Genomic DNA, 112,885 nt, shown 5'->3' with positions numbered 1-112,885 from the left:
GTCCCAAAGAGCGCGGCCAGCATACGTACCCGTATGAGGGCACCCTGAAAGATGCCGATGGTGCAGTGGTCGACGTTCTTCTGTTTGCTGATCCTTCAGATCGCCTGTTCCAGTTGGAATACCTGGGTTGGGGGGATGGTCCCTTGCAGGAGCCAGATTGGACGGCGTTGACGATTGTGCACATCAGCAAAAGGGGGCGGACGGAGCATTAATCCGGTTTCACCTCAGCGGATATGAGCGCGCACAATATGTCGGCCAGCGACTGTACCCGGTCGAGGGGGCAATGGAAGATGCGGACGGTTCTCAGATGCAACTGCTTTTGTTCGCCGATCCTGCGGACCGGTTGTACGAACTCGAATATCTGCGTTGGGAAGATGGCCTCTTGCAGAAGCCAAACTGGTTGACACTGAAATTTGTGCCTGACGCCATTCCTACCGAGGGCAACACAGCGTAGCGCGAAGCAGCAGGCGAAAAAGGCGCGAGGCAATCGCGCCTTTTTCAATGCAGCGGCCTGTCGGTCGCTAGCTCACTTTAGTGCTGCACCGAAGGCTGCTGCGCATCAGTTCGCATACGCGCGGCCGTCTTTACGCGCTCCCGCTTACGCGTCACAGCTTTATCCCGCACAGCTTCGGTTTCGGCCTCCCCTGCATCTCGTCCCATCTGCGCAACATCCGCCAGCAGTCGCGCCGCAACCTTAGCCGTAATCCGACTATGCGGCACGCCCTTCGCATCGAGCGCGATCACCTGGTACAGTTCGCGGTCGCATTCGGCTTCCTGCTGATACTGTTCGACGGTAAGGACCAGGTGTTTCAAAAGATTGCGCTCACGCCGTCTTTCATCGACGGTCATAGCTGGAAACCGGGTGATGCTGGCCGCGAGGTCAACGAGCGTTCCGAGCTGGCGGATTTGCCGTTCGCAGGATCCGAATGCCGACAGTGCAAGCTTTTCGTACTGAAGCGCATCAACAGGCGGGCGTGATGCAGTTTGAGTTTTTCTACTGGTTTTGCTCATGGTGCGATTTCCGGTTAGTCCCTGAATCGCCCGACACTCGCTAACAGATAGGGGTGAGCGGGCACGTAGCGAGTTTGAGAGACCGGGCAACAAAACAAAACCGGCGGGCCTTGCGGCCCACTCACGACGGCCCGCCCATAGAAAAAGGCGTGCGTGATTGAGCACTACCCGCTTTCGTAGGTAGTGCGTTTCGTTGCTTCGGGCTCTCACTTCCGGCCGTTTTGTCTAACGGCACACAGAAATCTAACCCAACCGTTTTTTAGGACGATCAACCACACAGGCTAAACGCGCGAATTATAACTAATCTTTAAATTCGATCCGCTGCGTCCACAGGTCGCTACGCAGCGTGCGCACGCAGTCCATGCCACTCGCATCGGCACTAGAAATAAACCGCTTAAAGCATCGTTCTCACATGCCACAGCTCAGGAAACAAAACCACATCCAACATCTTGCGCAGATACGTTGCACCACTAGTTCCACCTGTGCCTTGTTTAAACCCAATAATCCTCTCAACCGTAGTCACATGCCGAAACCGCCACTGGCGAAAAGCATCCTCGAGATCAACAAGCTCTTCAGCCATTTCATACAACTCCCAATGTTGCGAAGGATTCCGATACACCTCAAGCCAGGCAGCCTCAACCGAAGCATCATGCGTAGTAGGCTGCGTCCAGTCCCTCTCCAACCTGGAAGGTGAAATCGCAAACCCACGCCGTGACAACAGCCGAACGACTTCATCATAAAAAGAAGGCGCTTCCAGCGAGGCCTTCACCTCAGCGAACACATCCTCCCGATGCACATGCGGCTTGAGCATCTGCTCATTCTTATTGCCCAACAAAAACTCAATCTGCCGATACTGATAAGACTGAAACCCAGACGAGCTGCCAAGATAAGGCCGCATCGCCGTGTACTCGGACGGCGTCATCGTCGCGAGAACGCTCCATGCCTGCACGAGCTGCTCCATGATCCGCGACACACGCGCCAGCATCTTGAACGCCGGCGGCAACTCATCGCGATGCACGGCATCGAGCGCCGCCCGCAACTCATACAGCGCGAGTTTCATCCACAACTCGCTCGTCTGATGCTGGATGATGAACAACATCTCGTTGTGATCCGGCGACAGCGGATGCTGCGCATCGAGCACCGTCCCCAACGACAAATAATCGCCGTAACTCATCGACTCCGAAAAATCGAGTTGCGCATCGTGCCAGCCCTCGCCCGAAGCGGCGATAGCACTAGCACTAGCAGTAGCCACACCAGCACCAGCACCACCACTCCCATGCCCAAACGGACACCCCTGCGCCGGTTTTTCTTCCGGCAGCCCCGGCGTTTGCATATGATCGGTCATCGCGCGCTCCTCAGGTCACAGCGCCGCGTTCGGCAAATTCAGGTGCCTGCCAGGTCTCTTGCGTCAGCACCTCGCGCAGCGTCTCCACGGCATCCCACACATCGACAAAGCGCGTATACAGCGGCGTAAAACCAAACCGCAACACATGCGGCTCGCGATAATCGCCAATCACACCACGCGCGATCAACGCCTGCATCACCTCGTACCCATGCGGATGCTCGAAGCTCGCATGCGAACCGCGCTGCGCATGCTCACGCGGCGTCACGAGCTTCAAAGGAAACTCGCTGCAACGCGCTTCAACCAGTTCGATGAACAGATCCGTCAGCGCCAGCGACTTCTTGCGGACCGCCTGCATATCCGTTTGCAGAAACACATCGAGCCCACATTCGACCAGCGACATCGACACCATCGGCTGCGTGCCGCACAGGAAGCGGCCGATGCCGTCATCCGGCTGATACATGGGATCCATCTTGAACGGCGCACGATGTCCCCACCACCCGGACAGCGGTTGCGCAAAATCATTCTGGTGCCGCTTCGGCACCCACACGAACGCAGGCGAACCCGGACCGCCATTCAGATACTTGTAGGTGCAGCCCACCGCGTAATCCGCACCGACGTCATTCAGATCCACCGGCACCGCGCCCGCCGAGTGCGCAAGATCCCACAGCGCGAGGGCGCCCTTGTCGTGGATCAGCTTCGTCAGCGCGGCCATGTCGTGCATATAGCCGGTGCGGTAGTTCACATGCGTGATCATCGCGATCGCTGTGTCGTCGCCAATCGCTTCCGGCAACTCGGACGGGTCGTCGACCAGGCGCAATTCATAGCCGCGGTCGAGTTGCTCGATCAGGCCTTGCGCGATGTACAGATCGGTCGGGAAATTCGAGCGCTCGGAAACGATCACGCGACGCTTCGGGTCGCGCGCGTTCGCCACCCGCACGGCGGCCGAGAGCAGCTTGAACAGGTTGATCGAAATCGTATCGGTGACCACGACTTCGTTTTCCGCCGCACCGATCAGCGGCGCGAGTTTGTTGCCGAGGCGGCGCGGCAGTTCGAACCAGCCTGCCGTGTTCCAGCTGCGGATCAGGCCTTCGCCCCATTCGGCGCCGATCACGGTCTGCGCGCGTTGCGCGGCGGCGGCCGGCGGTACGCCGAGCGAGTTGCCGTCCAGATAGATGGTGGTCGACGACAGCGCGAACTGGTCGCGCAGGCTGCCGAGCGGGTCGGCGCTATCGAGCGCCAGTGCTTCGTCACGGTGGTTCATGGTGGTCCAGTCAGAGAAGGCAGGCAATTCAGTGCGATTCGGGCAGGGCGCGCAACACGGCGCGCACGGGGCTTGCATCGAGCGTGGTGAGCTTCAGTGGCAAGGCAATCAGTTCGTAATCGCCGGGCGCGACGGCATCCAGCACGATGCCTTCGAGAATCGCCATGCGATGCGCACGTATCCGATGATGTGCGTCCATCGTCTTCGATTCCTGTGGATCGAGCGATGGTGTGTCGATGCCGATCAGCTTCACGCCGTGTGCGGCCAGCAAGTCGATGGTGTCCGGCGCGACCGCGCAGAAAGCGCTATCCCAGGCAGCGGTCGGCGCGTTTTTGTAAGTGCGTAGTAAGACGCGCGGCGGCAACGCGTCGAGCGCGCCGGCCAGGTGTTGCGGCGTCACAACAGGCGATGCGCCGATGCAGTGAATCACACGGCAGCGGCCCAGGTAGGCGTCGAGCGGCACCTCGCCGATCGCCGCGCCTTCGGCGTCATAGTGAAGCGGAGCGTCGGTATGGGCGCCGGTATGGGGCGACAGCGTCAGCCGCGCGACGTTGACGGGCGAGCCTGCCTCCATGCGCCACGCGCGTTCAATGCCGACCGGCGTATCACCCGGCCAGACAGGCGTGGCGCTATTGACGGCGGGGGTGATGTCCCAGAGTGTGTCCATGTCTCCTGCGGCAGTTTATGTCTATCAGGGAATGATAGATGGCTTGCCGAGAAATGTGATTGCGAAAAAATCTCCTTCCTCGCCTTGTCTTGGAACATAATTTGAGTCAAATGGGAAAGGGAGACCGAATATGAATGCGATCTCGCTCGACGCCACCGATTGCCGTATCTTGACGGTGCTTCAGCAAGAAGGACGCATCAGCAATCTCGACCTCGCGGAGCGTATTTCGCTCTCGCCATCGGCCTGTCTGCGACGCCTGCGTCTGCTGGAGGAGCAGGGCGTCATCGAACACTACCGCGCGTGTCTGAATCGCGAAGTGCTGGGGTTTGAACTGGAAGCGTTCGTGCAGGTGTCGATGCGCAACGACCAGGAAAACTGGCACGAGCGTTTTGCGGAGGCGGTGCGGGATTGGCCGGAGGTGGTCGGCGCATTCGTCGTGACCGGCGAAACGCATTATCTGTTGCGGGTGCTCGCCCACAATCTCAAACACTATTCGGATTTCGTGCTGCAACGCCTGTATAAGGCGCCGGGCGTGATGGACATCCGTTCGAATATCGTGCTGCAGACGCTCAAGGAAGATTCGGGCGTGCCGGTGGCGCTGGTCAGGAAAACCGGCGGCCACAGCGCCCCGCATACCTGAACTGAAGCCCGCGCCGCAGCGGTTGCAAAAGCCGTGGCGGCGTCGTCATTCAGACCGGTTTGAGCCCGTGAAACTGGCCGTTCTGGAATACGAGCGGCGCCATCTCCGCGGCATTCTCGTGGACGCCGCAGCGCTCCACTTCGCCGACAAAAATCACGTGGTCGCCTTCCTCGTGACGGCTGCGGTTGTGGCATTCGAACCATGCCAGCGCACCGTCGAGCACCGGCATGCCGGTGTCGCCTTCCGCATGCGACACGCCTTCGAAACGGTCGCCCTTGACCGTGGCGAAGCGTTTGCACAGTTCGAGTTGCGACGCGGCCAGCACGTTGATCACATAGTGACTGTTCGCCCGGAACACCGGCATCGACGCCGAACGCGTCGCGAGGCTCCACAGCACGAGGGGCGGATTCAGCGAAACCGAATTGAACGAGCTGGCGGTGATGCCGATCAGCTGGCCGGAGGCCGCGCGCGTGGTGATCACGGTGACGCCGGTGGCGAACTGGCCGAGCGCCTGTTTGAAGGCACTCTGGTCAAAATTGGGCGGGCTGGCGCGCTTCATCGGACAAAAGCCCTCGGCGCAAGCCGGCTCAATCCCGGAATGAACCCATCGCGCGCGTGGCCGGAAACAAATGATTCGAAAGTCATAGTGAAAATCGTCGATTTGTCCCAATTTTAACTGCAATCGCGGTGGACTGGCCGCGACCCCCGCCGGTCAGCGGAAAAACCGCTAAGCTTGAAGTCTCGATCGTGGCATGCGCGTTGCGGTCAGGCGGGTACCGGCATCGGCCGACTATCAGGATCAAGGAGCAAGCAGCATGAGTCAGACAGGCGAAGTCGCCACCCTGGGTGGCGGATGTTTCTGGTGCCTCGAAGCGGTGTATCTGGGTGTCGAAGGCGTGAACTCGGTGGAGTCGGGCTACGCGGGCGGCCAGACCCAGCGGCCGACCTATGAACAGGTGTGCGACGGTGAGACCGGTCATGCGGAAGTTGTCAACGTCGACTTCGATCCGGCAAAAATCAGCTATCGCGAGATTCTCGATATTTTCTTCGCGATCCACGATCCGACCCAGTTGAATCGCCAGGGCAACGACGTCGGCACGCAATACCGGTCGGTGATTTTCACGAACTCCGAGGCGCAGCGTGAAACGGCGTTGCAGGCGAGCCGTGAGATCGGCGAACAGAAAATCTACGACGGCCAGATCGTTACCCAGGTGCTGCCGCTCGACGGCAATTACTGGCCGGCCGAGGCGTATCACCAGAATTATTTTGCGCAGCACCCGAATCAGGGGTACTGCTCATTCGTGGTGGCGCCGAAGGTTGCGAAGTTCCGGCAGAAGTTCGCGCACCGGATCAGGGCGAGCTGAGCGGCGGCTCGGGCGCTTCCTCATGCTCATGAGCCTGGCGCGCGTACGCTTCGATGATCGCGCGCGCCAGCTCCATGCAGCTCAATGGCGCCGAGCCCTCCGCCTTGTTGTTGATCGCGATGACCACCGGCTGGCCGGCCAGCGCATAGCGCGCGGCCAGCTCGGCGAGCGCGGCGCGGGTGCCCGGGTCCTGATCGACCAGTTGGTTGAACGGTTCGTACTTGGCCTTCGCCTGTTCGTACTTGAAGCCGCCGTGCAGACTCCAGCGCACGATCAGCGGTCCGGCCGGCTCGCCATCCAGTAGCGCGAGCGCTGCCGCCTGGCGCAGCGGATCCGGCATCCGCGCATGAATCCCCACGCAATACCGCACACCCGCCGCTTTCAGCGTACGGATGAAACGTGGCGTCAGCAGACTGCCGTCGCGGATTTCGATCGCGTAGCAGGTGCCGTCGGGCAGCTTCGGCAACGCCGTGAGGAATTCAGCCAGTTGCTCGATGAATACCGCTGGTTGCGCGAGCAGCTGGTCGGGCAGCGGCGAAAGCTGGAACACCAGCGCGCCGGCCTTGGCGCCGAGGCCTTCGAGGCACGGCGTCACGAACTCGTCGATTGCCATTTGCGCGTTCAGAAAGCACGGGTTCAGCGAGACGGGTTCGCCGCGTTCGGCGCGCACGGTCGCGTCGGTGATCGTCATCGGCGCTTTGACGATGAAGCGGAAGTGCTCCGGCACCTGCTGCGCGTAGCGCAGGTACTCGGTGACGGTGAGCGCCTGGTAAAACGAGCGGTCGATGCTGACGGTCTTTAGCAGCGGATGCGCGCCGTAAGCCGTGAGGCCTTCGCGCGACAGTTTGCTGTTGCTGTATTCATCGCCGTAGACAATGCCGTTCCAGCCCGGAAACGACCAGGTCGAGGTGCCGAGGTACACCTGCGGGGGCAGGTCGGCGGCAAGCACGAGGATTTCGGGCGTGGGAGGAGCAGCGAGAACGTCGCGCGTGCGGCGCTTCTTCGACGTATCCGCGGGAGGGGGCGTTGAACCGGAGTCGGAGTCGGTGTCGATGCCGGCGAGGGGCGCCGCCGGCGCGTCTTCTTCCTGCCACAGGCTGGTCGTGCCCTGCTTCGCACGCATCTGCCGCCGCCGCTCGGGCTGCGGGGTGACGTTGGCCGCTGCCGGTGCGCTTGCGGCAGTCGCTATCGCTGCCGGCGTCCGCTCCACCGGCATCCCGAACAGATCGCACTGCGGCGCCTCGGCTTGCGCATCCTGTTCGCCGCTCGCCGGCTGTTCAACTTCGCTTGTCCCGCTCTGGTCCATCGATGTTCGACCTGCTGTCTGAAGTTACGCCGCGTCGGTCCGCTCAGGTACGGCGCCGCGGCGCAACCGTGTCACAGCGGTTTGTCGTACATATAGCGGCGCGACCACGGCAAGGTTTTCGCGCTGCGGCCGGCTTTGCGGCACACCACCTGGTAGATCGAGATATCGTCGGTTTCGAACGCATACGCGCAACCGGCGAGGTATACACGCCAGATGCGGAATTTTTCGTCGTCGACGAGCGCGCGGGCTTCCTCTGCATGCGCTTCGAAATTTTCTGCCCAGAGATTCAGCGTGTGCGCATAGTGACGGCGCAGGCTTTCGACGTCAACCGCTTCGAGTCCGCCGCGCTGCATCGATTCGAGCGCGAGGCCGATGTGCGGCAGTTCGCCGTCCGGGAAGACATAGCGGTCGATGAATTCGCCGCCGCCGAGTGCGGTTTCGCCGCTGTCCGAGTCGCTCGACGTGATGCCGTGATTCATCGCGATGCCGTCATCCACCAGCAGATCGCGGATCTTCTCGAAGTAGCCCGGCAGATTCTTGCGGCCCACGTGTTCGAACATGCCGACACTGGTGATGCGGTCGAACTGCCCTTCGACGTCGCGATAATCCTGCAGACGAATCTCGATCTGGTTTTCGAGGCCCGCGGCTTTCACGCGTGCGGTGGCAAGATCGAACTGGTTCTGCGACAGCGTCACGCCCACGCACTTCGCGCCAAACTTGCTGGCCGCGCGCAGCACGAGCGCGCCCCAACCGCAGCCGATATCGAGCAGACTCTGCCCGGGCTGCAACTGGATCTTGGTCAGGATGTGGTCGATCTTCTTGATCTGCGCGGTGGCGAGGTCCTCGTCGCCGTTTTCGAAGTACGCGCATGAGTACACCATATTCTCGTCGAGCCACAGCTTGTAGAACTCGTTCGAGACGTCGTAGTGATACTGGATCGCCTTCTTATCCGACAACTTCGAGTGATTGAAGTAGCGCCGGACACGCGCCAGCTTGCTAGCGCTGGTCACGGTGTTGCGCGCAAGCTGATAGCTGACGTTGATGATGTCAGAGAGCTTGCCTTCAATATCGATCTTGCCCTTCACGTACGCCTCGCCGAGATTGTCGAGGCTCGGTTCGAGCAGGTAGGGCAGCGCCGTAGCGCTCTTGACATGTAGCGTGACCTGAGGCGCGGCAAACTGCCCGAAGTCGTGCTGCTGGCCATCCCACAGCACAAGACGTGCTGGCACGTTAGCCCGGTTTTTTACATCTTCCACCCACTGCGCCAGCTTCTTCTCCCAGAACATGTGATTTCTCCGTGTCCGTTGAATTAAAGCAAAGCTTGTGTGGATCGCCGCTCACCGTGGCGCAACTCCTATGCCGCGAGGTGGCGCAATCCGCGTCTTCGGGCACACGGCTTCGTTGGCGGCGTGCCGGAAAACTTTATTTTTCAGATTCAAGGCGATAGACGGGCGATTTGCCAATCGCTGCTTTCGCTTGAACGCGTATAGAGGAGGCGGTCGTGCAAACGCGACGGCCGGCCCTGCCAGAATTCGATTGCTTCGGGAACCAGACGATAGCCACCCCAATGAGGCGGACGCGGCGGTTGATCACCGTATTGCAGGCTGATTTCGCGCTCGCGTGCTTCGAGTTGCGAGCGGCTTTCAATTACCTGACTCTGATTGGATGCCCATGCGCCGATACGCGAACCGAGCGGGCGCGACGCGAAGTACGTGTCGCTTTCTTCCGCGCTGGTTTTAACGACCGTGCCCTCGATGCGCACCTGGCGCTCGAGTTCGATCCAGTAGAACAGCAGGCTTGCGTACGGATTGGCGGTGAGTTCGCGGCCCTTGCGGCTTTCGTAATTGGTGAAGAACACAAAGCCACGCTCGTCGACGCCCTTGATCAGAACGATGCGCGCCGACGGCCGGCCGCGCGAGTCAACCGTGGCCAGCGTCATCGTATTCGGTTCGGGCAGTTGGGCGTCGACCGCTTGTGCAAACCATGCGTCGAATTGACGGAACGGGTTGCGGTTGATGTCGGCAACGTCCAACGAACCTAGCGAATAGTTTTTTCGAAGTTCGGCGAGTGAGGTCATATTCTTATGCGAACACTACAGTCAAGCCAGTATAGCTAAGGCGTAAATTTTTTGCGCGCGACGCGTTTAAGGCTTTGCGCCGTACGCCGCACGGAGGCCGCGTGCGTGCCGCCCATGCGGATTGACGCGATCAGGCAAAATACGGGCTGCGAACGCCCACGCATTTCTCCTTTTCAGTTTTGCCTGTTTTCCAACGAGCCTGCCACCATGTCCAGCACCACCGCGCAATCCGATCTTACTACCAGCCTCGACGGGAATGAAACCGCTGATCGCGCGCGGCGTTTCGGCGGCATCGCCCGCCTGTATGGGACGCCGGCGCTCGCCGCGTTCGAAAATGCGCATGTCGCGGTGATCGGTATCGGCGGGGTCGGCTCGTGGGTGGCGGAGGCGCTCGCGCGTAGCGCGATCGGCACGCTGACGCTGATCGATCTCGACAATGTCGCCGAAAGCAACACCAACCGGCAGATTCACGCGCTCGACGGCAACTACGGAAAACCGAAAGTCGAGGCGATGGCCGAGCGTATTGCGGCCATCAATCCGTTTTGCGACGTGCGCCTTGTGGAGGACTTTGTCGAGCCGGACAACTTCGCGGCGACGCTCGGCGGCGGATTCGATTATGTGATCGACGCGATCGACAGCGTACGCACCAAGACCGCATTGATCGCGTGGTGCGTCGAGAAAAAGCAGCCCTTGATCACGGTGGGTGGCGCCGGAGGTCAACTGGACCCGACGCGCATTCGTATCGACGATCTCGCGTTGACGATCCAGGATCCGTTGCTCTCGAAAGTGCGCGGGCAGTTGCGCAAACTGCATGGTTTTCCGCGTGGACCGAAGGCCAGGTTTAAGGTCAGCGCGGTGTATTCCGACGAGCCGCTGATCTATCCTGAAGTCGCCGTTTGTGACATCGACGCAGAAGCCGAGCACGTGAGCACCTCGCCCGGCCATACGGGGCCGGTCGGCCTGAACTGTGCGGGATTTGGTTCGAGCGTGTGTGTGACCGCGAGCTTTGGTTTTGCGGCGGCCGCGCATGTGCTGCGGGCGTTGGGAAAGCAGGCGGCGGGTTCTAGCGTAGCGTGACAGAACGCGGCTGCGGATGGAATCAGGCCGCGGCACGCTGGACGCACCTGAACCCCTCTGTAGATCAGAACAGCGACGCGCTCAGCTTGCGCCGCCATTGCGATACCAACTCCGGCTGATGCCCGGCCAGATCGAACACCGAGAGCATCGTCTTACGGCCGATGTCGTCGCGGAACGTGCGGTCGCGCTGCACGATCGCCAGCAGATGTTCGAGCGCGCCCGCGTAATTGCGGCGGGCGATCAGTGCGCTAGCCAGATCGAAGCGCGCTTCGAGGTCGCCCGGTTCGGCGGCCACGCGCGCTTCGAGTGCGTCGGTGGGTGGCAGGTCCGCAGCGGCGTCCACGGCGTCCAGACGGGTCTTGATCGCGTTGAAGCGCGGGTCGATGCCCTGGGTGGTTTTCGGCGACAGCAGGTCGACTTCATTGCGCACTTCGTCGATGCGGTTGTCTTCGAGCAGCAATTCAATGCGGTCCATGCGTGCTTCGTCGAATCCCGGGTCGTAGGCGAGCGCGGCTTGCAGCGCGTCGTAAGCGTCCTCGCGACGACCTTCGGCCAGCGCCGTTTGCGCTTCGAGGCGCGCCGCGTCCGCGCCTTGCGGCACGAGGCGTTCGATAAACTCGCGCAACTGGCCTTCCGGCAGCACGCCCACGAATTGATCGACCGGCTGGCCGTCGGCAAACGCCATGACGTGCGGAATGCTGCGCACCTGGAAGTGCGCGGCGAGCTCCTGGTTTTCGTCCACGTTCACTTTCACCAGCTTCCATTTGCCGGCTGCTTCGGTTTCGAGCTTTTCCAGCATCGGGCCAAGTGTCTTGCAGGGGCCGCACCAGGGCGCCCAGAAATCGACCAGCACGGGGGCCAGTGTCGACGCCGTGATGACGTCCTGTTCGAAAGTGGCCAGAGTGGTGTCCATTGCGTCCTCGTCGATAAAACGGATGTCAGTTTAAATGGGGGGGAAGCGGAGAATTTCAATGCCCCTGGCGTTCGGGCAAAGGAATCCATTCGGTTTCGCCCGGCACGGTGCCCATTTCCTGATTGCTCCACGCAACTTTCGCCGCCTCGATCTTCTCCCGCGAACTGGCCACGAAATTCCATTCGATAAAGCGCTCGCCGTCGAGTTTCTCGCCGCCGAGCAGCATCACGCGCGCGCCGTGCGTGCTGGCGAGCGTGACCGTTTCGTCGAGCGCGAGCACGGCCATCTGGCCCACTTCGAGCGGCGTGCCGTCGATTTCCAGATCGCCGTCCACCAGATAGACGCCGCGTTCCTCGTGTTCGGGTTCGAGCGCGAACGCGCCGCCCGGCGCGAAGTGCGCAGCGACGTACAGCGTGCCGGAAAAGGTCGTGACCGGCGAGGTTGCGCCGAACGCCGTGCCAGCGATCACCCGCAGCGTGACGCCGTTGCGCTCGACCACCGGCAGCGTATCGGCCGCGTGATGCGAGAAGGACGGTTCGGTCTCTTCGTCTTCGAGCGGCAAGGCTACCCACGTCTGGATGCCGTGCATGGTCAGGCCGCTGGCGCGGTCTTCGGACGGCGTGCGCTCGGAATGGACAATGCCGCGGCCCGCCGTCATCCAGTTGACGTCGCCAGGAACGATCTTCTGTTCTGAGCCGAGGCTGTCGCGATGCATGATCGCGCCTTCGAACAGATACGTCACGGTGGCAAGGCCGATATGCGGATGGGGGCGCACGTCGAGACCGACGCCGGGTTCGAGCGTGGCGGGGCCCATGTGGTCGAAGAAAATGAACGGGCCGATCAGGCGCGCCGCCATGGCCGGCAGCACGCGCCGCACGGTAAGGCTGCCAACGTCGCGCAGATGCGGCTTGAGGACGGCTTTGATCGAGGAAGACATGGGCGGGCTCGTCTGGAAGGGTGAGTTGGGTTTTTGCTTAATGGACGATTCTACTGCGGCAGCCAGAATGGTGACGGTTTGTGGCCGGCGGGTGCCCCGGAGATCCGTAGCGTGCAGGTTCCGTTGCCCATATCGCTGTCCGCTAAACTCCCAGATTCAACCATCAATCGGAGACCGGGATGTCGCCCAGGGATCTGTTGCTCGCGCTGGTCGTCGTCGTCGCGTGGGGTGTCAATTTCGTCGTGATCAAGGTGGGCCTGCATGGCGTGCCGCCGATGCTGCTCGGCGCACTGCGCTTCGCGCTCGCCGCAGTGCCGGCTGTGTTCTTCGTCAAGCGGCCGCAGGTGCCATGGCGCTGGTTGCTCGCATACGGCGCGACCATTTCGTTCGGTCAGTTCGCTTTTCTGTTTTCGGCCATGTATGTCGGCATGCCGGCGGGGCTTGCGTCGCTGGTCTTGCAGGCGCAGGCGTTCTTCACGCTGATCTTCGCCGCGCTGTTTCTGCACGAACGCTTTCGCCTGCCGAACGTTGCCGGTTTGCTGATCGCGGCGGGCGGGCTCGCGGTGATCGGCATGCAGGGCGGCCACGCCATGACACTCGCCGGTTTCGTCCTGACGCTATGCGCCGCGGGCTCGTGGGCGCTTGGCAATATCGTCACCAAGAAGGTCGGCAAGGTCGATCTGGTTGGGCTCGTGGTGTGGGGCAGCCTGATTCCGCCGCTGCCGTTCCTCGCTCTCTCGTATGCATTCGAGGGTCCGCAGCGGATCGTGGCGGCGTTGTCCGGCATCAGCGCGATATCGATTTTCGCCATTGTGTACCTCGCGTTTATTGCCACGCTGATCGGCTACGGGTTGTGGAGCCGATTGTTGTCGCGCTATCCGGCGAGCCAGGTTGCGCCGTTTTCGTTGCTGGTGCCGATTGTCGGGCTCGCTTCGGCATCGCTGTTTCTGGACGAGCAACTGTCCACGGCGCAGGTCGCCGGCGCACTGCTCGTGATGGCGGGCCTCGCGGTAAATGTGTTCGGCGGCTGGGTCCTGCAGCGATTCTCGCCGGCGCGTTGAGCGGCGCGCATGCTTGCACGAGGAATGAAAAACGGCCGCATCTGAACTGACCCCGCAAAGTTGGACAGTTTGCGTTCAGGTTTGAGAGGGCTGGGTTCTGTACATCACAGGACTCAGCCCGTTTAGTTTCAGCTTGATGCGTGTGTGGTTGTAGTAGTGAATGTATTGTCTGATGCCAGCCTTCAACTCGTCGATACTTTCAAACCTGCTCAGCCGGAAGAACTCCGCCTTGAGCGTGCCAAAGAAGCTTTCCATTGCCGCATTGTCGTAGCAGTTTGCCTTGCGCGACATGCTCTGCGTCAGGCCGTGTTGATCCAGCAGCCGTCGATAAGCAGGCATCTGGTACTGCCAGCCTTGGTCCGAATGCAGCAGCGGGGTCTCCTGAGGACCAAGCTTTGCCAGCGCTTTTTTCAGCATGCCGCTGACCAGATCGAAGACCGGTCGCGTGTTCATCTGATAAGCCACGATCTCGCCGTTATACAGATCCATGACCGGTGACAGATACAGCTTCTGCCCCAGCACGTTGAACTCCGTCACGTCCGTCACCCACTTCTGATTGGGCTGCTGTGCGCTGAACTCGCGGTTTAACAGGTTCGGCGCAATACGCCCGACTTCGCCGCGCCATGAGCGGTATTTCTTTGCGCGCACCAGCGATTTCAGTTTCAGTTGTCCCATCAGACGTTGCACCGTCTTGTGGTTCACGCTCTGGCCCGCCTGCCGGATCGCCGCCGTGATGCGCCGGTAGCCATAACGGCCCTTGTGGCGTTCATACACAGTCTTGATGCGGGTTTTGAGGTCCTTGTGCCGCTCACCGGCATCCGGCACGCTCAACTGGTAGTAGAACGTGCTGCGCGCCAGACCCGCTGCCTTGAGCAAAGCGGGCATCGGATGGTGCTGCCGGAGCTCCTGCACTATTTGCGCTTTTTCTTTTGCGCGCCCTGCTTCTTCGCCTGAAGCAGGGCATCGAGCTTTTTTAGATAGGCCACCTCCGCGCGCAGGTACTCGTTTTCCTTGAGCAACTGCTCACGCGTGCGCTTATCTGGCGCACTGACTTCGGTTGGCTTTTCAGGAACTGGCTGGGTCATTGTTTTGCGGCGCCCTCGTGGACGAGGCGCCAGTGCGTCGATACCGCCATCATGATACCGGCGTTCCCATTGCGCTATGCAGCCCGGACTGCGGATGTCGAACACCGCAGCCACCTGCCGGTATGGCAAATTCTTCTGCCACATGTGCATGAGTACCGACATCCTGAACTGCGCGTCATAGTGACTGAATTTCTTGCGCAGTCCGTCCCGTCCATGTTGCTCGTAGGCCGCAATCCAGAGCTGCAAAACCGAGCGGCTCACTCCGTACCGCTTTGCAAGTACCTCGACACCAGCCGAACCGGTCACGTACTGCTTCACCAGTTTCAGCTTTAACTGCTCACTGTACTTGGCCATGAAAAACACCCCAAAGGTTGGATCGGTGTCCAACTTTTGGGGTGCAGTTCACATCGAGCGGCCGTTTTTTATTGCGTGATCGCACGCGGTTGCGTCACGTCATGCGGTTTTTCGCTAGCGGCGGGTTCGCCGCGAAATAGCGCTTGATGCCGTTCATGATCGCGTCGGCCATCTTCTCGCGATAGGCGTCATCGTTCAGGCGACGCTCTTCGTCCGGGTTGCTGATGAAGGCGGTCTCCACAAGAATCGACGGAATATCCGGCGCCTTGAGCACCGCAAAACCGGCCTGCTCGACCGCGCCCTTGTGCAGCTTGTTGATGCCGCCGATTTCCTTCAGCACGAAGTTGCCGTAGCGCATCGAGTCGCGAATCTGCGCGGTGGTCGACATGTCGAACAGCGCGCGGTTGACGGTGGCGTCGGCGGATTTGATGTTGATGCCGCCGATCTGATCCGACGAGTTCTCCTTGTTCGCTATCCAGCGCGCGGCGGCGCTCGACGCGCCATGCTCGGACAACGCGAACACCGACGAGCCTTTCGCATCCGGCGTGGTGAACGCGTCCGCGTGAATCGACACGAACAGGTCCGCGCCGACGCGCCGCGCCTTCTGCACACGTACATTCAGCGGCACGAAGAAGTCGGCGTCGCGGGTCATCATGGCGCGCATGTTGGGTTGCGCGTCGATCTTCGCGCGCAGCTTCTTCGCGATGTCGAGCGCGACGTGCTTCTCGTAGGTTCCCGAGCCGCCGATCGCGCCCGGGTCTTCGCCGCCATGGCCGGGGTCGATTGCAACCGTAAGCAGGCGCACCGTGTTGCTCTTGCCGGACTTCGGCGCGGTGAAAGCGTAGTTGTCGTCGCCGTCGTCGTCAGTGGTACCGAGATTGCTGCCGCTGGTGCCACCGCTGGTGCCACCGCTGGTGCCGACGCTATTGCCGCCCTTGTTGCGGGCGATCGCGGCAGGCGGCGCGGCGGGTGCCGTCGGCTTGCTGAGGATCGGCGGAGCGGCTGGCGGCGCGCTATGCGTTGGCGGATGCGGCACGCTGGGCGCGGACCCGCTGCCGCCGTTCTGCGCGTAACGCTCGAAAAACGCCTCGCTGTTATCGGCGGTGGGCGGCGTGGTGCCGGGGCCGCTCAGCGTGGCGGGCGGCGCGTTGTTTTCGTCCAGCGTCTGCTGTTTGCGCTCGGTCTGCGCAAGCAGGTCCATCAACGGATCCGGCGCGACAGCAGGGTAGAGGTCGAACACCAGCCGGTACTTGTACGCGCCGACCGGCGGCAACGTGAACACCTGCGGCTTCACCGAGCCTTTCAGGTCGAACACCATCCGCACCACGTGCGGTTGGTACTGTCCGACGCGCACCGACTGGATCTGCGGGTCGTTCGGCGTGATCTTCGACACCAGATCCTTCAGCGCCTGGTCCAGATCGAGGCCGCTCAGATCGACCACCAGCCGGTCCGGACCCTGCAGCAAGTGCTGGGCGTTCTCCAGCGGCTGATCCGATTCGATCGTTACACGCGTGTAATCGCGCGCCGGCCAGACCCGCACGCCGAGCACCGAGCTCGCCCACGCAAGACGCGGGGCGACAAGGCCGAGCACGAGCGTCGACGCGCCCGCGCGCAGGATCTGCCGGCGCCGCCAGTTATGCGTTGCGGTAGCCGCCGATTCGATCGAGCGGAACGGTTTGATCAACATCTTTCGAGACATGCCTTTCCTGATTCGCTGTATGCCTGCGCGACGAGTACGCGGCCGTCGCCCTCGCTGTCCAGATCGAGCGAGAAGACGAGATCCGGCACGCCAAGGAGCCGCCCCGCGCGCTGCGGCCATTCGACGAGGCAGATGGCGCCGCTGTCGAAGTACTCGCGAAAGCCCGCGTCGGCCCATTCGGCGGGGTCGGTGAATCTGTACAGATCGAAGTGATAGAGCGCGAGTTCCCCAGCGGGCCGCTCGAGCACGTAGGGTTCGACGAGGGTGTAGGTGGGACTGCGCACCCGGCCGGTGTGGCCGAGACCGCGCAAGGTCGCGCGTACGAGTGTGGTTTTGCCCGCGCCGAGATCGCCGACAAGCTGTACCTGCAGCCCGTGGAATGCCTTGCTGCTCTTGCTGCCCGGCGCTTGCTGCTGCGCGTCGCGCACGCTTTCGATCGCGTGTGCGAAACGCGCGCCGAATGCGTTGGTGGCGGCTTCATCCGCGAGCGCAAAGTAGCGTTCGAGCAGGAGATTGGCGGGCGGTTGGATCGCGAGATCGGGATTGACGGGCATTCTCGTAAAATGGCGTGATGAACCGAAGTCCGGAGTCCCCAATTTCCTGCACGCCTGCGTCCGACGACGATGCGCGTGCCGTGCGTCATTTCGATGAAGCGGCGCTGCAAGCGCTCGCGCTGAACATCAAAACGTGGGGCCGTGAACTGGGTTTTGGGGCGATCGGCATTAGCGATACCGATCTCTCCGCTGCCGAAGCGCCGCTCGCCGCATGGCTGGACGCGGGTTGTCACGGCGAGATGGATTATATGGCGAAACACGGGATGAAACGCGCGCGGCCCGCCGAGCTTGTGGCCGGTACGCGACGTGTGATTACCGCGCGCATTGCCTATTTGCCCGCCCAGACACTCGATGGAAAGCTCAGTGCAAGCGCTCTGCAGGATGCGCCGCTCGCGCCGCAAGACTGGCGTGCAGCCGAGCATGCGCGGCTTGCGGACCCGTCGGCGGCGGTGGTGTCGATCTATGCGCGCGGCCGCGATTATCACAAGGTGATGCGTAACCGTTTGCAACATATGGCCGAGAAAATCGAAGCGGAAATCGGTGCATTCGGCTATCGCGTGTTTACCGATTCTGCGCCGGTGCTCGAAGTCGAACTGGCGCAGAAGGCCGGTATCGGCTGGCGCGGCAAGCACACGTTGCTGTTGCAGCGCGACGCCGGTTCGCTGTTTTTTCTCGGCGAAATCTATGTCGACGTGCCGTTGCCCACCGACGCGCAAACCCTGCCGGAGCAGGCGCCCGAAACGCCGGGCTCGCATTGCGGCAGCTGTACGCGCTGCATCGGCGCGTGCCCGACAGGCGCGATCGTCGCACCGTACAAGGTCGATGCGCGGCTGTGCATTTCCTATCTGACCATCGAACTGAAGGGCAGTATTCCGCTGGAAATGCGGCCGCTGATCGGTAATCGTGTGTATGGCTGCGACGATTGCCAGCTCGTGTGTCCATGGAACAAGTTCGCGCAGGCCGCGCCGGTCGCGGATTTCGACGTACGACACGGACTCGATCGCGCGTCGCTGGTCGAGCTGTTCGCGTGGAGCGCGGACGAATTCGATACGCGGATGCAGGGCAGCGCGATTCGCCGCATCGGCTATGAGAGCTGGCTGCGCAATCTGGCGGTGGGAATGGGCAATGCGCTGCGTGCTTCGTCCGGAACGCTGGACGCCGAGGCCCGGGAGGCGATCGTCGCCGCGCTGCGCGTACGCGCCGACGACCCGTCCGCCGTGGTGCGCGAGCATGTGGAATGGGCGTTGGAAGCGGCGTAAAGTAGCGGCATTCCGGCGGGCGCTTTCGTTTCGTATCAGGACGCCGCGCAATTCACGGAGCAGGTAACCATGTTCAACGCAGTGATCGATGCGCCGTTTGGCAAAGTCGGCATCCGCCTCGAGGGCGACGCCGTGCGCGAGATCGTCTATCTGCCGGATTCGATGCGCAACGTCGCGCCGGACACGCCGCTGGCGAAGCAGACGGCGGAGCAGATCGAACGGTATTTCGAGCGCGCGTCGGCGAAGTTCGAGTTGCCGCTCGCAACGGTCGGCACCGCATTTCAGCGGCGCGTCTGGCAGGCGATCAGCGACATCCCGCCGGGTGTCGTGCTGACATACGGGCAACTGGCGAGGCAACTCGGCAGCGCGCCGCGTGCCGTGGGGCAGGCGTGCGGCTCCAACTATTTTCCGATTGTGATTCCCTGTCACCGGGTGGTGAGTTCGAGCGGCATCGGCGGCTTTGCGCACCACGCCGGCGACGGGTTCTTTCGCAACGTTAAGCGCTGGCTATTGGCGCATGAGGGCATTCCGTACGCATGAGCGACACCCTGGCTGACGACGCGAGCGTTGCGTCTCCTCTGTTTCTGGCGAGCGCCGCGTCGATCGATGCGTTCTGCGACGCGCTGTGGCTCGAACACGGCCTGTCGCGCAATACACTCGACGCCTACCGCCGTGACCTGCGCCTGTTCTGCGAATGGCTCGCGCAAACCCGCAACGCGTCGCTCGATACCGCAAGCGAAGTCGATCTCAACGCCTATAGCGCGGCGCGTCAGAAAGACAAATCCACCTCGGCGAACCGGCGGCTCTCGGTCTTTCGCCGTTACTACGGCTGGGCTGTGCGCGAGCATCGCGCCAGCGTCGATCCGACGCTGCGCATCCGGTCGGCTAAACAGCCGCCGCGTTTTCCGTCGACGCTCAGCGAAGCGCAGGTCGAAGCCCTGCTCGGCGCGCCCGATGTCGACACGCCTTTGGGCCTGCGCGACCGCACGATGCTGGAGCTGATGTACGCGAGCGGTCTGCGCGTCACTGAACTCGTCACGCTGAAGACCGTTGAAGTAGGCCTGAACGAAGGCGTGGTGCGCGTGATGGGCAAGGGCTCGAAAGAGCGTCTGATTCCGTTCGGCGAAGAGGCGCATGGCTGGATCGAACGCTATCTGCGCGAAGCGCGTCCGGCATTGCTCGGTGCGCGCGCGACCGACGCGCTGTTCGTCACGAACCGCGCGGAGGGCATGACGCGCCAGCAGTTCTGGCACATCATCAAGCGGCACGCGGCCGCGGCCGAGGTGCATGCGCCGCTCTCACCGCATACGTTGCGGCACGCGTTTGCCACGCACCTGCTGAATCACGGCGCCGATTTGCGCGTCGTGCAACTGCTGCTCGGCCACACCGATATCTCCACCACGCAGATTTACACGCACGTGGCCCGCGAACGGTTGAAGTCGCTGCATGCGCAACATCATCCGCGGGGATAGGACGCAGGCCGTTGCCGCTGTGTCCAGGTGCGTTTAGCTGCGTCCACCCGCGTCAAACGAATTCACGCAACCGGTGCTTGAGAATCTTGCCGGTCGACGCCGCCGGCAGCGCGGCGAGCACCTTTACTTCGGCAGGGCGCTTATACGGCGCGAGACGCTCGCCGCACCACGCGATCAGTTCCGCCGGCGTGACCGTGGCGCCCGCGATCAATTCGACGAACGCGACGACTTCCTCGTTACCCTCCACCGCGCGTCCGATCACCGCCGATTGCACCACGTGTGGATGCGCATTCAGCGCGTGTTCGACTTCGGCCGGATACACGTTGAAGCCGGAACGAATGATCAGCTCCTTGCTGCGCCCGACGATATGCAGCGCGCCGTCCGTGTCCTGGCGCGCAAGGTCGCCGGTTTTCAGCCAACCGTCTGCCGTCACGGCGGCGCGGGTCTGCTCGGGGCTGTGGTAGTAGCCGAGCATCACGTTCGGACCGCGCACCCACAATTCGCCGACTTCGCCCGCTGCCGCGTCTACGCCGTCGCGCCCGACGAAACGGATCTCGACGCCCGGGATGACTTCGCCGACCGAGCAATCGCTGCGTGGCGCATCGAGCATGGTGTGCGAGACGGTCGGGCTGCTCTCGGTCATACCGTAGCCGTTGTGCAGCGTGAGACCGTAGACGCTTTCGACCTGCGCCTTGAGGGCCGCGTCGAGCGGCGAGCCGCCCGAATAGGCAAAGCGCAGATGCGGCGCGGACCACGGGTGGCCGTGCGTCTGTAAATGTTCGAGCAGTTTGGCATGCATGGCCGGGACGCCCTGGAAGATCGACACGCGCTCGTCAGCGAGTGCGCGACGCACCGCTTCCGGCGCGAAGCGCGGCACGAGGCGCACGGTGGCGCCCGCATGCAGGCTGCCGAGGCATACCGACGCGAAGCCGTACACGTGGGAGATCGGCAGCACGGCGTACACGACATCGTCCGGACCGACTTTGCGCAGGCGGCTCGAAACGGCCGCGATAAAAAGCAGGTTGCGATGCGACAGCATCACGCCCTTTGGCGCGCCGGTCGTGCCTGTGGTGTAGATGAGCGCCGCGCACTGGCGGTGGCTGTCAGCCTCGACGGGTTCGGCCTTGACTGTCTGATCCACGCTGTAGGACCACGCGCCGATCTCCGGCGTGATGGAAGGCGCCGGCCGTGCCTGATGGCGCCGAGCGTGCTGTTGCGCATCGGCTGAGCTCTCGACAGCATAGGCGACCACGCGCGGCTGTGCGTGCGCACGGATCGCGTCGAACTCAGCGGCGGAGAGCCGCGCATTCGACACCAGCGCCCACGCGTCGAGCCGGGCGGTGGCGAACAGCAGCACGATCTGCACGATGCTGTTTTCCGCGACGATCATCACGCGATCGCCGCCGCGCACGCCCCATTCGCGCAGCAGCGCGGCGGCGGCCTCGACGGCTTGCAGCAGTTGCGCGTTGGTGAGGCGGCGCGCATCCTCGATCAGTGCGACGTGCTGCGGATCGCGCGCTGCGGCGAGCACCGGAATCTCGGCGATGCGCGCGGGCAGTGCGGCGAGCAAGGCCGGAATATCGATGGCATGACGGCTAGGGGAATCGAAGCTCAATCGTGTCTCCAGAAAAACGGTGCGATGCCCGGCATACGTGCGCCGGAATATTTTCGAACGATCGTGCCACAATCACCGGGTCCATACAATTGGCCATTCGGCAAATAGCCGTTGTGCAAAGTCGCCATTACAATGCGCCGATGAGCAAATCCAGACACGTTTCCGAAACGCCCGCGACGCAATTTCTGCGCCGTCATGGCGTCGCCTTCGGCGAACATCCTTACGATTATGTCGAGCACGGCGGCACCGGGGAATCGGCGCGCCAGCTCGGGGTTGACGAGCACCATGTGGTCAAGACCCTGGTGATGGAAGACGAGCACGCCAAGCCGCTGATCGTGCTGATGCACGGCGACCGCACCGTCAGCACCAAGAATCTGGCGCGGCAGATCGGCGCGAAACGCGTCGAACCATGCAAACCCGAGGTGGCGAATCGTCATTCCGGTTACCTGATCGGCGGCACCTCGCCGTTCGGCACGCGCAAGCAGATGCCGGTGTACGTGGAGTCGAGCATTCTGGAGATGGACCAGATCTGGCTGAACGGCGGGCGGCGCGGCTTTCTGGTCAGCATCGCACCCACGGTCCTGACCGGGTTGCTGGCGGCGAAGCCGGTGCAATGCGCGAGCGTCGATTGATGTTTGCCTGATTGTTTTCCGGGCGCGCGGGTTCGGTAGAATGTGCGCCGCTTGATTCCGAGTAGCGTTCCCTGTTGCGGTTGGGGTATCGAGTTTCAGACCGCCGATCCTTATAAGAGTCCCAGATGCAAAACCTGATCGTTGCTGCCGTTGCCTACCTGATTGGTTCGGTGTCGTTTGCCGTGATCGTCAGCGCCGCGATGGGGTTGGACGACCCGCGCTCCTATGGCTCGGGCAATCCTGGCGCCACCAACGTGCTGCGCAGCGGCAGCAAGAAGGCCGCGATTCTTACGCTGATCGGCGACGCATTCAAAGGGTGGCTGCCGGTATGGTTCGTCGTGCACTTCGGCGCGCGTTACGGACTCGACGATACGTCGGTGGCGATTGCATCGGTTGCCGTGTTTCTCGGCCACCTGTATCCGGTGTTCTTCCGCTTCAAGGGCGGCAAAGGCGTGGCGACCGCGGCGGGCGTGTTGCTCGCGATCAACCCGATTCTTGGCGTCGCGACCTTGCTGACCTGGCTGATCGTGGCGTTCTTCACGCGCTATTCGTCGCTGGCGGCATTGGCGGCGGCGGTGTTCGCGCCGCTCTTCGACGGCTTTCTGTTCGGGCCGCACGTCATCGCGCTGGCGATCGTGGTGATGAGTTCGTTGCTGGTGTGGCGCCACCGCGGCAACATCGCCAAATTGATGCGCGGCCAGGAAAGCCGCATCGGCGACAAGAAGAAGGCCGACGCGGCGGCACGCCCGGCGGCGGGTAACGAGCCCTGAGACAGGCTCTGAGCGGCGGCGCCGTGTGGCACCGTCGCTTCGAAGCGCTACCGCTTAGTCGCGGAAGTTGTTGAAGTCGAGCGGGGTATCGGTCACGTCCTTGCGCAGCATGGCGATCACGCTTTGCAGATCGTCGCGCTTGCCGCCGGTGATACGCACCGCGTCGCCCTGAATGCTCGCCTGAACCTTGATCTTGCTGTCCTTCACAAGGCGCACGATTTTCTTCGACAGATCGCCCGACACGCCTTTCTTGATCTTGATGACCTGCTTGACCTTGTCGCCGCCGATTTTCTCGATCTTGCCGTAGTCGAGGAAGCGCACGTCCACATTGCGCTTGGCCATTTTCGACAGCAGCACGTCTTTGACCTGGCCGAGTTTGAAATCGTCGTCGGCGTAGGCCGTGATTTCGCTTTCCTTGTGCTCGACGCGCGCGTCCGACCCTTTGAAGTCGAAACGGGTTGAAATTTCCTTGTTGGACTGCTCGATCGCGTTCTTGACTTCGATCATGTCCGCTTCGCAGACGACGTCAAACGATGGCATTGCATTCTCCCAATAGTGCTGCGGTGCGTGACGCGGCCGGTCGGCTGCTCACGGGGCACTCGCTATAATCACGGACCGGACGTCATTTTACCGACGCCACTCCCTTTTGCCCAAGGCCGTCGCGCATTGTCGCGTGGCTGGGGCCCGACGTTGCTTCATTCGTTGTTTCATCCGTTGTTTCATTCTTCCATTCCGATGTCCCAATCCGATTCCGCTGCGTTCATTGCTGGTTATCCGCTCAAGGCGCACAACACCTTCGGGTTCGACGTTCGCGCGCAGTTTGCGTGCCGCATCGAGCACGAAGCGCAACTGATGGCGGCCATGCGCGATCCGCGTGCGGCGGGATTGCCGCGTCTGGTGCTGGGCGGCGGCAGCAATGTCGTGCTGACTGGCGACTTCGCCGGGCTGGTGCTGCTGGTTGCCATGCGAGGCCGCCGGCTCGTGCGTGAAGACGACGACGTGTGGTACGTGGAAGCGGCGGCGGGCGAGCCGTGGCATGACTTTGTCGCATGGACCTTGTCTCAGGGGTACGCCGGGCTGGAAAACCTCGCGCTGATTCCTGGCACGGTCGGCGCGGCGCCGATCCAGAATATCGGCGCGTATGGGCTGGAAATGTGCGAGCGGTTTGCGTCGCTCAGAGCGCTGGAGTTGGCGACGGGCGAGGCACATGAACTCGATGCCGACGCTTGCCGATTCGGCTATCGCGACAGTTTTTTCAAGGGGGAAGGGCGCGACCGTTTCGTGATTACCTCGGTTACTTTCCGTTTGCCGAAGCTGTGGCAGCCGCGCGCTGGATATGCGGACATCGCGCGCGAACTGGCTGCGAGTGGCTGTGCCGATGCGCCACCAACCGCGCAGGAAATCTTCGATGCGGTGGTGGCGGTGCGGCGCGCCAAGCTGCCCGATCCGCTGGAACTCGGTAACGCCGGGAGTTTCTTCAAGAACCCGGTGGTGGAGGCAACGCAGTTCGCGGCGCTGAAGGCCAAGGAGCCTGAGGTCGTGTCTTATCTTCAACCGGATGGCCGGGTGAAGCTCGCAGCGGGCTGGTTGATCGATCGATGTGGCTGGAAAGGGCGTGCCATGGGTGCGGCGGCCGTGCATGATCGGCAGGCGCTGGTGTTGGTCAATCGCGGCGGAGCGAGCGGAGCGGAGGTGTTGGCACTGGCGAAGGCGATTCAGCAAGATGTACTGACGCGGTTTGGGGTGGCGTTGGAGGCGGAACCGGTGTGTTTGTGACGGGTTGAATGCGCGGCTATGCGCTGCGCAACGCAATGAAAAAGGCGCCAGGAGTTTCCTCCCGGCGCCTTTTTGACATCTGCAGCTCAGTGATGCCTAGCCGCGCTGACGACGTGCGTTCTCAGCAATCCGCATGCGCAGCGCGTTCAGCTTGATGAACCCGCCAGCGTCGGCCTGATTGTAAGCACCGCCGTCGTCGTCGAACGTGGCGATGGTCTTGTCGAACAGCGTTTCCTTCGAATCGCGCGCGACAACCGACACACCGCCCTTGTACAGCTTCACGCGCACCCAGCCGTTGACCTTCTCTTGCGTGTGGTCGATCAGCACCTGAATGGCGCGGCGCTCCGGGCTCCACCAGTAGCCGTTATAAATCAGCGAAGCGTAACGGGCCATCAGGTCGTCTTTCAGATGCGCCACTTCACGGTCGAGCGTGATCGACTCGATGCCGCGGTGCGCCTTGAGCATGATCGTGCCGCCCGGCGTTTCATAGCAGCCACGCGACTTCATGCCGACGTAACGGTTTTCGACCAGGTCCAGACGGCCAATGCCGTGCTTGCCGCCCAAACGGTTCAGTTCGGTCAGCATTTCGGCCGCCGACAGACGCTTGCCGTTGATCGCAACCGGATCGCCGTGTTCGTACTCGATGTCGAGGTACTCAGCCTGCTCGGGCGCCTGTTCAGGCGACACCGTCCAACGCCACATATCGGCTTCGGCCTCGGCCTTCGGGTCTTCCAGGTGACGGCCTTCGAACGAGATGTGCAGCAGGTTCGCGTCCATCGAATACGGCGCGCCGCCTTGCTTGTGCTTCATTTCGATCGGAATGCCGGCCTTTTCGGCGTACGCGAGCAGCTTTTCGCGCGAAAGCAGATCCCATTCGCGCCACGGAGCGATCACCTTGATGCCCGGCTCCAGTGCGTAGTAGCCGAGTTCGAAGCGAACCTGGTCGTTGCCCTTGCCGGTTGCGCCGTGCGACACAGCCTGGGCGCCCGCAGCGCGAGCAATTTCGATCTGACGCTTGGCGATCAGCGGCCGGGCGATCGACGTGCCGAGCAGATACTCGCCTTCATAGATCGTGTTGGCGCGGAACATCGGGAACACGTAATCGCGCACGAATTCTTCGCGCAGATCTTCAATGAAGATGTTTTCCTGCTTGATGCCGAGTTGCAGGGCTTTCTTGCGCGCCGGTTCCAGCTCTTCGCCCTGGCCGATGTCGGCCGTGAACGTGACGACTTCGGCGTCGTAGTTGTCCTGCAACCACTTCAGGATGACGGAGGTGTCGAGGCCGCCGGAGTAGGCGAGCACGACTTTCTTGATATCGCTCATGGTGAACTCGTAGCTGGAGAAAGCGGGAAAACAGACGCACCGGCCGTTCCGGAGCGCGGAAAAACGCTATTTTGACACTAAACCGCTGGGCGTCCGCGTTTTTGGGGGATGCGTTGGGACATTCAGGCGGAATAGCCAGACCCGCATACCGTTGCGGGCCGTGGCCGATTGCAGCGAGTTGCGTGGCGCGAATCGTGGATGCCTTGCCTCGTATTCAAGGCCCCGTCGCGCTCACGCAGATGCTGCGAAGCGGCTCAGCTCAGTGATTCAGCTTGCCGAGCAGCAGGTATTCCATCAAGGCCTTTTGCACATGCAGACGGTTTTCCGCCTCGTCCCATACGACGCTTTGCGACCCGTCGATCACATCCGCGCTGACTTCCTCGCCGCGGTGAGCAGGCAAACAGTGCATGAAGAGCGCATCGGGTTTGGCGCGCGCCATCATGTCGGTGTCGACACACCAGTCTGCGAAGGCTGTCTTGCGCGCTTCGTTTTCGGCCTCGAAACCCATGCTGGTCCACACGTCTGTGGTGACCAGATCGGCACCGGCGCAGGCCTCGTTCGGATCGTCGAATTCCTGATAGAACGGCGCGCTTTCGGCAGCGACCATTGCGTGGTCGAGCTTGTAACCCGGCGGCGTGGACAGGCGCAGCTTGAAGCCGAGAATCTGTGCAGCTTCGATCCAGGTGTACAGCATGTTATTGGCGTCGCCGACCCACGCGACTGTCCTGTCGCGAATCGGTCCGCGGTGCTCGAAGTACGTGAAAATGTCCGCCAATACCTGGCACGGGTGATACTCGTTGGTGAGCCCGTTGATCACCGGCACGCGCGAATTTTTGGCGAAGAGCTGAATGATGTCCTGGCCGAACGTGCGGATCATGATGATGTCGACCATGCGCGAGATCACCTGCGCTGCGTCTTCAATCGGTTCGCCGCGGCCAAGTTGCGTGTCGCGCGTGCTCATGAATACAGCATGGCCGCCGAGCTGGAATATGCCGGCTTCGAACGACAGGCGCGTGCGAGTCGAGTTTTTCTCGAAGATCATCGCGAGCGTGCGGTCGTGCAGCGGATGGTAAGTCTCGTAGTTCTTGAACTTGCGCTTCAGAATGCGCGCGCGCTCCAGTACGTACTCGTAGTCTTCCAGCGAGAAATCCTTGAACTGCAGGTAGTGGCGAATTTTCTTGGCGGTCATGAAACAAATACGGCGGTCTCACCCGGCAGGATTGCCGGACGGCGCCGCCGTCGTTTGTGGTAACTCAATGCAGCATAAAGGATTTTGCCCCGTTTGACGAGTCGGCCGAAAGGGCGTGCATGGCGTATGAAAGCCTCGCCGAACCGTTGGACAGAGCTTGTGTGCGGTGCGGAAAAAGGTCCGCTGCGCTATAATCTACGGGTTATCCCAAACCCAGCAGGCCGGTATTCTGCTTGCGGGACACGGCTCGCGCGCCGGGAGAAAGTTTCCTCGCGGTGCGCCGTCATGACGATCGCCATAGCAGCTCAGCCTGCCTGCCCGATCTGTGGTGGTGCAGCTCGCCAAAGCGGCGTGTGTGACGTGTTCAGGCAACCCAGAGCCTTTTCGTCCGCTTTGCCGTCATCTTGCTGGGCAGTCACACAGGTATCCCTACATGGCCGAAGCAGCTCCAACCGAATACTTCATTCAGGGCATCACCTCGAACGGGAAAAAGTTTCGACCGAGCGATTGGTCGGAGCGGCTCGCAGGCGTGATGTCATGCTTCGGCCCCAGCCCGGGCGGCAGGGGGCCAAACGCGTACCTTCAGTACTCGCTGTACGTCCGGCCAACTATGATTGGGGACCTCAAGTGCGTGATTCTCGATTCGCGATTGCGCGACATCGAGCCGATGGCCTTCGATTTCGTTCTCAACTTCGCGAAAGACAACGATCTCCTCGTGACGGAGGCGTGTGAGTTGGAACTCGAGCATGCCGCGCCGCAAGCCAAAAGACACGTGATATAGCGCAAACCGGCTGGATCGCCAAAAGTAAAAAAACCCGCAAGCAGCGGGTTTTTTTATGAACGGGGCGGAGGCCTCAGTGTGCGGCCCGCCAATCACCTGCGCGCACGTGCGCGCCGAGCCGCGGGCTACTGTGCGGATCTGTCGGTGCGAAGCAAAAAAGCCCGCCGAGGCGAGCTTTTCTGGTGCAGCGGAAACAGGAGGTAGCCCACCGAAGCGGGCTGACCGGAATTACTGCGCTGCGGGCGCTTGCAGACCCTTGAGGGCTGCAGCGAGACGGCTCTTGTTACGAGCGGCCTTGTTCTTGTGAACGATTTTCTTGTCGGCGATGATGTCGATGGTCTTCGACGACGCCTGGAAGATTTCGACGGCCTTAGCCTTGTCGCCGGCTTCGATTGCCTTGCGGACAGCCTTGATTGCCGTGCGGAACTTCGAGCGCAGTGCCGAGTTGTGCGAGTTTGCCTTGGCGGCCTGGCGGGCGCGCTTGCGTGCTTGTGCGGAGTTAGCCATGACGGTTCCTTATCCTGTTCCTGTTTCCAGTACCTGACCTTCAAGTGGTGAGGTGCTGCTTTTAGATCCGAACTCTTGGAAGCGATTGCCCAAGAGCGCAAAAAGTGTCGAATGAATCGATCGAACGACGCGAAGGCGGGCTCGTGTTCGGGGGTGTTTCGAGGATGTGGGTGGCTGTGGGTGGCAACTGGGTGCCGACCTGAGCCTCGTCCAAACACTGTCCGAAAATTGAGCGAGCTTCGAAACCGGCGATTATAGCAACAAAATCAGGCACGTGGCAACGGGCAATCGCCCGTCGCGATGTGGTGGCTCGGCTTGCGTAGTCTTTCGTTCCGTAAGCTGCGGGGCGCCACGACCGCGCCGGCGCTGTCGTCACGCCCGAGCCGGGCGCACCGCAAGCAACAAAAAAATGGCGCGATCGACGCGATCGGAGCGAACGTCCGCAGCGCAAATCGGTCCGATTCGCGTTCCGGCTCGTCGTCCGCACCTGCGGCACCCGTATAATAAGCGCCCCATGAATCTATTCCGAGCCCTGCTGACGGTCAGCGGCTTCACGCTGCTGTCGCGCGTGACCGGACTGGCCCGCGAAACGCTGATCGCTCGTGCGTTCGGCGCCAGTCAATTCACTGACGCGTTTTACGTCGCCTTCCGCATACCGAACCTGCTGCGGCGGATCTCCGCCGAAGGTGCGTTCTCCCAGGCCTTCGTGCCGATTCTCGCCGAGTTCAAGAACCAGCAAGGCCATGACGCCACCAAGGCGCTGGTCGACGCCACCTCCACGGTGCTGGCCTGGGCGCTGGCGGTCATGTCGGTGATCGGCGTGGTGGGCGCTTCAGGCGTGGTGTTCGTCGTCGCGTCTGGTCTGGCGCATGAAGGCCAGGCCTATGCGCTCGCGGTCACGATGACGCGCATCATGTTCCCGTACATCATTTTCATCTCGCTGACGTCGCTGGCGTCGGGCGTGCTGAATACGTACAAGAACTTTTCGCTGCCCGCGTTCGCGCCAGTCCTGCTGAATGTCGCGTTCATTGTTGCAGCGGTGTTCGTCGCGCCGCATATGCAAACGCCGGTCTACGCGCTCGCGTGGGCGGTGATTGCCGGCGGCGTGCTGCAATTCATCGTGCAGTTGCCCGGTCTGAAGAAGATCGACATGCTGCCGCGCATCGGCCTGAATCCGCTCAAGGCGCTCGCGCATCGCGGCGTGAAGCGGGTCCTCTCGAAGATGGTGCCGGCGATGTTCGCCGTTTCGGTCGCGCAGATCAGCCTGATCATCAACACCAATATTGCCTCGCGCATCGGCCCCGGCGCAGTGTCGTGGATCAACTATGCTGACCGGCTGATGGAGTTCCCTACCGCGCTGCTGGGCGTCGCGCTCGGCACGATCCTGCTGCCGAGTCTGTCGAAAGCACACGTGGACGCGGACCCGCACGAATATTCGTCGCTGCTGGACTGGGGTTTGCGCGTCACATTCCTGCTGGCCGCGCCGAGTGCGATCGCGTTGTTCTTCTTCGCGCAGCCGCTGACAGCCACCCTGTTCCACTACGGCAAGTTCGACGGCAATTCGGTGGTGATGGTTGGCCGCGCGCTGTCGGCATATGGCATCGGCCTGATTGGCCTGATTCTGATCAAGATCCTCGCGCCCGGTTTCTACGCGAAGCAGGACATCAAGACGCCGGTGAAGATCGGTGTCGGCGTGCTGATCGTCACGCAATTGAGCAACTATCTGTTCGTGCCGATCTTCGCGCACGCGGGCCTCACGCTGAGCGTCGGGCTCGGTGCGTGCGTTAATGCACTGCTGTTGTTCCTCGGCTTGCGCAAGCGCGGCATTTATATGCCGTCGGCCGGCTGGATGAAATTCTTCGTGCAGCTGCTCGGCGCCTGCCTGGTGCTGGCGGGCGTCATGCATTGGCTCGCAATCAGCTTCGACTGGATCGGCATGCATAGCCGGCCGTTCGACCGCATCGCGTTGCTCGGTGCGTGTCTCGTTCTGTTTGCCGCGCTATATTTCGGTATGCTTTGGCTGATGGGCTTCAAGTACGCGTATTTCAAAAGGCGAGTGAAGTGATCACGATGACGCGGGTTCTCGACTATTTCAGCACGCTCGTCGCGGAAGACGACAGCCTGCCGCTGACCGAGGCGGCGCTCTCGCTCGCGCAGGATGCTTATCCGGACCTCGATCTGCAAGGCACGCTGGCCGAGATCGACGAACTGGTGGTGCGCCTGCAACGCCGCATGCCGGACAACGCGGATATCCGGCAGAAAGTCGGCATCCTGAACCGGTTTTTCTTTCGCGAGCTGGGCTTTGCCAGCAACCTCAACGATTATTACGATCCCGACAATAGCCATCTGAACGTGGTGGTCAAGCGGCGTCGCGGCATTCCCATTTCGCTGGCCGTGCTGTATCTGGAGATGGCCGAGCAGATCGGCATTCCGGTGCGTGGCGTGTCATTTCCCGGCCACTTTCTGCTGCGCGTGACAACCCCCGACGGCGACGTCATGCTCGATCCGACCAGCGGGCATTCGCTCTCCGAATCGGAGATGGTGGAGATGCTGGAGCCGTATGTGGCGTCGGCGGGGGAATCGGTGAGCAGGGCGTTGCGTATGTTGCTGCAGCCCGCCACGCGGCGCGAGATCATCGCCCGTATGCTGCGCAATCTGAAATCCACTTATCTTCAGACGGAACGCTGGCAGCGCCTGCTGGCCGTCCAGCAGCGTCTCGTGATTCTGCTGCCGGAGAGTATCGAGGAAGTGCGCGATCGCGGCTTCGCCTATGCGCGGCTCGATTACCTGCGCCCGGCGCTGGAAGATCTCGAGCGTTATCTCGGCGACCGGCCGGATGCCGAAGACGCGACGGTCGTGGAGTCGCAACTGCATGAACTGCGTCAACGCACCCAACTCGACGACCGCGACTGAAAACGCTCGCGCGTAAAAACAGAACGCCTGCCCATGATTTCATGCGCAGGCGTTTTTATTTGCCGCGGCCGCGCGTTACGCAGGCCACGCAAGCGTGGATTTACTTCGGCTGCATCCGGATGGCGCCATCGAGGCGAATCACTTCACCGTTGAGCATCGGATTGTCGAAGATCTGCTTGGCGAGCATTGCATACTCGGCTGGCTTGCCCAGACGCGGCGGGAACGGCACCATCGCGCCGAGCGCGTCCTGCACTTCCTGCGGCATGCCGAGCAACATAGGCGTTTCGAAGATGCCCGGCGCGATTGTCATTACGCGGATCGCGTTGCGCGACAGGTCGCGCGCGATCGGCAACGTCATGCCGACCACGCCGCCCTTGGATGCCGCATAGGCTGCCTGGCCGATTTGCCCGTCATAGGCGGCCACGGACGCCGTGTTGATGATCACGCCACGCTCGCCATTCGCGTTCGGTTCGTTCTTCGACATCGCCGCGGCGGCGAGTCGGATCATGTTGAAGGTGCCGATCAGGTTGATCGAGATGGTGCGCGCAAAGGAATCGAGCGGATGCGGTCCATCTTTGCCGACGGTCTTGACTGCAGGCGCGACGCCCGCGCAATTGACGAGACCGCGCAGCGTGCCGAGTTTGGTAGCGGCTTCGACCGCTTGCGTGGCGTCGTCCTCGCGGCTCACATCGCACTTGACGAACACGCCGCCGAGTTCTTTCGCGAGCGCCTCGCCAGCGTCCACGTTCAGGTCGGCGAGCACCACCTTGCCGCCGTTCTCGACTAAGAGGCGCGCCGTGGCTGCGCCGAGCCCTGATGCACCGCCGGTGATCAGGAATACATTGTCACGAATCTCCATGTCATCTCCTTTGCTTTAGTTCAGTCATGTCTGGATCGAATATCTTTTCGATGAATCGATTGTAGCGGCTATGCTGCAATGCGGAAAGCGCGGTGCGCCAACGCAGAGGGGCAGGGTGCCGGGATTTGGCGGTGGAAAACCGCAAGGATGGCTAATTAATGCTGGTGTGAGAGCGCCAGACAATAAAAAACCCGCCGGAACAGGCGGGTTTTTGGCAGCCATACACGCGGGCAGGCGCAGAATTACTTCAATGCATCGAGCGCGCGGTCGCGAATTTCATCGACCGTGCCGAGGCCCAAAATGCGGCGATATTCCGGCGCTTTAAGGCTGGTCGACGGATCGCCGTTTTTCGCCCAGTTGTTGTAGTACTCGATTAGTGGCTTGGTTTGCGCAACGTATACATCCAGGCGCTTCTTGACGGTTTCTTCCTTGTCGTCTTCACGCTGGATCAGCGGCTCGCCCGTCACGTCATCCACACCTTCGACCTTCGGCGGGTTGAACTTGACGTGGTACGTACGGCCCGAGGCAGCATGCGAGCGGCGGCCGCTCATACGCAGAATGATCTCGTCGAACGGCACGTCGATTTCCAGCACGTAGTCGATCGCGACGCCAGCCTGCTTCATTGCTTCGGCTTGCGGCAGCGTGCGCGGAAAACCGTCGAACAGGTAGCCGTTCGCGCAGTCCGGCTGCTGCAGGCGTTCTTTCACCAGATTGATGATCAGTTCGTCCGTGACCAGTTCACCGGCATCCATGAAGCGCTTGGCTTCAATGCCGAGCGGCGTGCCTGCCTTGACGGCCGCACGCAGCATGTCGCCGGTGGAAATTTGCGGAATGCCGAACTTTTCCTTGATGAAGTTTGCCTGAGTGCCCTTACCCGCTCCGGGCGCACCCAAAAGGATCAAACGCATGCGATATCTCCAGATCTATGTGAATTCTTTGGCGGCGCTGCTGCCATCCCGCGATTCGCCCAAGGGACCGCGTCGACTGCCGTTGGGAGCCTCGCGCTGCACGTCGACAACGACGGCGCTGCAAGGCGAAGACGGCGCGACCGGGTGCAAACCCTGGTTCTCGCTTGTACGGGAGGTGCGCACAACCGTCCGATTATGCCATGGGTTTTTCCGCTCAAGACCCGAATAAAGCCCGTACGCGTGCGAGATCAGCAGGTGTATCGACGCCGGGCAGCGGTACGTCCTGGGTGACGAGCACCGCGATGCGCTCGCCGTGCCACATCGCGCGTAACTGTTCCAGCGCTTCAGCCTGCTCGATCGGCGAGATTGCGAGACTCGGATAAGTGCGCAGGAACTGGGCGCGATAGGCGTACAGGCCGATATGCCGATGGACCACCGCGGGCGCCGGCGGCGTAGGCATCGAAGCGACGTTGGGCCAGTGAGCCTGGTACGCGTCGCGCGCCCACGGAATCGCTGCGCGCGAGAAATACAGCGCGACGCCGCGCGCGTCGAGCACGACCTTCACGACGTTCGGGTTAAAAATTTCCGCGGGATCGGTGATCGGGTGAGCGGCGGTGGCGATCGCGCAACCCTGGCTGGCCGCGAGGTGCGACGCAACGCCGCACACCAGCGCCGGATCGATCAGGGGCTCGTCGCCCTGCACGTTCACCACGATGGTCTCATCGCTCCAGCCGAACTGGGCCGCCACTTCCGCGAGACGGTCGGTGCCCGACGGATGATCGGCACGCGTCAGCACGGCTTCGAAGCCGTGCTCGCGGGCCACGTCCAGCACCGCCTGGGCGTCGGAGGCGATCAGCACCTGCTGTGCGCCCGACTCGCGCGCGCGCTCGGCAACCCGTACCACCATCGGCTTGCCGCCGATGTCGGCGAGCGGCTTGTTAGGCAGACGCGTCGAAGCGAGCCGGGCCGGCACGACGGCGATGAACGGAGGAGTGGTGGCGTTGGCGTGGGTCATCGGAAGACGGGCGGCGATGAAGCCTGAAGAAAGCGTCTGCTACTGGACGCAAGCGCAGACTGGAAATGATGGGGGAAACGTAGTGCGGATACGCTAATGCAGAGCCTTCACCTTCGTTCGGAATGCAGCGGCCCGAGCGAACGCGCTCAGGCGACCGAACCCGGATTCAGGTCCACGGGCGTCCCCTCCACGGTCTGGCGCGCCTCGTCGACCAGCATCACGGGAATGCCGTCGCGGATCGGATAGGCGAGCTTGTCGGCATTGCAGATCAGCTCCTGTGCGGAACGGTCGTAGCTAAGCGGGCCCTTGCAGATCGGGCAGACGAGAATTTCAAGCAGGCGAGCGTCCACGGACTTTCTCCACAACTAATGCAATGAGGCGATGATCGAGCGCGGCTTCGACGGGAACAACCCAGATGCGCGCATCGTGCCAGGACCCTAATTTTACCGCATCCTTTTCTGTTATCAGGATGGCATCGGCGTCCACTTCGGTAAAAGGATTGCGCTCGAACGCATAGTGATCCGGCAGCGCGCGGGTGGCGGGCGTAAGACCGGCGGCGCGCAAGGTCGCAAAAAAACGCTCCGGGGCGCCGATTCCGGCCGCGGCCAGCACGCGATCGCCGCTGAATTGCGCAAGCGGACGGCGCAGGCCGGGGTTGTCGAGATGCCAGGCGTCGGCCGGGGCGAGTTGCAGCGCGAACGTATTCGGCCATGGAGGCAGCGTGCGGGCGTACGGGTCGTTGATCAGTGTCGCATCGCGATGCCGCGACAGCGGCTCGCGCAGCGGACCGGCCGGCAGGAGAAAACCGTTGCCGCCGAGCCGGTGATCGAAGACCACCAGTTCGACGTCGCGTGCGAGGCGGTAGTGTTGCAGGCCGTCATCGCTGACGATCACGTCGACCTCGCGATGCGCGGCGCACAAGGCCTGCGCCGCCGCGACGCGATCCGGACAGACCCACACCGGCGCACCGGTGCGCCGCGCGATCAGCAGCGGCTCGTCGCCGCCGACGCTCGCCGGCGAGGTGGACTTGACCGGCGTCGGCACCTTGACGCGCGCGCCGTAGCCGCGCGACACCACGCCCGGTTTGAAGCCGGCCGCGCGCAGGGCCTCCACCAGCGCGATCACCGTAGGCGTCTTGCCGGTGCCGCCGACGGTCACGTTGCCGACCACCACCACCGGCACGCCGATCCGCACGGATTTGATCCAGCCGAGCGAAAACGCGGCGCGGCGGGCGGCGGCGATTGCGCCGAACACGCACGCGAACGGAGTCAGCGCCCACGCGAGCGGGCCGCGCTGTTGCCATTCCCGCGCAAAACGGGCTTCGAGACGGTTTTTCAGTGCGCTCATCGGCATGCAGCCGGAACGGGCGAAGCACGGCACACCCCGAGGCGGGACGGCGGCGGGAAAGCGCTAGGCGCGAGACACAAGGCGAGCATCGACGCGTTTCTCCGGACAGTCGAAAAATGAAGCGGCGGCGCAATCTGGCGCCGTCATGCAGTGTGCCGTAATGCCGGGCGCCAGTGGCGTTCGGCATGTCGTCGAACCCGCCACTCTAGCGCGCACGCGAGCTACCCGGCAAGTCACGCACCAGCCGCCGCGCGACGCGCCGCGGCTTCCGATGGCGTATCCAGCCTGTGGATAACTTTGTGGAGAACCTGCCATCCGACGGCCCGAGAGGGCCGTTCGGTGCGCTCCGTATCGGCAATCATTCTCTTTAAAGAGATATAAAATCCATACAAATCAACGACATACTTTGAATTCGCGCGATCTGGCAAGCGCGCTGGCGGGAATCGTCTGGCAGGTCCCGCCATGTGGACACTTCTAACAATTGAGCGGATGCGCTGGACGTTAGTGGCCACTCGGTCTATCGTCTGTCCGGCCTGTCACAGATATTCCTCACATGAATCCCGAAAGCCCTTTTGCGTCGCCGGCCACGCCTGGCGGCGAGGTCGTCGTCCCCGTTTCCGCGCTCAATCGCGCCATCGGCTCGATGCTCGAACGTTCGTTTCCGCTCGTCTGGGTGGCGGGCGAAGTGTCGAACTTCACGCGCGCCGCGAGCGGCCATTGGTATTTCTCGATCAAGGATGCGCAGGCGCAAATGCGCTGCGTGATGTTCCGCGGTCGCGCGCAATACGCCGAATTCACACCGCGCGAAGGCGACCGCATTGAAGTGCGCGCGCTGGTGACGATGTACGAGCCGCGCGGTGAGCTGCAGCTCAATGTCGAAGCGGTGCGCAGGACGGGGCAGGGGCGTCTCTACGAAGCGTTTCTCCGTCTGAAAGCGCAACTCGAAGCGGAGGGCCTGTTTGCCGCGGAACGCAAACGCGCATTGCCTGCCCATCCGCGCGCAATTGGCATCGTTACGTCATTGCAGGCTGCCGCATTGCGCGACGTCCTGACCACGTTGAGCCGGCGCGCGCCGCATATTCCGGTGATCGTCTATCCGGCGCCGGTGCAGGGCGTGGGCGTGAGCGCCAAACTCGCTGCGATGGTCGACGCCGCGAGCGCGCGGCGTGAGGTCGATGTGTTGATCGTGTGCCGTGGTGGCGGATCGATCGAAGACTTGTGGGCGTTCAATGAAGAAATACTTGCGCGCGCGATTGCGGAAAGCGCGATACCGGTGGTGAGCGGCGTCGGTCACGAAACCGATTTCACGATCGCCGATTTCGCCGCCGACGTGCGCGCGCCGACGCCCACCGGCGCCGCCGAACTCGTCAGCCCGCAGCGCGTTCTGTTGCTGCGCGAACTCGATCAACGGCATGCGACGCTCGCGCGCGGCTTCGGCCGGATGATGGAGCGGCGTGCGCAACAGCTCGACTGGCTGGCGCGCCGCCTCGTGTCGCCGGCCGACCGCCTCGCGCGACAGCGCACCCATCTGCAGCAATTGAGCGTGCGGCTGGCGTCGGCGGGTGCGCGCCCCGTGCGTGACGCGCGAGCGCGTTTTTCGCTACTGCAGATGCGCTGGCAGCGCTGGCGTCCTGATCTCGCCGCGCATCAGGTGAAGCTCGGCAACCTTTCGCAACGCCTCGACGCCGCATTGTTACGCCAGCATGAGCGCCGGACGGCGCGCGTCGCCACGCTCGCCGGGCGGCTCGAAGTGCTGAGTCCGCAGCGCACGCTCGAGCGCGGTTATGCGGCGGTGCTCGACGCACAGAGCGGCCGCGCGGTGCGTGCGCCGTCGTCGTTGAAGCCCGGCCGGCGTCTGACCGTGCATCTCGCCGAAGGCGCCGCGGACATCGCGCTCGCCGACGTGCAACCGCGTCTCACCGACGGTTTCTGACACTTCGCCGACATCCGTCGAAAGCATGATTTCGATCAGCGCATGGGCCAGGCACGGCCCATGCGCGTGACTCTCTTTATGCAGATGTACAGCGTGTTTACCGATGCCCGGCATAAAGTCCGCTGGTTTGCGGGGTTATTCCAACTCGCCTACAATCGAATGCTCTAAAGCGTTATCCGCAGACTCCCCCACAACAGATACAGATATAAGGAAAGCACCATGGAACATACGCTCCCGCCGCTGCCGTTCGCGAAAAACGCACTCGTTCCGCACATGTCGGAAGAGACGCTCGAGTTTCACTATGGCAAGCACCACCAGACCTATGTGACCAACCTGAACAATCTGATCAAGGGCACGGAATTCGAGAACCTGTCGCTCGAAGAGATCGTCAAGAAGGCCTCGGGCGGTGTCTTCAATAACGCTGCGCAAATCTGGAATCACACGTTCTTCTGGAACAGCCTGTCGCCGCAAGGTGGCGGTGCGCCGACCGGTGCGCTGGCTGACGCGATCAACGCCAAGTGGGGTTCGTTCGACAAGTTCAAGGAAGAGTTCGCCAAGACGGCAGTCGGCACGTTCGGCTCGGGCTGGGCATGGCTGGTGAAAAAGGCAGACGGTTCGCTCGACCTGGTGGCGACGAGCAACGCGGCTACGCCGCTGACCACGGACGCAAAGGCACTGCTGACGATCGACGTGTGGGAACACGCGTACTACATCGACTATCGCAATGCGCGTCCGAAGTTTGTTGAAGCGTTCTGGAACATCGCTAACTGGGAATTCGCTGCTAAGAACTTCGCGTGAGATTGCCGGCAAACTTGAACGCGACCCGGTAGTTTGAACAATCCGAACGGCGCGTCGCGGCAAAGTTTGTAGCGGTAGCAGGAAATGAAGCCCTCCATTGTGAGGGCTTTATTTTTTCCGGCGCAAAAGCGTGCAGAAGGTTTGTCACAGTTGGTAACCGGACTAACACGGGCATGCTGTGCGCAGCCCTAATCGCGTGCTTAAATGTAAGTGGAGAACTTTCCGTAACGATCTGGTAACCATCCGTGGCGTTGATTGGCCTAAGGTTTAATAATCTATGTCCCGGAACCTGCGCCAACATGATCTCAAGCATTAAACCAATCCGGCTCGCGATACCCGCCTGTGCCGTCGCCCTTGCGTTGCTCGGCGGCTGCGCGGTGGCTCCGCCGAGCGGTCCGAGCGTGGTCGCGCTGCCGCGCAGCGGCGAGCCGCTTGGCCAGTTCCAGCAGGACGACTTCGCCTGCCGCGATTACGCTTACCGTTCCAGCGACGCAGCGAACGCGGCACAGGGCGCGACGACGAACAGCGTCAACAGCGCCGCCCTGGGCACGTTCGGCGGTGCCGCTATCGGCGCGCTGTTCGGCGCGGCTGCGGGCAACCCCGGCGCCGGCGCGGCCATCGGCGCAGGCAGCGGCCTGCTGCTGGGCGGCGCGACTGGCGCGAATGGCGCGCAGTATTCGGCCGCCGGCTTGCAGGCGCGCTACGACGCCGCCTACGCGCAGTGCATGACATCGAAGGGCAACACGATTTCCCAGCCGCAGATGCCGGCTTATTACGCGCCTCAACCTGCATATGCGCCGCAACCGGTATATGTTGCTCCGCCGCCGCGCTATTACGCGCCTCCGCCGGTAATGTATGCGCCCTATCCGTACTACTGAGTAGACCTCGCGCCCGTAAAATCGCGTTTCCGTCATACCTTGGTCACGTATGGCGGAGAGACGCGAAACGATGGCGACAATCGGTTTTGCAAAGGGGGTACGGTTAGTCTGCCGCAACTGTGATCCATGTTCAGCGATCTGGGAGACGCCCGTGGCGAACTCCCTTTCTGCGGCGTGCGACGTGACGTAGGACGCGCACCGATGTGCGGACTGACTCATTGACCTGCGCATCGTTTAACCGACGAGGCGAACATGCTGATCCCGCAACGCGGCGCTGGTGCGTCCAGGCAGAGCTTATGGTCAAGCGCGTGCGAGGTGGCCGCGGTTTTCGTCATTAGCGCGTGTTTCGTCTCATGCGGCGGCGGCTCGGGAGGGGCGTCCGGAACGGCTTCGGGGTCGGCGGGGGGAACCGGCAGCGGCACGGGCTCAGGAACCGGCAGCGGCACGACGGGTGGCACGGGCTCCGGCTCAGGCACGGGCTCGGGCTCCGGCAGCACGATGGGCAGCACCGGTTCAACGGGCGGCACCGCTGGATCCGGCAGCACTGGCACGACCGGGGGCACAACTGGAACAGGCAGCACCGCCGCGTTCGCCACGGACGTCCTCATGCATCACAACGATCTCGGCCGCACGGGCCAGATGCTCGCCGAAACGACGCTGACGCTCACGAACGTCAACTCGTCGAGCTTCGGCAAAGTCGCATTTCTTGCCGCGGACGGCAAAGTCGATGGACAGCCGCTCTTTGTGACGAGCCTTCCGATCGGCGGCGTCGCGCACGACGTGGTCTACGTTGTCACGGAACACGACAGCGTCTACGCCTACGACGCAACCACCTTCGCGCAATTGTGGAAGGTCTCGCTGATCGGCAGCGGCGAAACGCCGAGCGACGACCACGGCTGTCAGGACATCACCCCTGAAATCGGCATTACGTCCACACCGGTAATCGACCGCAGCCGCGGCGCGAACGGCGTGCTGTACGCCGTGGCTATGACGAAGGACGGCAGCGGCGGCTACCATCATCGTTTGCATGCACTCGATCTGACAACCGGCGCCGAAGTACTCGGCGGTCCGACGGAGATTGCGGCCACCTATCCGGGCAATGGCGCGGGCAGTGTCATCGGCGTCATCACATTCAACCCCTCGCTGCATACGGAGCGTGCCGCGCTGACGCTGGTCGGCGGCAACATCTACATGGGTTGGACCGCGCACTGCATGTCGGGCGCTTATACCGGCTGGGCGATGGCCTATAACGCGGATACGCTGAAACAGACCAGTGCACTCGACATCACCCCGAATGGCAGTCAGGGATCGATCTGGATGGCCGGCTCAGGTATGGCCTCGGACGGCACGTCGATCTACGTGGTGGACGGCAACGGCACGTTCGGCACGACACTGAGCGCGCAGGGCTTCCCCGTCGACGGCGATTACGGCAATTCGCTGATGAAGCTTTCGTTAGGAACCCTGCAGGTCACCGATTATTTCGCGTTCGACAATGTCGTGGCGGAAGCCAGCGCGGATAACGATTTCGGCTCCGGCGGCGTAATGGTGTTACCGGATCAGACCACGGCGGGCGGCGTAGTCAAGCACCTCGCCGTGGCGGCCGGCAAAGACAACAATATCTACGTTGTCGATCGCGACTCGATGGGCAAATTCAGTCCTACGGCCAACAATATCTGGCAGGAGTTGATCGGCACGCTCGCGGGCGGAATCTGGGGATCGCCCGCGTATTACAACGGCGTGGTCTATTACGGCGGTCTTAGCGACAACCTGAAGGCGTTGCCGATCACCGGCGCATTCCTCGCCACCACGGCCGCGTCGAAGAGCCCGACCACCTTCGCCTATCCGGGCGCCACACCGGCGGTGTCGGCGAACGGCGCGAGCAATGCGATTGTCTGGGCAGCGGAAAACGGCACGATCGGCGCCTTGCACGCGTACGACGCCACCAACCTCGCGCATGAGTTGTACAACAGCAATCAGGCCGGCACGCGCGATCAATGGGGCGCGGGCAACAAGTTCATCACGCCGATGATCGCGCGCGGCAAGGTGTATGTGGGCGCGACCAACGGCGTGGCGGTGTTCGGTTTGCATTGATCGGGCCGCGAGCGACGCTTACTCCGCGTCGCTCGTCGCCGCTGTTTTACGTGACCGGCGACTACGCGGCGCGGTTTTACGCGCGGCCTTCTTTGCCGCAGCCGGCGCCGCATCTTCCTTCACGGCCGGTGCTGGGGTTTCGGCAGGCGCCGCAATTTCCGGTACGTCGTCGAGCGTGAGTTGCACGGCCTTTCTGGCTTTTTTCGCGGCTGTCTTGCGTGGCGCGCGTTCCTGGCGACGCTTGGCTGGCTTGGCGCTGATTTCCGGTTCTTCCACTTCCGGTTCTGCCTCGTTCGCTACGCTGACAACAGGCTCGGGCGCAAACACTTCTGCTTCCGTCTGCGCCACGTCCCACGGTTCGAAAACCGGTTCGCTAGCGGCGGGTGCTGGCTCATCGTGTTCATGCAGTTCTTCCGCATGAGTTTGCCTCCTGCCGCCGTGCTCTTTGGAGGTGCGTTCCTCGTGAGAGGCTTCCTGCTGAGCACGCCCGGACTTGCGATTGCCACGGCCTCTGCGGCGCGCCTCGTGTTTGCCGCCTGACTCGGCGATCACGTTTTCCGCGATCTGCGCCTCGTAGGTTTGCTCGGTCGATTCGACCTGTTCGCTCTGCTCGCCTGCGCTCTCGCCGGCTACACTCGCGGCCGTGCTCCGGTACACATACGCGCCTGATTTTTCATCGCGGCCGAATTCCAGCAGCCCGCGCGCATGCGCTTCTTCCAGCAGATTGCCAAATGCGCGAAAGCCGTAGTACGTCTCGTTGAAATCCGGCTTGCGACGCTTGATGGCGTTCTTCAGCACCGATGCCCAGATCTTGCCGCTGTCGCCCCGCTCGGAAGCGAGCGCGTCGAAGGTTTGCACGGCAATCTCGACCGCTTTGGTGCGGCGCTTTTCGAGGTCTTCCTTGCTGCCGCGGCCTTTCTCTTCATCCGGCGCACGCTTCGCGGCGGGCTGCGCGGCCTGTTGCGGGCGCGACGACTCGCGCTTGGTAACCGTGCGTTGACTTTCGCGCACGAGGTCGTCGTAGAAGAAAAACTCGTCGCAGTTCGCGATCAGCAGATCGGAGGTGGATTGCTGGACGCCCACGCCGATCACCTGCTTGGCGTTCTCGCGCAGTTTCGACACCAGCGGCGAGAAGTCCGAGTCGCCACTGATGATGACGAAGGTGTTGACGTGCGCTTTGGTGTAGCAGAGGTCGAGCGCATCGACCACGAGCCGGATGTCGGCGGAGTTCTTGCCCGATTGGCGCACGTGCGGAATTTCGATCAATTCGAAATTGGCCTCGTGCATCGCGCCTTTGAAACTCTTGTAGCGGTCCCAGTCGCAATACGCTTTCTTGACGACAATGCTGCCTTTGAGCAGCAGACGCTCGAGCACCAGCTTGATGTCGAACTTGTCGTACTTCGCGTCGCGCACACCGAGCGCAACGTTTTCGAAGTCGCAGAATAGCGCCATGCTGACGGTTTCGTTGGATGACGCCATGTATATCTCCATTGAAGCGATCGTCAAACTCGACGAACCGCGACCATGATAGCGATTCCTGCGAAGGTGATCAGCTTTTGTGTTCCGGGCGCACCGATATGCGAAGAAAAAGCCCCCGAAAAGGGGCGTTGACTGAAAGGCGCTAACAAGCGCGCGAGCTGGACGCCCGGCGCACCCGCCTTCCTACAGATTAGTGTGACTGGACGCGCCGCTCAGTGCCGCGCGGGTTTCCAGCACCTCGTCGACGAGACCATATGCCTTGGCGCCGTGCGCGGACATGAAGTTGTCGCGGTCGGTGTCGCGTGCAATTTCCTCGACGCTGCGCCCCGTGCGCTCAGCCATCATTGCGTTGAGGCGTCCACGTTGATAGAGCACTTCTCTGGCCTGGATCTCGACGTCGGCCGCGGTGCCCTGGCTGCCGCCCGAGGGCTGATGAATCATGATGCGCGCGTTCGGCAAGGCGTACCGTTTGCCGCGCTGGCCGGCGGTCAACAGGAACGTCCCCATGCTCGCGGCAAAGCCGGTGCACAAGGTCGACACCTCAGGCTTGATGAACTGCATCGTGTCGTAAATCGCGAGGCCGTCGTACACCGAGCCGCCCGGCGAATTGATGTAAAAAGAAATATCCTTGTCGGGATTCTCGGATTCCAGAAACAGCAACTGCGCGACGATCAGGCTGGCTGACTGCTCGTTGACCGGGCCGATCAGAAACACGATGCGTTCGCGCAGCAGACGGGAATAGATGTCGTATGCGCGCTCGCCACGGCCGGATTGCTCGATGACGGTGGGCACGAGCCCGAGGCCCGTAATGGAAGGGTAGCTGGAATGCATGTTTTGCCTCGTTGCGGCAGCGGGGTTGGAAAGCGCATACCTTTTTGCGCGGGTTGTTGTCCGTATGACGAAGCGGCGCGCGGTGACGTGACATGAATATTTTTGCGTTGAGCTGTCACATCGCCCGGCGCTCAGGCGTCAAGCTGGAAAAAGGCGTCGCTGGCAGCGTGCCGCGCGCTTTTCACCACGCAGAATTCGGAGGTCTACGCATGACGCAGCAAGGAATCGACAAGGCATCCAGCTTCGAGGCCGCGCGCCCCCGCCTGTTTGCGCTGGCGTACCGGATGCTCGGCAGCCGCGCCGAAGCGGAAGACGTGGTGCAGGATGTCTGGCTCAAATGGCATCTAGCCGACACCCGCGCGCTGCAAACGCCGGCCGCCTGGCTCACCACGATCACCACGCGGGCCGCGATCGACCGGCTGCGGCATGTGCGGCGCGAACGCGCGTCGCAGGCACGCAACGGGTTGCCGGAGCCGTGGCTCGACGAGGTCGCGCCGTCGGCGGAAGCGCTGGCCTTGCGCGCGGCGGAGTTGTCGTACGGCGTGATGTTGTTGCTGGAACGGCTGAAGCCGGACGAGCGTGCCGCGTTCGTGCTGCACGAGGCTTTCGATTGCGACTACGCCGAGATTGCGAAAATCCTCGCTCGGACACCGGCCAATTGCCGGCAGATGGTCCACCGGGCGAAGCTGCGTTTGCAGCGCGCGGGCGCGCCGCTGAAGCGGCCCGATCGCGCTGCCCATGCACAGATCGTGGAGCGCTTGCGCGCGGCGCTGGAAGCTCAGGATCGAGTCGGCTTGATGCGCCTCTTCAGCGACACACCGGAGATCGTCAGCGACGTGCCGGTATACACGCAGGAGCCGGCGGGGGCGGGGTGGCTGGAGGCGGTCACATCGCTCGCGCAGCGGGCGAGCCATGCCGAGGTGGTGTCGGTGGAAGGGGTGCAGTGCGTCGCACTGATGTTCGAGGGAGACGTCGTAGGGCTGATCGACGTGTCCATAGATCGCGCGACCAGGATTGTCGCGTTGCGCGTCGTCACCAGCACGGCACGATTGCGGGCGATCAACCGCATGCTGGGCCGCGCCGCTGTCAAACAGCTGCTCGCGCGGACCCAGCGGCGCTCAATTACGATGTGCCGCGACTTCCCAGTTGATGTCGACGCATAACACCTGCGTGCCGCGCGGCGTATCCGCGGCGATCGAAGCGGTCACGCACAGGTGCGCCTCATTGATCGACAGATAGGGCGGCGTGAGATGCACCCGGCCCGGCGTGCGCATCGCCTGAATGAAGTACGGCCGGCGCTCCCAGCTCGCGCCTTCCGAATGCAGCAGTGGCCGGAAGCGCTTGGCGCGCTGCGAGGCGCGGCCCGGCGGCAGCACGTTGTCGCCAATCTGGCGGCCTGAACCGTCGAGCACGAAGCAGCGCGCCGTCTCGCCGAGCGCAAGCAGCGGCGCAGTCGCCTGGGCGACCGATTCGCCGGCCACCAGCTGCGCGCTCGCCGTTTCCAGCGCGGTGACGTACGGGGCGAGCCGTGCCGACTGCGCGCGTTCGCGCGCCCCGACCCGCTCGCGTAGCGCTGCGGAAAGCGCGTCCATCAGACCGGCCGCGGCTTGCGGCTTGACCGGTTCCACGCTTGGGCCCGCAAAGTAGGCGCCCTGCACGAAGTCGACATTGCATTCGAGCGCGATCAGCGCGTCGCGCTCGGTGGTCAGTCCGCCCATCAGCACCAGTTGCCCGGATTCGTGCAGCAGCGAAACGAGACCCGGCAGCACGCGTTCAATATGCGAGTGCTCGCTGGCTTGCGCGAGGATGCAGCGGTCGAGCGTGACGATGTCCGGGCGCAGATTCCACACCCGGTCGATGTTCGAATGCTTCGCGCCGAAGCCGTCGAGCGCGATCAGGAAGCCCGATTTGCGCAGCGCGTCGATGATTTCGGCGAAGCGCGTGGTTTCGCCGCCTGCCTGTTCGGACACTTCCAGCACCACGCGTTGCGGCGGCAGCCCCATCGCCTTAAGGCCGGCGAGCAGCGCGTCGCCATAACTGGTGTCCATCAGCGCGGCCGGATGCAGGCTCAGGAAAAGCCATTCGTCGTGACTGTCGAACGCGTTGAAGTTGCCCAGATGCAGCGACTCGGCGAGCCGGCCGAGTTCCAGCAGATCGCCGCGCCGCGCCGCTTGCGTGAAGACTTCGTGCGACGGCACCTGCAGCGCATGTTCGTCGTGTGCGCGCAGCGAAGCGTGATAACCGATCGCGCGCCGGTGCGACACCGAGAAAACCGGCTGGAACACGCTGAAAACGGTGTAGCTGCCGTAAAGAACCGTGCGCCGGGAGCCTTCGTCGCCGGCCATGGGGCGCGGCGGCTGGAAGCCGGGTGGATCGAGTTCGATCATGCTCATCATGTCAGTCGTGTGTAAGTAGCGGCGCGGCATGCTCGACATGAGTTCGCACGCGCAAAACGTGAGTTTACAGGATAGACGAGCAAGAACCATGCGCACGTAAAAAGGGCCGCCTACGTGTACTTATACGACGATTGTGCGGCAGCGCGTGCGCGCTGGCGATCATTCGCACTTTACTGGTGCGAGCCGCGCCCCGTTGCGGGTCGGCGCCGGGTTGGCGGCGGCTTGGCGGCGGCGCGAGGATCAGGTCCGCTCGGACGGGTCGGTCTTGTTCGCGGGCGTGCGAATGTCCGGCGACAGCTGCGCGAAAATCCACGACGAGCCCGCCGTGATGATGCCGACACATAGGAACGTGGCGTGGAACGCCGGCAGCGAGTTGGCAGCCGTGACACGCGGCAACAAGCCGGTGAAGGTTGCAAGCAACGCGCCGGCCACCGTGACGCCGAGACTCATCGAGAGCATCTGCACCAGCGAGAACAGGCTGTTGCCGCTGCTCGCGCCGCCCGTGCCGAGGTCTTTGAGCGTCAGCGTGTTCATCGCGGTGAACTGGATGGAGTTCACCGCGCCGAAGAACGCCAGCTGCACGAGCCGCAACCAGAGCGGCTGGTTCGCGCTGGTGAGCGCGAAGCTCGCCATGGTCAGGCCCACGAGCACCGTGTTGATGATCAGCACACGTCGATAGCTGTACTTGATGATCAGCTTCGTGACGAGGCGTTTGGACGCCATGCCCGCGGCCGCCACCGGCAGCATCATCATGCCGGCTTCGAACGCACTGTAGCCGAGGCTCACTTGCAGCAGCAGCGGGATCAGATAGGGCATCGCGCCGCTGCCGATCCGGGCGAAGAGGTTGCCTAGCAGACCGACGCTGAAGGTGTGGATCTTGAACAGGTCGAGCGAGAAAATCGGCGCGGGCTCACGTACGGCGTGCAGACCGTAGGCCACAAAACTGGCGAGGCTCAGGATCAGCAGCACCAGCACGGTGGCGTGCTGGATGCCGAACTCGGTACGCCCGTCGAGCGCAAACGAAATCGTCACCATGCCGACGATCAGCAAGAGATAGCCTTTCAGGTCAAACCTGGCGGTGTACTCGTTGCGGCTATCCGGCATGAAGATAAACGTGGCGATACAGCCAACGATGCCCACCGGCACGTTGATCAGAAAGATCCAGTGCCACGACGCGATCTTCACGAGCCAGCCGCCGAGCGTCGGGCCGATCAACGGTCCGATCAGCCCCGGAATCGCCACGAACGACAAGGCTGACAGATAGCGCTCAGCCGGAAAGGCGCGCAATACCGCGAGCCGTCCGACCGGCAGCAGCATCGCTCCACCCATGCCTTGCAGGATCCGGTAGACCACCAGCTGGTTCAAGGTATGCGCGTTCGCGCACAACAGCGAGCCGGCTGCGAACACCAGGATCGCGCTGAAGAACACCCGCCGCGTGCCGAGCTTGTCGGCGAGCCAGCCGGACACCGGGATCATCACGGCCATCGTCAGCGAATACGCGATCACTACCGACTGCATGCGCAACGGCAATTCGCCGAGGCTGGTCGCCATCGCCGGGAGCGCCGTGTTGACGATGGTGGAGTCGAGCGTCTGCATGAAGAAGCCAGTGGCGACAAGCCACAGCATCACGGTCAAGGAGCGGGCGGTTGGCTTGGCGGTTGGCTTCGCGGTGGGCAGGGTCGGCTGTGTGGACATGGAAGGCGGCTAGGCGCGCTGGGGCGGGCTGGGACCCGCTATTCTAGGGAAAAGCGTGCTCCGGCGCAGTGGCTTGGCGGCACGGACGGCGCTTCAGCCATGTCCCGCAGCATCTGCTCGATCAGACTTTCAGTGCGGCGGCAGTGTGAAAAAATGCCAGCGCGCGCGGATCGTTGCCGAACGCCGCGTGGATGCGGATATACGGGCTGATTTCCGTATTCGGCCGGAAATAGCTGCCGGGCACGACCGTCACGCCGAGCGGCGCGCCGCATTCGACCAGCCGCTGGGAATCGTCGATATGCGGCACGCGTGCCCACACGAATTTGCCGCCCACCGGCTTCTCGAACAGCTCCCAGCCGGCGTCTTCGAGCGTCTGCACGGTCGAGCCGAGCGCGTCGCGCATGCGGCGGCGCAGCCGCTCCAGATACTTGCGGTAGGCGCCGCGCTCGAGCATCGATACCGCGACTGCTTCGGCAAAACGCGAGCCGCCGATACTCGTCAGCATCTTGATATCGACCAGGTCCTTGATGATCGCGGGACTCGCTACCACGCAGCCGATCCGCAGCGACGACGACAGCGTCTTCGACAGGCCGCCTACGTAGATCACATGATCGAGCTGGTCGAGCGTCGCGAGGCGGTCAGTGACGTCAGTCTGAAAATCGGCATAGATGTCGTCTTCGATGATCGAGAAGCGATGTTCGCGGGCCAGTTGCAGGAGCCGGAAGGCAACCTGCGGCGCGACCGTGGTGCCGGTCGGATTGTGAAAGACCGTGTTGATGAAGAAGAGCTTCGGCCGGTGCAATTGCAATTGCGCCTGCAGCACCTCCAGATCGGGGCCGTTGCGGGTGCGCGGAATGCCGATCAGCTTCACGCCGTGCAGCTTCAGCAGTCCGTACAGGTTGTAGTAGCCGGGGTCCTCCACGAACATCGTATCGCCGGGCCTGAGCATGTAACGCATCAGCAGATCGAACGCCTGGCTCGCGCCATTGGTGATCAGGATCTGCGACGCATCGGCCTGGATGCCCAATTGACCGATCCGGCTTTGCAAATGCTCGCGCAAGGTGAGATTGCCGAGCGGCGTGGCGTAATCGACCATGCTCGCGGCGTCGGTGCGCGACACGTGGCGGATCGCCTGCGCGATGCCATCCATATCGCGCCATGACTCCGGAATAAAGCCGCTGCCGAGCTTGAGCGTTTCACCCTGGTGATTGAACTGCTGGAGGAGATGCCCGGATTCGTCCTCGGCGCGGCGCGGGTCCGAGCTGCCCTGGCAATGCGTACCGGTCGGCTGACGGTCGGCGACATAGAAGCCCGAACCGTGACGTGAATCGACATAACCGAGCGACACCAGCCGGTCGTAGGCCTCGATCACGGGGAAACGGCTTACGCCGTAATCGGCGGCGAACTGGCGGATTGATGGCAGCTTCGAACCGGGGTGCGCGACGCGCGAGCGGATCCATCTGGTGACGCCCGTGACGATCTGCTCTGTGAGCGGCACGCCGTTGTCTCGATCGAGCTGGATTTCGAGTTTCATGCGGATTTTCCTTGCCGCTGGATTGGCTAGGCTGGAGCGACACCTTCAGATACGGCTGCCGCCAACTGTCCGGTTTTTCGACTGAACAGTTCCGATGGAACTGTTCGGAACTGTGCATGGGAATGTGATCATCGCACGCCAATAATAGGTACAACAGAAAAGTTCTTTGAAGGAGAAAAGCGATGCGTGAAGTCCGTATATTCGAAATTGAACATGGCGAGCCCGCGGCGGCCTGGCGTGTCGCGCGTCCGTCGGTCTTCAAGGTGATCTCGGGCGAAATCTGGCTGACCGTTGCAGGCGACGGTGAGGATCACTGGCTGGCAACCGGCGAATCGATCGAGTTGCCGCGTCGCGCGGTGGCGTGGATCAGCGCGGGGCACACCGGCGCGCGCTTTGCACTGGCGAGCGGCTCGGAGCGCAGCACCACGCGACCCGCGGCGGGCTGGTTGCCGCGCTGGTTAAGCGTAGCTTGAGTTGAGCGGGCGTGTGGGGTCCGGGCGGCGCTCGCGGCCGCTCAACCTGCCGCCTCATAGTCGCCGATGTAGCGCGCGCGTGGCCGGATCAGCCGGCCATCGCGCGTCTGTTCCATTGCGTGAGCGATCCAGCCCACCACCCGGCCGACCGCGAACAGTGTGAAGGCAGCGCCGGCGGGCAGGCCCAGCACCCGTTCGATGGCGGCGAGCGCGAAATCGACAGTGGGTTCCGCGCCGCTGGTGTCGCGCACCGTGCGCGCGAGTGCATGCACTTCGCCGATCGGCGAGCGAGCCGGCGCGCAGTCGGCAAGCATCTCCAGCAACAGGCGCGCACGTGGGTCGCCTTCTGGATAGAGCGGATGACCAAAGCCCGACAGCACGGGCCCATGTGGGCCGTGTTCGTGGCGCGCAAGCCGGTTCGCCAGATAGCGGTCGAGATCCGCCGCGCGCGATGCCTCGTCGAGCAGCGCGGCAATGCGCACGGTTTCGCCGCCGTGGCGCGGTCCGGCCAGTGCCGCGAGGCCGCCGGCCACCGCGCCGAACAGATGCGTACCGGTTGACGTGATGCAGCGGACCGTGAAGGTCGACGCATTCAACTCATGATCCGCGCAGGCCACCAGCGCCGCGCGCAGCAGTCCGGCCTGCTGTCGGTTGCGTACATGCCACGTTGAAGCCAGTTGCCGATGCAACGGTTCGTTAGACGGCGCCGCCGAAATCATTGCGGCGGCCAGCAGGCGCATCACGGCGCTCGCTGTATCGAGTTGCGCATCGCGGCCGAGCGCCCACACGCGCGGCATCTGCGCCGCGGCCGCGGGCAGCAGGACCAGCGCGCGATCGAGCGGCGTGCTGTCGCTCCAGAGTTTCAGCCACGCCGCCCACTGTGCGGCGGCGATCGGCACGGCCGGCGCTTCGGCAACGCGCCTCGCGCTGCATTCCCATAGCAGCGCGGCAATATCCTCGAGCGACGCCGTGCGCGCCAGATTCATTGCGTCGAGCCCGCGATACAGCAGACGGCCCCCGGCGACCAGCGTGATCGACGACTCGAGTACCGGCACGCCCCAATCGAGCACCTTCTGCGCGACCTTGCCGGCGCGCTTGCCGTCTTCCTTACGCCTCGCGAGCCGCCGCACTTCGGCGGCGTTGTAGAGACGGTGCTTGCCTTGCTGATCCGGCGACGAACTCAACATGCCGCGACTGACATAGGCATAGAGCGTGGGCAGCGTGATGCCGAGGGCGGCGGCGGCTTCGGCTGCGGTCAGGGAATTCGAAGGTGGCATGGAAAAGCGTGGAAACCCAAGAAATCAATATATATTGATTATCATAATCAAGATTGATTCATACGGGGCGGAATTCTAGACTCGGTTCACTTCCTTCTGTTGCAGGGCGAACGACATGAGCACCATGACGCCAGAACTTGCTCTCAAACATATCTGGACGCTTGCAGGCTGCGACCCGACTGGGCTGCCGTTTGCCTCCCTGACCGGCGACGATCCGGGTTTGCCGTCGGTCTTCCGGGTCGGCAGCCTGGCCTCGGCGACCATCGCCGCGACCGGCCTCGCGGCGGCCGAATACCACCGTTTGCGCACCGGGCAGAGGCAGCACGTCGCGGTGCAGATGCGGCGCGCGCTGGCGTCGTTTCGCAGCGAACGCTATTTACGCATCGACGGCGGTCCGCCGCCCGCTTTACGTGATCCGGTGATGGGTTTCTACGCGGCGCGCGACGGCCGCTGGATTCAACTGCACACGAATTTTCCGCATCACCTGCAAGGCGTGTTGGAGGTGCTCGGCTGCGAGAACGATCGCGCCGCGGTGGCCGCGGCGATCCGCCACTGGGACGGCGCCAAGCTCGACCAGACGCTCGCCGACGCGGGCCTGTGCGCGGCGTTGATCCGCACACCCGATGAGTGGCTCGCGCTCGAGCAGGCCCAAGCGCTCGCGGGTTTGCCGTTATTCGAGATCGAGCGCATAGGCGACGCGCCGGTCGCGCAGCCGCGCCGCGGCGACGCGAATCGACCGCTGGCGGGTGTGCGGGTGCTGGATCTGTCGCGCATCATCGCGGGGCCGGTGGCCGGGCGAGCGCTCGCGCACCACGGCGCGGACGTGCTGATGATCAACGGTCCGCATTTGCCAAACATTGCGCCGCTGGTGATCGACAACGGACGTGGCAAGCGCTCGGCCGTGGTCGATCTGCGCGATGCCGCCGGGCGTGAGACCTTGCGCGGCCTTGCCGGTGGCGCCGATGTGTTTTTGCAGGCCTATCGCCCCGGCGCGCTGGCGGCGCGGGGGTTTGGTCCCGAAGAAGTGGCGCTCGTGCGGCCTGGGATCGTGTACGTGTCGGTGTCCGCTTATGGACACGAGGGGCCCTGGGCTCAGCGGCGCGGCTTCGATAGTCTGGTGCAGTCGGCGAGCGGCATCGCGTGGACCGAACGGCAGGCGGCGGGCTGGGACGAGCCGAAGCATCTACCTTGTCAGGCGCTGGATCACGCGACCGGCTATCTCGCCGCGTTCGGCGCAATGGTCGCGTTGGCACGGCGCGCCACCGAAGGCGGAAGCTGGCATGTGCGGCTCTCGCTGGCGCAAACGGGACGGTGGTTACAGTCGTTTGGTCTCGTGCAGGATGGCTGGCGTGCGCCGGACGTGTCGAGCGACGATGTGCCGGATTGCCTCGGCACCGTTGATTCGACATTCGGCAGCGTGCGTGGCGTGTTGCCCGCCGAGCTGCTTGATCTGACGCCGGCTTTCTACGCGTTGCCGCCTGTGGAAGTGGGCGCTGACAGCGCCACGTGGAAGTGATGCGTTTGCCACTGTGAGCGGGGCGGCTGCATTTCTATTGCCTTTTCGACGCGTTTCGTGAACGGTATGCGCTCGCCAATTCCGGAAGCGGCGACCCTAGCGGGCTATTCGGACGCCGCGAGCCGCCCCTGTCGTGCGTCAAAACGAAACATGGAGGGTCGCGATTTCGCCAATCCTTGCATGCTAGAGTTATTCCCGATTCTTCAGGGGCAACGTTTAATTTAATCGGTTATCCGAATTATTTGGAACGTTGAAATTCCCGTCGGCGCCGGTTTTAATTCTTACGATGTGGAGGAAGGAGAAATCATGAAACGCGCGCGCCGCATGGCGGCAGATTCGGTGAGGTTTGTCACGCTCACGCTGTGCCTGAACGCACACGCGATCATCATTAGCGACAACGTGTTCCTCTCCAACGGCGGGGATTTGAAGAATATTCCCGGTACGATTGCCGGCGCGATGGAGCCGCTGCGACAGAAGAGTTTTGAGCCGCAATTTCTGGTCGTCGGCGACCTTGGCGGGTGTACGGCGACCTGGATCGGTGACAGCAAGGACAGCCTGTGATCGTTCATTCTGACGGCCGCGCATTGCGTCGGCAGGGCCAAGGTTCCGAGTGGTCCGATCACGTCGTCGTTCAGGGACTGGAACGGCCGGCTCGTCGCGCAGGGCGGAGGAACCTATCACATTACTGAACTGCGCTTCCCGATTCAAAACGGATACGGAGGCGCGTCAACGGATATCGCCGTGCTCAAAATTCCGAAGAAGGCCGACATTCTCGATCATGCAGGCAGCAAGGTTCCGCAGCCGGTGCTGTATGACGGAAACGCGGAACTCTACAACATCGTCTGGTTTGCCGGCTACGGACGCTGGGGGGCCGGGACGGGTGGCCCAAATGGAAGTTATTTCCCACTGTCCGGGCCTCGCCGGGCTGCAGCGGCCAGCAGCATCAGCCGAGTCTTCGAAAACGAGCACGGCCTGGGGGCGAACTTCGAGCCGGCGACCTCGGCAAACTACTGGTCCCGCTCCGCGCCCGGCGACAGCGGCAGTGCGTGGTGGCAGCAATTCAACGGCCGATGGACGATCGTTGCGACGACCAACGGCGGCACCGGTACCCTGTCGACCGGTGCACGCGTGTCGAAATATGTCGCGTTCATTGCCAACGTGTACCCGGACGCGCTGTTCCTCAGCGCAGCGCTAAAGCGGGGCAGTGCGACGCCAGCGGTTTCCACGCCGGTCATCACGCCGAATGGGGCGCCCATTTCGCCATTCGGCAAATAGTGCGGCGCCTGCGACATACGCCGGGCAGTCGGGTTTTGCGACGTGCGAGCCTCGCTGCCCGCTTCGCGGGCACGGGCCAATCCGCCCGTTACTTCCGCAACTCCGCCACGAAGTCGTAGTAGTCGTTGCGGCAGTACGTGTCCGTCAACTCGATCGCCCGCTGGTCGGCGGTGTAGCCCACGCGGGTGATCAACAGCAGCGCGTCGTTCGGTGCGATGCTCATCTGCTGCGCGATTTCGTCGCTCGCATTGACCGCGCGAAAATGCTGCAGCGCGCGCACAATCGTCAGCCCCCGATTTTCCAGGTACGTGTACAACGAATCACCAATCGCCTGAGGATCAGGAATCACCGCCGCCGGAAAGGTCGAATTCTCGACGGCCATCACAATGCCGTCAGCCAGCCGCAAGCGCCGCAACCGGGTCACGGCCGCCGCAGGCGACAACCCAAGCTGAATCACTTCGTCACGATTGGCGGGCAGAATTTCCCGCGATAACCACTTCGAACTCGGCGTGAAGCCGCGTCGCCGCAGCATCTCGCTGAAACTCGACAGACGCGACAGCGGATCTTCATAGCGCGGTGTAATGAAACTGCCCGCGCCTTGCGTGCGGCGGATCAACCCCTGCTCGACCAGCAAGGCAATCGCCTTGCGTGACGTAATCCGCGAGACGCCCAGTGCCTCGGACAGCACACGCTCCGACGGCAGCGCCTCACCCGCGTTCCAACGGTTTTCGTGAATCGCAGTGCCGAGCTTGCGGGCAAGTTGCAGATACAGCGGCGTGTCGTTTTCCGGGTCCGGGCGCAGGTCGCGCCAGCGGTCTTCCGAGGCAGAGGTCATGGGGCTCACGCAAGAAGGGCAAGGGGCAATTCTATGACATCGGCGCGCTCCGTTATAGCGGGCTTTTGCCTGGTGCCCGATCCGTTGCCCATTCAACCGCTAAACTCGTCGCTATGATTCCCCGTAACCTGCGCCGCGCATTCGCTTGCGCCGCGCACCGCCGCACGTTTCAGCCATCCCGAGGAGAAAAGATGAGGACTGATATCGCCAGCGTGAGCCTGCCCGAAGGCGAGCGCATTCCAAAACTAGGGCAAGGCACCTGGGAAATGGGTGAACAGCCAGCACGCCGTGTCAACGAAATCGCCGCGTTGCGCTGCGGGATCGAACTCGGCATGACACTGATCGATACCGCGGAAATGTACGGCGACGGCGCCACCGAAACGCTTCTCGGCGAAGCGTTGGCCGGCCTGCGGGATCAGGTGTTTCTCGTCAGCAAGGTGTACCCGCACAACGCCAGCCGGCGCGGGGTGATCGCGGCCTGCGAGCAAAGCCTCAAACGTTTGAAAACGGATCGGCTCGATCTGTATCTGCTGCACTGGCGCGGTTCGCTGCCGCTCGCGGAAACGGTCGAGGCCTTCGAAGCCTTGCGCAGCGCAGGCAAGATCCGCCATTGGGGTGTCAGCAACTTCGATACCGACGATATGGAAGAACTCGTGGCGACGCCGGGCGGCGAGGCGTGTACGACCAACCAGATTCTCTACAACGTTGCGCGCCGCGGACCGGAATTCGATCTGTTGCCCTGGCTCGCCGCACGCAAAATGCCGGCGATGGCATATAGCCCGGTCGATCACGCGCGCTTGCCGAAGCGCTCGCCGCTGGACGACATCGCCGATGCGCGTGGCGTCTCGGTGTTTCAGGTGGCGCTCGCGTGGGTGTTGCAGCAGCCCGGCGTGTTCGCGATTCCAAAGGCGGCGCGCATCGAACACGTGCGCGACAACCATCGCGCGTCGCAGCTGCAACTCGGCGCGGACGAATACGCGGCGATAGACGCCTACTTCAAGCCGCCGCGTGGCAAGCGTCCGCTCGAAATGCTGTAGGCGCTGCGCCGGCGGTCAGCGAAACGCGGGCGGCGAGGCGCGGCACCGCGGCTCACGTGCGTGAATCAGTTGCAAGCGTGGTGCATGTGCACGGAACCCAGTACGGCGACTTCCGCGGGCGTGTGTTTGAGCGAATCTTCGTTGACCTGGCCAGCATCGGCGACGAATTCGTCAACAATCGATGACACCTGGATGTCGCGCAGACACAGCGACACCCGTTGCGTTTCGTTCGGTGGCAACGACGCGCGCTGGCCGAGGAACAGCACGCCGTATTGATAACCGTGGATGATGCCGCGGATCGCGCCGACGCATTGGCCCTGTGCCACATTGTTGTTCTTCTGCTTGCAGGTCTGCACGAGCGAGTAAGCGGAGAAACTTGGATCGACCGGCGGCGCGGCCTGCGAGAACGTTTGTGGTTGGGGCTGTGCCGATGCTGCGGGGACTTGCGCAGGCGTTTGCGCATGAGCGAGCGATGCGAGGCCCAGGGCGGTAACCATCAGCAGGCTGGTGGCCACGCGCGCCGCGTAGCGGGGGACGTTTCGTTGCATGTTGTTTGGCCCTCATATCGAACGTTGAATCTGATATGAGGCGATCGTGGCGGTTTGGTTCCAGCCATGCGCGCCGTGATCGATGGTTTTGTTTTTTGGCGCGGGCAAGCGCACGTCATTCGCCCTTCATTTGCGACTCGTCTGCAACTCATCTGCCGGTCGCGCCGGCTGGCCGCCGCGTTCGGTTCGCTGCCGAATCGGACCGGCCTCGGGCGGTGACGCTCGACCGGGGGATCGAGACATCACCGCCGATGCCGGCGGGCCGCGGACAGTATGCCGGAGCATGTCGTTGGCGGAGGGTAGGGCGCGGGGGAGCCCCCTACCCGGGAGACGGGCCGCTAGCGCCCGCCGCCTCCGCCATTGCCACCACCGTTACCACCACCGTTACCGCCGCCGCCCTTGCCTCCGTGACCGCCGCCGAAGCCTCCGCCAAAGCCACCGCCGAAACCGCCACCGAAGCCGCCGCCAAACCCACCACCAAAGCCTCCGCCAAAACCACCACCTTTTCCACCGCTTGGACCACCACTGGCGGCGCCACCGCCGCAACCGCAGCCGCCGCTCCCGCTGCTGCCGCCGCCACTGCTGCCGCCACCACTGCTACCACCGCCACTGTTTCCACCGCCACCACCGCCACCGCTATTTCCCTTACCGCCGGAGTTGCCGCCTGCGTTACCCGAGCCTGCCGCACCCGCCGCGCCTCCATTGCTGCTCGCACCCGCACCGCTATTACCGGAACTCGCTGCGCCGTTGCTGCCGCTCCCGCCACCCTGGTGCGCGCACTTACCGATGTTGATGCCGTTGCAGTCGCGCGGCGAGAATACCGAGGCGGCGTCGTCGGCTGCGGTCGTGTCGCCCGGTGCTACGCCGGTGGCCGATAGCGTTGCCGCTGTGCCGTCGTCCTGTGTGAGTTGCGTCGCGCCTGGCACGGCGCTCGCGGGCAGCGGCGCGTCGGCGAGCAGGACCCACTTGGGAATCACGTCGGTCGATGCCGGGTACGCGAGTTCGGTCATCAGCAAAGTCACACCTGCCACAATGGCCGCACCCCTTATCACACCGCAGTAGTACTGATTGAATTTTCTGGTCTTCATCACGTCTCTCCCGAGGGAACGCCGGCACCTCGTTGCCACCATCTCTCACGCTGATTCGTCGGCGACCGGCCTGTCTGAAAGCGGGTCTCGTCGCCCCCCCGAGGTTGTCATGCGGATGCGGCTCAAAACATCGTCACTATCTCTTCCCGGCTTCGTAGCCGGTGCGCCGATCAACGCGCCGCGCGTTTCGGCTGATATCCTCCGGCCGCTTTCCGACACGCGCCACAGCGTACCGTGGCGATGCGTCCAGGCGGCGCTTCCTGCCCCGTAGCATTCATCGTCTGGACGAGTAGTTAGCGATATCCATGCCATTGGCCGCAAAGCCTTGCGGCCAATGGCGTGTCAAAGGGGAGTGCGACGCGCGGGGGCGAAAATCGCGGAAAAACGTTTCGGCGATGAAACGCGTGCTCGGAAAGCCGCGTTATTGCCTGCTATTCGTTTCGCGCGGCGTTTTCCGATGCGTCCTGCGATCCGTTACCGGAGGCCTGAGCGCCGTCGTTGCGGGCGGCGGACTGCAGCGTGCGCAGTTCGTCGACGGGGATATGGCAGCGGATTCGGTGCACGGACGGCGGCCCCGCGTCGCCGTTACCCGCATCGAGGAACGGCGGATCCTGCTGTTCGCAGATCGCGCCGAGTTTGCGCGGGCAGCGCGTATGAAACACGCAGCCGGACGGCGGCGAGGCCGCGCTCGGCAGATCGCCGGACAGGCGTATACGCGCTTTCGCGGCATCGGCGCCGAGCGTCGGCACTGACGACAGCAGTGCTTCCGTATAGGGATGATGAGGTCCATCGAACACTGCGGCGGCGGGTCCGATTTCCAGGAGCCTGCCTAGATACAGCACGGCGATGCGATCCGACAGGTAGCGCACCACATGCAGATCGTGCGAGATAAAAACGTAGCTCACGCCGCGCTCGCGTTGCAGGTCGGCGAGCAGGTTGAGAATCGCGGCCTGGACCGAGACGTCGAGTGCGGACGTCGGTTCGTCGCACACCACCACGCGCGGCTCGCCCGCGAATGCACGCGCGATCGCCACGCGCTGCTTGAGTCCGCCCGACAGTTGCCGCGTGCGCGAGCCGAGATAGCGCTCGGGCAAACGCACGGCAGCGGTCAACGTGGCGAGTCGTTCGTCGATGGCTGCGCCGCGCAACGCCGTGAGACGCGACAGCGCGCGTCCGATCAGCCGTTTCACTGAGTGTGCGCGATTGAGCGCCGAGTCCGGATTCTGAAAGACGATCTGCAGCGATTTGACCTGTTGGTCGTTACGTCGCGTGACGCGCGCGGCAAGCTGTGCGCCGTCGAGTTCGAGCACGCCGCCGGGGTCCGGTGTCAGCAGACCGAGCATCAGCTTCGCGAGCGTCGTCTTGCCGCTGCCCGATTCGCCGACCAGGCCGAGCGTTTCGCCGCTGGCGAGATCGATCGATACGTCGTCGACGGCACGCAGCGGCGCACCCGAAACATGGAATGTCTTCGAGAGTTTTTCTGCGCGCAGAACCAGAGCCGCATCCTTGTTCTGAAGACGAACCTCATGCTGAGGCAGCGCGTCAGCGCTCACGCGCGGCAGGTCCCGCGCACGTTCGTGATAATGGCAACGCGACATCTGATCGCCATGCGCGGCGCTCAGCCGATATGGCGGCGGGGCCTCACGGCGGCATCGGTCGTCGGCGAGGCGGCAACGGTCGGCGTAAATGCAACCTTGCGTCACGGAGCCGGGCAAGGGGAGATTGCCGGCGATCGTATCGAGCCGTTCGCTGTCCTTGCTGCGCCCCGCGCTCGGCAAACAGCGCAGCAGTCCAACCGTGTAGGGATGCCGAGGCTGCGCGAAGACATCCTGGGTCGCGCCTTCTTCGACCAGCTTGCCCGCGTACAGCACGCCGACGCGTTCGCACATGCGCCCGATCACCGCGAGGTTATGGCTGATGAACAGCACCGCGGTGCCCAGTTCCTGACGCAGTTGCGCGACGACGTCGAGCACTTCGGCTTCGACGGTGGCGTCGAGCCCGGTGGTCGGTTCATCGAGGATCAATAGCGCGGGATTCGAGGCGAGCGCCATCGCGATCACCACACGCTGCTGCATGCCGCCCGATAACTGGTGCGGATAACTTTCCATCACGCGCTCGGGCGCGGCGATGCGCACGCGTTTCAGCATCTCGAGCGTGCGCTGCACCGCTTCGTCACGTGAAGCGCCGGCTGCTTCGAAGGCCTCGGTGACCTGCCGCGCGACGGTCAGCGATGGATTCAACGCGCGGCCCGGGTCCTGGTAGACCATCGAAATCGCATTGGCGCGCATGTTGCGCAATGCATCCGCGTCGAGCTTCTGCACGTCCTGGCCGGCGATGCTGATCTTGCCGGCCTTCACCTTGCCGTTGCGCGGCAGGTAGCGCAACGCCGCCATGGCGACCGTCGATTTTCCGCAGCCCGATTCGCCGACAAGCCCGTACGCTTCGCCGCGCCGCACACGAAACGACACGTCCTGCAGCACTTCACGATCGCGGCCGCGCATCCGGTAGGTGACCGTCAGGCCGACGACAGTCAGCGCATCCGTGCGATCGCTCTTCGAGACGTCGAAGGCGGGGAACGAGGCGGGCGGCGGGCCGTTCATCGGTCGAGCACCCCTTGCACGCTATCCGCGATCAGATTCACGCCGACCACGAGCGTGGCGATCGCGCCGGCGGCGAACACCACGGTCCACCAGGCACCGCCCGCCATTAGCGTGTACGACTCGGACAGCGCCAGCCCCCAGTCAGCGGAGGGCGGCTGGATGCCGAAGCCGAGAAACGACAACGTGGCGACCGCGAAGATCGCATAGCCTAGCCGCACGGTTGCCTCGACGATGATCGGCGGCAGCACGTTCGGCAGGATCTCGGCGAACATGATGTAGGGCGCACGCTCGCCGCGCAGTTGCGCGGCGGCGACGTAGTCCAGATGCCGTTCGGCGAATACGGCGGCGCGTACGGTGCGCGCGGTAATCGGCGTAAAGGTAATGCCGATCACCAGCACCACCGTGACGTTCGACGCGCCGACCGCGGCCAGCGCGAGCAAGGCAACGATCACGAGCGGCAGGGCAAGCACCGCATCGATCGCGCGTCCGACCACGTTGTCGACCCAACCCTCGAAGTAGCCGACAACCAGCCCCAGCGCCGTGCCGGCCAGCGTACCGAGCAAGGTCGCCAAAGGCGCGATGGTGAGAATGTCACGCGCGCCGACGATCACGCGCGAGAACACGTCACGGCCGAGCTGATCGGTGCCGAACCAGTGCGTGCCATCAGGCGGCGTCAGCGAATTGAGCGGATCGGACGCATACGGATCGATCCGTACAAACCACGGCCCGGCGAGCGCGCAGACGATCCACCACGCCACGATCAACACGCCGACCACAAACGTGGGCGAACGCAGCAACACCCGCAACTGGTCGAAGCGCGGTTCGGCCATGGGACGCGGCGCGGTGGGCGGTACGATCGTGCTCATTCGGCGCTCCTCACGCGCAGCCGCGGATTGAGCAGCACATGCAGCGCATCGGCGACGAGATTGGCGACGGTGTAGACCACGCCGATTGTCAGCACGCCTGCTTCGAGCATCGGAAAATCCTTGGCCTTGGCCGCGTTGTAGATCAGCGAGCCGATACCTTGAAAGTGAAACAGCGTCTCGACCACCACGAGGCCGCCGATCATGTAGCCGAGTTGCGTGGCGGCCACGGTGATGGTCGGCAGCAGCGCATTGCGCAACACATGTCGCCAGATCACGATGTGGCGCGGCAAGCCTTTGAGGATCGCGGTGCGCGTGTAATCCGCGTCGAGCGCTTCGACCGTGCCGGCACGCGCCATTCGCGCGATGTAGCCGAAGAACACCAGCACCAGCGGCACCACCGGCAGAATCAGATGCCGCAGTTGTTCGAGCGCGCCCGCTTCGGGCGGATACGACGCCTCAATCGGCAGCCAGCGCAGCCATACGCCAAACACCAGGATCAGCACGATCGACGAGACGAATTCAGGCACCACGGTCGCCGACAACCCGGCAATGCTGATGGTGCGATCGAGCCAGCGTCCCGCATGCATCGCCGACCACACGCCGCCCGCGATGCCGAGCGGCACGACGACGATAAACGCAAGCAAACCGAGCTTCGCCGAATGTGCGAGCGCGTCGGCGATAAACGGCCCGACCGGCTCGCGGTAGGCGTACGAAAGACCCATATCGCCGCGCACGAAATGCGAAATCCACTCGACGTATTGCGTCATCAGCGGCCGGTCCGCGCCGAGCTGATGATTGAGCGCGGCGACCGCGCGCGCATCGGCAAGCGGCCCTAGCACGGCGCGGCCGATATCGCCGGGCAGCAACTGCCCGCCCGCGAAAACGATCACGGATAGGAGCCACAACGTAATCAACGACAAGCCGACCCGCGTCGCCAGAAACCGCACGACGCGGCCCGCGTTGCCGCGCGAAACGGAGGGAACGGAAGGGGGCACCGTGGTCGACATCGTGATCTCTGGCGGAAAAAAGCGCTGGCGCCTACGCGCTCAACACCGCACGATCGAAATACAGTTGCGCGAGCGCGGTGAAGCGCACGCCGTTCACACCCTTGCGCATGGCAATCAGTTGATCGTAGAAGAACGGAATGATCACGGGTGTTTCGTCGAGCAGCAGCGTCTGGATCTGTCCAGACAACTTCTTTTGCGCAGTGAGGTCGATCGCCGCGACGAATTGCGCGACCAGCTGATCGTATTGCGGATTCTTGAAATGCGCGGCATTCCACGTGCCGCCGCTGGTGAGCGGCGCATTCAGAAACACGTTCGGCACGCCGCGGTGGCCGTAATCGGTGATGCCGAGCGGCGAGTCCAGCCAGTCGGATTTGCCCGGCGTGCCGGCACCGTAATACAGCGACTGGCTTTCCACCTTCAGGTTGATTCGCACGCCAATCGCCTTGGCCGCGTTCTGCACGACAACCGCGAGATCGGGAATCTCCATGTACTTTTCGGTGGTCAGCGTCACGTCGAAGCCGTTCGGCACGCCGGCTTGTGCAAGCAGTTGCTTGGCCTTCGCGATGTCGATCCTGCGTTGCGCGACGCCTGCATCGGACGACGGGAACACCGGTGCGAACGGGCTGTCGTTGCCGAGTTGCGCGCGGCCCTTGAACAGGCCTCTGACCAGCACATCGCGATCGAGCGACAACGCCAGCGCCTGGCGCACACGCTTGTCCTTGAACAGCGGGCTGTCATTGCGCATATGAATCTGCCGATGCGCGCTCGACTTCACGCCGACCGCCTTGTAATCGGGGTTGTTCAGAATGCCGGCGCCGCCCTGCACGGTGAAGGTACCCATCACGTCGGCCTGGTGGCCTTGCAATGCGAGCAATTGCGCCTGCTCGTCGGCGTAGAACGAGAACTGTACGCGCTGCGGTAACGCTTTCTCGCCCCAGTAATCGGGATTGCGCACGAATGAGGCGCCGACCTTGGCCTGGTACTTTTCAAGCTTGAACGGACCGGTGCCGATGAAGCTCTTTTCATAACCGCCCGCATAGTTCGCGGGCAGGATCACGGCGTTGTAATTGTCCGATGAAACGTAGTACGGGAAATTGCCGTTTGGGGCGTCGAGGTGGAACGCCACCGTGTGATCGTCGACCACCTTCGCGCCGCCTTTCGACAACACGCCCTTGAGCACCGAAAGTGCTGCCGAACCGCTGGCCGGATCGGCGAGACGGTCGAAGGTGGCGGCCACGTCTTTGGCGGTGAGCAGTTGACCGTCGTGGAACTTGACGTTCTGGCGCAGCGTGAAGGTCCACACGTCGCCCTTGTCGTTCGGCTTCCACGACAACGCTAGCGCCGGCTTGAGCATGAGCTTTTCGCCGTCGTCGTCGATCAGGAACTCACCGGTCTGATTCAGCAGGGCGAGACTCGCGGCATCCGTGACAGTGAGCGGATCGACCGCGCCGGCGGGCGTCAGATGCGCCACGCGAATCGTGGCGTTCGCGGCGCCCGCTGTGCCTTGCGCACGTGCTTGCGGCGCGAGCACACCGCCGCCCACCAGCGACAAACCGATCACGCTCGCATAACGCAGCAGGTCGCGGCGCGTGATGCGGCCGGCGAGGAATTCGTCGATGGCGTGGTTGCCGTAGGCGTCTGCGCTGTGGCGCGCCATGTCGAGTTCGGGGAATCGGTCCGCGGGAGTCTTCATCGATGGAGTGTCCAGTCCGTTCTGCTGTCGGTTCTGAAGGGTCGCGCCGGGTGCGCGCAACAGGGCAACGATAGGGCCACCTGAGTCTGATGGCGAAAAGCGGTTTCAGTGTAAGCGATTGACCACGGATTCGTAGCCTCTGCGGCGGGCCCAGGTCGCCGTTTCGCGGATAAAAGGACTGGTGTGTGTCGTCACGACAACGCTCGGTGGAATCGCCTGACTCAGTCAGCGGGCATGCGCCGGATGCCACAGCGCGGGAATCGTCGTTGCAATAGCATCCTTACCGACAACGCGCGCGCAACCAGTTGGATTTACCGCGCCAGAGCGGCCGGACGACGCCAGCGATGGAACAGCACCGAGCCGATCCAGCACGCCATGAAGGCCGCAACGATCCCGTAGCCAAGCACGCCGAAGTGTTCGTTGACGCTTGCTACCGCATCCCACGCTCCGCCGCTCAGGCCGAGTTTGTCCGACAGTAGTCCCAGCGCTTCGACGCCGCCGATCGCAATCGCCACCACGGCCGAAACGAACGTGATGCTCGCGTTGTAGTAGAGCTTGCGTTTCGGATCGTCCATCGCCCAGCCATACGCGTGCACCATCAGCACGTTGTCGGTCGAATCGACCAGCGTCATGCCGGCGGTGAAGAGCGCCGGGAACACGAGGATCGAGTACAGCGGCAGACCTTTGCCTGCCTCGGTGGCGGCAATCGCCAGCAGACCGATCTCGGTGGCGGTGTCGAAACCGAGTCCGAACAGCACGCCGACGGGGTACATGTGCCAGCTTTTCGTCACGATGCGAAACAGCGGCCGCAAGGCGCGCGAGAGAAGGCCGGCGGGCGCAATCGGCTGCGACGTTTCCGCAGTCAATTCACCGCCGCGTTGAACGTGGCGATAGCGGCGCCACACGTCGCGCAGAATCACCAGGTTCACGCAGGCGAGCACCAGCAGAAATACCGCCGACACGGCCGTGCCAAGCGTGCCGCCCACCGCCCTGAAAGTTTCGAAGCGGCCGTGCAGCGAATGCGCGGTCCACGCAATGCCGATTGTCGCGAGGATCACGATGCTCGAATGCCCCAGCGAGAACGACAGGCCGACGCCAAGCGGCTGCTTGCCCGCCTGCATCAGCTTGCGCGTGACCGCGTCGATGGCCGCGATGTGGTCCGCGTCGACCGCATGGCGCAGGCCAAACCCGTACGCGAGCAGCGCCGTGCCGAGCAGCAGCGGATAGTGGCGAAACGCGATCAACGCCCATGCCCACGCGCCGAAATTCGCGGCGATCAGAACGGCGTACAGCGTGATGAGGCGAGGGCGCAGCGAAGCGGTCGGCGTCATGAGTCGCGGTCGAAGGATTTAATGGTCGTGCGGATGCTTGTGAATTGGATCGACCCAGAAAACCGTCTCCGGCGCTTCCACCGCATCGATATTCAGATTCACCACTACCGCCTCGTTGTCGCTGCGCACCAGCACGCATTCGAGCGGGTCGTCGGTACTCGCGTTAATTTCCTGATGTGGCACATAGGGTGGCACGAAGATGAAGTCGCCGGGTCCCGCTTCCGCGGTGAACTCGAGGTGCTCGCCCCAGCGCATGCGTGCGTGGCCGCGCACCACGTAGATCACGCTTTCGAGCGCGCCGTGATGATGCGCACCGGTCTTCGCATTCGGATGGATCGTCACCGTGCCGGCCCAGATTTTCTGCGCGCCCACCCGGGCGGCGTTGATCGCGGCTGCGCGATTCATGCCCGGCGTTTGCGCGGTGTTGGTGTCGAGCTGGTCGCCTTTGATGACCTTGACGCCATGCTCGCGCCAGTCGACCGGCGTTGCGGGTTGCGCGTCATGGTAGTGCGGATGTTCGTGTTCCTGGCTCATGATGTGTCTCCTCGCGGGCGGTCGGCTCGGCGCCGTCAGCTATTTTTGCACGTTCAGAAACGTGCGTGTGACCTCGCGGCACGAGCGGCGCCGCGCATGAAAAAAAGCCCATCCATGACGGACGGGCTTTAATCTCCTGCTGATACTACTGCTGCGCTTATTTGTGCTTTGCGTTGATCACGGCTTCGGCCACGTTGTTCGGCGTTTCAGCGTAGTGCTTGAACTCCATCGTGTACGTAGCGCGGCCTTGAGTTGCCGAGCGCAGTGAGGTCGAATAGCCGAACATTTCTGCGAGCGGCACTTCGGCGCGCACCAGCTTGCCGCCACCGCCGGCGATGTCTTCCATGCCTTGCACCATGCCGCGACGGCTCGAGAGGTCGCCCATCACGTTGCCCATGAAGTCTTCCGGTGTTTCCACTTCGACGGCCATCATCGGTTCGAGCAGGACCGGCTTGGCCTTGCGCATGGCTTCCTTGAAGGCCATCGAGCCGGCCATACGGAAGGCGTTTTCGTTCGAGTCGACGTCGTGGTATGAACCGAAGGTTAGCGTCACTTTCACGTCCACCACCGGATAGCCCGCGAGCACGCCGGCCTTCAGCGTTTCCACGATACCCTTGTCGACCGCCGGAATGTATTCGCGCGGAATCACACCACCCTTGATCGCGTCGACGAACTCGTAGCCCTTGCCCTGCGGCGCCGGTTCGAGCGTGATCACAGCGTGGCCATACTGCCCGCGGCCACCCGACTGTTTAACGAACTTGCCTTCGACATCCTCGACCTTGTTGCGCACCGTTTCGCGATAAGCCACCTGCGGCTTGCCGACAGTCGCCTCCACGCCGAACTCGCGCTTCATCCGGTCGACCAGAATTTCCAGATGCAGCTCGCCCATCCCGGAGATGATGGTCTGGCCGGATTCTTCGTCGGTCTGCACGCGGAACGACGGGTCTTCCTGCGCCAGGCGATTCAGCGCGATGCCCATCTTTTCCTGGTCGACCTTGGTTTTCGGTTCGACGGCCTGGGAGATCACCGGCTCAGGGAAAATCATCCGTTCGAGAATGATCACGTGCTGCGGGTCGCACAGCGTGTCACCCGTGGTCGCTTCCTTCAGGCCGACTGCCGCGGCGATGTCGCCCGCGTAGACTTCCTTGATTTCCTTGCGCTCGTTCGCATGCATTTGCAGGATCCGGCCGAGGCGTTCCTTCTTTTCCTTGACGGCGTTGTAGACCGTGTCGCCGGAATTCACCACGCCCGAATACACGCGGAAGAAGATCAGCTGGCCGACGAACGGGTCGGTCATGATCTTGAAGGCGAGCGCCGAGAACGGATCGTCGTCGCGCGGATGACGCTCGATTTCCTTGTCGTATTCGTCGTGCCCGCTGATGGCGGGGATGTCGACCGGCGAGGGCAGGTAGTCGATCACCGCGTCCAGCATGGCCTGCACGCCCTTGTTCTTGAACGCGCTGCCGCACAGCATCGGCACGATTTCGTTGGCGATGGTGCGCACACGGATACCGTGCTTGATTTCCTCTTCGGTCAGTGTCTCGCCGCCCAGGTATTTCTCGAGCAGTTCCTCGCTCGCCTCAGCGGCGGCCTCGACCATCTTGTCGTGCCATTCCTTCGCGGTATCCGCGAGTTCCGCCGGGATGTCCCGGTACTCGAATTTGATCCCCTGGTTTTCTTCGTCCCAGTAGATCGCCTTCATCTTGACCAGGTCGACCACGCCCTGGAAGTGATCTTCCGCGCCGACCGGAATCTGGATCGGTACCGCGACGCCCTTCAGACGATCGCCGATCTGCCGCTGCACGCGGAAGAAGTCCGCGCCCACGCGGTCCATCTTGTTGACGAACGCAATGCGCGGCACCTTGTACTTGTTCGCCTGACGCCACACCGTTTCGGACTGCGGCTGCACGCCGCCGACCGAGTCGTAGACCATGCACGCGCCGTCGAGCACGCGCATCGAGCGCTCCACTTCGATCGTGAAGTCGACGTGTCCGGGGGTGTCGATGATGTTGATCCGGTGTTCGGGATAGTTGCCGGCCATGCCTTTCCAGAAGGCGGTGGTGGCCGCCGACGTGATGGTGATGCCGCGCTCCTGCTCCTGTTCCATCCAGTCCATCGTCGCCGCACCGTCGTGAACCTCGCCGATCTTGTGGGTCACGCCGGTGTAGAACAGGATGCGTTCAGTGGTGGTGGTTTTGCCGGCATCGATGTGAGCGCTGATACCGATATTCCGGTAGCGCTCGATGGGAGTCTTGCGGGGCACGTGAACCTCCTTGGAATGGCGCGCCTGAAACGCTTGCCGGGCGGCAGTCTGTGCTACCCGGGGAGCCTGGGTGCTGCTTTACTAAGACTACTAGGATAGCGCGTCGGCTCTTCTTTTGCAGGAATCTTGCCAGGCGGGCGAACCCTCCTGTGGGCGGGGCTTCGGCGTCAGGGCGCGCGCGGCCGGGCCAACGAAAAAGCCGGCGCCCCGTAAAAGGCGCCGGCTTTTCAAAAGCAACTGGCGAAGTTGCGGCGGATGCCGCGGCGGCGCGCGCGACTTCTTATTGCGCGGCTGGCAAGCCCTGAATCTTCATGCCGGGTTTGATGCCTTTCGACGTGAACCAGTCTTTGCTCATCTCCAACGCATACACGCCGTTGTTCTTCGGGCAGTGATTATTGGTGGTCTCGGCCTGCATCTCGTCGATGTCGGTGACCGTGCCGTCGGCGCGTATGAAGGCGATCGACAGCGGGATCAAGGTGTTCTTCATCCAGAAGCAATGCACAGCGTTCTCATTGAAGACAAACAGCATGCCTTCGTTCGGCGCGAGACTCGTGCGATACATGAGGCCTTGTTCGCGGTCTGCATCATTGGCGGCGACGGCGGCATCGATCACGAACATGCCGGCGGTCAGCTTGGCGCGCGGAAATTCACTGGGCTGCTTCGCACCGGCCGGCATCTGCTGCGCATGGGCTGGGGCAGCGGTGCTGGCGACGAACGACATCGCGGCGAGCGGCAATGCAACGGCAACAGCGAAACGCGCAATCAACGAGCGCATGGGAAATCGCACGGCATGACTCCTTGCTGGAAATTAACCCGCGAATGTTACGCGAGCGCGTCAAAAACAAAAAGGCAGATCGCCTCGCGGTGATCTGCCTTTCAACGCCGTAAGAACGGCAGTGAAGCTAGTTCTTGACTGCGTTTTTACAACAAACTTACTCCGAAGCGCCCGAAGCTGCAGCAGCTGCTGCTGCCTTCTTGTGCGACTTCTTGTGAGCGTGCTTCGTGGTCTTCTTTGCCGACGAAGCTGCTGCTGCCGGAGCTGCCGAAGCTGCTGCCGGTGCCGAAGCTTGTGCGAATGCTGCCGTTGCGAAGAGACCAGCGACCAGAGCGGCGATCAGTTTGTTCATTTTGTGAATCCTCAGCTTTAGTTAATTAACCAAATGACCCGGTTATATGTAGAGTCATGTCGGTAAACGTGCCATCCACCTTTCGGTTGACAGCCGCATCGACAATTTTTTCGACACGTCTGCTTTAGCGCTCAGACTCCCTGCACTGACCGCGAGAACGGCTTGCACAAAGGCCCTTAAGGCTGAATGCCGGATAGCTTCGGGCGGCATCTGCGTCGAATAACGCGTGAGCTCACACACCGGTTGACGTAATTTTTCGGGAATATTTATTCGTCGCTGTGTGAATGGACATGACTCGTCAGGCAGTGATCTTGCGCGTGATTGTTTCACGCATGTTTCACGCGAGTTTTACAGTGGATTTTGTTTGCGGATACAACGAGTTAGCCCTTTCACTGCCAGCGTGAATGCCGGCCATGTGCAGGTTTTTTCCGGCTGCGGTTTCGTATCAGATGACGCCGTCCCAAGGTGCCTTCAGCGGCAGTTCGACACACGCTCCGGGCTGCAGTCCGAGCGAAAAAATATCGAGCGCGCCGATGCCGACGCGCACCAGACGCAGTGTCGGAAAACCGACTGCAGCAGTCATGCGCCGTACCTGACGGTTCTTGCCTTCGGTGATCGACAGTTCGATCCACGTGGTCGGAATCGCGGCGCGGTAGCGAATCGGCGGCGTGCGGGTCCATAGCGTGTCACCTGGTTCCACATATTCCGCGCGACAAGGCCGCGTCACGTAGTCGCCGAGATCGACGCCACGTGCGAGCTTCTCCAAGCTGGCCTGATCGACGGTGCCTTCCACTTGCGCCCAATAGCGTTTGACAAGTTTGTGACGCGGCTCGGCGATGCGTGCCTGCAATGCGCCGTCGTCGGTGAGGAGGAGCAGCCCTTCGCTGTCGGAATCGAGCCGGCCGGCCGGATAGACGCCAGGCACCTTGACCCAGTCGGCCAGCGACGCACGGGTCTCGTGCGGCGAAAACTGGCAGATGGTGCCGAACGGTTTGTTCAGAGCGAGAAGGCGCATAGGGAATTCAGATGAAAGTCGCGTGGCGAGGCGCCGCCGTGCCAGCGCTGGCGGCGCGCGCCAGTGCAATAGTAAATGGCGGGATCATAATGCATAATACGAGCGGACATGTCGCGTGTCTTATATAAGACATAGGAGTTGACGTCGCGGCAATCTGATTCTCGACAATGTTGGAAAACCCCGAGCCACTGTCGGCTCGTTGCTGCGCCGGTGTGGGCTAGAATAGGCAGCCTGACCCTCGTTGACGGCCGGCATTGCGCGTAGCGAGGAGCGCCCAGTTTCCGCAGTCTCCCATCAGCTTTCAGCACAGCTATCACTGGAGTCCGATCATGCCGTATCAGCACATCAAGGTCCCGACCGGCGGTGACAAGATCACTGTCAACGCGGATTTCTCGCTCAACGTTTCCGACCAGCCGATCATCCCGTTTATCGAAGGTGACGGCACGGGTGCCGACATCACGCCGGTGATGCTCAAGGTGGTGGATGCGGCTGTCGAAAAAGCATACGCAGGCAAGAAGAAGATCCACTGGATGGAAATCTATGCCGGCGAGAAGGCCACGAAAGTGTATGGCCCGGACGTGTGGCTGCCGGAAGAGTCGCTGCAGGTGCTGAAGGAATACGTCGTGTCAATCAAGGGGCCGCTCACCACGCCGGTCGGCGGCGGCATCCGTTCGCTGAACGTCGCGCTGCGCCAGGAACTCGACCTGTATGTATGCCTGCGGCCGGTGCAGTATTTCAAGGGCGTGCCTTCGCCGGTGCGTGAGCCGGAAAAGACCAACATGGTGATCTTCCGTGAGAACTCGGAAGACATCTACGCTGGGATCGAGTGGGCGGCTGAATCGGAAGAGGCGAAGAAGGTCATCAAATTCCTGCGGGAAGAGATGGGTGTGAAGAAGATCCGCTTCCCGGACACCTCGGGTATCGGTATCAAGCCGGTGTCGCGTGAAGGCACGGAGCGGCTGGTGCGCAAGGCGATCCAGTACGCGATCGACAACGAACGCCGCTCGGTCACGCTGGTGCACAAGGGCAACATCATGAAGTTCACGGAAGGTGCGTTCCGCGACTACGGTTATGCGCTGGCCCAGAAGGAATTCGCCGCCGAGTTGATCGATGGCGGTCCGTGGATGAAAATCAAGAACCCGAAGACGGGTGGCGACATCGTGGTGAAGGACGTGATTGCCGATGCGTTCCTGCAGCAGATCCTGTTGCGTCCGGCCGAATACGACGTGATCGCCACGCTGAACCTGAATGGCGACTACGTATCGGACGCGCTGGCTGCGCAAGTCGGCGGGATTGGTATCGCGCCCGGCGCGAATCTGTCGGATTCGGTCGCGATGTTCGAAGCCACGCATGGCACGGCGCCGAAGTACGCTGGCAAAGACTATGTGAATCCGGGCTCGGAAATTCTCTCAGCGGAAATGATGCTGCGCCACCTCGGCTGGGTTGAGGCGGCCGAGCTGATCATCAAGTCGATGGAAAAGTCGATCCTGCAAAAACGCGTCACGTATGACTTCGCGCGTTTGATGGAAGGCGCAACGCAGGTGTCCTGCTCGGGCTTTGGGCAGGTGCTGATCGAAAACATGTAAGTACGTCCAGCAAGTTCCGGTGAAATCCGGTAAACCCCGATGTACACTACGTGTCGTCGGGGTTTTTTGTTTATTACGTTCCGACAAGGTGGAGGGAAATCCGGGCGTTATGGAGGGGAATTTGACGGGGTGGAAGGTACATTACCCCTCCAATTCCCTCCATTTGGAGGGAGCAAAAAATGAGCCGCAGCAGACACTTCAATTACACACTGACGCCTACGCGTCTGAACAATGCCAAGCCAAAGGAGGGCGCATACAAGCTGACGGACGGCGGCGGTCTGTTCGTGCTGATACAGCCTGGCGGTTCCAAGACTTGGGTATTTCAATACCGGATTGATGGGCGGCGGCGTGAGGTGGTGATTGGTCGCTATCCGGAAATAGGCGTTGCGGACGCGCGCGACCGGCACGCGGAATATCGGGCGATGGTGGAGCAGGGCAACGATCCGGCTGCACACAAGCGCACGGACGATGCCGAGCGCAAGGCGAGGGCGGAACTGAAGGCCGACGAAGGGCAGTTCAAGGCGTTCTCCCTTAAGTGGCTGGATGAGCGCCTGGGCAGCAAGTCGGACGGCTACCGTGCGCAAATGCGCTCCCTGCTGGAGCGGTTTGTCTGGCCGGACATTGGCAGCACGGCGCTGGACGATGTGAAGCCCGCCCACGTGCTGGCAATCATTGAGAAGCGGCGCGACACGCCGAACACTGCGGAGAACGTGCGGGTTCTGATTCAGCAGGTCTACAACTACGCGATCCAGAAGCTACTCGTTGAGTCGAACCCGGCATTGCCGCTGCGTGGCGTCATCGAGGTTCCAAAGGCGGAGCATCACCGGCACCTGAGCGAATCGGAGCTTGGAGCATTCTGGCGTGCCGTAGGGAAGCAGGGTGCGCATCCGTCCACTACGGCGGCGGTCAAGCTGCTGATGTACAGCATGTGCCGTAAAGCCGAGGTCCTGCGCGCCAAGTGGTCGGAGATCGACACGGATAAAGCGCAGTGGGACATTCCCGCCGAGCGCATGAAGTCGCGCCGGCCGCATCGCGTGTATCTGTCCACACAGGCGCTCGAAGTGCTGGAAGTGCAACGCGCATTGACTGGCGATCTGGAATACGTGTTCCCGTCCGCGTTCCGCGCCGTTGTGCCGATGGCAGACGCGACGCTCAATCACTTGTTCAAGCGGATGGACTTCGGCGTAGCGGAGTTTTCCCCACACGGCACGCGAGGCACAGCGGCAACACTGTTGCGTGAGCATGGATTCAGCCGGGACGTTGTGGAGCTGCTGCTGGCGCACACGGAGCGCAGCCAAACCGCCGCCAGCTATCACCATCACGAACTGGAAGCCGAGCGGCGGCGCGCGCTGCAATACCTGGCCGACGAGATCGACCGGCAAGCCGCTATCTCTGCGGCGGGTAACGTGGTGAGCATCAAGACGAAGACGGCCTGATACTTTACGGGTCGCGCCTAGATCGGCCAATCGAAAACGGGTTCCCTCACCCGCTGGCGCGGCCCCTTCATTCATTGAGGGGCATTGCGTGAGGGCGCGAATGTCTGATGACACATCTAGGCCACTTCTCGGGGACGATCCGCTGCGGTGGGTTAAGGCGGACCCTATATTTGCCATCGAGATGCTGGCGGCCATCGGGTACAAATGCAAGATCGGGGTTTCGCTTACGGATGACGAGCGCGCCTACTTGGCCGAAGCCATCGAAAAAATCGTCGAACACAATGTTGAACCGAAGAGAGCGTTACGTCTTACCGCGCGGTCTGGGCGGTCGCGGATGACGCTTTCCGATGCAAATATCCTGATTTACAACCGTGTTGAGGTGCTGATGGACAAGGGCATTTCAGCGCGCGAGGCTTTTCAAAAGGTGTCGAGAGAGCATATTGCCGCGCGGCCAGGCTCTCAGGCGAACCTCTCGGACAAAGCAATTGAGGCAATTTACAACGCAGTGAAAAAGGCGGTGTTTAAGGGTGCCTAAAATATTCACGAAGGTTTTCTAGGCAGTTTTTCGCGTATCGGAAGCCACCATGCTCGCCATGTTCCGGGATAGGCCCGGAACCCTCACTAAGGGTTAAACATGGCCGAACAAATCAAAACCGCACTGACCATCCTGCGCCGCAAGCAGGTTGAATCCGCAACGGGGCTTTCGCGCTCCACCATCTATCAGCGCATCAAAGATAAGACGTTTCCGCCCGCTATCCAGCTTGGCCCGCGTGCTGTCGGCTGGCGTGCTGGCGACATTGATGCCTTTCTCGTTGACCCTGCTGGCTACCGCGCGGAGCCGGTATGAGCGAATCCCAATTCCGCCGCGACCGTGTGCCGCCCGTCGCTGACGTGCTGGCCTTGCTATCTATCGACGCCGGAAAGCCAAACGGATCGGGGTATGTGCAGGTGCGCTGCCCGATCCACGGCGAGAGCAATCCTAGCCTGAGCGTTCATATCGAGCGTGGTAACTGGCGCTGTTTCGCTTGCGGCGAGGCGGGCGGCGACGCGCTCGAACTGTATCGCCGTGCGCGCGGTATTCCATTCACACAGGCGGCGCGCGAGCTGGGCGCATGGGATGGGCGATGAGCGCGATTCTTGATGACCGGGTACTGACTGACGACGATTACCGGGAAGCGGCCGGCACGCTGTTTAAGGCGAAGAAGCTGGAGGGCTATCAACCGAAGGCGCTCCACCTTTACCGCGCCGCCGATGGGTCGATCCTGTATGCGCGGGTGCGGATGCACAAGGCGACGCCTGAAGGCGGACATGACAAGCTGGTGCGCCCCTTCTGGCATAACGGCACCCGTTGGACGCATGGTGAGCCGAAACAGGACGGCGGCAAGGTGCTGTACGGCCTGCCCGAGCTGGCCGTGCACGCACACGCGGCGGCTGTCATCGTTGAGGGCGAGCAGAAGGCAGATGCGCTGACGAAGATTGGCGCGGGCCGGTTTATCGGCATCACGAGCGGCGGCGCGACGAGCGCGGGTGCTGCGGACTGGTCCCCGATGGCGGGCCGTCATGTGCTGCTGTGGCCGGATCACGATGCACCGGGCCAGAAGTACGCCGACGAGGCGACGGCGAAACTGCTGGCGCTCGGATGCACCATAGAACGGCTGGACGTGGCCGCTATGGGCCTGCCTGATGCTGGCGATGTGATGGACTGGCTAGCAGCGTTCAAAGCCGCATACGACCGTATGCCGAGCGCTGATGATGTGCTGGCCTTGCCGAGGGTCGGCGCGCTGCCGGCGGACGTGACGAAGCCTGCGATTGCGCCGAGCATCGATGAAGCTGCGCAACCGGAAACGGACGACGAAGCAATCGAGCGTCTGGCCGCGCTCACGCCGATGCAGTTTGACCGTGTGCGCAAGGAAGAAGCCAAGCGTATGGGCGTGCAGGTATCGACGCTCGACAAGATGGTAGCGGCGGCGCGCACCGACGAAGGGGACACGGACGGTCCATTTGCAGGTGTGGAACCGTGGCACGAGCCGGTAGACGGTGCGGTGCTGCTGGATGACCTTGTGCGCGTCGTGCATCGCTTTATCGTCTGCGACGCAGCGACCGCGCACGGCACGGCCCTCTGGATCACGATGACCTGGCTTATGGATTCGGTGGACGTGGCACCTATCGCGGCGATCACGGCACCGGAGAAACGTTGCGGCAAGTCGCAATTGCTCTTTCTGATGGGCCGCCTATCGAGCCGCCCGCTTGCCGCCAGCAACATCACGCCCGCCGCCCTGTTCCGCGCTATCGAGGCGTGGAGGCCGACGCTGCTGATTGATGAGGCCGACGCTTTCATGCGTGAGAATGAGGAATTGCGCGGCCTGCTGAACTGCGGACACACGCGCGATAGCGCCTATGTCGTGCGCACCGTGGGCGACGATCACACGCCGAAACAGTTTTTCGTGTGGGGCGCGAAAGCCATTGCAGGCATCGGACACCTTGCCGACACGCTGATGGACCGATCGATCACGCTGGAGCTGCGGCGCAAGTTGCCGCACGAACAGGTGGACAAACTGCGTCACGCGGAACCCGGCATGTTCGAACGGCTGTGTGCGAAGCTGGCGCGGTGGGCGGACGACAATGAACAAGCCGTGCGTATAGCCCGCCCCGTGCTACCTGATGCGCTGCACGACCGCGCCGCCGACAATTGGGAGCCGTTGCTACAGATTGCAGAGGTAGCCGGCGGCGCGTGGCCGGAAACAGCGCGGCGGGCCGCGCTCAAGCTGTCTGGCGAGTCGGAGCAGTCACAGAGTGCTGGCGCGGAACTGCTGGCCGACATTCAGGAAGCATTCGAGACCCACCGTGTTCAGCGAATATCGTCCGCCGACTTGCTGACTCACTTGTTCAATGACGAGGAAAAGCCGTGGGCGACATGGAACAGAGGTAAGCCAATGACGCCCCGGCAACTGTCTAAGAAGTTGAGCGAGTACGGCGTATCGAGTGCAAACATCAAATTCGGCTACGGCGACGTTCGAAAGGGCTACCGGGTAGACCAATTTGCCGATGCATTTTCCCGCTATCTCTCCAATACCCCCCTCCAATCCGCTACTCCGCTACCGCCCAATATTGGCGCGGGTTTGACGGTAGCGGATAGCAAATCTGGTAGCGCTAGTGGAAACGCTAACGCTACCCTGAAACCCTTGTCAGATAAGGCCGGTAGCGGAGTAGCGGATACGAGGGGGGAAACCCAAGGGGGAGAAAGTTTTGCGGCGGGCGACGACACCGAGGAGGACGTATGAGCGTTGCGCAAATTTTAAGCAAGGCGCAAACGATGGGCGTCCGCCTTTGGGTTGACGGCGACCGGGTAAAAATCGCTGGTCCGGCGTCCGCCGTAGCGACGATCAAACCTGAGATAGCCGCGCACAAGCCCGAGATCATGGCGCACCTTCGCGCCGCCGCGAACGATGCCGCCGATTGCACCGGCGCGCTGCGTTCGCGCAACGGCGGATTGTATCTACCGTGGGGCCCGTCCCTGTCTCCTGATGACGGGCGGCGGATGCGTGCCGAGCTTGTGTCGATGATCGAGCAACTGGCGGAATTGGAGCATTGGCCGCAATCCGATCTAGATGACGTGCTGACGCGGGCCATACGCGGGCCGCTGGCGGACCTGATGCCGAACATCCATCACTTCAATGCGAGGCTGTCAGAGGCCCGTGCAGAGGCGGAGTCGCGTGCAGCGCTGGATAGGCGCACGTGGCATGGCGAAGGCTTCGATGATCGGCGCTTGCGCTGAATCCGCCGTTAAAAAAACCAGAAAGAAACACGGGGGGCGACTCATGCTCGAGGAGTTTTCTGCACGCATCGCGCGCGCACGCGAGACCTAAAATAGAGGAAATTAGTGAAGCCCCGGAACAGGCGGCGCGACGCCCCCGCCGATAAACAAACAGCGAAGAAACAGCGAACAGGGGCAATGGCCGCCACTACGCGCGCGATGCGTGCGGATTCTTTCCCTCCCAAAAGGCCCAAGTCCCCCTCTTTTCGACGCATGGTGGCCGGCCATGCCGTGCTACTTTCCTCGCTGTCGGAAACAAGTCGGGCTAACGGGGGAAGACATGAAACGAATGCTATCTTTGGTCGGTGTTCTGCTGCTGTTCGCCGCACCTTTTCATGCTCAGGCTGATTGCGTCTTGAGCGCAAAGAGCGCAACGAGCTATCAGCTTCTGGATAATCACACGGTTCTTCTGTCCGGCGGCATTGCCGGTTCGATCCTGATTAAGTCGTTTGCCTTCTTCTCGCCCGGCTCTCAGGTGACTGTTCTCAAGGACAATTTCTGCGATTTTGAGGACGCGGTTCTGTATGTGAATGGCGAGACAGTTGATGCGCAGCAAGTCAAGCAAATCCGCTGACGAAGGGGAGTTTCGCGACCACTACGTGCGCACGCGCGCGAGGCTGCGGCAAAAGAGGGGGACGGGGAAATGACAGGCACTTTCAAGAAATTCGTGTTATTTGCTGCGCTTGCTGCAATAGTCCACCGGCAAAGCGAGCACATATGAGACAGGCAATCGGCTGGATCGTCGTAATCATCGCGTTTGTCGCTGCCCGGGAGTACCATCCGGACCTTCGTCAAATTGCAGATCGCTTGACCTGCTCCTATAAACTCGGCGACGACTGCGTGACGCAGGAGGACTATATCCGGACACTAGCGCGTGAACAGTTCGAACTTTCTATGGCCGATCTGGAGTTGTTCTGCACCAATCTATCGAACCGCTCCAGCCCGCGCTGTTCGTTCTTCTTTCAGCGCTACTGACGCGCCCCGATCCTTGAACCGACGCCCGCCATGCGCGGGCTTTTTTTCGTCTGCGCGCCGCCGATGGTTGCGGTGACAACCAGTCGCTTAATGACCATGCGGGAGCCTATGGATAAGTGGGGTAGCCGGAAGATAGTGAGGGGAATTTGGAGGGGAATTCGAAGTGTGTAATTGAAGGCTCTATGACTAGCGGGGCTTTGCGGCCAATTTACACAGAATGATCGAGTAAGTGCTTCGCGCCGGTTTTTCCGGCTTGCATCGACAACCCCGGCGCCGCAATGGTGGTCGGGGTTTTCTGTTTTTGCGGCGTCCGATTCGCGCCAGGTGGGGCGTCATTGAGCGCCGCCGCGCGTCTGTCACGCGCGCTGGCGCCTTCGACGAAAGTGGCTTGCGTTATGATTCACCGACCGCTGAATTTCCGCGCTTCGTTTCTTCGTTTATTTAATCCGCAATGACTGCTGGGTGGCGAATCCTCATCGTGCTGTGCCTCGCGTTATCTGTGACGCAAGGTGCCTTTGCGCACGTGCATGCCACTGAGGCAATGGTGGGCGGCGCCGCGATGCAGATGGCCCATGGCGTAGACCATGCGCCTGGCGTCGTCGGCGAAACACGGCATTGCGACACCATGGCCGCGTCCGCAAAGCCATGTCATCACGACTCTTCCTTCTGTTGTGCCACTTCCTGCGGTGTGTATTGCGGTGCGTTGTTCGCCGCGTTCCGCTTTGAGCCGCGCCCCAGCGGAACATCGCTGCCGCCGGCGTTGTCGGAGCCGCAGCGTGCCGGCGTCACGCGAGCGCCCTTGCTGCGGCCGCCAATCGGCTGACGCATTTCGTATCGCCTCTGCGCATTGCATCCTGCGCGGGCGGTGCGCGCGAGTCCCAGTCAGCCAATGTCCACTTGAGCAGTCCGTTTTCCGACGAACGGCCGCACGAGTCGACCTATCGATCCAGCGTGGACGCGCCCATGTGTATCGGCCGTCCAGCAAAGCAGAGGAAACACCCCATGATTCGCAGGCAATTTCTCGCCCGCACACTGAGCGCCGCGGTTACGTCGATGTTTGCGCCCAGCGTATTCGCGCAGCATGACGCGCATTCGATGCACAACATGTCGGGTATGAGCGGCATGGAAGGGATGGACGATATGCCGGCCATGCCGGCGCACCCTACACCGGCCGCCGCCACGACCCTTGCCGCTCCGGATGCGCTCCCCGCCGGCGCGCCGCTCGCCGCGCTGCGCACGCTTGCCAATGAAAGCCGTGAGCCTGGCGTGTTTCGCGCGACCCTGATCGCGCAACCGGTCAGGCGCACACTGCTCGCCGGCAAGCCGGGCACGCTTTTCTGGCAATACGACCAGGGCAACGGACATCACGGCGCGATGCAAGCCGACGGCCCGGTTGTCGGGCCTCTGATTGATGTGCGCGAAGGCGACACCGTCGAAATCCGCTTCGTGAACCGGCTCGCGCAAGCGTCGACGATTCACTGGCACGGCTTGCCGGTGCCGCCCGACCAGGATGGCAATCCTTCGGCGCCCACCCCGCCGGGCGCCTCGCACGTCTATCGCTTTACATTGCCACTGGGCAGCGCCGGCACATACTGGTATCACCCGCATCCCCACATGAGTTCGGCGGAACAGGTGTTTCGCGGGCTGGCTGGACCTATCGTGGTGCGCGCCGCGGACGATCCGCTCGCCGGCTGGCCCGAACGGCACCTGTTTATCTCAGACCTGAAGCTTGCCGCCGACGGCACCATTGCGCCGAACGACATGATGGACTGGATGAACGGCCGGGAAGGGCAATTCGTGCTGGTCAACGGCACGCGCCGTCCGCGTATCGAGGTGATGGCCGACGAGCGCTGGCGGGTGTGGAATGGATGCGGTGCCCGCTATTTGAGATTTTCGCTTGGAAGCGGCCAGCATTTCGCCCAGGTCGGCACGGACGGCGGTCTGCTGGAGCAGCCGCGCGAGGGACTGACAGAACTGCTGCTTGCGCCAGGCGAGCGTGCCGAACTGATCGTCCGCGCGGGCACGGCTCCCGCCGAGGCGGTGCTGAGCGCCGCTATCTACGATCGCCGCAAGATGGCGATGGCGGGCGGCAGCCTGCCGCCCGGCCCAGCCCATGCGCTTGCCGACGTCAGTTTCAAACCGGCATCCAGTGCTGCCCCGCGCCCGCTGCCTGTGACATTGCGCCCCGTGCCGCCACTCGGCGCGCCGGTCGCGAAGAAATCGGTGGTCTTCAGCGAAAAGATGGACATGGCCGCCATGCACGGCGCCGAACCCGCAGCCGCACATGGCGGTGCCGTTCCGGCCGGCATGACTTTCATGATTAATGGCGAGGTTTTCGACCCGTCGCGCATCACGCTGACCAGCCGGCGCGACGAAGTCGAACTCTGGTCGATCGAAAACCGCACCGACATGGATCATCCATTCCATCTGCACGGCACGCAGTTCCAGATCGTGGAGCGGCAGCGGGGCGGCGTGGTCACGCCGGAGCCCTACCGCGCGTGGCGTGACATGGTCAACGTGCAACCAGATGAAATCGTGCGCATCGCCACGGTGCAGCGGATGGCGGGCGCGCGCATGTTCCACTGCCACATCCTCGAACACGAGGACCTCGGCATGATGGGTACGCTGAAAGTGGTCTGACGTGCGCGGCGAGCGCCGGACGGCTTAGCGGGGTAAGCCCAAAAAAAGAAACCCGGCACGAAGCCGGGTTTCAAAGGAACGGGTATCGAACAGTTTCAGGCGGGTGCCTGGATGTTCGACGCCTGCTTGCCTTTCGGGCCTTGCACGACCTCGAAGGTTACTTTTTGACCTTCCTTGAGGGTCTTGAACCCATTCATCTGGATGGCCGAGAAGTGTGCAAACAGATCCTCGCCGCCTTCGTCAGGCGTGATGAATCCGAAACCTTTTGCGTCATTGAACCATTTGACCGTACCAGTTGCCATTCCAACTTCCCCTGTAACTCATGTCACTACCACGAGCCCTCGAAAAGCTCGACGACCGCGTGATGCAGCCGCTCCCTCCTCACAAGCTCACCATCGGCATTTTTTCGATTTATGGCGCAGTGAAAAAAGTGCCAGCTTGATTGTTGAGGCTCTTTATTCGAGTGTCAAGAAAATTTTGAGACGCCATTTGCCGCGTTGCAAACAGGCACTTCCAGGGGTTTTTCCCTCTTTCGTCAGTTATGTGCGGTTGCGCAAGCGGGCCGTCTTGAAAAGTCGCATAATCGACTCACATGCTGTTCTGCGGGTCGCCCGCCGTCGGCTGGCCGGTGTACGCGCCGTCAACCCGCTCTGGCAGGTTGTGCGATACTCGATCCGACTGCGGCGCAGCACGGCCGCGAAGCAGTACTGGATAGGGGCCGGCTCCGCGATCGGCTCGTCGAATGACGCACGCAGGAGGGTGATTGACCCATCAGGCGGTAGCGAACGGGCTCACTGGCCGGACGGCCGGGTTTTGACAGGATTGCGGGCCTGTCCTAGTTGTTTAGAATGGGTGTATGGCGATTATCCCGGACAAGCAGGACGGCACCGTACTGGAGCGGCAGGAAAAGAAGCTGAAGCCGCCGTCCATGTACAAGGTGGTGCTGCTGAATGACGACTTCACGCCAATGGAATTTGTCGTGATGGTCGTGCAGGAATATTTCAATAAAGATCGTGAAACCGCAACACAGGTTATGTTGAAGGTGCATCGCGAAGGCAGGGGAGTTTGTGGGGTCTATACGCGGGACATCGCGTCGACCAAAGTCGAGCAAGTCGTTACCCACGCACGGCAGGCCGGGCATCCGCTGCAGTGTGTGATGGAGGAAGCATGATTGCCCAGGAACTGGAAGTCAGCCTGCACATGGCGTTCATGGAAGCACGCCAGGCAAGGCACGAGTTCATCACGGTCGAACATCTTTTGCTGGCACTGTTGGACAATCCAACAGCGGCGGAGGTGTTGCGTGCATGCGCGGCCAATATCGAGGATCTGCGCCAGAACCTGCGCAACTTCATTCATGACAACACGCCTACCGTGCCCGGCACGGACGACGTCGACACGCAGCCCACGCTGGGTTTCCAGCGTGTGATCCAGCGCGCGATCATGCATGTGCAATCCACCTCGAATGGCAAGAAGGAAGTGACCGGCGCGAACGTGCTGGTGGCGATCTTCGGCGAAAAGGATTCGCATGCGGTCTACTACCTGCAACAGCAGGGCGTGACGCGTCTGGACGTGGTCAATTTCATTTCGCACGGCATCGCGAAGACGAGCAGCACGGACGCCGCGAAAGCGAGCGACGCGAATGCCGAGTCTGACGAAGCCGCCGCGCAGAAAGAAACCCCGCTCGCCCAGTTCACGCAGAACCTGAACCAGATGGCGAAAGACGGCCGCATCGATCCGCTGATCGGGCGCGAGTCTGAAGTCGAGCGTGTGGTGCAGGTGCTGTGCCGTCGGCGCAAGAACAATCCGCTGCTGGTCGGTGAGGCCGGTGTCGGCAAGACGGCGATCGCCGAAGGCCTCGCCTGGCGCATTACGCGCGGCGAAGTGCCGGATATTCTGGCGGACGCTCAGGTGTACTCGCTCGACATGGGCGCGCTGCTCGCCGGCACCAAGTATCGCGGCGACTTCGAACAACGCCTGAAGACGGTCCTCAAGGAATTGAAAGAACGTCCGCACGCGATCCTGTTCATCGACGAAATTCATACGCTGATCGGCGCGGGCGCCGCATCGGGCGGCACGCTGGACGCATCGAACCTGCTCAAGCCGGCGCTCTCGTCGGGCACGCTCAAGTGCATCGGCGCGACCACGTTCACGGAATATCGCGGCATCTTCGAAAAAGACGCGGCCTTGTCGCGCCGGTTCCAGAAGGTCGACGTGACCGAGCCGACCGTCGAGCAGACGGTGGCGATCCTGCGCGGCCTGAAGTCGCGTTTCGAAGAGCATCACGGCGTGAAGTACTCGTCGGGTGCGCTGTCGGCGGCGGCTGAGTTGTCGGCACGCTTCATCACGGATCGTCATCTGCCGGACAAGGCGATCGACGTGATCGACGAAGCGGGCGCGGCGCAACGCATCCTGCCGAAGTCGAAGCAGAAAAAGACCATCGGCAAGAACGAGATCGAAGAAATCATCTCGAAGATCGCCCGTGTCCCGCCGCAAAGCGTGTCGCAAGACGATCGCAGCAAGCTGCAAACGCTGGATCGCGACCTGAAGAGCGTGGTGTTCGGGCAAGACCCGGCCATCGACGCACTGTCGGCCTCGATCAAGATGGCGCGCGCAGGCCTCGGCAAGCTGGACAAGCCGATCGGCGCGTTCCTGTTCTCCGGCCCCACGGGCGTCGGCAAGACGGAAGTGGCGAAGCAGCTCGCGTTCACGCTGGGGATCGAACTGATCCGCTTCGACATGTCGGAATACATGGAGCGTCACGCGGTGAGCCGTTTGATCGGCGCGCCGCCGGGTTATGTCGGTTTCGACCAGGGCGGTCTGCTGACCGAAGCTGTTACGAAGAAGCCGCATTGCGTGCTGCTGCTCGACGAAATCGAGAAGGCGCATCCGGACATCTACAACGTGCTGCTGCAGGTGATGGACCACGGCACGCTGACGGACAACAACGGCCGCAAGGCGGATTTCCGTAACGTCATCATCATCATGACGACGAATGCGGGCGCCGAGGCAATGGGCAAGTCGGTGATCGGCTTCACGAATCGTCGGGAAACCGGCGACGAAATGGTCGACATCAAGCGCATGTTCACGCCGGAGTTCCGTAACCGTCTGGACGCGACGATCAGCTTCCGCTCGCTCGATGAAGAAATCATCATGCGCGTGGTCGACAAGTTCCTGATGCAGCTGGAAGATCAGCTGCATGAGAAGAAGGTCGACGCGCTCTTCACCGACGCGTTGCGCAAGCATCTCGCCAAGCACGGTTTCGATCCGCTGATGGGCGCGCGGCCAATGCAGCGTCTGATCCAGGACACGATCCGTCGGGCGCTTGCAGACGAACTGCTGTTCGGCAAGCTGATGAACGGCGGCCGCGTGACGGTCGACGTGGACGCGGAAGACAAGGTGCAGTTGACTTTCGACGAACATCCGGCGCCGCGCAATCCGAATCCGGAAGCGGTTGAGGTTGAATAAGTCGGTCGAATAAGCGTTTCAGCTTCATCTGAAAGCAGAACGGCGCGGGTTGAACCCCGCGCCGTTCTGCTTTTGCGATTCTGCAAATCGCTTCCAGGAAGCGTTTCTCGTGAAGGTGTCAGTGCTTGCCGGTGCTGCCGAAGCCGCCCGCGCCGCGCACGCTTTCTTCGAAGTCGTCGACGATATTGAATTCAGCTTGCACGACCGGCACGATCACTAGTTGCGCGAGGCGCTCCATCGGATTCAGGACGAACGTGGTCTCGCCACGATTCCACGTCGAAATCATCAGTTGCCCTTGGTAATCCGAGTCGATCAGACCGACCAGATTGCCCAGCACGATGCCGTGCTTATGGCCCAGGCCCGAACGCGGCAGAATCAACGCCGCATAGCCCGGATCGCCTACGTGAATTGCGAGACCCGTCGGCACCAGGGCGGTCTCGCCAGGTTTGAGCGTCAACGGTTCGTCGAGGCAGGCGCGCAGGTCGAGGCCCGCGCTGCCGTTGGTGGCATACGCCGGGAGCTGTTCGCGCATCCGCGCATCGAGAATCTTCAGGTCGAGTTTCATGCAGGTTCGAAGGAGGGGGGGTTAGGGCGTGGCGTTCGAACCGAGTTCGAACGCTTCGGCGAGTAGTTCATAGGATCGCAGGCGTGCGCGGTAGCTGCCTGCCACGGTCAGCACGATCAGTTCGTCGGCCTGGAACTGTGCTTGCAAGTCACGCATGCGCTCAGTCACGGTTTCCGGCGTACCGATGATACTGCGCGGCTTCTCGCGGTCGATCACGAGGCGCTCACGGGCGCCGTATTCCTGCGCAACGCCCTGTTCGATCGTCGGGATTGGTTCGTTCAGGCCATAGGCCATCTGCACACGGCGCAGGTCGACGGCCTTCTCGAGATCGGCGGCTTCCTGTTCAGTGTCGGCGCAGATCACGAACACGGCGGCGGCCAGATACGGCTGTTGCACCTCTTGACTGGGCTTGAAGCGGTCGCGATACGCGAGCGCCACCTGGTGCCCGAAATGCGCGTTGATGAAATGCGCGAACGCGAAGCGGATGCCGAGTTGCGCCGCCAGCAGGCCACCAAATTCACTCGATCCGAGCATCCACAATTGCGGACGTGTGCTGATTTGCGGCTGCAGCAGCACGCCGTGCGCAAGATGATCCTCAGGCAGTGTGCCGTGCATCAGGCCAACCAGATCGGCGACCTGCTGCGGGAAAATATCGCCCCGATTGTAGGTGCCGGCTGCGACCGCCTGCGCCGTCTGCATGTCGCCGCCCGGCGCGCGCCCCACGCCCAGATCGATTCGGTTCGGAAACAGCGCCTCCAGCATCATGAATTGCTCGGCGACCTTGAAGGGGCTGTAGTACGGCAGCATCACGCCACCCGAGCCGAGGCGAATGCGCTGGGTCACGCTACCGAGGCGCGCGAGCATCACCTCGGGGCATGGGTTCGAGACACCGCGCAGGCCGTGATGTTCGGCGCACCAGTAGCGCGTGTAGCCGAGGTGGTCGGCCAGTTGCGCGAGTTCCACGGTGGCGGCGATGGCGTCCGCCACAGAGTGCCCGTCGATCACGGGCGTTTGATCGAGCACGGAAAGTAGCGTCATGTCAGTACTGCTCCAGAAAACCCGGCTGCGGCTGAACTGTTCGCAGTGGCTTTGGTAATCGCCACCGCGAGCGGCCTCAGCGAATCAGACTCGTGTCAGGCAGACGCTTGGCGATCTCGGCGATCAAGGCGCGCGCGAGCGTCTGCTTGTCGGCGCGCGGCAGCTTCGTGGCGCCGCCTGCTTCGAAAAGGATCACTTCGTTATCGTCGAGCCCGAAGGTCAGCGGACCGAGATTACCGATCAGCAGCGGCACATTCTTGCGCACGCGCTTGTCTTCGCCATGCGCTTCAAGATCGCCGCTCTCCGCCGCGAAACCGACCGCGAAGGGTGGATGCGGCAGCCTGGCCACCGAAGCCAGAATGTCCGGATTTTCGACGAAGGTAAAGCTGGGCATTGCCCGCTCGGCGGTCTTCTTGATCTTGTGTTCGCTGGCACGATCGACACGCCAGTCGGCGACCGCGGCCACGCCGATGAAGATGTCGCAGTCGGCAACTGAACGCATCACCGCATCATGCATTTGCTGCGCGGTCTGCACGTCTTCGCGGAACACGCCCCACGGCGTGTCCAGCGACACCGGACCGGCCACCAGGTGCACCTCGGCGCCGGCCTGTTGCGCGGCGCGTGCCAACGCAAAACCCATTTTGCCGCTGGAACGGTTGGTAATGCCGCGCACCGGATCGAGCGGCTCGAAGGTCGGGCCGGCGGTCAGTAGCAGGCGCCGCCCCGCCAGGATCTTGGGCGAGAAGAACGACGCGATTGCTTCGTATGTGGCGGTTGCTTCGAGCATGCGCCCGTCGCCGATTTCGCCGCACGCCTGCGGACCCGAATCGGGCCCGAGCACTTCAATACCGTCCGCGCGCAATTGCGTGACGTTGCGCTGCGTTGCGGGGTTTTGCCACATCTGCCGGTTCATCGCCGGCACGACGAGCAGCGGGCAATCACGGGCAACGCACAGCGTCGACAGTAGATCGTTGGCCATGCCGTGCGCGAGTTTGGCGAGGAAATCGGTTGAGGCGGGCGCGATCACGATCGCGTCGGCTTCACGCGACAGATCGATGTGCGCCATGTTGTTCGGAATACGCCCGTCCCACTGGCTCGTGTAGACGGGGCGGCCGGACAGCGCCTGCATCGTGACGGGGGTGATGAACTGCGTGGCCGCTTCGGTCATGACGACCTGCACGGTCGCGCCGGCCTTGGTCAACAGACGCGTGAGTTCGGCGATCTTGTAGCAGGCAATGCCGCCCGTCATGCCGAGGACGAGGTGTTTTCCTGCGAGTTCTGCGGTTGCCAACGAAAGCCTCCGACAAAGCGTGGTGGCGGGCAGGCGGTGCATCGCACCGCGGCCCGCCTTCAAACCGGACCTGAACGGCCTTAGGCCTTAAGCGTTAGCGTGTGCCGCGCACGCGCCGCAACTCGTCGAGCACGAGCAGGATCGCGCCGATGGTGATTGCGCTGTCGGCGAGGTTGAACGCCGGCCAGTGCCATGTACGCACGTGAAAGTCGAGAAAGTCGATCACGTGGCCGTACGCCAGCCGGTCGATCACATTGCCGAGCGCCCCGCCGAGAATCAGCGAGAGCGCCGTGCAGAACATTTTTTGTCCACCGTGACGCTTCAACAGGTAGCAGATCACCAGCGCCGCCACCACGCCGAGCGCGGTGAACGCCCAGCGCTGCCAGCCGCCCGCCATCGCGAGGAAGCTGAAGGCCGCGCCAGGGTTGTACACGAGGATCAGGTTGAAGAACGACGTGACCTCATGTGCGACACCGTAGGCAAACACTTTCTGGACCGCAATCTTGCTCAGCTGATCGAACAGGATCACGATCAGCGCGACGCCGAGCCACGGTGCCAGGGAACTGCTTCCAGTTGACGATTTCGACATGGTTTTCGCCATTATGCCGCGCTCCTCGCTTCACCGTTGCCGAACAGATTGCTGAAGCAGCGGCCGCACAGGGTGGGGTGTTCGGCGTTCGCGCCGACGTCCGCGCGGTAGTGCCAGCAGCGTTCGCACTTCAGATACTTCGAGGCGATCACTTCGACGCCTTCTTCCGCTTCGCTGTCGACCTTCACGACGTTCGCCGCCGAGGTGATCAGCACGAATTTCAGATCGTCGGCGAGGCTCGTGAGCGCGTCGTAGCGGGCGCCACTCGCGCGGATGTCGACTTCCGCCTGCAGCGACGAACCGATCAGGTTCGCCACGCGCGCTTCTTCCAGCGCCTTCGTCACGTCGCTGCGCGCGGCGCGCAGCAGGGTCCATTTGTCGAGCAGGATGCCGGCATCCGGCACCTGCGGAAACGCGTGATAGGTCTCGGTGAAGATGGTTTCGTTGTTCGGCTGGAACACCTTCCACGCTTCTTCCGCGGTGAACGACAGGAACGGCGCGATCAGACGCAGCAGACCCTGCGCGATGTGATACAGCGCGGTTTGTGCCGAACGCCGCGCGACGGAGTCTGCCGCAGTGGTGTACAGGCGGTCTTTCAGCACGTCCAGATAGAAGCCGCCGAGGTCTTCCGAGCAGAACGTCTGCAGTTTGGCGACCACCGGGTGGAACTCGTATTTGTCGTAATGCGAGAGGATGTCGTTTTGCAGATTCGCCGACAGCGCCACCGCATAACAATCGATCTCGAGCCAGTCTTCAACCGGACGGGCGTTCTTCTCGAAGTCGAAGTCGGACAGGTTGGCGAGCAGGAAGCGCAGCGTGTTGCGGATCCGGCGATAGCCTTCCGTCACGCGCTTCAGGATTTCCTCGGAGATCGCCAGTTCGCCCGAGTAGTCGGTCGAAGCGATCCACAAACGGATGATTTCCGCGCCGAGGCGATTCGCTACTTCATGCGGGTCGATCCCGTTGCCGAGCGACTTGCTCATCTTGCGGCCTTCACCGTCGACGGTGAAGCCGTGCGTGAGCAGCGCGTTGTACGGCGGGCGGCCGTCGAGCATCGACGCCGTCAGCAACGATGAATGGAACCAGCCGCGGTGCTGGTCCGAGCCTTCCAGATATAGATCCGCCGGAAATTGCAGTTCGTCTTTGTGCGAGCCGCGCAGCACGTGCCAATGCGTGGTGCCCGAATCGAACCAGACGTCGAGCGTGTCGCGGTTCTTCTCGTACATGTTGGCGTCGTCGCCGAGCAACTCACGTGGGTCGAGCGTTTGCCACGCTTCGATGCCGGCCTTCTCGACGCGTTGCGCGACTTCTTCGAGCAATTCCAGCGTGCGCGGATGCAGCTCGCCGGTTTCCTTGTGCACGAAGAACGCCATCGGCACGCCCCATTGACGCTGACGCGACAGCGTCCAGTCCGGACGGTTGGCGATCATGCTGAACAGACGCTGCTTGCCCCACGACGGATAAAACGCCGTGTTCTCGATACCTTCGAGCGCGGTTTCGCGCAGCGTCTTGTCGGTGTCGTTCGGCTTCACGTCCATGCCGGCGAACCATTGCGAGGTCGCGCGGTAGATGATCGGCGTTTTGTGGCGCCAGCAGTGCATGTAGCTGTGCGTGTACTTTTCCGTGCGCAGCAGCGAACCGGCTGCCTGCAATGCTTCGACGATCTGCGGATTGGCGGCCCAGATCGACAGGCCGCCGAACAGCGCGAGCGATTCGATGTAACGGCCGTCGCCCATCACCGGATTGATGATGTCCGAATCCGCCATGCCGTGCGCCTTGCAGGACACGAAGTCTTCCACGCCGTATGCCGGCGACGAGTGCACGACACCCGTACCCGTTTCGGTCGTGACGTAGTCGCCGAGATAAACCGGCGCCGTGCGCTTGTAGCTCGGATGCGCGGAGGCGAGCGGATGATTGAAGCGCAGGTTGACGAGCTTCGCGCCCGGCGTGGTCGCGATGACCGTGCCTTCCAGGTCGTACAGTTTCAGGCACGCTTCAACGCGCTCTTCCGCGAGGATCAGCAGACCGCGCGGCGTATCGACCAGCGCGTAGACAATTTCCGGATGCAGGTTCAGCGCCTGGTTGGCGGGGATGGTCCACGGCGTGGTGGTCCAGATGACGATACCGCCTTCATTGCGCGGCAGCGCGTTCAGGCCGAAGGCCTGCGCGGTCTTGTCCGGCTCGGCGAAGCTGAACAGCACGTCGATAGTCGGATCGGTCTTGTCCTTGTATTCGACTTCTGCTTCGGCCAGCGCCGAGCCGCAGTCGAAACACCAGTTGACCGGCTTCAGGCCGCGGAACACGTAGCCCTTTTCCATGATCTTCGCGAGCGCGCGGATTTCGCCGGCTTCGTTCGTGAAGTTCATGGTCCTGTACGGGTTGTCCCAGTCGCCGAGCACGCCCAGACGGCGGAAGCCGACCTTCTGCTTCTCGATCTGTTCGGTCGCGTAGGTGCGCGCCTTCTGCATCACTTCAGCGGCCGGCAGCGACTTACCGAACTGTTTTTCGATCTGGATTTCGATCGGCATGCCGTGGCAATCCCAGCCCGGCACGTAGACCGCGTCGAAGCCCGCCAGATTGCGCGCCTTGACGATCATGTCCTTGAGGATCTTGTTCACCGCGTGACCGAGGTGGATGTCGCCGTTCGCATACGGCGGGCCATCGTGCAGGATGAACTTCTTACGGCCTTTACTGGCAGCGCGGATCGTCTCGTAGACCTTGCGTTCCTGCCATTCCTTGACCCATTGCGGCTCGCGCTTGGGCAGGTCGCCACGCATGGGGAACGGCGTGTCGAGCAGGTTGACCGGATAGCGTGACTGCGGTTTCGAATCGGCTTTCTTGTTGCTCATGATGAGGTCGCGGTGAATTCTTTCTAAGCGCAGCGAGGCTGCGGTATGCGCATGATGCGCGAGGGCGTGGGGCGCGCCCGGCAGGCATGTCGCGTGATCCACGGACGCCCTTCGATGCGCGCGGCGGTGGGTACATGCGGCACTCGGCGCGCGCACACGTACCGAGGCGGCTATCTAATTCGGTCGGTGGCCGAGGTGGCGAAACCGGTGGAGCGGCTGCCCGGCGTGCCGGCGCCGACGGCCGCGAACCACGCGCGCGCATTGGCGACGTCGCGCGCGATGGCGGCGGTCAGCGTTTCGAGGTCGACGTACTTTTCCTCGTCACGCAGCTTTTTCAGGAATTCGACGCGCACGAGTTTGCCATACGCGTCGCCGTGCCAGTCGAGCAGGTGCACTTCGAGCAGCACGCGGCCGGAATCGTCGACAGTGGGGCGCAGGCCGAGGCTTGCGACGCCAGGCAGCGGTTCGTCGGTCACGCCATGCACGCGCACGACGAAAATACCCGCGAGCGCCGGCCGCTTGTGCGCGATCGGCAGATTGAGCGTGGGGAAACCGAGATCGCGGCCGAGCTTCATGCCATGCACGACGTGGCCGCTGATCAGGTAATCGCGGCCCAGCGCGGCACGCGCCGAGTCGAGATCGCCCGCCACCAGCGCCGCGCGTACGCCCGAGCTGGAAATGCGCGCGCCGGACGGACCGGCGACGGTGGCCATCTGCTCGACTTCGAAACCGTGCTCCTGCCCCGCGGCCTGCAGCGAGGCGAAATCGCCGGCGCGCTTTGCGCCGTAGCGGAAGTCGTCGCCGATCATCACCCAGCGCGCATGCAGCCCGTTCACAATGATCCGTTCGACAAACGTATCCGGCGACTGGCTCGCGAAGGTGTGATTGAAATGCTCGACCACCACGCGGTCGACGCCGTTGGTGCGCAGTGCCTCGAGCTTGTCGCGCAGCATCGCGATACGCGGCGGTGCGCCAGCCGGGTTGAAGAACTCGCGCGGATGCGGCTCGAAGGTCATCACGCAGACGGGCAGGCCGCGTGCATCGGCCGCGGCCCGGACGTGGGCGAGCAAAGCCTGATGGCCGCGGTGGACACCGTCGAAGTTGCCGATGGTCAGTGCGCAGGGCGCACGGCTTTCGGCATTGGGAAGACCGCGGAAGACTCTCACGATAGCGGGTTAGAGGTAGGGCGGCCAAAGTGCCGCAAAACAAACGATTATAAACGCTCGGCGCACGAGACGGCGGCGCGTCGCGGTTTCGGTGTCCCCCGAATGATAAAATCCGCGGATGAAAAAACTCGTCATCCTGATTTCCGGACGGGGAAGCAACATGGAAGCCATTGTTCGCGCCTGTTCGAGCGAAGGCTGGCCGGCGCAGGTCGCCGCCGTGATTGCCAACCGTCCTGACGCCGCGGGCCTTGCGTTCGCGGCGTCGCACGGCATTGCCACGACGGTGGTCGACCACCGCCAGTTTCCCGATCGCGACAGCTTCGACGCCGCGCTGGCACGTGAAATCGACGGTTTCGCGCCCGATCTGGTCGCACTCGCCGGCTTCATGCGGGTGCTCACGCCCGGTTTCGTCGACCACTACACCGGGCGCATGCTGAATGTGCACCCCTCGCTGCTGCCGAGCTTTCCCGGGCTCAAAACCCATCAACAGGCGCTCGACGCCGGCGTGCGGCTGCACGGCGCGTCGGTGCATTTTGTCACGTCGCAGCTGGATCACGGGCCGATCGTCGCGCAAGCGGCCGTGCCGGTGGAACACGGCGACACGCCCGCCATGCTCGCCGAGCGCGTGCTGGCAACCGAACACATCATTTATCCACGCGCGGTGCGCTGGTTCGTCGAGGGGCGTATTGCTCTGGACGGCCTGCGTGTCACGCTTACGCCGCCGGAGCCGCAATGGCTCTTTGCCGGTCACACCGCCGGAGAGGGCGCATGAGATTGCATGGTTTTCTGATTGGACAAACTGAGACTTTGCTGGCTGAAGTCCTGAAACTCACCGGCCCGGCCGATGCCACCACCAGCCGGTTCTTCCGCGCCCATCCGAAGCTCGGGCACGGCGAGCGCGGCGTGATCGCCGAGGCGGTCTTCGCGGTACTGCGCCGGCGGATGGAATTCGCCCATCTGGCCGAAAGCGGCGCGGGCAGCCCGGCGCGTCGCATGGCCTTGCTGGGTCTGATGCAGACGGCGGGCCGCACGGCCCTCAAGCCGTTTGTGTCGGACGCCGAATCGCACTGGCTCGAACACGTCGCGAAGATCGACCCTGAGAGCCTGCCGCTGCGAATTCGCCTGAACCTGCCCGATTGGATCTATCAGGCGCTCTCCAAGCGTTTTGAACCCGAGGAGCTGGCGCAACTGGCCGCCGCGCTGAACTACCCGGCGCCGCTGGACCTGCGCGCGAACCCGATCAAGGCGAGCCGCGACGACGTGCTGAACGCGCTCTCGAAAGCCGGTATCGAGGGCGGCGCCACGCCGTTCGCGCCGTTCGGCGTGCGGGTGGTCGGCAAGCCGCCGCTCACCAAGCTCGACGCGTTCCAGAACGGCTGGGTGGAAGTCCAGGACGAGGGCAGCCAGTTGCTGTGCTCGCTGGTCGCCCCCAAGCGCGGCGAGATGATCGTCGACTTCTGCGCTGGCGCGGGCGGCAAGACACTGGCGCTGGGCGCGGCGATGCGCTCCACCGGTCGGCTGTACGCGTTCGACATTTCCGAGCGGCGGCTGGCCAAGCTCAAGCCACGTCTGGCGCGCAGTGGCCTGTCGAATGTGAATCCGGTGCTGATCGACAGCGAACACGACGCCAAGATCAAGCGTCTGGCCGGCAAGATCGACCGCGTGCTGGTCGACGCGCCGTGCAGCGGCCTGGGTACGCTGCGCCGTAACCCGGACCTGAAGTGGCGCCAGTCGCCGGACTCGGTCGCCGAACTGGCGCCGAAGCAGGCGTCGATTCTGGCGAGCGCCGCGCGTCTGGTGAAGAAGGGCGGCCGTCTGGTCTACGCCACCTGCTCGATTCTGGAGGCTGAAAACGAGGTGGTCGTGCAGCAGTTCCTCGCCGACCATCCGGATTTCGCGCTGGTCCCGGCGCGCGACGTGCTCGCCGAGCAGCGCATCGATATGGAAATGGGCGATTACCTTTCATTGTGGCCGCACCGCCACGCCACCGACGGCTTCTTCGCCGCCGTGCTGGAACGCCAGAGCTAAGCTCCATGGGCTATTTTCCGGCGCGCCGAGGTGCTCTCCCTGAGCGCGGCGCGCCGGCGATTTCGGCGACATCATGCAAAACCGTATTTTTCCTCATATGTTCGGCGACCTTGCGCGCGACTTCGGCCAGCCTGTGATGCTGTGGCAGGTCGGCGTGCTGCTCGGCACGCTGCTGCTCGCGTGGCTGCTCGCGCGGGTATTGCGCCGCGCGCTCGATCTGCGGCGTCAGACCCGTTATCAGACGCTGCGCTTCGGCGCGGAGAGCCTGAACCGCGCGTTTTTTCCGCTGATCGGCGCTGCCCTCGTCTGGCTTGCGCAGGCGATCACCGGCCCGTTCATGCACACCGCGCTGCTCGATCTGGCGCTGGTGCCGCTGTTCGGTATCGGCCTGATTTACATCGTGTTTTTCTTCGCGCGGCGGGTTTTCAGTCAGGACGGCGCGAATCATCCGTGGCTGTTCCTCGTCGAGAAAATCGTTTCGCTGGTCGTCTGGATCGGCATGGTGCTCACGGTGATGGGCATCCAGGACGACGTGATCGCCTGGATGGGCAGCGTGCGCTTCCGGGTCGCGAATGCGCACATGACGCTGCTTTCGCTCACCACGGGGCTCCTGTGGGTGTGCGTGACGATGATCGTCGCGATGTGGCTCGGCTCCACGTTCGAAGACCGGCTGATGCGCTCGAAGACGCTCGACGCCAACCTGAAAGTGGTGGTGGCGCGGGTCGGCCGTGCGGCCTTTGTGCTGGCGGCGGTGCTGATCAGCCTGTCGCTGGTCGGTATCGATATTACGGTGCTGGGCGTGTTCGGCGGCGCGCTGGGCGTGGGGCTTGGGTTTGGGCTGCAGAAGATCGCCAGCAATTACGTCTCGGGCTTCATCATCCTGATCGACCGTTCGCTGCGCATTGGCGACACGATCAACGTTAGCGGCCTGCAAGGCGTGGTCACGCAGATTCGCACGCGTTATACGGTGGTGCGCGGGCTGGACGGCATCGAAACGCTGATTCCGAACGAAAAACTGATTACGGACGTAGTGCAGAATCAGTCGTCGTATCTGACGCGCGGCCATGCGAAGGTGGCCGTACAGGTCGCCTATACGTCCGACGTCGAGCAGGCGATGGTGCTGCTTGTGCAGGCGGCGCAAGGCGTGCCGCGCGTGCTGCAGGAGCCGGCTCCCACCGCCTATCTGGCGAGCTTTGGCTCGGACGGCGTCAATCTGGAACTGGGCTTCTGGATCGAGGACGCGGCGACCGGCACCTCCGGCGTGCGCTCGAGCGTCAACCGCAATATCTGGCGCCTTTTTTCAGAACACGACATTTCGATTCCGTTCGCGCAACGCGAAGTGCGCATCGTCGGTAACGCGAGCGAATTGATGCCGCGCCCGGTAACAATGACCGCCCCGGCGGCCAATCAGGCGGACAAAGCCCTCTGACGGCCCTCCGGACACGCCGGCGGGTCAAAAAAGGACCTCCGGCGCGTTCCATCCGGTTGATGCCGCACAAAAAAATCCTATTTGTTACAAACACTTGGAACGCTTCAAGTAGAATATCGTCCAATCCCGCTGTATGCTTTCACTTTCTTGACACGCGTATTTTGCGGGTGTCGCGTGACTCTCGTTCCACAGGTAAATTGCCTTGTTGAATTCCTTGCTCGATTTCCTTGCCCACGGCCTGCTCCACTTCTCGTGGCTGCAACTTGTGCTGTACACGCTGATCGCGACGCACATCACGATTATTGGCGTGACGGTCTATCTGCATCGCTGCCAGGCGCACCGCGCGCTGGAGCTGCATCCGGTCGTCAGTCATTTTTTCCGTTTCTGGTTGTGGATGACCACCGGCATGCTGACCGGCCAGTGGGCTGCGATTCACCGTAAGCACCACGCCAAGTGCGAAACGGAAGAAGATCCGCACAGCCCGCAAACGCGCGGCATCTGGAAGGTGCTGCTCGAAGGCGCGGAACTGTATCGCACTGAAGCGAAGAACGAAGAAACCATGCGCAAGTTCAGTCACGGCACGCCGAATGACTGGATGGAACGCAACGTCTACACCAAGTACCCGATTCTCGGCGTGAGCCTGATGATGGTGCTGAACGTCGCGCTGTTCGGCGTCGTCGGCCTGACGATCTGGGCCGTGCAGATGATCTGGATTCCGTTCTGGGCGGCTGGCGTGGTGAACGGCCTCGCGCACTGGTGGGGCTACCGCAACTTCAACTCGTCGGATGCCAGCACCAACATCTTCCCATGGGGCATCATCATCGGCGGTGAAGAGCTGCATAACAATCACCACACGTACGCGACGTCGGCCAAGCTGTCGAACAAGTGGTACGAGTTCGATATCGGCTGGATGTATATCCGAATCATGTCGGCGTTTCGTCTGGCCAAGGTGAAGAAGGTCGCGCCTACGCCGCGCCTGACCACCGGCAAGCTCGTGCTCGATCAGGACACACTACAGGCCGTGCTGGCCAATCGCTACGAAGTGATGGCGCGTTACGGCAAGGCGCTCAAGCGTGCGTACCGTCAGGAACTGGCACATCTGAAGGAAGTCGGCGCGCGTGAAAAGTATCAGGTCATGCGTGGTGCGCGTAGCTGGTTCCACAAGGAAGAAGCAGGCCTCGACGAGCCGCAGAAGCGTCAGTTGCCGCAAATTTTCGCGAACAGCCAGAAGCTCAAGACCTACATCGACATGCGCAACGAACTCGCTGCCATGTGGGAGCGCTCCAATGCCTCGCGCGACCAACTGCTGATCCAGTTGCAAGACTGGTGTCATCGTGCGGAGCAGAGCGGTATCAAAGCACTGCAAGAGTTCGCGATGCGTCTGCGTCGTTATGCTTGATCGCGAAATCCATTAAAATTTCGTTACGTCACAAAACCCCGCGTTGGCGGGGTTTTGCTTTTTGGGCCACGGAAACTGCAACGACACACGATTGACAGTCCGCGGCGGCAGAGCGAAGGCAGAGGAGATCATGGATCAGCAGGCGATCAGGACCGTCGAATACGACCGGCCACAGGCGCAGGGCACTACCTGTGGGATCGGGCAGGCGTGGGCGAAGGTGCCCGAGGTACCGTCGGCGGAAGAAAAGGTAGCGCTGAAGGCGCGCATCCGCGCGTTGCTCGAGCGCGAGAAGGCCGTGCTCGTTGCGCACTACTATGTCGACGCAGAATTGCAGGAGCTCGCCGACGAAACCGGTGGTTGCGTCGCCGATTCGCTGGAAATGGCGCGCTTCGGCCGGGACCACGCGGCGCAAACGCTGGTTGTCGCGGGTGTTCGCTTCATGGGCGAGACCGCGAAAATCCTCAGCCCGGACAAGCGCATTCTGATGCCTGATCTCGACGCGACCTGCTCGCTCGACCTTGGCTGTCCGGTGGATGAATTTTCAGCCTTCTGCGACGCTCATCCGGATCGCACAGTGGTGGTGTACGCGAACACCAGTGCGGCCGTCAAGGCGCGCGCGGACTGGATGGTGACGTCGTCGATCGGGCTGGAAATCGTGGCAGATCTGCACGCGCGTGGCGAGAAGATCATTTGGGCGCCGGATCGGCACCTCGGCAGTTATATTCAGAACAAGACCGGCGCGGACATGCTGCTGTGGCAGGGCTCGTGCCTCGTGCACGACGAGTTTAAAGGCGTCGAACTCGATCTGCTGCGCGCTGAATATCCGGGCGCGAAGGTGCTGGTGCATCCCGAGTCGCCCGCTAATGTGGTTGCTCTAGCCGACGTGGTGGGTTCGACAACCCAGCTTATCGACGCTGCGCAGAAGCTCGATGCGACGCATTTCATTGTGGCAACCGATCTCGGCATTCTGCATAAGATGCAGCTCGCCGCGCCAGGCAAGACGTTGATCGCCGCGCCTACAGCCGGCAACAGCGCCACTTGCAAGAGCTGCGCGCATTGTCCGTGGATGGCGATGAATGGCCTCGCCAATCTCGCCGATGTTCTGGAGCGCGGTCACAACGAAATCTTCGTTGATCGTGCGATCGGCGAGCGCGCGCGTCTGCCGATCGACCGGATGCTCGACTTTGCGGCACGCCACAAGAAGCGCGTGCAGGCGAGCGGCGATCTCGCACGCGACATGCAACTGTATTCGAACGTAGGGGCGGCGTAATGGGGGCGGCTGAAGGGGCAGTTGAGCGCAATCAGGTCGAGGCGGTGTCGCCGCTGTTCGCGGAGATTCACGCGCAGTACGGCGCGGCATTCGACGCCGCGCTGGCGCGCAATGTCACCGACGCGCTCGCCGAAGATGTCGGCGCGGGCGATCTGACAGGTCGCCTCGTTCCGGCAGACGACGTGCGTAATGCGCGCATCATCGTGCGCGAAGAGGCGGTGTTGTGCGGCGTGCTCTGGTTTAACGCGGTGATGCGCCAGGTCGATCCGCGCATCGAAGTGCGGTGGCGGTATCGCGAAGGTGACCGCATGACGGCTGACACGCCCGTCTGTGAGATGCGCGGTCCGGCTCGCAGTTTGTTGACCGCCGAGCGTAACGCGCTCAACTTCCTGCAACTGCTCTCGGGTATGGCAAGCGCCACACGTCGCTATGTCGACGCGATTGCACACACGAAAACCCGCATCCTCGACACGCGTAAGACCTTGCCGGGTTTGCGGCTCGCGCAGAAGTACGCGGTACGTGTTGGCGGCGGCGCGAATCAGCGGCTTGCCTTGTATGACGGGATTCTCATCAAGGAAAACCACATTGCGGCGGCCGGCGGCGTTGGCGCGGCAATGGATGCGGCGTTGGCGCTGAATGCAGGCGTGTCGATCCAGATCGAAGTAGAGACACTGGAGCAGCTCGAAACCGCCTTGGCGCATCGTGCGCAATCCATTCTGCTCGACAACTTCTCGTTCGATGCAATGCGCGAAGCGGTGCGGATGACAGCCGGGCGTGCGGTGCTGGAGGTGTCCGGCGGCGTCAACTTCGACACCGTGCGCACGATTGCGGAAACCGGCGTCGATCGGGTGTCGATTGGTGCCTTGACCAAAGACGTGCGCGCAACGGATTACTCGATGCGTATCGTCTGAGCAAGCGTACAAGCGCTGCGGCAAAGTATGAAAAAAGGCCATCGCCGGTTTGATTCCGGCGATGGCCTTTTCGCTTCATCGGCTCGCGAAAAACCTCACACGTTGCGGTTGCGCACGTATTCCGGCGAGAGTACCGAGGGCAGCGCTTTGGGCAGCGTGGCCGGCCAGTCGCGGCTGAAATGCAGGCCGCGACTTTCACGCCGCGAGCGCGCGCCTTCGACAATCAGCGACCCCACGTCGACCAGATTGCGCAGTTCAAGCAAATCGCGGCTCACCTTGAAGTTCGCGTAATACTCGTGAATCTCGTCGCGCAGCAGGGCAAGGCGATGTTTGGCGCGTGCAAGCCGCTTATCGGTACGCACGATGCCGACGTAGTTCCACATCAGCCGGCGCAGCTCGTCCCAGTTGTGTGCGACCACCACTTCTTCGTCCGGATCGGACACGCGGCTTTCGTCCCAGTCGGGCAAGGGTGCGTGGACGGCGGCGCTGAAGCCTTCTTCCTCGATGGCTTGCGCCGCCGAGCGCCCGATCACGAGGCACTCGAGCAACGAGTTACTGGCAAGGCGGTTCGCGCCGTGCAGGCCCGTGCATGACGTTTCACCCACTGCATAAAGTCCGGCGAGATCGGTGCGGCCCGCCAGATCGGTGACGACACCGCCGCAGGTGTAGTGCGCGGCCGGCACAACCGGAATCGGCTCTTTGGTAATGTCGATACCGAATTCGAGGCAGCGGGCGAGAATGGTCGGGAAGTGTTCGCGCAGGAATTCTGCCGGCTGATGGCTGATGTCCAGATAGACGCAATCGATGCCGCGTTTCTTGATCTCGAAGTCGATTGCGCGCGCCACGATGTCACGCGGGGCGAGTTCGGCGCGTTCGTCGTGGTTCGGCATGAAACGCGTACCGTCCGGCAGTTTCAGAATGCCGCCTTCGCCGCGCACCGCTTCGGAAATCAGGAACGACTTTGCGTATGGGTGGAACAGGCAAGTTGGGTGGAACTGGATGAACTCCATGTTGGACACGCGGCAACCCGCGCGCCACGCCATCGCGATGCCGTCGCCGGTCGCGGTATCCGGATTGGTGGTGTACAGATAGACCTTGCCGGCACCACCGGTGGCGAGCACGGTGTGCGGTGCCTCAATCGTCACAGTGCGTCCGCTCTGCAGATCGAGCGCGTACAGGCCATGGCAACGGCGGCCGGGCAGGCCGAGGCGGTCGGACGTGATCAGATCGATCGCGTAGTGATCTTCGAGCAGGGTAATGTTCGGATGCCGGCGCACGCGCTCGCTCAGCGTGGCGACGACGGCGTGGCCGGTCGCGTCCGCAGCGTGAATGATCCGGCGGTGACTATGACCGCCTTCGCGTGTCAGATGGAAGCCGAGTTCGGCCGCATCGTCTTTGGTGAACGGCACGCCTTGCTCGATCAGCCACTCGATTGCTGCACGCCCATGTTCGACGATGAAGCGGGTCGCGGCTTCGTCGCATAGGCCGCCGCCGGCTACCAATGTATCGCTCACGTGATTTTCGATGCTGTCGGCTGAATCCAGCACCGCGGCGATGCCGCCTTGCGCCCAGTCGCTTGCGCCTTCAGTCATCGACCGTTTGGCGACCACCGCCACCCGCCGCGTCTCCGCGAGATTGAGCGCCACGCTCAAGCCAGCCAGACCGCTACCGACAATCGCCACATCGAATTCCATCGCCTGCATCTCCGTATTTTGTTTTGCCATGACAGCGCGCAAGTTGCCGCTCGCTGCTAGAACGAGAAAGGATACGCGCCGCGACGGATGAGGGAAAGCTGGCCGAATGGGATAAGCCTTTTCCCGATCGGAAAAGAGCATATAAAGAGAGGCGCGGAGAGGCTGCGTTGAAAACAAAAAAGCCTCGCACGAATGCGAGGCTTTTTTGCATGTCTTTTGCCTTCGTCAGGCAGGAGCCAAGATTTATTTAATCTTGGTTTCCTTGTACTCAACGTGCTTACGGACGACCGGATCAAATTTCTTGATCAGCATCTTTTCCGGCATGTTGCGTTTGTTCTTCGTCGTCGTATAGAAGTGACCCGTACCTGCGGTCGATTCCAACTTGATCTTGTCGCGTGCGCCTTTCGCCATGATTTACTCCTTAGGCTTCACCGCGTGCGCGCAGATCTGCGAGCACAGCGTCGATACCGTTCTTGTCGATCAGGCGCAGGCCGGCGTTCGAAACGCGCAGACGCACCCAACGGTTTTCGCTTTCCACCCAAATACGGCGGTTTTGCAGGTTCGGCAGGAACCGGCGCTTGGTTTTGTTGTTCGCGTGGGAAACGTTGTTGCCGCTCATCGGCGCTTTCCCAGTTACTTGGCATACGCGTGCCATGAGAGCACTCCTAATACGCTAATTCTGAGTTCGAACGCCGTGAAAGTTTCCCGAAAAGAGCCGCGCTGAGAGTTATTGAAACTCGAGGCACGTTTCCTTTCCGGAACGCCTTGGTGGCTTCGGAACAGGGGGTTGGAAATAGGCAAACCGGAATTCTAGCAGAAAAAAAGCCGCAAAATCAAACCTTATTTGCGATGCCAGACCTGCCGTCTCTTCCGCGCAATCCTGGTTTAGTCCGTATCACGGCCATCCGGCGCGGGCAAACGAATACGTGTGGTCAACGCCGATTACCAGATGATCCACCAGTTGGACGTCGATCAACGTGAGCGCATCGCGCAACGTATGCGTCAGTCGGCGGTCGCTTGCGCTTGGCTGGACGGCGCCGGAGGGGTGATTATGCGCAACGATGAGACTGGCGGCATTCAGACTCAGTGCGCGCCGCACGATTTCGCGTGGATAGACCGCCATGCGCGTGAGTGTACCGCGTGCACTTTCCTCGCAACGGATCAGGCGGTGCCGCGCGTCGAGAAAAATCGAGACGAAGACTTCCTGGGGCCGTCCGCCGATCAGCAGACGCAGATAGTCGTGCACGGCTTCGGGCGAGTCCATCAGCGGGCGTTCGCGCAGTTTGTCCACCAGCGAGCGCCGCGCCATTTCCATGATGGCGAGCAGTTGCGCTTTTTTCGCCGGGCCGATGCCGCGCAGGCCGGCGAAATCCGTGTACTCCGCATCCAGCATGGCGCGCAGCGAGCCGAAGCGTTCGAGCAGTTCGCGCGCGACGTCGAATACGTTGTGGCCCGGCAGGCCCGAACCGAGCACCAGCACGATCATCTCGGTGTCGGACAGCACGCCCGGCCCGCCATCGATCAGCCGTTCGCGCGGCATGTCGCTTTTCAGCCATTTGCCGCCCGCAAGCGGCAGCGAGGTGTCAGACAGGGGCTCGATGGGTGGGGCGCCAGGCGGCGACGGTCTTGCCGGTGAGCCGGCGGCCGGCCGTGCTTCGCGCATGGCCGCCTCCGCTGGCGCTTCGTCTATCGTGCAGGCGCGATTGTCCATATATATAGCCTCGTGGTTCGGGGTTGCGGCGATGGGCGGCACCGGGGCGGGCGGCGGCGCGCGTGAGCGGCGCAAGCCGGAGACGGCTATGTGGCTTACAATAGGCGCTTTGCGCACGGCACGCCGACGGTTTGCCACACGCGTCGACTGCGCCCGCGGCGCAACGCGTGCAGCGCGCTTCGACTGAGCGAGCACTGCATGAGCATCATCGACATTTCCGAAGTGAAGCCCGGTTCACATGTGACGCTTCATTACCGGCTTTCCCTTGCCGATGGCGCCGAAGTCATCAATACATTTACCGACAAACCGGCCACGCTTCTGCTTGGCGCGGGCCAACTGGCGCCGCCGCTGGAAGATATTCTGCTGGGTTTGAAGGTGGGGCACCACTCGACCTTTCAGCTAACGCCAGGTCAAGCGTTCGGTCCCCGCAATCCGGAGTTGATCCAGCGCGTATCGCTGGCCACGCTGCGCGAAAACAGCATGATTGGCGAGGATTTTTCCCCGGGCGATCTGGTCGAATTCAACGCGCCGGGTGGCGGCCGCTATGCCGGCGTTCTGAAGGAAGTCGGCGAGACGTCGGCCCTGTTCGATTTCAATCACCCGCTTGCCGGCCAGGCGCTGGCGTTTGAAGTGAAAATCATCGGGATTCTGTAAACATGAGCATCACGGATACGACTCTTGCCGAAGCCGAGATCCTGCTTGCGCAGCCGCGCGGGTTCTGTGCCGGCGTCGATCGGGCTATCGAGATCGTCGAGCGAGCCCTCAAGCTGCACGGCTCGCCGATCTACGTGCGTCACGAAATCGTCCACAACGCCTATGTTGTCGAGGATCTGCGCAAGAAGGGCGCGATCTTCATCGAGCAACTGGAAGAAGTGCCGGCCGGTAATACGGTCATTTTCAGCGCGCACGGCGTATCGAAGGCGGTGCGCTCCGAAGCCGAGTCGCGCGGCCTGCGGGTGTATGACGCCACCTGTCCGCTCGTCACCAAGGTGCATATCGAAGTCGCAAAGATGCGCCAGGACGGTTTCGACATCGTGATGATCGGCCACAAGGGCCACCCTGAAGTCGAGGGCACAATGGGGCAGGCCGGCGAAGGCATGCATCTGGTCGAGGATATCGAAGACGTGCAGGCACTGGCGCTGGCCGATCCTGAGCGGATTGCATTCGTCACGCAAACCACTTTGTCCGTCGATGACGCGGCAGAGATCATCGGTGCTCTGAAGGCGAAATATCCCGCAATCCGCGAACCGAAGAAGCAGGACATCTGCTACGCCACACAGAATCGCCAGGACGCCGTGAAGTTCATGGCGCCGCAGTGCGATGTCGTGATCGTGGTCGGCAGCCCGAATAGTTCAAACTCGAACCGGCTGCGCGAACTGGCCGAAAAGCTCGGCGTGCCCTCCTATATGGTGGATTCGCCGGACCAGATCGATCCGGTCTGGGTGGAAGGCAAGCGCCGGATCGGCGTGACGGCGGGCGCTTCGGCGCCGGAAGCGCTGGCCCAAGCCGTCATTGGCCGGTTACGTGAACTGGTCGGCGTGCGCAACGTGCGCGCGCTCGAAGGCATCGAGGAGAACATCGCGTTTCCATTGCCGCGCGGACTGGGTCTGCCAGCCTGACAATCAGCCAACGGTTCTGAAAGGAAAGCGCGCCCAAGGGCGCGCTTTTTTTATATGTGCCCATAAGCGTCGCCTCCAAAAATAAAGTGCCGGATCATGCCAGGAAGCCTATTTTGGAGAGATCGAGCGGGAATTTTTTCGAATTGCGATCCGGTTTTTATTCGCTTTCGACTCAATCTGACCCCGTTAAATTTACGCTTAAGCGGTTGCGATCATTTTTGACGCACTAAAATAGTGCGTCCGCGTTGATATCAATAGAAACGTAATACTTAACGCAAAGCGCGGCGCAATCAGGCGCCGGGCCAGATCGCTGCAACACTTGATGCCATTGGGTGCAAGGGTGGTGCAACTGATGCGCGGAAAACAGTCGCAACCAGGTTGCGCCGAGTGTGGGTTTTCGCTCTCAAAATAAGGTTGCAATGCAGGAAAACCCTGCCGGTTCGACAATATTGCATGTCGCATAATTGGAGTTACAATGCGCGCGTTCTCAAGGCCTCCGGGTCCCGAACAATAGATTTTGCAAGGCGCAGGAGACCTACTTAATGCGAGCCAAGTTTGCTTACGCCGTGTCCGTCGCGGCCGCGGTTGCGATGCTGACCGCGTGCGGCAAGAAACAGGATGGCGAGGCGGGAGCGGGTGCATCGGCTGCGGCAGTAGCGGCGGCTCCCGCGAGTGAAGCGACTATCGTGAAGATCGGTCATGCGGCCCCATTGACGGGCGCGATTGCGCATCTTGGCAAGGACAATGAAAACGGCGCGCGTCTGGCGGTCGAGGAAATCAATACGCACGGTTTGACGATCGACGGCCACAAGATCCAGTTGGAGCTCGACGCACAAGATGATGCAGCGGACCCGAAAACGGGGACGGCGGTTGCTGAGAAATTCGTCGACGATCATGTCGTCGCCGTGGTCGGGCACCTGAATTCGGGCGTTTCGATTCCGGCGTCGAAAATTTATAGCGATGCCGGGATCGTGCAGATCTCGCCGTCGTCGACGAATCCGGGCTATACGCAGCAAGGTTTCAAAACGACCTATCGGGTGGTCGCGACCGATGCCCAGCAGGGTCCGGCGCTTGCCAACTACGCAACGAAGGTGCTTGGCGCGAAACGCATCGCGATCGTCGACGACTCGACCGTATACGGTAAGGGGCTGGCCGACGAGTTCGCGAAGACGGTGCAGGCGAGCGGGGCGAAGATCGTCGCGCGCGAAGCCACGAATGACAGGGCTACGGAGTTTCAGGCCGTCCTTATGAAGATCAGGCGTGTTCAGCCGGACGTAATCATGTTCGGCGGCATGGACGCAACGGGCGGGCCGTTTGCCAAGCAGGCGGCGGCGCTCGGTATCAGGGCAAAAATCCTTGGCGGCGACGGTGTGTGTACCGACAAGGTGGGTGAGCTGGCGGGAACCGCCGTGCAGAACCTGGTCTGTTCGGAAGCAGGACTTGCGCTTTCGAAAATGGACAAGGGAGCGGACTTCGAAAAGAAGTACGTCGACCGTTTCCACACACCGGTGCAGATTTACGCACCGTTCACGTATGACGCTGTGTACGTGATTGTCGATGCAATGAAGCGCGCTAATTCGATCGAGGCGCCCAAGGTGCTGGCTGCGATGCCGTCCACCGATTACAACGGGGTAATCGGCCACATCGCGTTCGACGACAAGGGTGATTTGAAAGAGGGCGCCATTACGCTTTACGACTTCAAGGACGGCAAAAAAGCGGTTCTCGACGTCGTGAAGATGTGATGACGGGACGTTCAGACTGACGGCACCGAAACCACCCAACGGTGCCGTTTTTGCATCCGCCATCGGTTCGTCCCCGACTGCATCCCAGTCGTAAGACAAACCAGGCAGCGGATTACCCTTACCGGTCTTTTACATCAGTACCCGCAGTGCCGTTGAGATTCCGTAACGCATCACCGCCCACCGGCTGATGAAAAGCGCGAATCCAGTCGCACGGGCTAAGGAGCATTAAATGGATATCTTCATCCAGCAGATCCTCAACGGACTGGTGCTTGGCAGTGTTTATGCCATCATCGCACTGGGCTATACGATGGTTTACGGCATCTTGGGCATCATCAACTTCGCTCACGGCGATGTGTTGATGGTGGGCGCGATGGTTGCGCTCTCAGCCATAGGCGTGCTTCAAAACCACTTCCCCGGCCTCGGCAATGTGCCGACGCTCATCATCGCGTTGATCATCGCGGCAGTGGTTTGCTCGGTGGTCGGCTACACGATCGAGCGCGTGGCCTACCGGCCGTTGCGTAAAGCACCGCGCCTCGCCCCGCTGATCACTGCGATCGGCGTGTCGATCCTGCTGCAGACGCTGGCCATGATGATCTGGTCGCGTAACCCGCTGCCGTTCCCACAGCTCTTGCCTACTGATCCGATCAACGTGATCAAGGCCACCGACACGACACCTGGCGCCGTGATCTCGATGACCGAAATCGTGATCATCGTGGTGGCGTTCCTCGTGATGGGTGGTCTGCTGCTGCTCGTGCACAAGACCAAGCTCGGCCGCGCGATGCGTGCGATCGCTGAGAACCCGGGCGTGGCCAGCCTGATGGGTGTGAACCCGAACTTCGTGATCTCGGCGACCTTCATGATCGGCTCGGCGTTGGCCGCTCTGGCTGGTGTGATGATCGCGTCCGAATACGGCAACGCACACTTCTATATGGGCTTCATCCCAGGTCTGAAGGCCTTTACCGCGGCGGTGCTGGGCGGGATCGGCAATCTCGGCGGCGCGATGGTGGGCGGCGTGCTGCTCGGCCTGATCGAACAGCTGGGGGCAGGCTATATCGGCAACCTCACGGGTGGCGTGTTCGGCAGTAACTATCAGGACGTGTTCGCGTTCGTGGTGCTGATCATCGTGCTGGTGTTCCGTCCGTCGGGTCTGCTCGGCGAACGCGTTGCGGATCGAGCGTAAGGAGTAAACAGACATGACCTCAATTCAACCGATCGAGCCGTCCACGACGCTCATCCCTGAAAAGAACCTGACGAAGACGCTGACCGTCGGCATCATCACCGCGATCTTCGTGATCGCGGCACCGATGATCATCGGCGCGGCCGGCGGCAACTACTGGGTCCGCGTGCTCGACTTCGCGATGCTGTACGTGATGCTCGCGCTGGGCCTCAATGTGGTGGTCGGCTTCGCCGGCCTGCTGGACTTGGGCTACATCGCGTTCTACGCCATTGGCGCGTACGTCGCGGCACTGCTGAGCTCGCCCCACCTGACCTCACAGTTCGAGTGGATCGCGCACCTGTTTCCGGGCGGCCTGCATACGCCGATCTGGATCATCGTGCCGATCGCCATGGGTGTCGCTGCGCTCTTCGGGATTCTGCTCGGTGCGCCGACCTTGCGTTTGCGCGGCGACTATCTCGCTATCGTGACGTTGGGCTTCGGGGAAATCGTGCGGATCTTCATGAACAACCTCGACCGTCCGGTGAATATCACCAACGGCCCGAAGGGGATCACGGGGATCGATCCGGTGCAGGTGGGCGGCTTCAGTCTCGCGCAGAGCCACTCGCTGTTCGGTCTGCAATTCCCGTCGGTGTACTCGTACTACTACCTGTTCGTGCTGTGCGCGTTGCTGGTGATCTGGGTGTGTACGCGCCTGCAGCACTCACGTATCGGCCGTGCATGGGCCGCGATCCGCGAAGACGAAATCGCCGCCAAGGCGATGGGCATCAACACCCGTAACGTGAAGCTGCTGGCGTTCGCCATGGGAGCATCGTTCGGCGGCCTGTCGGGCGCGATGTTCGGTTCGTTCCAGGGCTTCGTGTCGCCGGAATCGTTCACGTTCTGGGAATCGGTCGTGGTGCTCGCGTGCGTGGTGCTGGGCGGCATGGGCCACATCCCTGGCGTGATTCTCGGCGCGGTGCTGCTCGCCGTGTTCCCGGAATTCCTGCGCTCGACGATGGGTCCGCTGCAGAACATGATCTTCGGTCATGAAATCGTCGATACCGAAGTGATCCGTCAGTTGCTGTACGGCCTCGCGATGGTCGTGATCATGCTGTACCGCTCGGAAGGCCTGTGGCCGTCGCCGAAGCACGAAGACAAGATTGCGAAACTGGCGAAGCGCAGCGGCAAGAAGCCGGTGCGCGCTTAACGGACCGTGCGTTGCATGGGACCGGAGTAAGCGCTAAAGCGCTAACTCCGGTCGACAGGAGAAATCATATGAGCGATAACCTGAATAATAGCGTGGGCAGCGACCAGATCCGCCTGTCGGTGAAAGGCGTGAACAAGCGCTTCGGTGGCTTGCAGGCACTTTCTGACGTCGGCCTGCAAATCAGGTCGGGGCAGATTTACGGCCTGATCGGCCCGAACGGCGCCGGCAAGACCACCTTCTTCAACGTAATCACGGGTCTGTACACACCCGATTCGGGCGAGTTCAAGCTCGACAACGTGGAATACACGCCGACCGCCGTCTACCAGGTGGCGAAGGCGGGGATTGCGCGGACGTTCCAGAACATCCGTCTGTTCGGCGGCATGACCGCGTTGGAAAACGTGATGGTCGGCCGTCATGTGCGCACGAAGCACGGCCTGATCGGCGCGGTGTTCCAGACGCCGGCCGAGCGCAAGGAAGAGCGCGAGATCAAGGAGCGCGCGATCGAACTGCTCGAATACGTCGGCATTGCGCAATACGCGGACTACACGTCGCGCAATCTGTCGTACGGTCACCAGCGTCGTCTGGAAATCGCCCGCGCACTGGCGACGGATCCGAAGCTGCTCGCGCTTGATGAGCCGGCTGCCGGCATGAACGCAACGGAAAAGGTCGAACTGACCAAGCTGCTCGACAAGATCCGCAGCGACGGCAAGACGATTCTGCTGATCGAGCACGACGTGAAACTGGTGATGGGTCTGTGCAACCAGATGACGGTGCTCGACTACGGCAAGGTGATTGCGCAAGGTCTGCCTTCAGACGTGCAGAAGGATCCGAAGGTGATCGAAGCTTATCTGGGTGCGGGGGTCCACTAATGGCAACGGCAATGTTGAAAATCAAGGGCCTGCAGGTCAATTACGGCGGCATCCAGGCAGTCAAGGGCATCGACCTCGAAGTCGCTCAAGGCGAACTGGTCACGCTGATCGGCGCGAACGGCGCTGGCAAGACCACGACGATGAAGGCGATCACGGGTTTGAAACCGTACGCGGCAGGCGACATCGAGTACATGGGCCAGTCGATCAAGGGCATTCCGGCGCACGAACTGCTCAAGCGCGGTCTCGCGATGGTGCCGGAAGGCCGCGGCATTTTCTCGCGCATGTCGATCGTCGAAAACATGCAGATGGGTGCTTATCTGCGTACCGATACGGATGGCATCAAGAGCGACGTCGATCGCATGTTCGGCTTCTTCCCGCGCCTGAAGGAACGGGCTACGCAGTACGCGGGCACGCTTTCGGGCGGCGAGCAGCAGATGCTGGCGATGGCGCGCGCGATCATCAGCAAGCCGAAGCTGTTGTTGCTGGACGAGCCGTCGATGGGTCTGTCGCCGATCATGGTCGAGAAGATCTTCGAAGTGGTGCGGGCGATTTCGGCAGAAGGCATGACGGTGCTGCTGGTCGAACAGAACGCGCGTCTCGCGTTGCAGGCGGCGAACCGCGGCTACGTGATGGACTCGGGTCTGGTCACGATGTCGGGTGATGCGAAGCAGATGCTGGATGATCCGAAGGTGCGGGCTGCATATCTTGGTGAGTAAGCTGGATGAATGAGCTCGGTGAATAAGCTCGGTGAATGAGCTGGACAAGCGAACTGGACAAATAAACGCATAGGTTTGCTTCAGCCGTAAAAAAGGCCACATGCGGGTGCAATTCACCCTGCATGTGGCCTTTTTCTTTGCAGACGACAGGATTCAGGCGGCCGATGCGGCCACTTCACCCAAACGCTTGCCGAGACTGATCACCTCGTCGGCGCGATATCCGAGCGCCTCATAAAACCTGCGCACGTCGGCTTTCGCGGACAGCACCTGTAAATTCAGCTTCGGGCAGCCCCGCTCGGTCAGCGCACGCTCCACATGAGCGACGAGGCGTGTGCCGATGCCATGCCGGCGCAGCGTCGCATCCACTGCGAGCGAATACAGCCAGCCGCGGTGTCCGTCATATCCGCCCATCACCGTGCCGACGATCCGCTCGCCGAACACCGCGACGAAGAACAGTTCCGGTTGTGTTGCGAGCTTGTTGGCAATCGACAGATGCGGATTGCGCTGCGGCCTCGTCACGTCCCGATACTCGGGGAAGATTTCCTGCCAAAGCGCGACCACGGCATCGGTGTCGCGCGCGTCGAAGCAGCGGATCGATAGCGTCGTGGAAACTGTCATAAGCGAGTTCCGGCGACGCTTACAGCGTGTCGAGGATCGAACGCAGCATCGCCATCATCTGGTCGATTTCTTCGTTCGTCACGTTCAGCGCCGGCATGAAACGCAGCAGGTTCGGGCGCGCGGCGTTCAGCAGCAGGCCGTCCGGTTGCATCAGGCGCGCTTTCTCGACGATCTGGTTGCCGATGTCCTTGCCGAGCAGCAACGCGCGCAGCAGACCTTCACCGCGCTCGCCCTCGAAGCCGCGCTCTTCCGACAATTCAAGCAGCTTCGCGCGCAAATACTCGCCCCGTGCGCGCACGCCTTCGAGGAACCCGGGCGCCGTCAGCTGCGAGATCACCGAGTAGCCGACCGCGCTCATCAGCGGATTGCCGTTGTACGTGCCACCCTGGTCGCCTGCCTCGAACACCGCGATGTTGGCCTTCGCCAGCAAGGCTGCGAGCGGCACGCCGCCGCCGATGCCCTTGCCGAGCGTCATGATGTCCGGCTCGATGTCCGACAACTCATAGGCGAACAGGGTGCCCGCACGGCCGCAGCCGCTCTGCACTTCGTCGACAATCAACAGCAGGTTGTGCTTCTTGGTCAGCGCGCGCAGTTGCTGCATGAATTCGCGCGTGGCGGGAATCACGCCGCCTTCGCCCTGAATCGGCTCGAGCATCACCGCGACCGTTTTTGCGTTGATGAGCTTTTCAACCGACGCGATGTCGTTCAGATCCGCCTTCGGGAAGCCCGGCACTTGCGGTGCGTAGATCGTGTCCCAGCCCGGCTTGCCGCTGGCCGACATTGTCGCCAGCGTGCGGCCATGGAAGCTGTGATCGAACGTGATGATTTCGAACGCGCCGTCCTTGAATTTCTTGCCCCACTTGCGCGCGAGCTTGATCGCGCCTTCGTTCGCTTCGGCGCCGCTGTTCGCGAAGAACACCTTGTCGAAGCAGCTGTGTTGCGTGAGCAGACCCGCGAGTTGCGCCATCGGGCCGTTGTAGAACGCCGGCGACGGATTGAGCAGCAGTTGCGCCTGCTTGTTCAGCGCTTCGATCATGCCGTCGTTGCAGTGGCCGAGGCTATTGACCGCCCAACCCTGGATGAAGTCCAGATAACGCTTGCCGTTATTGTCATAGAGCCACGAGCCCTTGCCGTGCGTGAAAACGATTTCGGGCCGGTTCGTGATGTACATCAGCGATTCGATCGGGTACTCAGTGAAATTCATAACGGCAGGCTCCAGACGACGGGGTAAGGGATGAGTGAAGGTTTGGCCAAATGCGAAACAGGGGCCAGAAAAACAGAAAAGCCACGGCATGCCGTGGCTTTCATGATTCGTACTGCTTGCGCCTTTGTGCGGCGCGAATCCGTGACGAAGCCAGCGGCGTCCCTAGGGGAGCGGCGAGCGGCGACGTCGGAGTTCGGACTGGATGCGGTTCATGCGCGAAAGAATACGACAAGGAAACCGATGGTGTAAACCATGAATTTGCATGGATTCGCCGCAAAGTTGAATTTGGGCGAATCTGATTGCTCGTCAATGCGTTATTTGATGAACGGCTCGATCGTCATTCGACCGGGCCGCTCACCGCATCAAACCGCGTTCGCCAGATCCGCCGCGCTCGTGAAGGAATCCGCGTAGAACTCGTCTTCCGGCAGGCTATGGTGCAGGGTGAAATCGCGCTGCGCCGACTCGACCATCACCGGCGCGCCGCATGCGTACACCTGATACGCCGACAGATCCGGCAAATCTTCGATCACTGAGCGATGCACGAAGCCGACGCGCCCCGTCCATGCATCGTCCGCGTCCGGTTCCGATAGCACCGGCACGAACTTGAAGTTCGGAATGTCTTTCGCCCATTGCTCGGCCAGTTCGAGCAAATACAGATCCTTCTTGCGGCGCGCGCCCCAGTAAAGCGTCATTGGCCGGTTCAGGTTCTTGAACACCGCATGTTCGACGATCGCCTTCAGCGGCGCGAAGCCCGTGCCCGAAGCCAGCAGCACGATCGGCTTATCTGAATCTTCGCGCAGGAAGAAGGTGCCGAGCGGGGCTTCGAAGCGCAGGATGTCGCGCTCTTTCATTGTGTTGAACACGTGATCGGTAAAGGCGCCGCCGGGCATGTGACGAATGTGCAGTTCGATCGGCCCTTCCGCGTGCGGCGCGCTCGCCATCGAATAGCTGCGGCGCTTGCCGTCTTTGAGAATGAACTCGAGGTATTGGCCAGCCAGATATTGCAGACGCTCGTTGGCGGGCAGTTGCAGCTTCAGCACCACGACGTCGTCAGCCTTGCGCTCGATCGCGTTCACGCGGCACGGCAGTTTCTTGACCTGCACGTCGCCGACACCGGCCACTTCGCGGATATCCACCTCGAGATCCGAACACGCGGTCGCGCAACACAGAAGCGCCATGCCACGCGTCTTTTCGTCGTTCGACAAGGCCGACGACGAATGCTGGCGCTGCTCGACTTCGCCGCTCACCACGGTGCCTTTGCACGAGCCGCAGGCGCCGTTCTTGCAGCCGTACGGCAGGCCGATGCCCTGGCGCAAAGCGGCGCTGAGCACGGGTTCGTCCTGTTCCACCTGAAACTGCCGGCCGCTTTGCCGGAGCGTGACGTTAAATGCCATAAAGTATTCGGAATCGAAAAGTCGGTAATCGTTATTGGACCGCGGTGTCAACTGCGCGGTGCCCGCCGCGCTTGACGGCTACAATGCGTCCACCATGAAAGCGACACGAAATTTACGCCGGCCGCGGGTGCTGATTGTAGGTTGCGGCGATGTTGGCATGCGCTGCGTACCCTTGCTACAGCCGCACGCGCATGTCTTCGCGCTCACCAGCCACGCAGAGCGGAGCGCCGAATTGCGCGCCGCGGGCGTGACGCCACTGGTCGGCGACCTCGACGTGCGCCGCAGTCTGAAACGGCTCGCAGGACTCGCGCCGACAGTGCTGCACCTCGCGCCACCGCAAAAGACCGGCGACGATGACCGCCGCACCCGTGCCTTGCTCGCGACGCTGGGCGTTCGCCGCGATCGCGCGCTACGTGCCGCGCGCAGTGCGGTAGCGCCGGTGGGGCGGCTGCGCCGGATTCGTGCCTCATGGGCGGAATCTGAAACAGCCGACATTGTACCCGACGGGGTGCGCTGGACCGCTGGTTCGCGCGCGCCGCTCCGGCTGGTGTACGCGAGCACGACGGGCGTCTACGGCGATTGCGGCGGCGTCTGGATCGACGAGACACGTGCGTTGCAGGCCGCCAACCCGCGCGCCAAACGCCGCGTGTCGGCTGAGCGGCAACTG

The 112,885-nt window shown here is 62.3% G+C and carries 108 protein-coding genes (2 of these 108 cut by a window edge); 51 read left to right on the top strand and 57 right to left on the bottom strand.

Annotated features, from left to right (window positions below; all coding sequences use genetic code 11):
* Window positions 1-212, top strand: the 3' portion of a protein-coding gene (locus tag PQR27_RS17190; protein ID WP_408524766.1) for a DUF6984 family protein. Its footprint begins 166 nt before the window's first position; only the last 212 of its 378 coding nucleotides appear in the window; its start codon lies beyond the left edge, outside the window; it ends in the stop codon at window positions 210-212.
* 71 nt (window positions 213-283) lie between these two features.
* Entirely contained in the window at window positions 284-454 is a 171-nt protein-coding gene (locus PQR27_RS17185) for a hypothetical protein (protein WP_408524765.1), read from the top strand.
* Between the two features lie 77 nt (window positions 455-531).
* On the opposite strand, the gene PQR27_RS17180 is transcribed toward PQR27_RS17185, so the two are convergent.
* From PQR27_RS17180 to kynB, 4 genes are all read right to left on the bottom strand, one after another.
* Window positions 532-1,011 (bottom strand): hypothetical protein, encoded by a 480-nt coding sequence (locus PQR27_RS17180; protein WP_408524764.1) that lies wholly within the window; start codon window positions 1,009-1,011, stop codon window positions 532-534.
* Window positions 1,012-1,405: 394 nt separating this feature from the next.
* Entirely contained in the window at window positions 1,406-2,356 is a 951-nt protein-coding gene (kynA, locus tag PQR27_RS17175) for a tryptophan 2,3-dioxygenase (protein ID WP_408524763.1), read from the bottom strand.
* A gap of 10 nt (window positions 2,357-2,366) precedes the next feature.
* The gene (gene kynU, locus PQR27_RS17170; protein WP_408524762.1) at window positions 2,367-3,617 is read right to left on the bottom strand and encodes a kynureninase; all 1,251 of its coding nucleotides are present in this window, start codon (window positions 3,615-3,617) and stop codon (window positions 2,367-2,369) included.
* 28 nt (window positions 3,618-3,645) lie between these two features.
* A complete protein-coding gene (gene kynB, locus PQR27_RS17165; RefSeq protein ID WP_408524761.1) occupies window positions 3,646-4,284 on the bottom strand; it encodes an arylformamidase in 639 nt (212 codons plus the stop codon).
* A gap of 130 nt (window positions 4,285-4,414) precedes the next feature.
* Between kynB and PQR27_RS17160 the strand changes: the two genes are divergently transcribed.
* Window positions 4,415-4,924 carry an Lrp/AsnC family transcriptional regulator gene (locus PQR27_RS17160; RefSeq protein ID WP_408524760.1) on the top strand — a complete coding sequence of 170 codons (510 nt, stop codon included), beginning with the start codon at window positions 4,415-4,417 and terminating at the stop codon, window positions 4,922-4,924.
* Window positions 4,925-4,973: 49 nt separating this feature from the next.
* Here PQR27_RS17160 and PQR27_RS17155 read toward each other — a convergent pair whose 3' ends face one another.
* Window positions 4,974-5,483 carry a flavin reductase family protein gene (locus PQR27_RS17155; RefSeq protein WP_408524759.1) on the bottom strand — a complete coding sequence of 170 codons (510 nt, stop codon included), beginning with the start codon at window positions 5,481-5,483 and terminating at the stop codon, window positions 4,974-4,976.
* A gap of 256 nt (window positions 5,484-5,739) precedes the next feature.
* Here PQR27_RS17155 and msrA point away from each other — a divergent pair, with 256 nt between their 5' ends.
* Window positions 5,740-6,288 (top strand): peptide-methionine (S)-S-oxide reductase MsrA, encoded by a 549-nt coding sequence (msrA, locus tag PQR27_RS17150; protein WP_408524758.1) that lies wholly within the window; start codon window positions 5,740-5,742, stop codon window positions 6,286-6,288.
* Here msrA and PQR27_RS17145 read toward each other — a convergent pair.
* From PQR27_RS17145 to pdxH, 3 genes are all read right to left on the bottom strand, one after another.
* Window positions 6,275-7,594: a DUF72 domain-containing protein gene (locus tag PQR27_RS17145; protein WP_408524757.1), complete on the bottom strand. Its 1,320-nt coding sequence runs from the start codon at window positions 7,592-7,594 to the stop codon at window positions 6,275-6,277. The genes msrA and PQR27_RS17145 overlap by 14 nt on opposite strands.
* A gap of 71 nt (window positions 7,595-7,665) precedes the next feature.
* A complete protein-coding gene (locus PQR27_RS17140) occupies window positions 7,666-8,880 on the bottom strand; it encodes a class I SAM-dependent methyltransferase (RefSeq protein WP_408524756.1) in 1,215 nt (404 codons plus the stop codon).
* 149 nt (window positions 8,881-9,029) lie between these two features.
* Window positions 9,030-9,671, bottom strand: a complete 642-nt coding sequence (gene pdxH, locus PQR27_RS17135; protein WP_408524755.1) for a pyridoxamine 5'-phosphate oxidase — start codon at window positions 9,669-9,671, stop codon at window positions 9,030-9,032.
* Window positions 9,672-9,878: 207 nt separating this feature from the next.
* Here pdxH and tcdA point away from each other — a divergent pair, with 207 nt between their 5' ends.
* A complete protein-coding gene (gene tcdA / locus PQR27_RS17130; protein ID WP_408524754.1) occupies window positions 9,879-10,748 on the top strand; it encodes a tRNA cyclic N6-threonylcarbamoyladenosine(37) synthase TcdA in 870 nt (289 codons plus the stop codon).
* A gap of 64 nt (window positions 10,749-10,812) precedes the next feature.
* Here tcdA and trxA read toward each other — a convergent pair whose 3' ends face one another.
* Together trxA and PQR27_RS17120 are read right to left on the bottom strand one after the other, a co-directional pair.
* A complete protein-coding gene (gene trxA / locus PQR27_RS17125) occupies window positions 10,813-11,661 on the bottom strand; it encodes a thioredoxin (RefSeq protein ID WP_408524753.1) in 849 nt (282 codons plus the stop codon).
* 55 nt (window positions 11,662-11,716) lie between these two features.
* Window positions 11,717-12,598 (bottom strand): pirin family protein, encoded by an 882-nt coding sequence (locus PQR27_RS17120; protein ID WP_408524752.1) that lies wholly within the window; start codon window positions 12,596-12,598, stop codon window positions 11,717-11,719.
* Window positions 12,599-12,777: 179 nt separating this feature from the next.
* Here PQR27_RS17120 and PQR27_RS17115 point away from each other — a divergent pair, with 179 nt between their 5' ends.
* Window positions 12,778-13,659 carry an EamA family transporter gene (locus PQR27_RS17115; RefSeq protein WP_408524751.1) on the top strand — a complete coding sequence of 294 codons (882 nt, stop codon included), beginning with the start codon at window positions 12,778-12,780 and terminating at the stop codon, window positions 13,657-13,659.
* Window positions 13,660-13,734: 75 nt separating this feature from the next.
* On the opposite strand, the gene PQR27_RS17110 is transcribed toward PQR27_RS17115, so the two are convergent.
* The 3 genes from PQR27_RS17110 to tsaE form a co-directional block, all read right to left on the bottom strand.
* Window positions 13,735-15,098 (bottom strand): IS3 family transposase gene (locus PQR27_RS17110; RefSeq protein ID WP_408522330.1). Its coding sequence is split into 2 segments (ribosomal slippage): window positions 13,735-14,636 and window positions 14,636-15,098, totalling 1,365 coding nucleotides; the frame shifts between segments, so codons are not numbered across the junction.
* 94 nt (window positions 15,099-15,192) lie between these two features.
* On the bottom strand, window positions 15,193-16,797 hold the full coding sequence (locus PQR27_RS17105; protein WP_408524750.1) for an N-acetylmuramoyl-L-alanine amidase: 1,605 nt from the start codon (window positions 16,795-16,797) through the stop codon (window positions 15,193-15,195).
* On the bottom strand, window positions 16,779-17,351 hold the full coding sequence (tsaE, locus tag PQR27_RS17100) for a tRNA (adenosine(37)-N6)-threonylcarbamoyltransferase complex ATPase subunit type 1 TsaE (RefSeq protein ID WP_408524749.1): 573 nt from the start codon (window positions 17,349-17,351) through the stop codon (window positions 16,779-16,781). The genes PQR27_RS17105 and tsaE overlap by 19 nt, the downstream gene beginning before the upstream one ends.
* Window positions 17,352-17,368: 17 nt before the next feature.
* Between tsaE and queG the strand changes: the two genes are divergently transcribed.
* The 3 genes from queG to xerD all read left to right on the top strand — a co-directional run bounded on the left by queG (window position 17,369) and on the right by xerD (window position 20,082).
* Complete coding sequence (queG, locus tag PQR27_RS17095; protein WP_408524748.1) at window positions 17,369-18,610, top strand: tRNA epoxyqueuosine(34) reductase QueG; 1,242 nt, start codon at window positions 17,369-17,371, stop codon at window positions 18,608-18,610.
* A 69-nt stretch (window positions 18,611-18,679) separates the two neighbouring features.
* Complete coding sequence (locus PQR27_RS17090) at window positions 18,680-19,150, top strand: methylated-DNA--[protein]-cysteine S-methyltransferase (protein WP_408524747.1); 471 nt, start codon at window positions 18,680-18,682, stop codon at window positions 19,148-19,150.
* Window positions 19,147-20,082, top strand: a complete 936-nt coding sequence (gene xerD, locus PQR27_RS17085) for a site-specific tyrosine recombinase XerD (RefSeq protein WP_408524746.1) — start codon at window positions 19,147-19,149, stop codon at window positions 20,080-20,082. Before PQR27_RS17090 ends, xerD begins: the two co-directional genes overlap by 4 nt.
* A 52-nt stretch (window positions 20,083-20,134) precedes the next feature.
* Here the strand turns inward: xerD and PQR27_RS17080 are convergent, their stop codons facing one another.
* Complete coding sequence (locus PQR27_RS17080; RefSeq protein ID WP_408524745.1) at window positions 20,135-21,697, bottom strand: class I adenylate-forming enzyme family protein; 1,563 nt, start codon at window positions 21,695-21,697, stop codon at window positions 20,135-20,137.
* Between the two features lie 140 nt (window positions 21,698-21,837).
* Here PQR27_RS17080 and ybaK point away from each other — a divergent pair, with 140 nt between their 5' ends.
* Together ybaK and plsY are read left to right on the top strand one after the other, a co-directional pair.
* Window positions 21,838-22,329, top strand: coding sequence for a Cys-tRNA(Pro) deacylase (gene ybaK, locus PQR27_RS17075; RefSeq protein ID WP_408524744.1), 492 nt, complete (start codon window positions 21,838-21,840; stop codon window positions 22,327-22,329).
* A 125-nt stretch (window positions 22,330-22,454) separates the two neighbouring features.
* On the top strand, window positions 22,455-23,099 hold the full coding sequence (gene plsY, locus PQR27_RS17070; protein ID WP_408524743.1) for a glycerol-3-phosphate 1-O-acyltransferase PlsY: 645 nt from the start codon (window positions 22,455-22,457) through the stop codon (window positions 23,097-23,099).
* Window positions 23,100-23,153: 54 nt separating this feature from the next.
* Here plsY and PQR27_RS17065 read toward each other — a convergent pair whose 3' ends face one another.
* Window positions 23,154-23,639 (bottom strand): YajQ family cyclic di-GMP-binding protein, encoded by a 486-nt coding sequence (locus tag PQR27_RS17065; RefSeq protein WP_028197943.1) that lies wholly within the window; start codon window positions 23,637-23,639, stop codon window positions 23,154-23,156.
* Between the two features lie 195 nt (window positions 23,640-23,834).
* Here PQR27_RS17065 and murB point away from each other — a divergent pair, with 195 nt between their 5' ends.
* Window positions 23,835-24,875 (top strand): UDP-N-acetylmuramate dehydrogenase, encoded by a 1,041-nt coding sequence (gene murB, locus PQR27_RS17060; protein WP_408524742.1) that lies wholly within the window; start codon window positions 23,835-23,837, stop codon window positions 24,873-24,875.
* A 96-nt stretch (window positions 24,876-24,971) separates the two neighbouring features.
* On the opposite strand, the gene PQR27_RS17055 is transcribed toward murB, so the two are convergent.
* Together PQR27_RS17055 and argF are read right to left on the bottom strand one after the other, a co-directional pair.
* Window positions 24,972-26,198: an argininosuccinate synthase gene (locus PQR27_RS17055; protein WP_408524741.1), complete on the bottom strand. Its 1,227-nt coding sequence runs from the start codon at window positions 26,196-26,198 to the stop codon at window positions 24,972-24,974.
* 259 nt (window positions 26,199-26,457) lie between these two features.
* On the bottom strand, window positions 26,458-27,387 hold the full coding sequence (gene argF / locus PQR27_RS17050; protein ID WP_408524740.1) for an ornithine carbamoyltransferase: 930 nt from the start codon (window positions 27,385-27,387) through the stop codon (window positions 26,458-26,460).
* A 433-nt stretch (window positions 27,388-27,820) separates the two neighbouring features.
* On the opposite strand from argF, the gene PQR27_RS17045 reads away from it, so the two are divergent.
* Entirely contained in the window at window positions 27,821-28,168 is a 348-nt protein-coding gene (locus tag PQR27_RS17045) for a DUF3579 domain-containing protein (RefSeq protein WP_408524739.1), read from the top strand.
* A 228-nt stretch (window positions 28,169-28,396) separates the two neighbouring features.
* Here the strand turns inward: PQR27_RS17045 and rpsT are convergent, their stop codons facing one another.
* Window positions 28,397-28,675, bottom strand: coding sequence for a 30S ribosomal protein S20 (gene rpsT, locus PQR27_RS17040; RefSeq protein WP_054034306.1), 279 nt, complete (start codon window positions 28,673-28,675; stop codon window positions 28,397-28,399).
* Window positions 28,676-29,189: 514 nt separating this feature from the next.
* On the opposite strand from rpsT, the gene murJ reads away from it, so the two are divergent.
* Window positions 29,190-30,740 (top strand): murein biosynthesis integral membrane protein MurJ, encoded by a 1,551-nt coding sequence (gene murJ, locus PQR27_RS17035; RefSeq protein WP_408524738.1) that lies wholly within the window; start codon window positions 29,190-29,192, stop codon window positions 30,738-30,740.
* A gap of 5 nt (window positions 30,741-30,745) precedes the next feature.
* Window positions 30,746-31,588, top strand: coding sequence for a SirB1 family protein (locus PQR27_RS17030; protein WP_408525512.1), 843 nt, complete (start codon window positions 30,746-30,748; stop codon window positions 31,586-31,588).
* 100 nt (window positions 31,589-31,688) lie between these two features.
* On the opposite strand, the gene PQR27_RS17025 is transcribed toward PQR27_RS17030, so the two are convergent.
* The 5 genes from PQR27_RS17025 to lpxK form a co-directional block, all read right to left on the bottom strand.
* Window positions 31,689-32,447 carry a 3-hydroxyacyl-CoA dehydrogenase gene (locus tag PQR27_RS17025; protein ID WP_408524737.1) on the bottom strand — a complete coding sequence of 253 codons (759 nt, stop codon included), beginning with the start codon at window positions 32,445-32,447 and terminating at the stop codon, window positions 31,689-31,691.
* A 242-nt stretch (window positions 32,448-32,689) separates the two neighbouring features.
* Window positions 32,690-33,355 (bottom strand): adenylate kinase, encoded by a 666-nt coding sequence (gene adk, locus PQR27_RS17020; RefSeq protein WP_408524736.1) that lies wholly within the window; start codon window positions 33,353-33,355, stop codon window positions 32,690-32,692.
* Between the two features lie 214 nt (window positions 33,356-33,569).
* Window positions 33,570-34,370, bottom strand: a complete 801-nt coding sequence (kdsB, locus tag PQR27_RS17015; RefSeq protein WP_408524735.1) for a 3-deoxy-manno-octulosonate cytidylyltransferase — start codon at window positions 34,368-34,370, stop codon at window positions 33,570-33,572.
* Window positions 34,371-34,516: 146 nt separating this feature from the next.
* Window positions 34,517-34,720 carry a Trm112 family protein gene (locus PQR27_RS17010; protein WP_006050060.1) on the bottom strand — a complete coding sequence of 68 codons (204 nt, stop codon included), beginning with the start codon at window positions 34,718-34,720 and terminating at the stop codon, window positions 34,517-34,519.
* Window positions 34,701-35,717, bottom strand: coding sequence for a tetraacyldisaccharide 4'-kinase (gene lpxK / locus PQR27_RS17005; protein WP_408524734.1), 1,017 nt, complete (start codon window positions 35,715-35,717; stop codon window positions 34,701-34,703). The genes PQR27_RS17010 and lpxK overlap by 20 nt, the downstream gene beginning before the upstream one ends.
* Window positions 35,718-36,270: 553 nt before the next feature.
* Here lpxK and xseA point away from each other — a divergent pair.
* The 4 genes from xseA to PQR27_RS16985 all read left to right on the top strand — a co-directional run bounded on the left by xseA (window position 36,271) and on the right by PQR27_RS16985 (window position 41,417).
* Window positions 36,271-37,650 carry an exodeoxyribonuclease VII large subunit gene (xseA, locus tag PQR27_RS17000; protein ID WP_408524733.1) on the top strand — a complete coding sequence of 460 codons (1,380 nt, stop codon included), beginning with the start codon at window positions 36,271-36,273 and terminating at the stop codon, window positions 37,648-37,650.
* Between the two features lie 219 nt (window positions 37,651-37,869).
* Window positions 37,870-38,448, top strand: a complete 579-nt coding sequence (gene sodB, locus PQR27_RS16995; RefSeq protein ID WP_408524732.1) for a superoxide dismutase [Fe] — start codon at window positions 37,870-37,872, stop codon at window positions 38,446-38,448.
* A 299-nt stretch (window positions 38,449-38,747) separates the two neighbouring features.
* Entirely contained in the window at window positions 38,748-39,326 is a 579-nt protein-coding gene (locus tag PQR27_RS16990) for a glycine zipper family protein (RefSeq protein WP_408524731.1), read from the top strand.
* Window positions 39,327-39,578: 252 nt separating this feature from the next.
* Window positions 39,579-41,417, top strand: a complete 1,839-nt coding sequence (locus PQR27_RS16985; protein ID WP_408524730.1) for a PQQ-binding-like beta-propeller repeat protein — start codon at window positions 39,579-39,581, stop codon at window positions 41,415-41,417.
* 18 nt (window positions 41,418-41,435) lie between these two features.
* On the opposite strand, the gene PQR27_RS16980 is transcribed toward PQR27_RS16985, so the two are convergent.
* Complete coding sequence (locus PQR27_RS16980) at window positions 41,436-42,896, bottom strand: NYN domain-containing protein (protein ID WP_408524729.1); 1,461 nt, start codon at window positions 42,894-42,896, stop codon at window positions 41,436-41,438.
* A 183-nt stretch (window positions 42,897-43,079) separates the two neighbouring features.
* Window positions 43,080-43,727 carry an ATP-dependent Clp endopeptidase proteolytic subunit ClpP gene (gene clpP, locus PQR27_RS16975; protein WP_408524728.1) on the bottom strand — a complete coding sequence of 216 codons (648 nt, stop codon included), beginning with the start codon at window positions 43,725-43,727 and terminating at the stop codon, window positions 43,080-43,082.
* Between the two features lie 209 nt (window positions 43,728-43,936).
* On the opposite strand from clpP, the gene PQR27_RS16970 reads away from it, so the two are divergent.
* On the top strand, window positions 43,937-44,890 hold the full coding sequence (locus PQR27_RS16970) for a sigma-70 family RNA polymerase sigma factor (protein WP_408524727.1): 954 nt from the start codon (window positions 43,937-43,939) through the stop codon (window positions 44,888-44,890).
* Here the strand turns inward: PQR27_RS16970 and PQR27_RS16965 are convergent.
* The 3 genes from PQR27_RS16965 to PQR27_RS16955 form a co-directional block, all read right to left on the bottom strand.
* Window positions 44,846-46,120 (bottom strand): EAL domain-containing protein, encoded by a 1,275-nt coding sequence (locus PQR27_RS16965; RefSeq protein ID WP_408525511.1) that lies wholly within the window; start codon window positions 46,118-46,120, stop codon window positions 44,846-44,848. The two genes, PQR27_RS16970 and PQR27_RS16965, sit on opposite strands and share 45 nt — an antisense overlap.
* 243 nt (window positions 46,121-46,363) lie before the next feature.
* On the bottom strand, window positions 46,364-47,818 hold the full coding sequence (locus PQR27_RS16960) for a multidrug transporter subunit MdtD (RefSeq protein ID WP_408524726.1): 1,455 nt from the start codon (window positions 47,816-47,818) through the stop codon (window positions 46,364-46,366).
* Between the two features lie 121 nt (window positions 47,819-47,939).
* A complete protein-coding gene (locus PQR27_RS16955; protein WP_408524725.1) occupies window positions 47,940-49,352 on the bottom strand; it encodes an aminotransferase-like domain-containing protein in 1,413 nt (470 codons plus the stop codon).
* Between the two features lie 182 nt (window positions 49,353-49,534).
* On the opposite strand from PQR27_RS16955, the gene PQR27_RS16950 reads away from it, so the two are divergent.
* Window positions 49,535-49,825 carry a DUF2917 domain-containing protein gene (locus PQR27_RS16950; RefSeq protein ID WP_408524724.1) on the top strand — a complete coding sequence of 97 codons (291 nt, stop codon included), beginning with the start codon at window positions 49,535-49,537 and terminating at the stop codon, window positions 49,823-49,825.
* 41 nt (window positions 49,826-49,866) lie between these two features.
* Here the strand turns inward: PQR27_RS16950 and PQR27_RS16945 are convergent, their stop codons facing one another.
* Window positions 49,867-51,102, bottom strand: a complete 1,236-nt coding sequence (locus tag PQR27_RS16945; RefSeq protein WP_408524723.1) for a citrate/2-methylcitrate synthase — start codon at window positions 51,100-51,102, stop codon at window positions 49,867-49,869.
* A 124-nt stretch (window positions 51,103-51,226) separates the two neighbouring features.
* Here PQR27_RS16945 and PQR27_RS16940 point away from each other — a divergent pair, with 124 nt between their 5' ends.
* The 3 genes from PQR27_RS16940 to PQR27_RS16930 all read left to right on the top strand — a co-directional run bounded on the left by PQR27_RS16940 (window position 51,227) and on the right by PQR27_RS16930 (window position 53,893).
* The gene (locus PQR27_RS16940; RefSeq protein ID WP_408525510.1) at window positions 51,227-52,618 is read left to right on the top strand and encodes a CoA transferase; all 1,392 of its coding nucleotides are present in this window, start codon (window positions 51,227-51,229) and stop codon (window positions 52,616-52,618) included.
* Window positions 52,619-52,924: 306 nt separating this feature from the next.
* Window positions 52,925-53,179, top strand: coding sequence for a hypothetical protein (locus PQR27_RS16935; protein WP_408524722.1), 255 nt, complete (start codon window positions 52,925-52,927; stop codon window positions 53,177-53,179).
* A 6-nt stretch (window positions 53,180-53,185) separates the two neighbouring features.
* The gene (locus PQR27_RS16930; RefSeq protein WP_408525509.1) at window positions 53,186-53,893 is read left to right on the top strand and encodes a trypsin-like serine protease; all 708 of its coding nucleotides are present in this window, start codon (window positions 53,186-53,188) and stop codon (window positions 53,891-53,893) included.
* A gap of 88 nt (window positions 53,894-53,981) precedes the next feature.
* Here PQR27_RS16930 and PQR27_RS16925 read toward each other — a convergent pair whose 3' ends face one another.
* The gene (locus PQR27_RS16925) at window positions 53,982-54,728 is read right to left on the bottom strand and encodes a GntR family transcriptional regulator (RefSeq protein WP_408524721.1); all 747 of its coding nucleotides are present in this window, start codon (window positions 54,726-54,728) and stop codon (window positions 53,982-53,984) included.
* A gap of 191 nt (window positions 54,729-54,919) precedes the next feature.
* On the opposite strand from PQR27_RS16925, the gene PQR27_RS16920 reads away from it, so the two are divergent.
* Window positions 54,920-55,765 carry an aldo/keto reductase gene (locus tag PQR27_RS16920; RefSeq protein ID WP_408524720.1) on the top strand — a complete coding sequence of 282 codons (846 nt, stop codon included), beginning with the start codon at window positions 54,920-54,922 and terminating at the stop codon, window positions 55,763-55,765.
* Between the two features lie 65 nt (window positions 55,766-55,830).
* Here the strand turns inward: PQR27_RS16920 and PQR27_RS16915 are convergent, their stop codons facing one another.
* From PQR27_RS16915 to PQR27_RS16860, 12 genes are all read right to left on the bottom strand, one after another.
* Entirely contained in the window at window positions 55,831-56,313 is a 483-nt protein-coding gene (locus PQR27_RS16915) for a hypothetical protein (protein WP_408524719.1), read from the bottom strand.
* Between the two features lie 338 nt (window positions 56,314-56,651).
* A complete protein-coding gene (locus tag PQR27_RS16910) occupies window positions 56,652-57,401 on the bottom strand; it encodes a hypothetical protein (protein WP_408524718.1) in 750 nt (249 codons plus the stop codon).
* 431 nt (window positions 57,402-57,832) lie between these two features.
* Window positions 57,833-60,001, bottom strand: coding sequence for an ABC transporter ATP-binding protein (locus PQR27_RS16905; RefSeq protein ID WP_408524717.1), 2,169 nt, complete (start codon window positions 59,999-60,001; stop codon window positions 57,833-57,835).
* The gene (locus tag PQR27_RS16900) at window positions 59,998-60,867 is read right to left on the bottom strand and encodes an ABC transporter permease (protein ID WP_408524716.1); all 870 of its coding nucleotides are present in this window, start codon (window positions 60,865-60,867) and stop codon (window positions 59,998-60,000) included. The genes PQR27_RS16905 and PQR27_RS16900 overlap by 4 nt, the downstream gene beginning before the upstream one ends.
* On the bottom strand, window positions 60,864-61,874 hold the full coding sequence (locus PQR27_RS16895; protein WP_408524715.1) for an ABC transporter permease: 1,011 nt from the start codon (window positions 61,872-61,874) through the stop codon (window positions 60,864-60,866). The genes PQR27_RS16900 and PQR27_RS16895 overlap by 4 nt, the downstream gene beginning before the upstream one ends.
* A 31-nt stretch (window positions 61,875-61,905) precedes the next feature.
* Window positions 61,906-63,567, bottom strand: coding sequence for an ABC transporter substrate-binding protein (locus PQR27_RS16890; RefSeq protein WP_408524714.1), 1,662 nt, complete (start codon window positions 63,565-63,567; stop codon window positions 61,906-61,908).
* Window positions 63,568-63,878: 311 nt separating this feature from the next.
* The gene (locus PQR27_RS16885) at window positions 63,879-64,898 is read right to left on the bottom strand and encodes a HoxN/HupN/NixA family nickel/cobalt transporter (RefSeq protein WP_408524713.1); all 1,020 of its coding nucleotides are present in this window, start codon (window positions 64,896-64,898) and stop codon (window positions 63,879-63,881) included.
* Window positions 64,899-64,916: 18 nt separating this feature from the next.
* Window positions 64,917-65,432, bottom strand: a complete 516-nt coding sequence (locus tag PQR27_RS16880) for a cupin domain-containing protein (protein ID WP_408524712.1) — start codon at window positions 65,430-65,432, stop codon at window positions 64,917-64,919.
* 157 nt (window positions 65,433-65,589) lie between these two features.
* Window positions 65,590-67,695, bottom strand: coding sequence for an elongation factor G (gene fusA, locus PQR27_RS16875; protein ID WP_408524711.1), 2,106 nt, complete (start codon window positions 67,693-67,695; stop codon window positions 65,590-65,592).
* 280 nt (window positions 67,696-67,975) lie between these two features.
* The gene (locus tag PQR27_RS16870) at window positions 67,976-68,482 is read right to left on the bottom strand and encodes a DUF192 domain-containing protein (protein ID WP_408524710.1); all 507 of its coding nucleotides are present in this window, start codon (window positions 68,480-68,482) and stop codon (window positions 67,976-67,978) included.
* A gap of 145 nt (window positions 68,483-68,627) precedes the next feature.
* Window positions 68,628-68,822 carry a hypothetical protein gene (locus PQR27_RS16865; RefSeq protein WP_011489640.1) on the bottom strand — a complete coding sequence of 65 codons (195 nt, stop codon included), beginning with the start codon at window positions 68,820-68,822 and terminating at the stop codon, window positions 68,628-68,630.
* 445 nt (window positions 68,823-69,267) lie between these two features.
* Window positions 69,268-69,837 carry a pseudouridine synthase gene (locus tag PQR27_RS16860; protein WP_408524709.1) on the bottom strand — a complete coding sequence of 190 codons (570 nt, stop codon included), beginning with the start codon at window positions 69,835-69,837 and terminating at the stop codon, window positions 69,268-69,270.
* A gap of 329 nt (window positions 69,838-70,166) precedes the next feature.
* Here PQR27_RS16860 and icd point away from each other — a divergent pair, with 329 nt between their 5' ends.
* The 9 genes from icd to PQR27_RS16815 all read left to right on the top strand — a co-directional run bounded on the left by icd (window position 70,167) and on the right by PQR27_RS16815 (window position 77,648).
* Window positions 70,167-71,423: an NADP-dependent isocitrate dehydrogenase gene (icd, locus tag PQR27_RS16855; protein ID WP_408524708.1), complete on the top strand. Its 1,257-nt coding sequence runs from the start codon at window positions 70,167-70,169 to the stop codon at window positions 71,421-71,423.
* Window positions 71,424-71,602: 179 nt separating this feature from the next.
* Entirely contained in the window at window positions 71,603-72,859 is a 1,257-nt protein-coding gene (locus PQR27_RS16850; protein WP_408524707.1) for a tyrosine-type recombinase/integrase, read from the top strand.
* Window positions 72,860-72,959: 100 nt separating this feature from the next.
* Window positions 72,960-73,394, top strand: coding sequence for a hypothetical protein (locus PQR27_RS16845; RefSeq protein WP_201107706.1), 435 nt, complete (start codon window positions 72,960-72,962; stop codon window positions 73,392-73,394).
* 99 nt (window positions 73,395-73,493) lie between these two features.
* Window positions 73,494-73,706 carry an AlpA family transcriptional regulator gene (locus tag PQR27_RS16840; RefSeq protein ID WP_408524706.1) on the top strand — a complete coding sequence of 71 codons (213 nt, stop codon included), beginning with the start codon at window positions 73,494-73,496 and terminating at the stop codon, window positions 73,704-73,706.
* Window positions 73,703-73,987, top strand: a complete 285-nt coding sequence (locus PQR27_RS16835; protein ID WP_408524705.1) for a CHC2 zinc finger domain-containing protein — start codon at window positions 73,703-73,705, stop codon at window positions 73,985-73,987. The genes PQR27_RS16840 and PQR27_RS16835 overlap by 4 nt, the downstream gene beginning before the upstream one ends.
* Window positions 73,984-76,140, top strand: a complete 2,157-nt coding sequence (locus PQR27_RS16830; RefSeq protein ID WP_408524704.1) for a DUF3631 domain-containing protein — start codon at window positions 73,984-73,986, stop codon at window positions 76,138-76,140. Before PQR27_RS16835 ends, PQR27_RS16830 begins: the two co-directional genes overlap by 4 nt.
* Entirely contained in the window at window positions 76,137-76,634 is a 498-nt protein-coding gene (locus PQR27_RS16825) for a TubC N-terminal docking domain-related protein (RefSeq protein WP_408524703.1), read from the top strand. Before PQR27_RS16830 ends, PQR27_RS16825 begins: the two co-directional genes overlap by 4 nt.
* A gap of 319 nt (window positions 76,635-76,953) precedes the next feature.
* Window positions 76,954-77,247, top strand: a complete 294-nt coding sequence (locus PQR27_RS16820; RefSeq protein ID WP_408524702.1) for a hypothetical protein — start codon at window positions 76,954-76,956, stop codon at window positions 77,245-77,247.
* A gap of 143 nt (window positions 77,248-77,390) precedes the next feature.
* On the top strand, window positions 77,391-77,648 hold the full coding sequence (locus PQR27_RS16815; RefSeq protein WP_201107700.1) for a hypothetical protein: 258 nt from the start codon (window positions 77,391-77,393) through the stop codon (window positions 77,646-77,648).
* A 651-nt stretch (window positions 77,649-78,299) separates the two neighbouring features.
* Here the strand turns inward: PQR27_RS16815 and PQR27_RS16810 are convergent.
* A complete protein-coding gene (locus tag PQR27_RS16810) occupies window positions 78,300-78,476 on the bottom strand; it encodes a hypothetical protein (protein ID WP_408524701.1) in 177 nt (58 codons plus the stop codon).
* 174 nt (window positions 78,477-78,650) lie between these two features.
* Between PQR27_RS16810 and PQR27_RS16805 the strand changes: the two genes are divergently transcribed.
* Window positions 78,651-80,288 (top strand): multicopper oxidase family protein, encoded by a 1,638-nt coding sequence (locus PQR27_RS16805; protein WP_408524700.1) that lies wholly within the window; start codon window positions 78,651-78,653, stop codon window positions 80,286-80,288.
* 95 nt (window positions 80,289-80,383) lie between these two features.
* Here the strand turns inward: PQR27_RS16805 and PQR27_RS16800 are convergent, their stop codons facing one another.
* Entirely contained in the window at window positions 80,384-80,590 is a 207-nt protein-coding gene (locus PQR27_RS16800) for a cold-shock protein (RefSeq protein ID WP_007180614.1), read from the bottom strand.
* Between the two features lie 554 nt (window positions 80,591-81,144).
* On the opposite strand from PQR27_RS16800, the gene clpS reads away from it, so the two are divergent.
* Entirely contained in the window at window positions 81,145-81,459 is a 315-nt protein-coding gene (gene clpS, locus PQR27_RS16795; protein WP_012434130.1) for an ATP-dependent Clp protease adapter ClpS, read from the top strand.
* Window positions 81,456-83,753, top strand: coding sequence for an ATP-dependent Clp protease ATP-binding subunit ClpA (gene clpA, locus PQR27_RS16790; RefSeq protein WP_408524699.1), 2,298 nt, complete (start codon window positions 81,456-81,458; stop codon window positions 83,751-83,753). Before clpS ends, clpA begins: the two co-directional genes overlap by 4 nt.
* A gap of 118 nt (window positions 83,754-83,871) precedes the next feature.
* Here the strand turns inward: clpA and dut are convergent, their stop codons facing one another.
* From dut to PQR27_RS16760, 6 genes are all read right to left on the bottom strand, one after another.
* Entirely contained in the window at window positions 83,872-84,318 is a 447-nt protein-coding gene (dut, locus tag PQR27_RS16785) for a dUTP diphosphatase (protein ID WP_408524698.1), read from the bottom strand.
* 21 nt (window positions 84,319-84,339) lie between these two features.
* Window positions 84,340-85,356, bottom strand: a complete 1,017-nt coding sequence (locus PQR27_RS16780; RefSeq protein ID WP_408524697.1) for an LLM class flavin-dependent oxidoreductase — start codon at window positions 85,354-85,356, stop codon at window positions 84,340-84,342.
* Window positions 85,357-85,432: 76 nt separating this feature from the next.
* Window positions 85,433-86,647 (bottom strand): bifunctional phosphopantothenoylcysteine decarboxylase/phosphopantothenate--cysteine ligase CoaBC, encoded by a 1,215-nt coding sequence (gene coaBC / locus PQR27_RS16775; RefSeq protein ID WP_408524696.1) that lies wholly within the window; start codon window positions 86,645-86,647, stop codon window positions 85,433-85,435.
* Window positions 86,648-86,741: 94 nt separating this feature from the next.
* The gene (gene lspA, locus PQR27_RS16770; RefSeq protein WP_408524695.1) at window positions 86,742-87,248 is read right to left on the bottom strand and encodes a signal peptidase II; all 507 of its coding nucleotides are present in this window, start codon (window positions 87,246-87,248) and stop codon (window positions 86,742-86,744) included.
* Window positions 87,248-90,085, bottom strand: coding sequence for an isoleucine--tRNA ligase (gene ileS / locus PQR27_RS16765; RefSeq protein ID WP_408524694.1), 2,838 nt, complete (start codon window positions 90,083-90,085; stop codon window positions 87,248-87,250). Before ileS ends, lspA begins: the two co-directional genes overlap by 1 nt.
* Window positions 90,086-90,255: 170 nt before the next feature.
* Entirely contained in the window at window positions 90,256-91,251 is a 996-nt protein-coding gene (locus tag PQR27_RS16760; protein ID WP_408524693.1) for a bifunctional riboflavin kinase/FAD synthetase, read from the bottom strand.
* Between the two features lie 118 nt (window positions 91,252-91,369).
* On the opposite strand from PQR27_RS16760, the gene purN reads away from it, so the two are divergent.
* The 6 genes from purN (at window position 91,370) to nadC (ending at window position 98,288) form a co-directional block, all read left to right on the top strand.
* Window positions 91,370-92,023, top strand: a complete 654-nt coding sequence (purN, locus tag PQR27_RS16755; RefSeq protein WP_408524692.1) for a phosphoribosylglycinamide formyltransferase — start codon at window positions 91,370-91,372, stop codon at window positions 92,021-92,023.
* Window positions 92,020-93,279, top strand: a complete 1,260-nt coding sequence (locus PQR27_RS16750) for an RsmB/NOP family class I SAM-dependent RNA methyltransferase (protein WP_408524691.1) — start codon at window positions 92,020-92,022, stop codon at window positions 93,277-93,279. Before purN ends, PQR27_RS16750 begins: the two co-directional genes overlap by 4 nt.
* Window positions 93,280-93,352: 73 nt before the next feature.
* A complete protein-coding gene (locus PQR27_RS16745; RefSeq protein WP_408524690.1) occupies window positions 93,353-94,708 on the top strand; it encodes a mechanosensitive ion channel family protein in 1,356 nt (451 codons plus the stop codon).
* A gap of 202 nt (window positions 94,709-94,910) precedes the next feature.
* Window positions 94,911-96,107, top strand: coding sequence for a DesA family fatty acid desaturase (locus tag PQR27_RS16740; RefSeq protein WP_408524689.1), 1,197 nt, complete (start codon window positions 94,911-94,913; stop codon window positions 96,105-96,107).
* A gap of 130 nt (window positions 96,108-96,237) precedes the next feature.
* Window positions 96,238-97,377: a quinolinate synthase NadA gene (nadA, locus tag PQR27_RS16735; RefSeq protein ID WP_408524688.1), complete on the top strand. Its 1,140-nt coding sequence runs from the start codon at window positions 96,238-96,240 to the stop codon at window positions 97,375-97,377.
* Window positions 97,377-98,288 (top strand): carboxylating nicotinate-nucleotide diphosphorylase, encoded by a 912-nt coding sequence (gene nadC, locus PQR27_RS16730; RefSeq protein WP_408524687.1) that lies wholly within the window; start codon window positions 97,377-97,379, stop codon window positions 98,286-98,288. Before nadA ends, nadC begins: the two co-directional genes overlap by 1 nt.
* 95 nt (window positions 98,289-98,383) lie before the next feature.
* Here the strand turns inward: nadC and nadB are convergent, their stop codons facing one another.
* From nadB to radC, 4 genes are all read right to left on the bottom strand, one after another.
* Entirely contained in the window at window positions 98,384-99,982 is a 1,599-nt protein-coding gene (gene nadB, locus PQR27_RS16725) for an L-aspartate oxidase (RefSeq protein WP_408525508.1), read from the bottom strand.
* 243 nt (window positions 99,983-100,225) lie between these two features.
* Entirely contained in the window at window positions 100,226-100,393 is a 168-nt protein-coding gene (rpmG, locus tag PQR27_RS16720) for a 50S ribosomal protein L33 (RefSeq protein WP_007180630.1), read from the bottom strand.
* A gap of 10 nt (window positions 100,394-100,403) precedes the next feature.
* Window positions 100,404-100,637 carry a 50S ribosomal protein L28 gene (rpmB, locus tag PQR27_RS16715; RefSeq protein ID WP_007180631.1) on the bottom strand — a complete coding sequence of 78 codons (234 nt, stop codon included), beginning with the start codon at window positions 100,635-100,637 and terminating at the stop codon, window positions 100,404-100,406.
* A gap of 240 nt (window positions 100,638-100,877) precedes the next feature.
* Window positions 100,878-101,693 carry a RadC family protein gene (gene radC, locus PQR27_RS16710; protein WP_408524686.1) on the bottom strand — a complete coding sequence of 272 codons (816 nt, stop codon included), beginning with the start codon at window positions 101,691-101,693 and terminating at the stop codon, window positions 100,878-100,880.
* 198 nt (window positions 101,694-101,891) lie between these two features.
* Here radC and PQR27_RS16705 point away from each other — a divergent pair, with 198 nt between their 5' ends.
* The 7 genes from PQR27_RS16705 to PQR27_RS16675 all read left to right on the top strand — a co-directional run bounded on the left by PQR27_RS16705 (window position 101,892) and on the right by PQR27_RS16675 (window position 109,002).
* Entirely contained in the window at window positions 101,892-102,347 is a 456-nt protein-coding gene (locus PQR27_RS16705) for an FKBP-type peptidyl-prolyl cis-trans isomerase (RefSeq protein WP_042321518.1), read from the top strand.
* 2 nt (window positions 102,348-102,349) lie between these two features.
* Window positions 102,350-103,312 carry a 4-hydroxy-3-methylbut-2-enyl diphosphate reductase gene (gene ispH / locus PQR27_RS16700; protein WP_408524685.1) on the top strand — a complete coding sequence of 321 codons (963 nt, stop codon included), beginning with the start codon at window positions 102,350-102,352 and terminating at the stop codon, window positions 103,310-103,312.
* A gap of 542 nt (window positions 103,313-103,854) precedes the next feature.
* A complete protein-coding gene (locus PQR27_RS16695; RefSeq protein WP_408524684.1) occupies window positions 103,855-105,054 on the top strand; it encodes a branched-chain amino acid ABC transporter substrate-binding protein in 1,200 nt (399 codons plus the stop codon).
* A gap of 229 nt (window positions 105,055-105,283) precedes the next feature.
* Window positions 105,284-106,234 carry a branched-chain amino acid ABC transporter permease gene (locus PQR27_RS16690; RefSeq protein ID WP_408524683.1) on the top strand — a complete coding sequence of 317 codons (951 nt, stop codon included), beginning with the start codon at window positions 105,284-105,286 and terminating at the stop codon, window positions 106,232-106,234.
* Window positions 106,235-106,247: 13 nt separating this feature from the next.
* Complete coding sequence (locus PQR27_RS16685) at window positions 106,248-107,417, top strand: ABC transporter permease subunit (protein WP_408524682.1); 1,170 nt, start codon at window positions 106,248-106,250, stop codon at window positions 107,415-107,417.
* 68 nt (window positions 107,418-107,485) lie between these two features.
* The gene (locus PQR27_RS16680) at window positions 107,486-108,286 is read left to right on the top strand and encodes an ABC transporter ATP-binding protein (RefSeq protein ID WP_408524681.1); all 801 of its coding nucleotides are present in this window, start codon (window positions 107,486-107,488) and stop codon (window positions 108,284-108,286) included.
* Window positions 108,286-109,002, top strand: coding sequence for an ABC transporter ATP-binding protein (locus PQR27_RS16675; RefSeq protein ID WP_408524680.1), 717 nt, complete (start codon window positions 108,286-108,288; stop codon window positions 109,000-109,002). The genes PQR27_RS16680 and PQR27_RS16675 overlap by 1 nt, the downstream gene beginning before the upstream one ends.
* A gap of 153 nt (window positions 109,003-109,155) precedes the next feature.
* On the opposite strand, the gene PQR27_RS16670 is transcribed toward PQR27_RS16675, so the two are convergent.
* From PQR27_RS16670 to PQR27_RS16660, 3 genes are all read right to left on the bottom strand, one after another.
* Window positions 109,156-109,620, bottom strand: coding sequence for a GNAT family acetyltransferase (locus PQR27_RS16670; protein WP_408524679.1), 465 nt, complete (start codon window positions 109,618-109,620; stop codon window positions 109,156-109,158).
* Window positions 109,621-109,639: 19 nt separating this feature from the next.
* On the bottom strand, window positions 109,640-110,824 hold the full coding sequence (locus PQR27_RS16665) for an acetylornithine transaminase (protein ID WP_408524678.1): 1,185 nt from the start codon (window positions 110,822-110,824) through the stop codon (window positions 109,640-109,642).
* A 362-nt stretch (window positions 110,825-111,186) separates the two neighbouring features.
* Window positions 111,187-112,218, bottom strand: a complete 1,032-nt coding sequence (locus PQR27_RS16660; protein WP_408524677.1) for a CDP-6-deoxy-delta-3,4-glucoseen reductase — start codon at window positions 112,216-112,218, stop codon at window positions 111,187-111,189.
* 94 nt (window positions 112,219-112,312) lie between these two features.
* Between PQR27_RS16660 and PQR27_RS16655 the strand changes: the two genes are divergently transcribed.
* Window positions 112,313-112,885 carry the 5' portion of an NAD-dependent epimerase/dehydratase family protein gene (locus PQR27_RS16655; protein WP_408524676.1) on the top strand. Its footprint extends 450 nt past the window's final position, so only the first 573 of its 1,023 coding nucleotides appear in the window; it begins with the start codon at window positions 112,313-112,315; its stop codon lies off the right edge, out of view.

Source organism: Paraburkholderia fungorum, from assembly GCF_046027215.1.
GTDB lineage: Bacteria > Pseudomonadota > Gammaproteobacteria > Burkholderiales > Burkholderiaceae > Paraburkholderia > Paraburkholderia fungorum_D.
Note: the sequence above shows the minus strand (reverse complement) of the source record. Positions and strands in the feature narration are given on the sequence as shown.

Bases quoted from the DNA above. Each gene is read 5' to 3' on its own strand.
- adk (WP_408524736.1), bottom strand. From the start codon at position 33,355: ATGCGTTTGATCCTTTTGGGTGCGCCCGGAGCGGGTAAGGGCACTCAG.
- PQR27_RS16900 (WP_408524716.1), bottom strand. From the start codon at position 60,867: ATGAGCACGATCGTACCGCCCACCGCGCCGCGTCCCATGGCCGAACCG.
- PQR27_RS17045 (WP_408524739.1), top strand. From the start codon at position 27,821: ATGGCCGAAGCAGCTCCAACCGAATACTTCATTCAGGGCATCACCTCG.
- PQR27_RS16845 (WP_201107706.1), top strand. From the start codon at position 72,960: ATGTCTGATGACACATCTAGGCCACTTCTCGGGGACGATCCGCTGCGG.
- purN (WP_408524692.1), top strand. From the start codon at position 91,370: ATGAAAAAACTCGTCATCCTGATTTCCGGACGGGGAAGCAACATGGAA.
- PQR27_RS16680 (WP_408524681.1), top strand. From the start codon at position 107,486: ATGAGCGATAACCTGAATAATAGCGTGGGCAGCGACCAGATCCGCCTG.
- PQR27_RS16660 (WP_408524677.1), bottom strand. From the start codon at position 112,218: ATGGCATTTAACGTCACGCTCCGGCAAAGCGGCCGGCAGTTTCAGGTG.
- PQR27_RS16965 (WP_408525511.1), bottom strand. From the start codon at position 46,120: ATGAGCATGATCGAACTCGATCCACCCGGCTTCCAGCCGCCGCGCCCC.
- tcdA (WP_408524754.1), top strand. From the start codon at position 9,879: ATGTCCAGCACCACCGCGCAATCCGATCTTACTACCAGCCTCGACGGG.
- icd (WP_408524708.1), top strand. From the start codon at position 70,167: ATGCCGTATCAGCACATCAAGGTCCCGACCGGCGGTGACAAGATCACT.
- kynA (WP_408524763.1), bottom strand. From the start codon at position 2,356: ATGACCGATCATATGCAAACGCCGGGGCTGCCGGAAGAAAAACCGGCG.
- xerD (WP_408524746.1), top strand. From the start codon at position 19,147: ATGAGCGACACCCTGGCTGACGACGCGAGCGTTGCGTCTCCTCTGTTT.
- PQR27_RS16695 (WP_408524684.1), top strand. From the start codon at position 103,855: ATGCGAGCCAAGTTTGCTTACGCCGTGTCCGTCGCGGCCGCGGTTGCG.
- ispH (WP_408524685.1), top strand. From the start codon at position 102,350: ATGAGCATCACGGATACGACTCTTGCCGAAGCCGAGATCCTGCTTGCG.
- PQR27_RS16780 (WP_408524697.1), bottom strand. From the start codon at position 85,356: ATGACGCTACTTTCCGTGCTCGATCAAACGCCCGTGATCGACGGGCAC.
- PQR27_RS16905 (WP_408524717.1), bottom strand. From the start codon at position 60,001: ATGAACGGCCCGCCGCCCGCCTCGTTCCCCGCCTTCGACGTCTCGAAG.
- trxA (WP_408524753.1), bottom strand. From the start codon at position 11,661: ATGGACACCACTCTGGCCACTTTCGAACAGGACGTCATCACGGCGTCG.
- PQR27_RS16950 (WP_408524724.1), top strand. From the start codon at position 49,535: ATGCGTGAAGTCCGTATATTCGAAATTGAACATGGCGAGCCCGCGGCG.
- PQR27_RS16925 (WP_408524721.1), bottom strand. From the start codon at position 54,728: ATGACCTCTGCCTCGGAAGACCGCTGGCGCGACCTGCGCCCGGACCCG.
- PQR27_RS16890 (WP_408524714.1), bottom strand. From the start codon at position 63,567: ATGAAGACTCCCGCGGACCGATTCCCCGAACTCGACATGGCGCGCCAC.
- ybaK (WP_408524744.1), top strand. From the start codon at position 21,838: ATGAGCAAATCCAGACACGTTTCCGAAACGCCCGCGACGCAATTTCTG.
- kynB (WP_408524761.1), bottom strand. From the start codon at position 4,284: ATGGACACACTCTGGGACATCACCCCCGCCGTCAATAGCGCCACGCCT.
- PQR27_RS16990 (WP_408524731.1), top strand. From the start codon at position 38,748: ATGATCTCAAGCATTAAACCAATCCGGCTCGCGATACCCGCCTGTGCC.
- pdxH (WP_408524755.1), bottom strand. From the start codon at position 9,671: ATGACCTCACTCGCCGAACTTCGAAAAAACTATTCGCTAGGTTCGTTG.
- PQR27_RS17140 (WP_408524756.1), bottom strand. From the start codon at position 8,880: ATGTTCTGGGAGAAGAAGCTGGCGCAGTGGGTGGAAGATGTAAAAAAC.
- PQR27_RS17115 (WP_408524751.1), top strand. From the start codon at position 12,778: ATGTCGCCCAGGGATCTGTTGCTCGCGCTGGTCGTCGTCGTCGCGTGG.
- PQR27_RS16935 (WP_408524722.1), top strand. From the start codon at position 52,925: ATGAAACGCGCGCGCCGCATGGCGGCAGATTCGGTGAGGTTTGTCACG.
- PQR27_RS17185 (WP_408524765.1), top strand. From the start codon at position 284: ATGGAAGATGCGGACGGTTCTCAGATGCAACTGCTTTTGTTCGCCGAT.
- tsaE (WP_408524749.1), bottom strand. From the start codon at position 17,351: ATGCCCGTCAATCCCGATCTCGCGATCCAACCGCCCGCCAATCTCCTG.
- PQR27_RS16865 (WP_011489640.1), bottom strand. From the start codon at position 68,822: ATGAACAAACTGATCGCCGCTCTGGTCGCTGGTCTCTTCGCAACGGCA.
- msrA (WP_408524758.1), top strand. From the start codon at position 5,740: ATGAGTCAGACAGGCGAAGTCGCCACCCTGGGTGGCGGATGTTTCTGG.
- PQR27_RS16665 (WP_408524678.1), bottom strand. From the start codon at position 110,824: ATGAATTTCACTGAGTACCCGATCGAATCGCTGATGTACATCACGAAC.
- PQR27_RS16825 (WP_408524703.1), top strand. From the start codon at position 76,137: ATGAGCGTTGCGCAAATTTTAAGCAAGGCGCAAACGATGGGCGTCCGC.
- PQR27_RS16810 (WP_408524701.1), bottom strand. From the start codon at position 78,476: ATGCGTCAGCCGATTGGCGGCCGCAGCAAGGGCGCTCGCGTGACGCCG.
- PQR27_RS17065 (WP_028197943.1), bottom strand. From the start codon at position 23,639: ATGCCATCGTTTGACGTCGTCTGCGAAGCGGACATGATCGAAGTCAAG.
- PQR27_RS16840 (WP_408524706.1), top strand. From the start codon at position 73,494: ATGGCCGAACAAATCAAAACCGCACTGACCATCCTGCGCCGCAAGCAG.
- ileS (WP_408524694.1), bottom strand. From the start codon at position 90,085: ATGAGCAACAAGAAAGCCGATTCGAAACCGCAGTCACGCTATCCGGTC.
- plsY (WP_408524743.1), top strand. From the start codon at position 22,455: ATGCAAAACCTGATCGTTGCTGCCGTTGCCTACCTGATTGGTTCGGTG.
- clpS (WP_012434130.1), top strand. From the start codon at position 81,145: ATGGCGATTATCCCGGACAAGCAGGACGGCACCGTACTGGAGCGGCAG.
- PQR27_RS17155 (WP_408524759.1), bottom strand. From the start codon at position 5,483: ATGAAGCGCGCCAGCCCGCCCAATTTTGACCAGAGTGCCTTCAAACAG.
- PQR27_RS16745 (WP_408524690.1), top strand. From the start codon at position 93,353: ATGCAAAACCGTATTTTTCCTCATATGTTCGGCGACCTTGCGCGCGAC.
- clpP (WP_408524728.1), bottom strand. From the start codon at position 43,727: ATGCATTCCAGCTACCCTTCCATTACGGGCCTCGGGCTCGTGCCCACC.
- PQR27_RS17030 (WP_408525512.1), top strand. From the start codon at position 30,746: ATGACGCGGGTTCTCGACTATTTCAGCACGCTCGTCGCGGAAGACGAC.
- PQR27_RS16670 (WP_408524679.1), bottom strand. From the start codon at position 109,620: ATGACAGTTTCCACGACGCTATCGATCCGCTGCTTCGACGCGCGCGAC.
- clpA (WP_408524699.1), top strand. From the start codon at position 81,456: ATGATTGCCCAGGAACTGGAAGTCAGCCTGCACATGGCGTTCATGGAA.
- PQR27_RS17180 (WP_408524764.1), bottom strand. From the start codon at position 1,011: ATGAGCAAAACCAGTAGAAAAACTCAAACTGCATCACGCCCGCCTGTT.
- PQR27_RS16815 (WP_201107700.1), top strand. From the start codon at position 77,391: ATGAGACAGGCAATCGGCTGGATCGTCGTAATCATCGCGTTTGTCGCT.
- PQR27_RS16955 (WP_408524725.1), bottom strand. From the start codon at position 49,352: ATGAAACTCGAAATCCAGCTCGATCGAGACAACGGCGTGCCGCTCACA.
- argF (WP_408524740.1), bottom strand. From the start codon at position 27,387: ATGACCGCCAAGAAAATTCGCCACTACCTGCAGTTCAAGGATTTCTCG.
- rpsT (WP_054034306.1), bottom strand. From the start codon at position 28,675: ATGGCTAACTCCGCACAAGCACGCAAGCGCGCCCGCCAGGCCGCCAAG.
- PQR27_RS17120 (WP_408524752.1), bottom strand. From the start codon at position 12,598: ATGTCTTCCTCGATCAAAGCCGTCCTCAAGCCGCATCTGCGCGACGTT.
- PQR27_RS16910 (WP_408524718.1), bottom strand. From the start codon at position 57,401: ATGAAGACCAGAAAATTCAATCAGTACTACTGCGGTGTGATAAGGGGT.
- PQR27_RS16675 (WP_408524680.1), top strand. From the start codon at position 108,286: ATGGCAACGGCAATGTTGAAAATCAAGGGCCTGCAGGTCAATTACGGC.
- PQR27_RS16980 (WP_408524729.1), bottom strand. From the start codon at position 42,896: ATGGCGTCATCCAACGAAACCGTCAGCATGGCGCTATTCTGCGACTTC.
- murJ (WP_408524738.1), top strand. From the start codon at position 29,190: ATGAATCTATTCCGAGCCCTGCTGACGGTCAGCGGCTTCACGCTGCTG.
- radC (WP_408524686.1), bottom strand. From the start codon at position 101,693: ATGGACAATCGCGCCTGCACGATAGACGAAGCGCCAGCGGAGGCGGCC.
- PQR27_RS17160 (WP_408524760.1), top strand. From the start codon at position 4,415: ATGAATGCGATCTCGCTCGACGCCACCGATTGCCGTATCTTGACGGTG.
- lpxK (WP_408524734.1), bottom strand. From the start codon at position 35,717: ATGAGCGCACTGAAAAACCGTCTCGAAGCCCGTTTTGCGCGGGAATGG.
- PQR27_RS16835 (WP_408524705.1), top strand. From the start codon at position 73,703: ATGAGCGAATCCCAATTCCGCCGCGACCGTGTGCCGCCCGTCGCTGAC.
- PQR27_RS16690 (WP_408524683.1), top strand. From the start codon at position 105,284: ATGGATATCTTCATCCAGCAGATCCTCAACGGACTGGTGCTTGGCAGT.
- PQR27_RS16850 (WP_408524707.1), top strand. From the start codon at position 71,603: ATGAGCCGCAGCAGACACTTCAATTACACACTGACGCCTACGCGTCTG.
- PQR27_RS17090 (WP_408524747.1), top strand. From the start codon at position 18,680: ATGTTCAACGCAGTGATCGATGCGCCGTTTGGCAAAGTCGGCATCCGC.
- PQR27_RS16920 (WP_408524720.1), top strand. From the start codon at position 54,920: ATGAGGACTGATATCGCCAGCGTGAGCCTGCCCGAAGGCGAGCGCATT.
- PQR27_RS17105 (WP_408524750.1), bottom strand. From the start codon at position 16,797: ATGTCTCGAAAGATGTTGATCAAACCGTTCCGCTCGATCGAATCGGCG.
- rpmB (WP_007180631.1), bottom strand. From the start codon at position 100,637: ATGGCACGCGTATGCCAAGTAACTGGGAAAGCGCCGATGAGCGGCAAC.
- PQR27_RS17055 (WP_408524741.1), bottom strand. From the start codon at position 26,198: ATGAGCGATATCAAGAAAGTCGTGCTCGCCTACTCCGGCGGCCTCGAC.
- PQR27_RS16800 (WP_007180614.1), bottom strand. From the start codon at position 80,590: ATGGCAACTGGTACGGTCAAATGGTTCAATGACGCAAAAGGTTTCGGA.
- nadB (WP_408525508.1), bottom strand. From the start codon at position 99,982: ATGGAATTCGATGTGGCGATTGTCGGTAGCGGTCTGGCTGGCTTGAGC.
- PQR27_RS17025 (WP_408524737.1), bottom strand. From the start codon at position 32,447: ATGGAGATTCGTGACAATGTATTCCTGATCACCGGCGGTGCATCAGGG.
- nadA (WP_408524688.1), top strand. From the start codon at position 96,238: ATGGATCAGCAGGCGATCAGGACCGTCGAATACGACCGGCCACAGGCG.
- queG (WP_408524748.1), top strand. From the start codon at position 17,369: ATGAACCGAAGTCCGGAGTCCCCAATTTCCTGCACGCCTGCGTCCGAC.
- kdsB (WP_408524735.1), bottom strand. From the start codon at position 34,370: ATGACCCACGCCAACGCCACCACTCCTCCGTTCATCGCCGTCGTGCCG.
- dut (WP_408524698.1), bottom strand. From the start codon at position 84,318: ATGAAACTCGACCTGAAGATTCTCGATGCGCGGATGCGCGAACAGCTC.
- PQR27_RS16985 (WP_408524730.1), top strand. From the start codon at position 39,579: ATGCTGATCCCGCAACGCGGCGCTGGTGCGTCCAGGCAGAGCTTATGG.
- PQR27_RS16945 (WP_408524723.1), bottom strand. From the start codon at position 51,102: ATGCCACCTTCGAATTCCCTGACCGCAGCCGAAGCCGCCGCCGCCCTC.
- PQR27_RS16895 (WP_408524715.1), bottom strand. From the start codon at position 61,874: ATGTCGACCACGGTGCCCCCTTCCGTTCCCTCCGTTTCGCGCGGCAAC.
- murB (WP_408524742.1), top strand. From the start codon at position 23,835: ATGTCCCAATCCGATTCCGCTGCGTTCATTGCTGGTTATCCGCTCAAG.
- nadC (WP_408524687.1), top strand. From the start codon at position 97,377: ATGGGGGCGGCTGAAGGGGCAGTTGAGCGCAATCAGGTCGAGGCGGTG.
- PQR27_RS16685 (WP_408524682.1), top strand. From the start codon at position 106,248: ATGACCTCAATTCAACCGATCGAGCCGTCCACGACGCTCATCCCTGAA.
- PQR27_RS16880 (WP_408524712.1), bottom strand. From the start codon at position 65,432: ATGAGCCAGGAACACGAACATCCGCACTACCATGACGCGCAACCCGCA.
- PQR27_RS16750 (WP_408524691.1), top strand. From the start codon at position 92,020: ATGAGATTGCATGGTTTTCTGATTGGACAAACTGAGACTTTGCTGGCT.
- rpmG (WP_007180630.1), bottom strand. From the start codon at position 100,393: ATGGCGAAAGGCGCACGCGACAAGATCAAGTTGGAATCGACCGCAGGT.
- PQR27_RS16805 (WP_408524700.1), top strand. From the start codon at position 78,651: ATGATTCGCAGGCAATTTCTCGCCCGCACACTGAGCGCCGCGGTTACG.
- PQR27_RS17145 (WP_408524757.1), bottom strand. From the start codon at position 7,594: ATGGACCAGAGCGGGACAAGCGAAGTTGAACAGCCGGCGAGCGGCGAA.
- PQR27_RS16860 (WP_408524709.1), bottom strand. From the start codon at position 69,837: ATGCGCCTTCTCGCTCTGAACAAACCGTTCGGCACCATCTGCCAGTTT.
- PQR27_RS16830 (WP_408524704.1), top strand. From the start codon at position 73,984: ATGAGCGCGATTCTTGATGACCGGGTACTGACTGACGACGATTACCGG.
- PQR27_RS16915 (WP_408524719.1), bottom strand. From the start codon at position 56,313: ATGCAACGAAACGTCCCCCGCTACGCGGCGCGCGTGGCCACCAGCCTG.
- PQR27_RS16960 (WP_408524726.1), bottom strand. From the start codon at position 47,818: ATGTCCACACAGCCGACCCTGCCCACCGCGAAGCCAACCGCCAAGCCA.
- kynU (WP_408524762.1), bottom strand. From the start codon at position 3,617: ATGAACCACCGTGACGAAGCACTGGCGCTCGATAGCGCCGACCCGCTC.
- xseA (WP_408524733.1), top strand. From the start codon at position 36,271: ATGAATCCCGAAAGCCCTTTTGCGTCGCCGGCCACGCCTGGCGGCGAG.
- PQR27_RS16705 (WP_042321518.1), top strand. From the start codon at position 101,892: ATGAGCATCATCGACATTTCCGAAGTGAAGCCCGGTTCACATGTGACG.
- PQR27_RS16820 (WP_408524702.1), top strand. From the start codon at position 76,954: ATGAAACGAATGCTATCTTTGGTCGGTGTTCTGCTGCTGTTCGCCGCA.
- PQR27_RS16970 (WP_408524727.1), top strand. From the start codon at position 43,937: ATGACGCAGCAAGGAATCGACAAGGCATCCAGCTTCGAGGCCGCGCGC.
- PQR27_RS16885 (WP_408524713.1), bottom strand. From the start codon at position 64,898: ATGACGCCGACCGCTTCGCTGCGCCCTCGCCTCATCACGCTGTACGCC.
- PQR27_RS16940 (WP_408525510.1), top strand. From the start codon at position 51,227: ATGACGCCAGAACTTGCTCTCAAACATATCTGGACGCTTGCAGGCTGC.
- sodB (WP_408524732.1), top strand. From the start codon at position 37,870: ATGGAACATACGCTCCCGCCGCTGCCGTTCGCGAAAAACGCACTCGTT.
- lspA (WP_408524695.1), bottom strand. From the start codon at position 87,248: ATGGCGAAAACCATGTCGAAATCGTCAACTGGAAGCAGTTCCCTGGCA.